Below are 115,343 nucleotides of genomic sequence, written 5' to 3' on the forward strand. Positions count from 1 at the left end.
TCTTCTCGCAACACCCCGCCAACGCGTATTTCTTCACTCGTCGCCAATTGGTCGCTGCCCTCTGGCTGACGGTCCTGGCCGGAATCTGGAGCTTGCGATGAACGCCAACGCGCCGCTTTTCCGCCGCTATTTCGCAAGTAAGCTCTACACGCTCAACGACCCGGAACAAGCGCCGGGGTGGGTCGGTTTCGTCTGGTTGGGCGGTGACCCACCGGCAACGCTGTCGTTCGCCGAGAGCTTCAAGAAGGGCCACTACCTTTTTGCGCCTGCGGCCCCGACCTTGAGCGACGAGGAAGCCATTGCAAAATTCGTCGCGGCCATCGGGAACTGGTTGGCGAAAAGCTTCAATGACCCGTTCGGTGGTTGTGCCTGCATCTGGTTGCCCGATGCCAACGGCCCCACCTTCGGTAAACCTGCTCAGAGCGCGATCACCTTCTTCGAGGGCGGCGGCGGAAGCGTGGCCACGGCCAATAACTTCAACCTGGCGGCCGGACAGCTGGGCTTTGCGGTTCCGGGCCAGACTCTGATGGGCATCGGCGAGCAGGGCTTGGTGTTCTTCCGATCCGGAATCGGTCGTTTGCAGTTCAACATGCTCGACGACACCAGCCCCCCCACGGTGGTGGGCGAATCCGGATTGCCATTCGTTGGCCCCTATGCAGGGGCCTTCACCGTTGTCGGAACGCTGCTGCGCTCAGGTGAGCAAAGCACCCTCGACGGTTTGCAAACCGGCTTTCATTACTTGCATACGGTAGCCGGTAGTCCGGTGCGGCAGATCTACCCGGCGATCGTTTCTGGGCCAGCCGCCGCCGTGCTGCCCTACAGTGGCACCATCGACCCGCTCAATCTGTACAACAGCACCGACGCGGCATTGCCGGCAGGCATCCTGCGCACCCAGTTTGCCTTGACCGGCACCGACCCGCTTGCCAGTTGGTATCGCACGCCGACGGGCCGGGCCATTGAGCTGATTTCCTTGCATGGCCTCGACGACAACCAGCAGCCATTGCCCTGGTGCGGTGCCCTGGTGCTGCAGCCCAAGACACCCGCCGGGCAACCGGTGCGCTCGGTCTATCTGACCCTGGCGGGTGATTACGCCTTGGCAGAGGCAGGGAAGGGCGCCTCGGTCTTCGAGCTGATGCCTGGGCTGTATGGCAGCGAGCGGATATCGATGGCGCCATGGCAAACCGCAGGCACCTTCGACTGCTTGCGTTTTGTGCCCGGGCAAGCGGCCTACGCCCCCGCATTCCCCTATAAACCGGCCGATATGAATGAAGCGCAGATCGGCAAGCCCAAACCACGGCTCGACACCACCTACGTCACCGCCTGGGCCGCGGTGCTCAATGGCGCTGACGGCAGTGCCTGCTACCTGGCGCAGCCCGAAGGCAGCCCGCTGTATGCGCCGGCTGCCGGGGCCGGCAACGATAGCTTGGCGCTGCTGAGGCCGCTGCCGACCCCGTCGCCCATCCCGCAGAGCGATGCGAACGCGGCTTTGCTACTACTGCCGTTCGTACCCTATGCCGGGGTGAGGACGACGCCGATCGACAACCTTGCAGCCTTCGAGAGCCAGATTCTCTCGGCGGCCCGCAAAGGTCGTCTCGGCGCCCTGGGCATAGCACGGCTGGCGGCATTGAAGAACACCCGCAAAAGCCGTTTGCATGCAATAGCCGGCGCGGCCGATACGCATCAGGCGACAACCCCCCAAGGCTTGTATGCCGAGGTCGAGACCCCTTCCGCGGCATCGACAGAAAGCCTCTACCAGAGAGTGGTCGTGGCGCGCTCGATCGCCAAGTTGCCGGCCAGCGGCAGCGTGGACTTCGCGTTCAACGCGTTGACGCCCGAGCTGCAGAACCTGTTCCAGACCAATCAGTTGATGGCCGTGATCGTCAATCCGGCCAGGCTTGGAGTGCCTGGCCCGGCGCTAGCGGGCGACGTGGCCACGTTCGAGCGTGACGTGGTGATCGCGGACTGGCGGATGACCGCAGCGGTTGGTGACTCGCTCAACAGCACGTCCTACAACAACATCCTGATCATGAAGTATTGCGACGGTACGCTGCTGGAGCGGGTGTGCAATCCGAACAAATGGGTGGAGGTGGACAGCTTCTCGGTATCGGCTGGTAGCAGCACCGACACCTCGGTGGCGCTTACCGGGTTGTCGAGCTACCTGCAGAGCTACCTGACTGCAGGCATCAAGGCGGCGGCTGATGGCAATGACCTGTACGACGATTTTGCCAGGATCGTGCAGGACCCGAACTGGCAAGGCTTTATCGTGCTGGCCGCCGACGTCGACCCCTCCGGTTTTCCCGATCAGATCAAGGGGTTGATCGCAGGCATCGACTTCACCCAGTTTCGCGCCCATCATTTTGGCGCGACCGCCAGCCGTGTGCAGGTCAGCGGTACGAGCGTGACGCTGCAGACGCCCAGCAGCCTGTTCGGTCTGATCGATTACGAACTGCCGGTGTACAAGGCCAACGTCGCGGCCGGCGGCAACCCCGACATGCCGGTACCGCTTCCCGATAATGGCGATTTCGGCTTCCAGGTTCTTCAGCTGCAAACCCTGTTCCGCAACGCCGCCATGGTCGACTTCCGCAGCCATGTACAGTTGTCGATCAATCAGTTGTTCCTGTCGCCGGTAATTGCGGCATATGGTGCCATCGGCAAGCTGCCGGCCACGGCGGTGGTGCTCAATGGCAGCTATCAGCGCCAGGGCGACACGGGTGTCTACGTGTTCGAGCAGAATGCCAGCACCCGCTTCCAACTGGGCAGCAATGTGCTGCCAGCGGTGGCGATCCAGCGGGTGGTGTTCAACACCCTGTCGAGCGGCAGCGACCACGGCGACGATGGCATAGTGCGCAGTCGTTTCCTGATGTCCGGGGCGCTCGAGTTCGCGGTGCTGTCAGTGCTGTTGCCGGACAAGAGCAAGCGCGAAACGGACTTGCTGTCGTTCGGGCCGCCTGCAGATGCAGCGCCGGTGGCGCCAGCGGCGGGGCTCTGTTTCTCCGGCCTGGAAGTGTCGATGTCCTCGCCCGCGGACGCGCCGAATGCAGTCACCTTCATCTTCGAAGCCAGCAGGCTGGCGCTGGATCAGGGGGCAAGCCAAGCCCGCCCGCACAGCGTGTTCACCGATCTCGCCCTGCAGGTCGATGGCTTCATCGCAGGGGCCGAAGACAAGCGGCCCATCGACTTCGGTTTTCTACCAGTCGGGGTCGAACCCAAGGTCAAGCCAATTTCCGGCCCCTGGTTTGCAATCACCTACAAGCTCACCCTGGGCTCGCCGGGCGGACTGGTTTCGCAAACGGGCTTCACTTCCCGCCTGCTGCTGGCCTGGGCGCCAACCTCATTGCCGAGCGAGGTCTCTACGGCTGTCTTCACAGGCCTGCAGCTTCCGGGCGCCGCACCGGGCGCCAAGTTGTTCTCGATCCAGGGCGTGCTCAAGCTGTCCATCGACAGTCTGTTGTTGCGGCGCGAACACGTCTCGGCCGCCACCCCGTCCTTTACTCTGCGCCTGAACAATATCGGGCTCAGCTTCCTCGGCATCGCCAAGCTGCCACCGGGCGCGACGATCAACTTCTTCCTGTTCGGGGATCCCTCTGGCGACGGGAGCCTCGGCTGGTATGCCGCCTATGTCCAGGATACGAAGAGCACATTGACGGCCATCGAGGCGCTGCAGGAATGGCAGCCGCCGAGGCTTTCACCTCCTGCTGGCGAGGAGCAAACGTCATGACACGCGTCCTCTATTGGAACATCGAAAAGTTCGCCACCAATAAGATCGCGAACCCCGGAAACGGGCGGCAGAACGGTGCGGCCTTGAATCAGAACCAGGCCTCTGTACAAAGACTGGCTTACATCAATGCCCATTTCGGCATCACCGGCGCCCTGGGAGCAGCCTCTCCACCCGACATATTCGTGGTGGTGGAAGTGGCCACCGGCTATGACGGGCGCGGCATCCTTGCGCGGGGAAGCGGCCCTGCGGGCGCGCTGACGCTGCTCGCAGCACTGCAGGCCACCACCGGCAATCCCAACTGGCGTCTGGTGCCGCCCCTGCAGACCGGGCCACGCGAATCGGTGGCGGTCTACTACGACAGCACCAACTACGTCTTTACCGGGCCTTGGCAGTGGCCTGGCGGCGTCGGGCCAGCCTTCGATCCTGCCGGGATGGGCCCTCCGCCTGTTGCAGCCTACCCAGCGCCCTTTGTGGCGCCTATCGTTGCCAATGCAGTGGTTCCGGCAGGCGCGGCACACAACGTGGGCATCGCGCAGAGCCGCCTGGCAGCGGCCACCGGATTCACCTATGCGGCTGCCCTTGCCCCTGCTCTGGCCGGGCCCATTAACTTCGGTGGCGTGCGCGCACCGTACTGGGTCAGTTTTGCCGAGCTGGGCGTAGGCCCGGCGCCGCGGCCAGTCGCGCGCAACATCTCGCTGTTCTGCATCCACTCACCGGCCAATGCGGGGGCGGGCGTCTACCTCCGCAGGTTGAACAGAATCGCGGAAATTGCAGATGGACCGCTGGCCGGTAACGAGGTGCGCGTCGTACTTGGCGACTTCAATGTCAACCTGCTGAACAACGATCCTTTGCTTACGCGCAACGGCAACTATGCAACGCTGGCGGGCAATGGCTACGCACTCGGGATCGATCGCCCCGGGGGGCCGCCGGCGCCGCTCAACGGTTGGCCCGGCTACTTCGCCACCCATATCCGGCGAACCAGCCATGCCAGCTACTGGAGCAGAAACGCACAGTTAGAGTACTACCCTGGATACGGCTATACCGGCACCCACGTCATCGCTAACTTCTATTCAATCGACAACATCCTGGCCCGATATGGCGGAGCAGCAGGCGGGCCGATGGCCAATGTCACGGTACTGAACGGAATTGTCGGTTCCAACTACGGCGCGATTGCGCCGCCGCCTGGCGCTGCTCCGATCGGCACCTACAACCTGCCGATCAGGATGGGCAACCTGGTCCAATTTGGCGCACCGCCCCCCGCGCAGGCGCCGGTGCACAACGTAGGACGCCAGGGCGCCTTTCGAGGCTGGGGCAACTACGGCTGCATCCGCAGCACCAGCGACCATCTCGCTATCGTCGCTGACATCTGAGCGAAGAGAACACCATGACCGATCACGCCGTTCAAATCCTGCGCGATGCCTTCGCCAATGCGCCGACAGGCCCCGTCGTCCTCAACGACGCCTTCTTCACCGCAGCCGGGCTGACACCACCGGCGGGTTTCACCGCGGCCATCAAGGCGGCCTACCGGCTGCCGGAAGGCGCGGCGGGGCTGACGATCCAGTACGAACGCGCGGCGGTGACGCCGGTCGTCGATGAGCGCTTTTCGATCCCGAATCTGCTGCTGAGCTTCCTGAACGCGACGACGGCCGTGTCCACCCTGTTCGGAGCGGCGGGATCGCCGCAGACACCGCTGCTGGGCATCGACGTCATCCCAACAGGCTGGCAGTTGTCCGAGCAGTTCCCGAATATGTCCTCGGCCAACTGGCCGTTCGCCCTGCTGCAGTTCGATCAGCAGCGCTTCTACTTCGCCAGCGCCGCCCAAGACTACGTATGGGCGGCGCAGAACGCGACCCTGGCGATGCAGGCCGGGCAGAACCTGTATGGGCTGACGAGCGTACCGGCTCCCGCTGTGCCCTTGATCCAACTGATCGCCAACCTGCCGGTGCCGGCTACCCGGCTGTTGACGGTCGGCCCGATCGTGCTCGACAAGGCAGACAACGAAACCATCCTGTTCACCGATACTCACATCCGCGCTCTGCTGCCGAGCGGGAACGATCTGCGTCTGTTCTTTCTGCGTGTACTGACGCCCCACCTGGGCATGCTCATCGAAACGGATCTGGAAATTGAGGACGAGGAAGGTGAACGACTGCGCGACGAGTTGGGCGAGGCCGAGACCGTTCCGGTGCAGACCCCGCTCTACTACTTCGGGACCCAGATCGAGGTCGAAGGCGCGAACGGCAGCACATTGCTCTTCGACCTCCAGGTGCTGGTCAGCACCGATGGCTCGCAATACCGGTTCGTCATCGGCCCCGGCGATACCGACACACCGATCACGCCAACTGCAGTGCTCAAGCTGATGTCGGATGGTGCAGGAGGCAGCTATTTCAGTTTGCTGCCGCCCGTACTCCAGCAATACCTCGCCAGTGTGCAACTGCTGGGCTTCCAGCTCGGCGGGCCGCTCAAGCCTAGGCCAGACTGGAACCAGTTGTCTGTCTTGATGGGCAGCGTGCAGGGGCAGCCGATTCCGTTGTTCTCCGATCCGACCACTCAGCAGGTCTTCGAGCTCGACAGCTTCTCGGTGAACTGGTCGTTGGCCAAGCAAGGCGGTCGCCTGGATTCAAGCGGTTTGATCGAGGCTGATTTCAAGCTGTTTCCGGAAATATTCAGAACCAAGGACGGCCTTCCGGGCGGGCTTTTCCATATCGAAATAGACAGTGCACTGAACTTCGAAGGGGCCTTCACCGGAAAGGCCTCGCTGGACGACGTTCTTCGCGGGATCACTGGCGGCGCCATCGGCTTGCCCGACGGCGTGTCGGTCGATTTCTCCGACATCTTCGTGCAGGTCAGCCCGAGCAGGAAGGCCTACGCACTGGGTTTTCAGGTCGATGCCTTCATTGATGTGCCCTTCGTGCAGTATATCAACCCGGTCAGTGGCGTGTACGAGCCATTGATCTAGGTCGCCGGCCTAGTGTTCGATCTTGCCGCCAGCACGCCCAACCGCAGCGATGGTCAGCCCGGCAAGACCGTGTATGCCGGCTCCATGATCGGCCAGCTCATCATCGGTCCGGTCGCCGCGAACGTGAGTGTCGCCTACGACGGCACGTTGCCGATACCGCTGTGGGTCTTGCAAGCTTCGCTGGCCCAGCCCCTGGTGCTGTCCGATCTGATCAACCAGTTCTTCCGTGCCTACGATCTTCCGAGTTTCCTGCCGGGCACCCTGACGGTCGAGGCCCTGGCACTCGAGGCCAGCATTCCGGTCGCTCCGAAGGCGATGTCGGCAGCGCTCACCGAGCGGTCGCACTCACGCTCGGCCCGCAACGTCCATGATCGTGCGCGCTGGCGCAGCCCGGTTCGGGCGCTCGGGCGGCGCAGCACAGCCGTCGCGGCCACAGGCACGCGCTCGTCTTACTCGATCTCCACCCGCATCCGCTGGATCTTCGAGCTGACGCCACAGATCCCAATCGACATCCTGGCCGAGCTCGGACTCGACTACGACGGCAGCCGCAAGCCGGGCGAGGAATTCGCCGGTTCGGTCATCGGCACGATCAATATCGACTTCCTCGGTCCGATACAGATCGGCTACCGCTTCGGTGCGCCAACCACCAGCAGCGGCGTGACGACGCTTCGTGACTTGCCGCTGGCTGCGGCTGCGCTGCCCGCCAATAGCACTTTGTGGATGAGCTGGAAGGGGTTTCGCGCCGAGTACGATTTCGACAAACAGGTCGTGGCGTTCTCGTTGACGGGGTGGACCGTCGGCTCGCTGATCACGGCCCTGGTGGAGATGCTCGGCGATCCGTACTTCACGCTGCCGGCCCCGTGGAGCGTGCTCAATTCGATCGCCCTCAACGGTTTTTCCATCCAGTTCGACCTGAAGAGCGGCGCCAAGAGCCGGGTGACCGCCAAGTACACCCTGCCAGCGCCGATCGACCTCGGCTTTCTGACCATCAAGGGCCTGCAGTTTCTCCAGGTCGACGGCAAGGTCACCTTGGCCATCGACGGATCCTGCAGCGTGCCGGGGCTCAACGAGCAACCGCTGTTCAACCCGGAGCAGGGCGGGCAGGACGTCCAGAACATGCCGCCGGTGCCGGGGCAGGGCAATGCCTACTTCGACCTGAAGCTCCTGGCCCTGGGGCAGCGCATCGCCATCGCTGGCGCGCCGACGTTCAAGACCACCCAGGAAGTGATCAAGGCCTTGGAAGCCATTCCTGCATCCAGCGGCCCGGGCATGCCGTTCGACCCGAGCCAGCAGAAGCCGGGGCAGCCTTACTACAATCGTAGTTCGAACTGGCTGGGGGCGATGCATTTCGGGATCCTGCGGATCGGCGAAAGCGCCAAGTACGCCATCGACTTCATGGTGGTGTTCAACGATCCGGACCTGTATGGCCTGCGCCTGGCGCTCAACGGCGACAAGATGAAGGTGCTGGCCGGGCTGGCCATCGACGTGCTGTACAAGAAGATCACCGATGATATCGGCTGTTACCAGATCGAGTTCACCTTGCCCAGCGTGCTGCGCAACCTGGATTTCGGCGCGTTCTCGGTGACGCTGCCGGTGATCGGCCTGCAGATCTACACCAATGGCGATTTCCTGGTGGACTTCGGTTTCCCCAGCAACATGGATTTCTCCCGCTCCTTCACGGTGCAGGCGATCATCTACGGGGTGCCGGTACTGGGGTCGGGGGGCTTCTATTTCGGCAAGCTGTCCAACGCCACTGCACCCAACCTGCCGCAGACGACCCGCGGCACCTTCCACCCGGTCATCGTGTTCGGCTTTGGCGCGCAGCTGGGCATCGGCCGCTACATCGACAAGGGCATTCTCAAGGCCGGCTTCTCGATCACGGTGTTCGGCATCATCGAAGGCACACTGGCATCATGGCATCCTTATCGGATCGGCAACACCGGCAGCGCCAATGAAGTCCAGGGTGACTATTACTTCAAGCTCGCCGGGACGTTCGGGATCATCGGCAAGCTCTACGGCTCCGTCGACTTTGCGATCATCAAGGCCGATGTCAGCCTGACTGTCATGGTGTATGTGAAGATCGAGTACGAGTCGTTCCGCAAGATCCCGCTGACCTTGTCGGCATCGGTCAAGGTCAGCGTTTCGGTCAAGATCGACCTCGGGCTGTTCTCCATCAAGATCAGCCTGTCGTTCTCGGCCAGTATTACCGAACAACTGACCATCGGCTCCGACAGCCAGGCGCCCTGGGATGGCAGCAACAACCTGGCCGGGCCGGTATTCGCCCGGAACAAGGGATTGATCGAGTCGCGAGCGCTGCCGCTACCGCGCACGCTGCATGAGCATGGCATTGCCCCACGCCCATTCACGCTGGACTTCACCCAGGCTCACCGCCTTTTCAGCGCACGCCAGTCGGCCGCCGACAAGGTCGCCCTGGAAATTACCGCGCTCACCCAGTTCACCGTAGTGGCAGCCGAAGGCGCAGGTTATGCGGGGCAGGAGGGCGCCCTGGTGCTGCTGTTCGCCATGGATGCGCCGACCGCTGACGGCGCCAGCGCGGGCGACGATACATCGTTCGGCCGACTGTGCAAGGCGCTGCTGCCGTGGTTGATCGGCAGTGTGGTGCCGAAAACCGAGCGCCAGTTGCTGGCGCTGCCTGGGTCCACCCAGGGCGACGTTTCCCGGCCACTGCTGGAAGGAATCCTGCAGGCCCTGTCCGACCCGGCCCAGGCGCCATTCAGCAGCGACCAGTTGCTGGACTTCCTGGCAGCCAACTTCACCGTCACCGTGTCTGCCGCCCACGCCAGTCTCAGTGCGCAGCGCAAGGCCGAACTGGACGCCGGCTCGACCCTCTTCCCGGCGCTGAGCTTCCTCCGCATGGAAGTCCCGGATCCGGACAATGCCAGCGGCACGGTCACCATCGACTACGACGACTACGTCAGCGCAACCCCAGGTTATCAGGCCGAGCTGCGTGCCATCTTCAATTCGGTGGCGGCCAACGTCCGCGACGAATCGGCAGCGCCCGGCACCGCGCGTGCGGCACTGCCGGACACCCAGGAAGCGCTGGCCGCCTCGGTATTCACCGACTACTTCATCCTGCTGGCACGACAACTGGTGCAAAGCGCCATCGATGGGTTCGACGACTATCCCTATCCGCTGACGTCGGCCACCAGCCTGCAGTCCATCCTCGATTGGGCCAATGGCCTGCAGCAAGGGCAGTTGAAGGCCACGCCGCTGGCGCAGGCGAACCTGAACTACCCATTGACGCCCGGGTTGAAGCTCGACATCGCCAACATCGCCTACATGGTGCAGGTCGGCGACACCTTGGCGGCGATTGCGGCGCGCTACGCCGATCCACAGGTGCCGGACAACACCAGCGCGGCCGCATTGATCCTGGGCAACCAGGCCCAGAGCAATCTGATCGTCCCCGGCGTGCTGATCGCGCTGACCCTGGATGGCGCGCCCAGGCAGTTCACGACGCAGGCAGGGGATAGCTTCACGAGCATCGCCCAGGCCTTCGCCATCACCGTCGAGCGACTGGCCGGCGAAACGACGCTGTATACCCAGACTGGCCTGCTCAGCGCCTCGGTGGTGCTGACCGTGCCCAATGTGGTCGTGACCACGGCAGCGGGCGATAGCATCGCCTCGATCACCGAAGCGCTGCGGGTTCCCCTCGAAAGTTTCCTGACAGCCGCCAACCTGGTGCAGGAGGGGCTGTTCAAGGTCGACGCAAGCCTGCGCTTCGCGATACCGGCCCTGGTGGTGTTGCCAGAGGATGGCCTGTGGCAGGCAATACTGGCAGCCGGAAACCTCGGCCAGACCGCCGGCACGGCGGCGCGCTACATGCTGCACGGCATGCGCTTGCCGGTGGCGCCAGGCCTGAGCATCCCGAGCAGCGGCTTCCTTTATGGCGCCCCCCATTGGGCCACGGCGCAATCGGCCTATGGCGTCTACCAACTGACGGGTCAGCAGTTCCCGCTGGCGGATCGCGCCGGTGACTATCCTGTCACGCTGACGCGCCCGGATGATCCGGCCTATGCCTGGTTTGCCCTGGGCAGCGGTGCCAGCCTGAGCTTCGACATCGCCTCGCAGACTTCGCTGCTTGCCAAGGTCGTGGCCTCGGTGAGGCAAAACGGTTACCGGCCACGGATCGAACAGTTGACCGCAGAGCCGGAAATGACCTTGGCACCGACGCGTTACAGCGTCGCCAACGTTGTGCCCTGGTCGACCTCGGACATGGCCCGCCTGCTGGAGCTGACCCGTTCGCCTGGCACGCTGCAACAGGATGCGAGCACCGGCCCGCAAGCCAGGCCGTTGCTGTTCGACCTGTCCAATGCCTTGCTGGCGACCGTCGAAGCGAAGCAGGCCGCGCTGGCGCTGCACATCGCCAGCAGCGCGGCCTTGATGCCGTACATGCCGGTGCTGTCCGCGTCCTTGGGCATCAGCGACCCCGCGACCTCGAGCACTCGCTTCAGCGACATCGACGCCTGCACCTTTGCCACCCGTATCGAATTCCGCATCAAGCAGTTGGCCCAAACTGCGGATCTTGCGCCCGAGCAGCCGAACGCCAATGACGTGGTGCCACCCGGCCCTGGCAATCCTGGCTCGGCGGCACGCCCACTGGCGCGTTTCGCCTATGAGATCATCGGCCCCAACCCGGCTCAGACCGTACTGCTCGAGCGCTGGCTGACGGCGATGGCCAGCGAGGGTGAAGACCTCGCCAGCGGCCTGTTCCTGCTCTATGCCGATGCCAACAATGGCGCCAGTGGGCTGACCAGCCGCGCCGACAGTGAATTCCTCTCGTTCATCGTGCAATCGAACCTCTCCACCGAGACCAATCCGCCACAGGCGCCGCTGACGGACAGGCTGGCGGCGGCCGATCCGCCGACCGGCATTGCCAACACGCCGGCCGAGTTCATCAAACTGCTCTGGGAGCTGTCGACGGTCAACTCTGGCGGCAGCTATCTGTTCTACCAACTGCTGGCCGACGGCACTGGCCTGCCGCCCGAACTGTTCGACGAGAGTGGCATCGCCACCCTGACCCTGGTGCTGACCCTGCGCCGGGATGCCGCACAGCCCAAGGGACAGCGGATCTTCAACGGCATCAACGCCTTGTTGACCACGGCCGCGATCGATCCACAGGCGTCGGTAGTGCAACTGCGCGGGGTCAATGCCGCGACGACCAGCCTGACGCTGGCCTCCGACGCCAGTATCGCCGCTATCAGCAACGCCTACGCTATCGACATTGCCGGCCTGATCGCCAGTAACGCTGGCGCGCCCCTGACACTTGGCAGACAGATCCCAGTTTCCGGCCTCTATCATCAGTTGCTGCCCGGTGATGTCGGCGACGGCAAGGATCCCATCGCGGCGATGGCCGCCTATTACTCGGTCGGCGTGACGCCGACGATCACCGCGGCCGCCATTCTGGCCTTCAACCCCGGCGTGCCCGTGGCCGCCCTGGCAGTGTTCAGGATCCCGCCGTTCACCTATGAGGTGAGGGCGGAAGGGCCGGGTGATACGCTGCAAGCCATGGCCGTCTATTACCAGGCCGATGTCGTGGCGCTCGGCTATGGTGCGCGGGATGTCGCCGGCGTGTTCGCCCAAGCCACCGTGACGATCGATCCACTGGCCCTAGATGCCACCCCCAATCTGGGGCTGAGCAACGCCGCCCTGACCCTAGAGCGCGAGCGTGGACTGGAGCCTGCGAACCTGGGGCCCAGCCCGACCCAGGCCGAGATCGACGCCTATAGCCATGCGACCTTGCTGCAGCTTTACCAACTGCTGTCGGCACGGGTGGTGGCCACGCCGTTCTTCAAACCCAGCGTGGACAGCGCCGCGTTCGGGCCCAGGGATGTGCCGGAGGCGTCAGAACCAGCGAAGGTGCGTAATAGCGGCACAGGCTTTGTCGCTGCCGCCCAGGACAGCCCGTACCTGTACAGCCAGGCCCTGGGCTTTGCCGAACAGGCCTTGATCAACCCGGCACCGGCGGCGCCATTGCCCGGATTGCCTATGGCCGCAGACAACCCGTACATCGGTGTCGGCACGCTGCTGCAGTTGCATATGGACTGGCAGGATCTGTTCGGCAACCGCACCGCCAGCCCGTTCAGCGTGCCTGCTGCCGGCGACCCGCAACCCTTCGGCAATGTGCCCATGGCCCTGAGCTACAGTGATCGCCTGATGGCACTGGATGCCTGGCCGAGTACGACCCGCAGTTATCGCTACACGGGGGCTGCGGGCGCGCCGGTGCTGGAGGTCCTGCTCAACTTCGATCCCTCGCCGTACGCCCCCGCAGACGCCAGAGCGCATCTGCAGGCTGTGCGCTTCGGTGACGAGATACCCGTCTGGCAGCGCAATGCCATTGCCGACCTGGGCAGATTCCAGTTGATCTACTTCCAGCTCAACCAGAACTACGATGGTCTTGGCGTGCCTGGCCTGAATGGCCAGGCCGTGTCCATGTCGCTAGTCAACTCACTGCTGGCGGCACCTGAGCAACTGCTCACCGAGGCGGCACGCGAGGCCATCCTCGGCTACGTCGACCAGGTCGTTGTCTACCTGGCGGCCCGCGCCAACGGCGCGAGCGCCACGCCACCGGCAACGACGAAGCTCTCGATGCCGGTGGATGTCGCCGGGTTGACCCAGGGCAGCGACATCATTCGCCTGGATCTGGCGTTGCGTTTCAGCCGCCAGGCCGCCCTTGTGGCACCCGCCTTGCGAGCGTTGCAGGGCGGTGTCGCGGTGAGCGCGACCATTCCGGTGGACGCCAGCCTGGAGACACCTGCGGCAGAGGACGAGGCGCCGGCTTACCCGGTTGCGCTCGACCAGTTCGCCGTGGATTTCGAGAAGGTCTTCGTCACCGCCGACTGGCAGATGCGCCTGGGCACCAGCTCCGCCGACCCCGCCACGCCCAATGCTGCCCGAACCCCGACGATCTGGGCGGTGCGCATGGCCAAGGCGAGTGACCAAGGGATCAGCTTCGACATCGGCGATACACCGTGCTATTTCGCACCGCTGCCCATTGCCAGCCACCTGCAGGCCCTGCAGGTGGCTATCGAGCGATACCAGAGCGGGTCAGCTTATCCGGCCGGCACGGCGCTACCGACTACCTTTACCAATGTCGACCCGAACGTCTGGCTGGCCGAGTGCCTGGCCGCCATCGACGATAGCCTGGGTGCGAGCTATTCGACGCCGATGTTCCAGCTCGATCGCTTGCTGGGGCTCAACGAGAACCCGACCGACCCGTACGACCCCAAGGCCGGCTATCTCTACCGGTTGCTGCAGTCCAAGAAGCTGCTGGCCGGTGCCATAGCCTCGACGGCGACACCTGTGCTGGAGCAGCCTGAGAGCGGCCTGAAACAAGCAGCGGTGGACAAGCTGGAACAGGCGCTGCTGCGCCGCCTGAGCAACGCCAACACCCTCACCTGCGTGGCCGTGTTCCCCGTGAGCAACGCCCATTACGCCCCGGTGCTGCCAGACGGTGTGATTGCGCCACGTCTTTTCGGGCAGCCGACAGGGGGGCTTGGCAAGGCGGGCGTATCGGCCAATGACAACTTCGCCTTGTCCACGGCGAAGATTCCGTTGTCTGCCGAGGCCCAGGCCAGCACCCTGGCGTTCCTGGTGACTTCGCGGTCGGCCGAGAGCGACGCCTATGTCGAACTGGATCTGGGATATGCCCTGACCCACGTCGAGCACGATATCCACGGTGTAGCGGGTATCGAGCACTACCAGCAGTCACGCTGGGTGACCTTCCTGACTGGCCCTTACAACCAGGCGATCAAGCCCGTCGGAGGAGGGCGCTTCAGCATTCCGGTGGCCTTGCGCGCGCTTCCCGTGCCGGCGACGGTCGTGGCGCAGAGCGGCTGTTCCAGCGTCATCGATCCGGCGGAGGTTGCGCCGGCACAGCTGAAAACCTGGACCTACCGCTTCAGCTACTTGCAGCAACAGGCCGCCCAGGACTCGGTCAGCGCCACAGTGGTGTTCAACAGTGATAGCGACGGGGAAATGCTGCGCGGCAGCCCATCGCCGACCGAGCAGCTCTATGCCGCTCTGGCACAGTTCGTGGCGATCCACCCGGCGGTAAGCCGCGACCTTGAAACCTACCTGCGTCCGATCGACGGCAAGACGACGGCCGATAACCCGGATGTCGCCATGGCCGCCAGCGCGATCGCCGCGCTTGACGCAGTAATCTCAGGCGTGGCCCAAGCCTTTGCGGCCTGGGCCACGGCCCAATCGTCCACGATCCTTGTCGTGGAGCCGACCTACAAGGTCGAGTATGCATTCGAGATTCGCCTGATGCCGGAGGAGCAGACCCAGGCTGCGCAAGTGCAGATCCTGCCGCAGAGCTTCAGTAAATACGGGCAGCCTGCCAGCAACTTCCTGCCGCCGGCAATGGTGCTGATCGACCCGGACAATTACGCGCCGAAACGGATCCAGTTCGACCCTGCGACGGGAGCGGCTACTTGGGGCTATGAGCTGCGCAAGGATGCCAAGAACCCCACGCTGCCGGCCGTGCTGCCTTATGCGGCGGCGCGGCTCGATGCCGCCAGGGCGGTGGAGTTCGCGGAGCTTGACCTGTTTGCCCTGCAGAACGGCTGGGCATCGATCCAGGTTACGCGTAACCGTCACCTGGCGCCGGATCCCGCAATCCAGACGACAGCGGCCTTCGAGTTCACATCCGCCGTCGCCCGTTTCGCCGACCCCATGGTGCCATTGCTGGAAATCCCGAGATATGCCTTAGACCGGCAGGCCACCAAGCCGGAGTCGATCGCGACTTGGCTGGATGATTTCTTTGCCGGTCTGCTGACGCCGACGCTGCATGGCAGCACGGAACTGCCGGTGTTGGTGGGGCTACAGAGCAGCTATACGTATAGCCTGGTGCCAGGGGGAGGCAGCAGTGGCGTGCCGGCGACGATTATCCCTGTAAGCCTGCTGCCACCTACGTCGACCGAAGGGCAACTGCATCCTGCGTTCATACGCAGGTGGGGGATGCGGATCAGCAGTGGTTTGAAACTGAACGACCGGTTCAGGATGAAGCGACTGGGTTCAGATTCGGCCTGACGGTATTTTCGGGCACGGGGAGCAATCGGTTACCGCTGATGAAGATCGATGCGTTGAGTCTGGCGACGAAGAATATTGTCTGAGGCTCCGATCCGAGTGAGGGCAGGTGTTTTTCACGGGTGGTCAGCGGCGTGCCGAGAGCCAGAAGTAGAGATCAACCTGCGACTCCATACTCTCAGCCCTCGGCGCCGGATACCTTACGCAGAGTATCTTGAGCGCCCCTGACCAGTTCCGGCCGCGAGAAACAATACCTCTGATACCAGGCAGAGTTTTTCACCGGGGACAGTACGTCAAGATCCCGCTGCGACGAAAAGATTGTTCTTGAGCGGCGGGTTCAACTTCAGTGCATGAAGCTAGTATCGATTTGGTTTGCGATCGTTCAGGCAAACTGTGGTTCTTAGAGATCAACCCGAACGGGCAGTGGGCTTGGATTGAAAATTTAACGGGTTACCCTATTGCTGCGGCGATCGTAGACGAGTTGACGGTGAGCGCAATTGCTTCAGCCTAAAGAATGGCTCCATTGGCTCTGGCCGACACTAATCCCATTGTCATCTGCTGAGCAGACCGAGGATACGGAATGGAAGCAGGGGATTGCTGCATCTGTTCAAGAGGGAGATTGGTCGACAGACAGCGACGTAGTGCTGGAAGAGTCGCGGCGTCTTTTTGATGCAGAAGTTGACCGTCGGAAGGGATCTGATGCGAAAGCAGGTATTTACCTAGCCGCCATCACGGCGTTGATACCCGTACTTGTCTCGCTGCTACCAACCCTATGGAGCGATAAGTCGAGCAAATGGCTAGGCTGCATTAGCCTCATGTTATTTGGATTGGCAGTGGCTTTCCTGCTGCGCGCAGGGGCTTGGGCGTTCAGAACGCTCAAAGTCGCCGGGTTCACTCAGCTTGGTCCAGGTGAGCTAGCCAATACCTGGAAAGAAGGCTCGCCTAAAGCGGGCTTAGCCAAGCAGCTCGCTAGCGCCGTCCTACATAACTACTCACTGGTCAACGAGAAGGTGACCGGTATCAAAATGACCCATGAGTATCTGCTTCGGGCCTTTTTGACGTTCACCATTCTCCTGGTGCTGCAAGTGATCTGGCCGGTTGGCGTATGGGTCGTCGAAGAGCGCACAAAACTAGACACTCCAACTCCGGCTCCATTGATCATGTGCTATTCGTGACGTCATGAATCCGGAAAGTTGATCACTGAAGGTACTCTCCGATCTGGTGGCGGTCGTTTACGACTTCAGCCCGAGCCGCGCTGGCGAACATGCCCGAAACTTCCTTGGAAACTGGAAGGGCAAGCTGGTCTGCAATGACTTCGCTGGCAAAAAGGCAGGCTTTGAACTGGGCGTCACCGAAACTGGCTCTTCGCAGGGTCGTTGCGCAGCGGAAAACGGGCTGCGGCAATCATGGGCGTGATTCAGTCGGCACGCATGAACGGGCATGACCCGTAAGGCTATCTCAAGGATGTACTTACGCGGTTGCCGACACAGAGGGCCAGTGAAATAGGACGGTTGCTACCGCACCAGTGGGTAGCTCCATCGCATTGATCTAATGGGCGTAACCCCATTAAATTTCCCATTTTTCCCCTGTCGTTGGCTAGATTTTCTTAACCGCGCCAAGATTTTCTTAAAATATGCGCCAAACACTCAGAAAATATTAACCGAAAATGGCCGCGCAACCACACCTCTGGGGTACCCCAGCTCGCCAGTGGGCTTATTGCGGTTGATATTCGGAAACGGTACGAGACACAGCGTCGCGCCGATCTGACTGCCAAAAGCTACGAGTAATGTAGGGATAGCGCTTAAGAGGGACGTTATCTATCGATTCGTTCACGGTTTATCTGCAAAATTGCTTCGGTGGTCTAAGGCGAGGAAATTTCAAAATTGAGCTTTTTTGGGCGAGGTCGTTCTAAATTTGCACGCACTCAATGGAGGTGGGTAAGGGTTTAGTGGGAAAAGTTTCAATTTTCCGCAGTCGCGAGGTCACGAAGCGAACTCGCCATTGGGACGAACCCAGACCCAGATACGTGATTTAACATAATATACATTATGCGAACTATTGTATTGGTGCGTCAGGGTCAGTGGAGGTCAGATTTCAAGGCTGGAAATTCTTCTCTCGAACGATCCCCGCATTTCGATGCCTGCAACAATGCCCAGACGCGCTCTAATTGCTGGCTTTGCATTAAGCTTGTCGGCCAACACCACAATGGAATGACAAATGATCAGAGCATTTGAACTACACGACATGGAACCTGTTGTGGAAATCTGGCTGAGCGCATCGATCAAGGCTCATGACTTTATCGACGCGGCTTACTGGCAATCCCATACAGCAACGATGCGTGATGTTTACATCCCGGCATCTGAGACCTATGTGTTTGAAGACCAATCCAGCGTCCAGGGGTTTTGCTCCTTGCTGGGCAATCAACTGGCCGCGCTGTTTGTTGACCCGGCTCATCAAGGCAAAGGCCTGGGCAAACAGTTGCTTGAGCATGCGAAAAACCTTCGTGGTGAGTTGAGCCTTGCGGTTTACAAAGAGAATGCGCCCAGCCTGGCCTTTTATCGCTCACAGGGTTTTGATGTGGTCCGCGAGCAAATTGACGAGCAGACAGGTCATGCTGAATACCTGATGGCGTACCGCACATGATCCTCCCACAGCCTTTGCTGACAGCTATCGAGAGCCTGTATTTGAACGCAGCCTTAGCGCATCCGGTTGATTACTCGGTAGACAGTGAAGCCCGGGAATATGGCGGTTTGCGCTTTACTCTTGCAGGTCGCAAGGTTGTCTTCAGGGTAGCCAAAGTGACGCCAACCAAGGTCGGCCAGTTCGTCACCCTGTGGAAACGACCTTGCCCAGGCGGCGAAATTGCACCGCTGGATAGCGCGGATGACATCGATTTCGTGGTGGTTCATGTGTCTACTGAAGGACGCTGCGGACAGTTCGTTTTTGATCGTGAGACCTTGTTGTCGCGCGGTGTGTTTGCCATCAATGGTCGCGGCGGCAAGCGCGCATTTCGTGTTTATCCGCCCTGGAGCCAGCCTGTAGCACGCCAGGCCGTGCAGTCTCAAAGATGGCAAACCGAGTGTTTTGTCGCGGTTTCTCCCTTTGAATCGGCCTCAATAGTACGTATTCGCGGCCTTTTCAACTGCGAGTAGTCATAGGCTTATATATGCATTCTAGATATAACTAAACTAAAGAACTATTTAGTATAGTTATAATAATGACCCTTGGCATCAGGTTCGGCAGCCCTTTCCCCTTGCTGTCCGACGGCTCCATCTGGAACCCCGGTGCACCAAAGCCTGGCGATTTACGCCCCCAACGCGGCCGCCACTCCAGATACTTCCATGCCTTCCACCGCAGGCTGCCCCAATGCCTGAGCGCATTTCTCTCGCTTAACGCACCGGGCGTGCTGTACCTGTTGCCTGTGCTCCAGTTGCGTAACTGCTGCACCCTGCGCCGCCAGTGCTTCGCGCATCCGGGCATCGATGATGCCTGCGATGCATGGCCATCAACCTCTACCCCGCCGCTACCTGCATCCCCGGCTCCCGCGAGAGAGGCGCCGAGGTCAGGATCGGAAAGCGCTCGCCACTGGCTTGCTGCGGTTTGCGCGGACAATTTGTCGCAGGGCGTGTTTTTTTGTTAAAGTTACGGAACTAACCGTTTAGTACATAGCTATCTATGACTTCTGCCGGTTGTCTCGCCCTGCTCAATAAGGCACCAGGCGCTGCAAAGGCTTCCCCAGCCACTCTGTAATGGAAACAGCTATACCTAATAGGCTGCTCCCACCTCAATCGCTCATGCATCAGTAGGGTCATGCACCATGAATAACTCTCAACCTTCGGCCTCCGTGAGCCGCTGGCCCGTTTGGGTCGCAGCCCTCGGCGTGCTGGTTTTCGGATTGCTGTTCGTCGCCGGCGGCGGCTATCTCGCCACCCTTGGCGGCAGCCTGTATTTCCTGCTGGCCGGTCTCGGAATGATTGCCGCGTCGGTATTAATGTTCAAACAACGCCTTTCAGGCGTCTGGCTGTTCGCTGCCGTGATGGTTGCGTCGATTGTCTGGGCCCTGTTGGATGCCGGGCTGGTGTTCTGGCCGCTGGTTTCGCGCCTGTTCGCCCTGGCCGTGCTGAGCCTGGTGGTGGCGCTGGCTTACCCTTCTCTGCGCAAGGCCAACGGCCTGAGCGGGAACGGGGGTTACGCGCTGGGCGCGGTGCTGGCAGTGGCCATCGCTGGCGGTTTCTGGGGCATGTTTCAACCCCACGCCACGGTGTCGGCTACCGGCGACGGCCCGGGCCTGACCAAGGTCGACCCGGCCAATGCCCAGAAAGACTGGGCACACTACGGTAATGACGAAGGTGGCAGCCGCTTTGCCGCACTGGACCAGATCAACCGCAGTAACGTTGCCGATCTGGTACCCGCCTGGACTTACCAGACCGGCGACGTGGCGATCAGCGACGGCAATGGCGCAGAAGACCAGCTGACCCCGTTGCAAGTGGGCGACAAGGTGTTTATCTGCACCCCGCACAACAACCTCATCGCTCTGGATGCCGATACCGGTAAAGAGCTGTGGAAGAACAACATCGATGCCAAATCGGCTGTCTGGCAACGTTGCCGGGGCCTGGCGTACTTCGATGCCAGCGCACCGGTTGCCCAGCCGACTGATGGCAGCACCCCTGCCGTGCCAGTGGCTGTTGCCCCCGGCGCTGCCTGCCAGCGTCGCCTGCTCACCAACACCATCGATGCGCGCCTGATCGCGGTGGATGCTGACACCGGCAAGTTCTGCCAGGACTTCGGCACCAATGGCCAGGTTGATCTGAAAGCCGGTCTGGGCAATGTGCCTGACTCCTTTTACCAGCTGTCGTCGGCACCGTTGATGGCAGGTACCACAGTGGTGGTTGGCGGCCGGGTTGCCGATAACGTGCAAACCGACATGCCTGGCGGCGTGATCCGCGGCTTTGACGTAATCACCGGCGCCATGCGCTGGGCGTTCGACCCTGGCAATCCGCAAGACAAACAGGCTCCGGCAGAGGGTCAGACCTACGTTCGCAGCACGCCCAACAGCTGGGCGCCGATGTCCTATGACCCGCTGATGAACACCATCTTCTTGCCGATGGGCAGTTCGTCCACCGACATCTACGGTGTTGAACGCACGGCTCTGGACCACAAGTACGGCGCTTCGGTGCTGGCACTCAACGCCTCGACCGGTGATGAAAAGTGGGTCTATCAGACCGTTCATAACGATCTGTGGGACTTCGACTTGCCCATGCAGCCGACCCTGATCGACTTTGCCAAGCCTGACGGCAGCAAGGTCCCGGCGCTGGTGATCGGCACCAAGGCCGGCCAGATTTTTGTTCTGGATCGCCACACCGGCCAGCCACTGACCAAAGTTGAAGAAGTAGCGGTCAAAGCCTCCAACATTCCGAACGAACCCTACTCGCTGACCCAGCCGAAATCGGTGGGCATGCCGCAGATTGGTGCGCAAAAACTGACCGAGTCGGACATGTGGGGCGCAACCCCGTTCGATCAGATGCTGTGCCGCATTTCGTTCAAGAAAATGCGTTACGACGGCCTGTTTACCGCACCTGGTACCGATGTGTCGCTGAGCTTCCCGGGCTCACTGGGGGGCATGAACTGGGGCGGTCTGTCGACTGATCCGGTGCACGGCTTTATTTTCGTCAACGACATGCGTCTGGGCCTGTGGATCCAGATGGTGCCGCAGAAAAAAGAAGCGGTGGCCAACTCCGGCGGCGAAGCACTGAATACCGGCATGGGCGCAGTACCGCTCAAAGGCACGCCGTATGCAGTGAACAAGAACCGCTTCCTGTCCATCGCCGGCATCCCTTGCCAGGCTCCGCCGTTCGGCACCCTGACTGCCATCGACATGAAGACCCAGAAAATTGCCTGGCAAGTACCGGTCGGCACTGTTCAGGACACTGGCCCGCTGGGGGTCAAGATGCACCTGCCATTGCCAATCGGCATGCCTACCCTGGGCGGTACGCTGTCCACCCAGGGCGGTCTGATTTTCATCGCGGGGACTCAGGACTATTACCTGCGCGCCTTCAACTCGGCCAATGGTGAAGAGGCCTGGAAGGCCCGCTTGCCAGTCGGCAGCCAGGGCGGCCCGATGACCTTTGTGTCGCCTAAAACCGGCAAGCAGTACGTTGTCATCACCGCCAGTGGCGCACGCCAGTCAGCCGATCGCGGTGACTACGTGATCGCTTACGCGTTGCCTGACAAAGAGTAAAACAGCCCTGTAGGGGCGCGCTTGCCCGCGAGTCTTTCGCAACAGCGAAGAACTCGCGAGCAAGTTCGCTCCTACAGATTACGCTTTGCTAAGCAGCACCCTGGTCACCCGCCGCTCTTCAACCTCCATCACCCTCAGGTTCCACCCTTCCCAGGTCAGGCTGTCGCCAATCACAGGCAGACGGTCCAGCAAACTCATGACCATTCCAGCCAGTGTTTGATAGTCATCCGTGGCCTTGGCCGGGAAACCGGTGTGCAGGGCTATCTGACTCAGATTCAAGGCGCCGCTCACTAAGTAACCATCCCCTTGGACCACAATGTTCGGGCCTTCGATTTCACTGGCGTCAGGCAACTCGCCGGCAATCGACTCCAGAATATCGGTCATGGTCAGCAGGCCGGTGAAGTCACCGAACTCGTTGATCACGAAAGCGATGTGGGTGGACTCTTTGCGCATCTGCTCCAGAGCATTGAGGATCGAGAAACTGTCCAGCAAGTTGATGGTCTTGCGGGCCATGGCTTCCAGATCGGGTTGATGGCCGGCCAACAACTCTTTCAACAGTTCCTTCTTGTGCACAAAGCCCAATGGCTCATCGATGCGCCCTGCCCTGATCACCGGCAACCTGGAGTAGGACGAATGCATCAGCTTTGCGCGAATGCTCTCGGCCGAATCTGCCAGATCGATGTGATCAATCTCCGTGCGCGGGGTCATGACTGTGCGTATGGGCCGCTCCGCCAGTTGCAGAACACCACTGATCATGACCCGCTCGCGACGGTGGAACACCTCTTCGCTGGCGCCGCCTTCCAGCATGTCCGCAATTTCCTCACCGACTTCGTCGGCACTCAGGGTACGCCCGCCCAGCAAACGCATCACGGCATGGGCGGTGCGCTCACGCATCGGGCGCACACCTTGCAGGCTGCGTTTACGTTGCGCGCGGGCAATCTGGTTGAAGACCTCGATCAAGATCGAGAAGCCGATGGCAGCGTACAGATAGCCCTTGGGAATGTGGAAGCCCAGGCCTTCAGCGGTAAGGCTGAAACCGATCATCATCAAAAAGCCCAGACACAGCATGATCACGGTCGGGTGACTGTTGACGAAGCGGGTCAGCGGCTTGCTGGCAATGATCATCAGGCCAATGGAGATCACCACCGCGATCATCATCACGGACAAATGCTCGACCATGCCCACCGCGGTAATCACCGCATCCAGCGAGAACACCGCGTCCAGCACCACAATCTGCGCCACGATCGGCCAGAACATGGCATACACAGCGTTGGATGAACGCTCTGCGACATGCCCTTCGAGCCGTTCATGCAACTCCATGGTGGCTTTGAACAACAGGAACAGACCACCGAACAGCATGATCAGGTCGCGCCCCGAAAAGGATTTTTCAAACACTTCGAACAGGGGCTCGGTCAGCGTCACCATCCACGAGATGCTGGCCAGCAGGCCCAGGCGCATCAATAGCGCCAGGGTCAGACCAATGACCCGGGCGCGGTCGCGCTGCTCGGGCGGCAACTTGTCCGCCAGGATGGCAATAAACACCAGGTTGTCGATGCCCAGCACCAACTCCAGCACAATCAAGGTCAGCAGGCCTAGCCAGGCCGTAGGATCAGCAATCCATTCCATAATGCTTACGCGCGCTCTTGAGGGGTTGGGGATGATGAGAATGCTGCGCCCGGGTCGATCCTCTGGCAGGCAGTGGCCACAGGAAATTCAGCACAGACAGGCAGGCGCAAGACACGGGATGTACCGGTCAGGCTGGAAACGCTGGAGAGATGAGATAAACGATCAGCAACAGAGGCTGAAAACAAACGGGTTGCTGACAGAAAGCAGCAACTGGGAGGCTCCATCAGGGTGTTCATATAAACCTTTAGTAAATTGGGGATGCAATCCTACAGCGCAATCAGAGTTTTCTGAGTAACAGACTTATTACAAAATTTGACTGAGCTATCAAGAGCGGCCGACGTCGGCAGCAAGGTCTAAAGTAGTTCGCCAATACCATCGCAACGGATAAATCACTTATGAGCGTTCTGGTTCGAGCTGCCCGTGCCGAAGATGCAGCGGCCATCAGCAAGGTGGTGATCGCTGCACTTCGCCAGTCCAATGCCCTGGACTACCCGCCCGACGTCATCGCCCGGGTGGAGCAAAGCTTTGCGGCCCCACAGATCCTGGGCTTGATCATCCAGCGTCAAGTCTATGTGGCAATTCTTGATGGGGCCGTGGTCGCAACGGCAAGCCTGGACCAGCAGGTAATTCGCAGTGTATTCGTCGCTCCCGGCCACCAGGGCACGGGAATCGGCAAGCAGCTTATGGCCAGAATCGAATCCGTTGCAGGACAGCACGGCCTGCAAGAGTTAAGGGTGCCCTCTTCAATCACCGCCGAAGGCTTTTACGCCCGCCTGGGTTTTGAAAAAATCCGCGACGAATTCCACGGTGCCGAACGCACCGTCATCATGCTCAAGCACCTGGCACCCTAGCCTGTTGCGCCTGCTCCGCGAACCACTGCAGCACCCGGGAACAGGCCGGGTGTCCGGCCGCCAGGGGCTGTGGGCACAACGAGTAATTGCCGCCGGTTTTCAATGGCTCGCCAAACGGAATCACCAGCACCCCGCGCTGGATCGACTCATCGGCCAAGGTCATGTCCGTCACTGCGACCCCAAGCCCCCGGGCCGCAGCATCCAGTGCCAGCTCATCGAGGTTGAACGGGATGTGACGATAGCTCTCCAGGGGGTTGCCGTGATTGGCTGACAGCCAGTCGATCCACGCCTGCTTGTCGGCCGAACGGTGCAGCAACGGGAAACCTGCCAGGTCATCCATTGACGTCAGCGGCCCCAGATCCGGGGAGCAAACCGGCACCAGTGCCTCATCGAACAGCACCAGACAGGCCGGGTCAGCGCGGGGCTCCGGCAGATAGAGGATGTAGGCATCACTGTCGCTGGCGGGCTCAACGATCTCGGTGGCAACGGTTTCGATCGACAGGGCTATGTCCGGATGCTGCAGGTAGAAGTCACTGAGCTTGGGCAGTAACCAGCGCACGGCCAGGGAGACGTGCATGCGGATACGAAACGGACGCTTTTGCGGTGAAAGCCGGTCTTCCAGCGCCCGCAACTGCGCAAGAATGGTGCGCGCGCTGCCCAGCACCTCTTCGCCTTCAGCCGTCAGGTGCACGCTGCGACTGTTTCTGGCGAACAGCGGTACACCGAAATGCCCTTCCAGTTGCTGGATCTTGCGACTGACTGCGCTCTGGGTCAGACACAGCGCCTGCGCCGCTAGGGTGAAGCTGCCCGAATCGGCAACTGCAACCAGCGCCTGCAGGCCCTGTAGAGACGGTACGTGGCTAATTGTATCCATGCGTTTTTGGAATCGATTAATGAATTTATAACGTTGGTTATATCACCCTGTTCGTCATAAATTCCAGCTATAGAGGGCGCCACCTGATAACAGCCATGCGATTTGCGCATGTATTCACCCAAGCAGGAGGCGCCGCAACCGTTGAATGAGGTGTTACGTGAAAAATCAATGTGGCTGGATTGCCCTGGCAGGAACCTCCCCGGGCCGCGATCACCTCAAGGGGCCGGAAAAAGCTGACTGGCTGATTATTGGCGCCGGTATCACCGGGCTCAGTGCCGCCCATTCCCTGGCAGAAATGTACCCTGAGGCGCGTATCGTCGTGGTCGATCGGCAGCGCGCAGCCCAGGGGGCCTCAGCGCGCAACTCCGGCTACGCGGTGTCCCACGAAAACCCCGGCGATGATGAGCTGATCGGCCACAGCGGCTTCGCCGGTTTTGAGGTCGACTCTGCAATCGGCTGCGCCGCCGGCGAAGAAGTACGCAAGCGCATCAGCCGCCACGGCATTGAGTGCGAATACCGCGATTCGGGTTACTACTTCGCGGTCAATGATCCCGCCAAGCTGACCCACATCGAAGCCAAGCTCAAAACCCTCAGTGCCGTGGGGGCCTCGGCACAGTTTCTGGAGGGCGGACAACTCGCCCAAAAACTGGGGACCCGTCACTATCGGGCGGCGATCTGGTGCGGTAATGGCAACGCTCTGCTGCAGCCGGCGAAGTACGTCAAAGGCCTGCTGGATGCACTGCCAGCCAATGTCAGCGTATTCGAGAACACCGAGATCAGCGGCCTCGAACCCGTGCGCGGCGGCGTGCGTGCCACTGGCACCCAAGGCAGCATCGAGGCCGGACAGGTTCTGGTGTGCCTCAACGCTTTCATTCCGCGCGCCGGGATCGACAACAGCGCCACCTTCCCCATGGAACTCAGCGCCAGCCTGACCCGCCCCCTGACAGACCGGGAATACGCGGCCATCGGCAGCGTCGAGCCCTGGGGCGTACTTTCCACGCGCCCCCTCGGCGCAACCGTGCGCCTGACTCCGGACCGCCGGGTGATGATCCGCAACACCGCCGAATACCGCACCAAAGACCTGTCCGACAGCGATTTGATACAGCGGCGCAAACACCACGCGCTGGGCTTGCAACGACGCTTCCCGGGGCTCACCGAACAAGACATTGACTACACCTGGACCGGCCACCTGAGCGCCACACGCAGCGGCCAGCCGTATTTCGCCAAGGTCCAGGAACGGGTGTTTGCCGTCGCCGGCTGCAATGGCTCCGGCGTGGCACGCGGCACCCTGTGGGGCCGGTTGCTGGCGGAAATGGCCAGTGGCGCCAGCTCCCCGCTGTTGCAGTCAGTCATGGACCGGGCACGGCCGGGCTGGCTGCCGCCGTGCCCGTTCTTCGACATCGGCGCCGTGTTGCGCATGCGCGTGGAAGCGGTCAGGGCCAGAACCGAAATCTGATGCACTGTGACGAAAAAAATAAAAGCTCCTCGAAAAGGTGATTGAACATGCACATCAACACGATTTCCCTGGCGGTCATGCTGGCCGCGTTTTCGGCAGCCAGCTACGCAGACGAGACAGTCAATATCTCCAACTGGAACGGCTATATCGCGGATGACACCCTGCCCTCGTTTACCAGGCAAACGGGGATCAAGACGACTTACGATATCCACGACAGCAACGAAGTGCTGGAGTCCAAGTTGATGACCGGCAACACCGGTTATGACGTGGTCAGCCCGTCCAACCACTTCCTGTCCCGGCTGATCAAGGCGGGGGCCATACAAAAGCTCGACCGCAGCCAGTTGCCCAACTGGAAAAACCTCGACCCGGTGCTGATGAAAAAGCTCGAGGTGAACGACCCGGGCAACCAGTACGGCTTCCCCTACATGTGGGGTACTGCAGGCATCGGCTATAACGTGGACAAGATCAAGCAGATCTTCGGTACCACCGATGTCACGCAGTCCTGGAGCCTGTTTTTTGATGAAAACAACATCAAGAAGCTGAGCCAGTGCGGCGTCGCAATCATCGACAACCCGACCCAGGTGCTACCTGTCACCCTTAACTATCTAGGCCTGCCGCACCACAGCCATGACCCGCAAGACTACAAGAAAGCCGAACAGGCTCTGCTGAAAATCCGGCCTTACGTTCAGTACTTTCACGCCTCGAAGTACATCAGCGATCTGGCCAATGGCAATATCTGTGCAGTGATAGGTTTTAACGGCGATGTAGTGCAGGCAGCCGCCAGTGCCAAGGAAGCCAGGAACGGGATCAACATCGCTTACTCGGTCCCCAGGGAAGGCTCCACCTTGTGGATGGACATAGTGGTCATGCCCAAAAGCGCGCCCCATGAAAAGAACGCCTACACCTACATGAACTACCTGCTCACGCCCCAGGTGATTGCCGATATCAGCAACAACATCCACTACGCCAACCCCAACCTTGCAGCGGATGCCTATCTCTCGTCAGAGGTGAAACAGGACCCTGCCATCTATCCGTCAAAAGAAGTGATAGACACACTGTTCACTGTCGAGGACCTGCCGGCCAAAATTGCCCGGCTCACCACGCGCCTGTGGACCAAGCTGAAGACCAATACCTGAGTCGGCAAGCCCCCTGCAGGAGCGAGTTTGCTCCTGCAGCTTGGGGTTATTCATAGCGCTCTTGCGGCTCACCTCGAGACCGAAGACGAATCCCTTCTGTGCTTTTTCGACCCGGCCACCAGCCACGCCAGCATGCCGAATAATGGCACGAAGATAATGACCGCCACCCACATCAGCCGACTGCTTGCAGGGGCTGCGCTTTTAAGCACGCGGCTGATGGTCCAGAACTCGATCAGCAGCAGGATAATGGCCAGTACGACCCAAATTTGCTCGATTTGCATGCATCACCTCCCAGGTTGTAAAGCTTTAGGTGGGGGCATGCCGCGAGGGTTCATTGTTTTTTCAGTGCTGCGGGCCTGGGCGTTGCCAGTCACAACATAAAGCGGTCAGTCACATTGCGCCGCTCATTGTCATCGCGCACGTCATAGCTGACGGTGGTCGCAATGTTGGCGTGGTGGGCCAGTTTTTGCGCAATGGAAACGTCGTACTCTTCGATCACCCGGGTGATGAATGAACGGCGAAAGTCATGGGGCATGATGTCGACCCCGACCTGCCGGCCGCGCTGTTTGGCGATGTAGTAAATCGCATGCTTGGTAAGGCGCTCGCGGGTGATGTGATTACCGCGACGAATCCGGTTGAACAAGAAGTCGTCGTCACTGGCTCCGTCCGGCAGGTTGTCCCGTCGAAACGCCAGCCACTGCTCGAGCTTTTCAAAGGCCCAGGCCGGAGCGAACTTGATCAGCTCCTTGTTGCCTTTACCCACCACCCGCAGGCTGCGCTCCTCAACATTCACCTGCCACAGGTCCATGTTCACCGATTCCGACTTGCGCATCCCCGAGCCATACAAAATTGCAATGATCGCCGCATCCCTCAAGCCCTGGGGGCGCGGGTCGGCAGCACAGACATCCATCAGTTCACGAATCAGAGTACGGCGTAGATTACGGCCCTTGGTCAGACGCGAACCACCTCCCGCCTTTACCGCACGGATCTTCAACAAATGATCCTGGGTGATCAGGCTTTGCTGCCAGGCCTGATTCATCACGCCGCGGATGGCATTCACGTACAGCGAGGAGGTATTGGGCGCATAGCCATCTGCGCGCAATGCAGACACCAGCGCGGTGATATGCCCCGGCTGCAGTTGATGCCACGGAAACTCATCGATGGCGACATCCTCAGCCCCCAGGCGATCCGCCGCCTCCTGCAATACATAACGCATGGTCTGACGGCTCGATGGCGCAAGACGCGCAAGGTAAAGCGCAACAGGCGTTTGAACCTGAGTTAATGCAATGGCTGAAACCTGCGTTGCTGCGGGGTCAATAGTCGACAAAACCAATCTCGATACGGGGCTGAAACAGCCTCTAATATAACCCAAACCTATAGATTGTCCGTGCAGTTATAGCGTTTAGGTGATGGCAGCACCATCGGGCAGCAGCCGCAGCTACAGCCCGGATGCAACCCGTGCTTTTGAACTTCAATGCCTTACATGGCGTTTGCTGACAGCACACTTCGGCGCCCCACTCTTCGGCTATTGAGTTTTATTATTGTCATATTCAAGCGGTGACTGTTTTTAATACACTTTCCCGTTTCTGAACATTGGCTGTACCGCCCTTACTTGTGCCTGTTTAACCTTGACATGAGTTACCTGACTGAGTAGATTGCGCAGGCCGAATTACTTCGGTCTTTTTTAAACCTCACAAAAGAAGCCAATGGACACAGTATCTAGACGCTGTCCGGTCACCGCGAATGCGGAGCTCCGGGCAATTAACCAAAACATTGACAGGACTCGCCTGCACGGCGGGGTCAATTGCGCTAGAGCCTGACGCTCCAACGTAACGACCTCCCCCGGCATCAGTCCGGTCACGAGGTGTGTTATGACCTTTAAAACCTTTGTACTACCTGGCGTCCGCGCCTTTAGCTCGAGCATGCGGGTCAAGCTCTGCCGTGAGCCTGCCTTTGCTCGGCAATCCCCCTTCTCCACTGCCGTTCCCGGCGCAAAACCTGTGCACCGCCAGGTGCACTGGCGGGTCAGCCCCGGCACAGGGCAACTGGAACAGCGCTGGAGCATCAACGAATCCCAGGACCCTCCGTGTTGTGGCCCCGTTCGCCTGCTTGCCCGCGCCCCGAGTTTCTACACAGCCGCTCGCGCCGGATAAGCACGGTTTAATCGAGCGCAGAACCTTCTGCAAAGAAAGTTCTGCCATCGATTAACTTCCGCCTGATAAACATCGTTATCTGACTGCTGTTCTTTATGAACCAGATTGGAAGTTTCCTGTTGCCCGCTGATTAATAGCGCTGTTGTAGCGAAACATACAACTGCACCTAAAACTTATTTAAACCGATCGCCGACTTTCGCACCGGACGACTGCTGTTTGCCTCCAGAAAGGCAAGTCGCATGTATGTCCGGATTAAAACAGGCGACAGGAGCAGCCCCCTATGAGCGCATTGAAAACCCCCAAAGCACTGGATAAAAACAGCGCTGCAGACCGTGCAAAACTGTCCATGCGTGCCGCACGTGAAGCACAGAACGGACTGTCGGCGACCCTGGCGAACGTCAAGGCCACCACCGACGGCCTGACCCTGCTCGAGGCCTCGAAACGCCTGCAACTGGAGGGTTACAACGAGGTGGCCCACGACAAGCCGCCCCATGCGATCGTGCAGTTCCTGCTGGCACTGCATAACCCTTTCATTTACGTCCTGCTGACCCTGGCGGTGATCAGCTTTTTCACCGACTACTGGATTCCGCTGCGTGACGGTGAAGAAAGCGACCTGACCAAAGTCATCATCATCGGGTTGATGGTCGGCCTCAGCAGCGTGCTGCGGTTCTGGCAGGAGCACCGCTCGGCCAAATCCGCCGAAGCGCTCAAGGCCATGGTCCGCACCACGGCCACCGTACTGCGCCGCGAAAAGGACGGTGCCAGGCCCAGGGTGCTTGAAATCCCGATGCGCAATCTGGTGGCCGGCGATATCGTGCAACTGTCCGCCGGAGACATGATCCCCGCGGACATTCGCCTGATTGAATCCCGCGATCTGTTTATCAGCCAGGCCGTACTCACGGGCGAAGCTTTACCCGTGGAGAAATACGACACCCTGGGAGACGTCACACAAAAGTCCGCCTCCGGCATGGCAGCCGACCAGAGCAACCTGCTGGACCTGCCCAACATCTGCTTCATGGGCACCAACGTAGTAAGCGGTACAGCCCGCGCCGTGGTGGTTGCCACCGGCCCCCGGACCTATTTTGGTTCGCTGGCCAAAGCCATCGTCGGCTCGCGCTCGCAAACGGCATTCGATCGGGGAGTCAACAGCGTCAGCTGGCTGCTGATCCGCTTCATGCTGGTCATGGTGCCCATTGTGTTTTTCCTCAACGGGTTCTCCAAGGGCGACTGGGGCGATGCCTTAATGTTTGCCCTGGCAGTGGCGGTCGGCCTGACCCCGGAAATGCTGCCAATGATTGTCAGCGCCAACCTGGCCAAGGGCGCCACCGCCATGGCCAAACGCAAAGTGGTGGTCAAGCGCCTGAATGCGATCCAGAACCTCGGTTCGATGGATGTGTTGTGCACCGACAAGACCGGCACCCTGACCCAGGATCACATCATCCTTGAGCACCACGTGGACGCCAGCGGCAAGCGCGATGAGTCGGTACTGGCCCTGGCCTGGCTCAACAGCCATCACCAAAGTGGCGTGCGCAACCTGATGGATCAGGCGGTGGTGCAGTTCTCTACACAGGACCCAAAGTTCAAAGTGCCGTTTGCCTACCGCAAGGTCGATGAACTGCCTTTCGACTTTGTCCGCCGACGCCTGACGGTCGTGGTCAAGGACAAACGGGGTGACCACCTGCTGGTATGTAAAGGCGCAGTAGAGGAAATGCTCGCCATCTGCACCCATGTCATGGAAGGCACCGCCAGCGTTGCGCTGGACCCGTTGCGCCGCCAGCAGTTGCTGGAACTGGCCAGCGGCTACAACGAAGACGGCTTCCGGGTACTGCTGGTTGCCACCCGTGAAATTCCCAAGGCCCAGTCACAAAAGCAATACACCACCGGCGATGAGCGGGATCTGGTCATCCGCGGCTTGCTCACCTTCCTCGACCCGCCAAAAGAAACCGCCGGCCCGGCGATTGCCGCGCTGCAGGCAATAGGGGTAGCGGTAAAAGTACTGACCGGCGATAACGCCACAGTCACCGGTAAAATCTGCCGCCAGGTGGGACTGGAGCCAGGCTCGCCGTTGCTCGGTCCTGAAATAGAGGCCATGGACGACGCCACGCTGCAACTGGAGGTGGAGCAGCGCACGGTGTTCGCCAAGCTCACTCCGCTGCAGAAGTCCCGGGTGCTCAAGGCACTGCAGGCCAATGGTCACACGGTCGGCTTTCTCGGCGACGGGATTAACGATGCCCCGGCCCTGCGCGATGCGGACGTGGGCATTTCGGTGGACAGCGGCACGGACATCGCCAAAGAGTCGGCCGACATCATCCTCCTGGAAAAGAGCCTGATGGTGCTGGAAGAAGGCGTGCTCAAAGGCCGCGAAACCTTCGGCAATATCATGAAGTACCTGAACATGACCGCCAGCTCCAACTTCGGCAACGTGTTCTCGGTGCTGGTGGCGAGTGCCTTTATCCCTTTCCTGCCGATGCTGTCGATCCACCTGCTGCTGCAGAACCTGATGTACGACATCTCCCAGCTGGCGCTGCCCTGGGACAAGATGGACAAGGAGTACCTGCAAAAACCGCGCAAGTGGGATGCGAAAAACATCGGCCGGTTCATGATCTGGATCGGGCCGACCTCGTCGATCTTTGACATCACCACCTTTGCCCTGATGTGGTACGTGTTCTCGGCCAACAGCGTGGAAATGCAGACCCTGTTCCAGTCCGGCTGGTTCATCGAGGGCCTGCTCTCGCAAACCCTGGTGGTGCACATGCTGCGCACCCGAAAAATCCCCTTCATCCAGAGCACTGCCGCATGGCCGGTGATCATGATGACCCTGATTGTCATTGTGCTGGGCATCTACGTGCCGTTCTCGCCGCTGGGCACCATGGTCGGCCTTGAGCCGCTGCCGCTGTCGTACTTCCCCTGGCTGGTGGCCACCCTGTTCAGCTACTGCTGCGTTGCACAGTTGATGAAGACCCTCTACATCCGCCGCTTCAAGCAGTGGTTCTGAGCTGAATCTGCGGGCGCCGGTCTGGCGCCCGCAAAACAATGAATGTTTGTTATGTGGAGATTCCTCATGTCGGGAACCACTCTGTTACTCAACCTCGCGGGGGCCATAGCCCTGTTGCTGTGGGGTACCCATATGATTTCAACGGCGCTGCTGCGCGGGTTTGGTACCCAGCTGCGTAACTGGATGGGGCGCAACCTGAACAATCGCTGGATGGCGCTGATTTCCGGAATCGGTATTACTGGCGTACTGCAGAGCAGTACCGCCGTCAGCCTGATGGCAACCTCGTTTACCGCCGCCGGCACCCTGGGCCTGGCGCCAGCCCTGGCCGTGATGCTGGGAGCGAACATCGGTTCGACCCTGGTGGTACAACTGCTGAGTTTCGACACTTCACTGGCGATGCCGGTGATACTGCTGGTGGGTTTTGTGGTGTTTCGCCTGCGCGATGACTCACGCTTTGAAAGCATCGGCTGCGCGCTGATCGGACTGGGGCTGATGCTCCTGGCCCTGAGTCTGCTCAGCGCCAGCCTGGGTCATATGGAAGCCACGTCGGTGTTCCGCGCGCTCATGCAAAGCCTTGAGGGCGACCTGGTCACCGCGGTGCTGGTCGCAGTCCTGCTGACCTGGATCTGCCACTCCAGCGTGGCAGTGGTGTTGCTCATTGCCTCCATGGCCGGTGCCGACATGATGACCCCGGTGACGGCGCTGGCCTTGATGCTGGGAGCCAACATAGGTGGTGCCTTGCCCTCGGTATTCAGTGCCGGCTCCCCGGTGGCGCGGCGCCTGCCCGTGGGCAACTTGCTGATTCGTTTGTTCGGCAGCCTGCTGTTGCTGCCGTGCCTGCCACTGATTGCCGCACAGCTGGGCCGAACCGATATCGGCCCGGCCCAGCTGGTGGTGTATCTGCATAGCGCATTCAACATCGCCCTGGCGCTGCTGTTTATCGGGCTGACCGAACCCATGGCGCGCCTGCTGAGCCGGCTGTTTGCCGAGCAGCAGAGCCCGGTGGATCCCGGCATGCCGCAATACCTCGATGAAGCCGGGCTGGAAGTGGCCAATATCGGGCTGTCCAACGCCGTACGCGAAGCCCTGCGCCTGGCGGACATGGCCTCGCTGATGCTCAGCCAGGTGCTGCAACTGTTCGAGAAGCCCGATCAGGCCGCCTTCGCCAAAGTCCGCCAGCTGGATCACTCGGTGGACCTGCTGAGTGCCGCCATTCGTGCCTACCTGGCGGATATAGGCCATGACGGGCTGAGCGATCATGACGCCGACCGCGCCCAGGAAATCCTGATGTTCGTGATCAACCTCGAACATGCCGGCGACATCCTCAACAACCTGGCGCAACTGGCCATCCGCAGAACCCGCCGTGGCGAGCACTTTTCCAGCTTCGAGCTGCGCCATATCCAGGCCATGCACCAGGCCCTGCAGGACAGCCTGAACCTGGCAGTGACCGCCTTCATGGGCGAAGACGTGCTGGCAGCCAACACCCTGGTCAGCCACAAGGACACCGTGCGCAAGCTGGAGGCCAGGGCCAGTCGCGAGCATTTTCGTAAATTGCAGAATGACAAAACGGCCTGGGCCGAGTCCGGGGATATTTTCCAGCGCGTGCTGCGCGACTATCGGCGGGTTCATCACCATATTGCCGCCCTCGGCTACCCGGTGCTGGAGCGCTGCGCAGAACTCAACGGCTTCGTCGACCACAACTCCAGGGACACTGACCCGTGCGCCTCTTGATCTGTGCCGGGCGCCATTACGCCGACACCCTGATGTGCCTGCGCGTACTGGATGCCTACCAGGCCATCAATGGCGTGAGCGTGCTGATTCACGGCGCCAGTCCGTATCTGGGCAGCGCCGTGGAGGACTGGGCGCGCGAGGCGGGAGTCGATGTGGTGCGCTACCCGCCGAACTGGAAGATGTACGGCAAGCAGGCCGAGCGCCGGCGCAATCGATTCATGCTCACGGACAGTCGCCCGGACGTGGTCATTGCCCTGCCCGGGGGAGATGACACCTGTGCGCTGATCAGCCGGGCCAGAGCGGCCGGCATTCATGTTGTAACGGTTAACAACTGACTTTATTGATTCCACTCAGGAGTTTTACCCATGACTGAAGTATCCCGTTCAGCAGCCGTTCGCCATTGGGTCGGCGCTTCGATGAGCATCGCCCTGACCCTTGGCCTGGTCTCCAAAACCTGTGCGTCCGGTGGTTCATACGTGGTCGACGACGGCGCAATCAACAGCCCCGGCGAATGCAACATCGACGCCTGGTTCACCAGCAACCGTCACCACAGCGCCACCCACAACGCAGTCATTTCCCAGGGCTGTACTTCACACAACCTGCCCTGGCTGCAATGGGGAGGCGCCATAGAGCAAGGTCACAGCAACGACGGCACCGCCCGACAGTTGAGCCCGCAACTCAAGGCGCAGCTGTATTCAAGTCTGGACCAGAGCCTGGAACTGGCGCTATCGGGCGAGGCCCGCTTTGCGCTGAACCGGGCCCACAGCTATGACGGCACCGACCTCAACCTGCCGCTCACCTGGCAACCTTTCGCGCCCCTGCGACTCAATCTTAACGGCGGCTGGAGCCATGCCTGGAACGACGGCAAGCAGAGCCACCGACTGACCTGGGGTAGCGGCTTTGAATATGCCGTTACCAACTCGCTGACCCTGATTGGCGAACGCTACGGCGAAGAAGGCGGCGAGCAGTCCTGGCAGACAGGTCCCAGGTTCCACATAGGCTCTGCCGTGGATCTGGACCTGGTGCTCGGTCGCACCCTGAACCGCGACCGCGACCGCTGGCTGACCACCGGGGCTACCCTGCGTTTCTGAGGCTCAGCCGCTAAAACCCCCGGGCCAACAGAATGGCCACCCCCAACAGCATGATGGCTGTGGCCCGTTGCAACAAAACTTGTCGCGACGGGCTTTGCAGCACCCGCCGCACCCGCTGGCCGAAGTAGCAATACAGGCAGCCGCTGGTGAACTGCAACAGCAAGAACACCAGCCCCAGTACCGCCAGATCCAGCGCCCGGGTGGCACTGCCCTGCCCGGCAAACTGCGGGAACACGGCACTGAACATGACAATGGTTTTGGGGTTGGCAAAGCCGGTGAGCAGCCCCTTGGCGAAACGCCCCCTGAAGCTGCTGTCCAGGGACTCGGCAGGACGCTCCAGCAACAGTGCCCGACTGTTCCATTGCCGATAGGCCAGATACAGCAAATAGGCCACGCCGATACATTGAATGACGCGACTGATCAGGGGATTGCCCTTGACCAGCTCGGCAAATCCGACGGCAAAAATCAGGATCGACACCAGATACGCAGCGCTGGCGCCAAGCTGCACCGGCATTGAGCGCTTCAAGCCTTGCTGCATGCCGAAGCCCATCAACAGTAAGGTCATGGGCCCGGGACTAAAGGTCATGGTGGCGCAGAAAAACAGAAAGTAGAGGAAGGACGCGAGTGTCAGTTGTGTGGCCATTATCTTTATCAGATCCCGAAACCATTGCTCGAACACCTGCGAGCGGTTCCGCAGTTTAGGTGGCGCAGCCCGGCATGGGCAGATCAAGCCCCGACCAACTTGACCGTACTTTACTGGTAGCATGACCGGTAAAGTACGAGGTCATTGATGCCTATCCCCACGATTGAATTCCAGCCCGGCACTCCCAAAGTCCAGCAGATTGTCGAAGCCCTGAACCAGGCCATTACCCAAGGTCGCCTGAACCCGGGGGCCAGACTGCCCTCCGCCAGGGAAATGGCCCTGAGCTGGGGCGTCAGTAAATTCACCCTGATTGAGGCTCTCGATCGCTTGCGTGGACAGGGCCGGATCACTTCAAGCCAGGGCCTTGGCTACTTTGTCGCGGCCAGGGCTGCGGCTGCAGAACGGGCGAGCGCGCTTGATCTGTTGCCGCAAGACCTGACCAGTGTCCTGCGCCGCTCATTGACCGGCGCCAGTGGCGCCATGCGCCCCGGCAGCGGGCATCTGCCTGAAAGCTGGCTGGAGCCCAGCGCCATGCGTACCCACCTGCGCCAGCTCAGCCGCTCGCCGGGGCTGCGCCTCACCGGCTATGGCGATCCGGCGGGCTACTTGCCATTGCGTCTGGCACTCCAGCAAAAACTGCTGGGCCAGGGCCTGGACGTTGCCGTCGAGCAGATCATCACCACCGCCAACACCGTGCAGGCACTGGACATGTTGTTGCGCTTGCGGGTGCGTCCCGGCGATACGGTGCTGCTGGACATGCCCTGTTACTTCAACTTTCACGCCAATCTGGCGTTGCACGGGGCACGGGTCGTGACCCTTGAGCGCACGCCCCAGGGGCTGGATCTGCAAGCGCTGGAGCAGCTGTTTGAACAGCACCGGCCGAGCCTGTATCTGACCACAGGCCTGCTGCATAACCCCACCGGCCATTCCTTTTCTCCGGCCCAGGCCTACGGCTTGCTGGAGCTGGCCAAGCGTCATGACTGCCATATCATCGAGGACGATCTGTACGGCGACTGGCACCCTGACCCGCCTCCGCGGCTCGCGGCCCTGGCCGGGATCGAACACGTCACCTACCTCAGCGGCTTTTCCAAAACCCTGAGTGCCAATCTGCGGGTGAGCTATGTGGTGACCTCGGCGCAGGCAGCCGCCAACCTGACCCATCTGAAACTGATGTGCGGCGGTATCACCTCGGAAATGTTCGAACAGGTCGTCTGTTCGATGCTCACTGACGGCACCTATCACAAACACCGCAAGCGGGTGATGCAAGGTCTGCTGGCCAGCGGTGCGCGGGTGGCCAGCTGGTTGCAAGGCCTGGGGTTCACCCTCAATGCACCTTACACCGGGGGCCTGTATATCTGGGCCACGCTCCCCGCCGCACGGGACGCCGCAACCCTGGCCCAGGAGGCGCTCGCCCGGGATCTGGTGCTGGCGCCGGGCATCCTGTTCGGCTTTGACCCCGCACTGCGCCACTGCATGCGTTTTAACGTGGCCCACACCGACAAGCCCGAGGTGATGGCTGCCTTGGCAGCGCTGCTGGATTAGCCCGGGGCCATTGCTTCCCTATGCCACACCGAGTGAGCTATAAGTCAGGCCGGACATAAAACTGTCCCGCCCACCGATGGGCGCGGGCAGCCAAAGAGCTAACAATCAGCCACCGGAAGACCTTCATGTCGATTTTTGAGCAAGGCCTTGAGCCCAATGCTGTCAACCATATTGCCCTGTCGCCGTTGAGCTTTATCGAACGCACAGCCAGTGTCTACCCGGACTACCCCGCCGTGATCCACGGCTCGATTCGCCGCACCTGGCTGCAGACTTACCAGCGCTGCCGGCGTCTGGCCAGTGCGCTGGCCGCTCGCGGGATTGGCAAGGGCGATACCGTGGCGGTGATGTTGCCCAATATCCCGGCCATGCTCGAAGCCCACTTTGCGGTGCCCATGCTCGGCGCAGTGCTCAATGCACTTAACGTACGCCTCGACGCCGAAGCCATTGCCTTCATGCTGGCCCACGGCGAAGCCAGGGTGTTGATTGCCGACCGTGAATTCCATGCCGTGATCCATGCTGCCGTGGCCATGCTTGATCATCCACCGCTGATCATCGACGTGGATGACCCGCAATACGGCGAAGGCCAGCCGGTCAGCACACTGGATTACGAGGCGCTGCTGACCGAGGGCGACCCTGACTACCCGTGGCAATGGCCGGCAGATGAGTGGCAGGCGATCGCGCTCAACTACACCTCCGGCACCACGGGCAACCCCAAAGGCGTGGTCTATCACCACCGCGGGGCCTACCTTAACTCCCTGGGCAACCAGATGGTCTGGGCCATCGGCAATCACCCGGTGTATCTATGGACCTTGCCGATGTTCCACTGCAACGGCTGGTGCTACCCGTGGATCATCACGGCCCTGGCCGGCGTGCACGTGTTCCTGCGCCGGGTTGATCCGCAACGAATTCTCAGTCTGATCCAGGAGCATCAGGTCACCCATATGTGCGGCGCGCCGATTGTGCTCAATGCCCTGACCAACCTGCCGCTATCCGCCAGGGTTGCCATCGATCATCCGGTGAGTGTGATGGTCGCGGGTGCAGCACCACCGGCCCAAGTGATAGGTGCGGTGGAAGAAATGGGCATCAAAGTCACCCACGTGTATGGCCTGACCGAAGTCTATGGCCCGGTGACCATTTGCGCCTGGCATGAGCAATGGGATGCCCGGCCACTGGCCGAGCGTGCGCAGATCAAATCCCGCCAGGGGGTACGCTATCCGACGCTGGAAGGGGTAATGGTTGCCGATCCGAAAACCCTGGTACCGACCCCGCGGGACGGAGAAACCATGGGTGAGATATTCATGCGTGGCAACACCGTCATGAAGGGTTACCTGAAGAACCCCAGTGCCACGGCGCAAGCCTTTGAGGGGGGCTGGTTCCATACCGGGGATTTGGCCGTGTGCCACCCGGATGGCTACATGGAGATTCGTGACCGGCTCAAAGACATCATCATTTCGGGTGGCGAAAACATCTCGACCATCGAAGTTGAAGGCGTGCTTTATCGTCATCCCGGGGTACTGGAAGCGGCGGTGGTCGCCCGCCCTGATGAAAAGTGGGGCGAAACGCCCTGTGCCTTTATCACCCTCAAGGATGACCACCAGCAGGTGCTCGAGCTGGATATCATTGCTTTTTGTCGCCAGCACCTGGCGGGATTCAAAGTGCCGCGCACGGTAGTGTTTACCCTGCTGCCCAAGACCTCGACCGGCAAGGTCCAGAAATACCTGTTACGCGACATGGCCAAGGCCCTGTAGTCGCTGCCGAGGAACTTAACAAGCTTGCACAAGCCCGACATGAAAACGGCGGCCTGTTCAGGGCCGCCGCTTGATGCTGCTGTGTTGATCCCTGTCTCAGATACTCAACTCGTCCAGCAACAGCACTTCACGATGCTCGATCAAGTCAGCAACAGCTTTGCCCATCGCCAGGTAATGCGCTGTGGTTTTGTGGTGCTCAATGGCCGCCATGTCCTTCCAGCCTTCGATGAATACAAAACGCTCGGGATTGGAACGATCTACATGCAGGTCATAGAAAAGACAACCGGCTTCAGCCCGTGATCCGGCCACACATGCACTCAGCGCCTGTTTAACAGCCGGCCCATGACCAGGCTTGGCACTTAAGGTGGCAACAATTTTGATAATTCTGGACATATACGATTCCTGCAGCTTGCGGTGACTTAAACGTTCAGTAGTTGGACAATTTTGTCTTTGATCTGGAGCCTTTGCTCCTTGAGTTTCTTCAAGACCTCATCCGGGACACCAATGGCCTCCCCGGCCTCCGCTTCAATGACCTCGGCATCCTTCTCGCCATATTGCACAAACAACTGGTTGAGATGAGCGTTTTCGCTGCGACACTTGCTGACAGCCTCTTTAGTGAGTCCCAAGTCTTGCAACAAATCGTGTTTGACTGGCATATCTGCACCTCTTAGACGTTTCGGTGACGATTCCAGACTCTTTAAATGAGTCCGCTCAAGGGGCTCAAGCCAACACCCCCACCTAAGCAATAGCACGCAACAGGTCACCGAGAAAGCCAGGCGCACACATAAGCGTCTTCGCCTGCGTACAGAGGGCTGAATTCCACGCCCGCAAACCCGCTTTAAACGCGACCCCTCAAGGCGCCAATTAAATGCCGACGGAAAAATAGGCGGTATTTTTTTGACGACATGTGACTGGAATCATAGTCTCGGATGATTTTTCAGTGATACGATGCGCATCTGCCTACATGCTCTAATTTTAACTACTACTCTTCCAGAGCATTGCTTACAACCAACAAACAGGTGTATTTCGCATCGGGCACCGCTATATAAAATGTCGATCAACATTTGATTGGCGTCAATAATAAGTCACCGCTGCAAGGCATTACTCGAACGCCTTGTATGCAACGAGACAATACTTCCGACAAACATGGGGTGTATTGCAACTCGTATATCCTTGGGGGGACGTTACGCTTGGTTCATATCAGCTTGGCTATCCGTGGATTGCTTGATCAACAGATCGTGTTGCGCACCGGTGGCTTGTATTGGGTCGCGGTCGATCAACAGGCTGATGCAAGGCTGCTGGCCCGACAGTTTCTTGAAGCGATTCCCGAGCATGTACCTGCGACCCTGATTTGCTGTGCGGACGCGGTGCAAAGTATCACCGGCACAATGGCGGCCGATCTGGGCCCCGACAAACTCCGGCAATTCGAGATCCCCCTCGCCAAAGTCGAGCAAGGGCTCGCCACGCTGACCCGGGATATGGGCCGCATCGGTGTCGCTGCCGGCAGTCAGATTACCTTGCTGCTACCTGCCAGCTGCTGGGCTGAAACCACCACCGCAAAACAGTTGCAACGCTGGTGTCAGCGTCTGCACGAGTGGCTGCAGTTGCGCGATGCAACCTTGCTGGTGATTACCCACGGCGAAGCGCCGCTCCTGCATGCGCAACTGCTGCAACTCAACGAGACATTGTCCGGCCTGGGTCGCCTGTATCGCCATAACGGTGTCATGCGTTACCAACTGCACTTCTGGCACAACCATATGGGGGTAACGGCAGGTCAGGAGTTCAAACTCGCGATCCAGGACAATGCCCTTACCCTGATCCCCGATACCGCAGTCGACGTGCAGCCACGGGTCGGTGACGACCAGCACCTGTACCTGGCCGAACGCGCCGTGCTGGAAGGCACGCCATCACTGTCAAAACACTGGTATCTGTTTGAAAGCCGCGAAGCATTGCTTGCAGAAGCCCGCAACGCCAGGCAGGCCACAGTCATTGTCGGGATCGACAACAGCCACCAGCTGCTCGATCTGGCCCATCAACTGCACGACCTGCGGGAACAGTGCGGCCCGACACTGAAGATCGTAGTGCGGGAAATGGAACCCGCCGTGCGCTATCGCGACGAGCGACTGCTGCTGGCCTGCGGGGCCAACCTGATTGTTCCGGACGGCACCCTGCTCTCAAGATTCCTCAGCATGATCGAAAGTGTTCAGGGCCAGCGCTGGCAATACAGCCAGAACAGCGACTTTGCAACGCTGCTGGAACGCCAGCGGCCACCGCAGATTCGCGGTCTGGTAAGCCCGCGGGAATTCTTCGAAACCGTGGAGCAGATTTATAACGACAGTTCCGGTGAAGTCACCCACCAACTGGTCCGGTTTCAACCGGTTCCCGGGCTGGCCGAAGAACTGTTCCTGAACCAGATGTGCCTGCGCCGCTATGGTGACTTTGCCTGCGTACTGGATGAAGACCTGTATCTGTTTCTGTTCGCCTGCCGTGCCGATGGCCTGGACCCGGCCTTGGGAAATATCTGCCGCCTGCCATGGCGTGACATGTTTCTCCAGCGTCAGGTGCTCACCGGCCCCGATGATCTGCCGCAGGACGCTTTTATGCAGGCCGGATCAGTACCTGCCCACCTGAGTATTCCGATTGAAAACACCGTAATGGCGACACCTGCTGCCGGTAGCCGCATGCCGTTAACACCGCAACGCACCACGTTGCCCATTCGTGAGCCACAAGCATGACGTTCCTTGACCTGATTGATGTGATTGTCCTGACCTGCGTGGTAACCCTGCTGCTGACACTGTTCGCACAGCGCATCCGCAGGTACTTGAAGAATCATTTCGAACAGTACCTGTCACCCCGCTATCTGAAATCCCGCGGCGTTCGACGTCGTGCACCTGCCAGCCCTTCTTTGAGAGCGCCCGATGAGTCTGTCTAAGCCTGCCTCCCCGGCGCACAAGATTTCCGGCTCCTGGCGCGGCCTGGGAGCCTGGAATGTGTATTTCCTCGGCAAATTCCTGCTGACCTGGACCGGTCACCTGAACTTCCAGGTATTGCCCAACCTGATCTTCGCCCTGGTGTTGTTGATCCCCATCGGCCATCCAATGCTGCGCCGCGCACGCACCCTGATAGCAATCCCGGTGGCTGTGGCACTGCTGTACCAAGACACCTGGTTCCCGCCGTTCAGCCGTTTGCTGGCGCAACCCGGGGTACTGGACTTCTCTTTCGACTACATCGTTGAATTGCTCGGGCGTTTCATCGACTGGCAAGTGTGTGCCATGTTGCTGTTGCTGGTGGTCGGCTATCTGTTTCTCAGCCAGTGGCTGCGCCTGACCACCTTCACCCTGCTGGGCTTTGCCTGGTTGAGCATGGGCAGCCTGCAATGGCTGCTGCCCCCTGCCGCCGATCAGCAAATGGCCAGCACCCAGCCCGGCCAGACCGCTCAGGCCGGCGGCGGCGGCGGTGAACCGGACGATGCGACGCTCAATGGCTATCTGGACAAATTCTATCTTGCTGAATCAAGCCGCAAGGTCGAGTTCAAGGACCCCGCCGTCAAGCCACCGCCGTTTGACCTGCTGGTGATCAATATCTGCTCCATGGCCTGGGACGACCTGGATGCCGTGGGCTTGCGTGATAACTCGCTGTTCAGCCAGATGGATGTGATTTTCGACAACTTCAACTCGGCTACAGCCTACAGCGGCCCGGCAGCGATCCGCCTGTTACGCGCCAGTTGCGGCCAGACATCCCACGCTCAGCTGTACAAGCCACCGGCCGATCAGTGCCTGCTGTTTGATGACCTGCGCAAGCTGGGTTTCTCGGATGAGTTGATGCTGAACCACACCGGCGAGTTCGACGGCTTTCTCCAGGAAGTCCGTGAACAGGGTGAATTGCCACAGCCGGCGCTGGGGGTTGTTCCGGCTGGCCTGCCACGCACCTATGTCGGCTTCGATGGCTCGCCGATCTGGCGCGACCGCGATGTGCTGAGCAAGTGGTGGCAACACCGCCTGAACGAAAAGCAGCCGAATATGGCGCTGTTCTACAACACCACCACCCTGCACGACGGTAACCGTCAGGTGCAGTCCGATGGCGGCACCCAGGCAGCCGACTACAGCAGCCGGGCCCAGCTCTTGCTCGATGATTTGAATTCGTTCCTTAAAGAGCTGCAAAAAAGTGGCCGTCGGGTGGTTGTGGCCATCGTGCCTGAGCACGGTGCAGCCCTGCATGGCGACCGGATGCAGATTGCCGGCATGCGTGAAATCCCCAGTGACTCCATCACCCACGTTCCGGTCGGCATCAAGCTGATCAATATGGGCGATAACGGTCAGACCGCTCCGGTGCATATCACCGAGCCAAGCAGCTATCTGGCCGTTGCCGAAATCATTGCCCGCCTGTATGCCGACCCGGCCCTCAGTAATGGCCAGACAGTGGACTGGACAAAACTGCTGACTGACCTGCCGCAGACCGCGAAAGTATCGGAAAACTCTGGGACTGTTGTGCTGGACTACAACGGCAAGCCTTATGTGCGAATCAAGGAGAACGGTGGATGGCTACCTTACCCACAGAAGCTCAAATAAGCGCCGACATCCTTTCGCGCAAAGAGCGCGCCGATGACATCGCCCGCCTCAAATCGATGATCGACTTGCCGTCGCTCAATTATGTCGACGTCTCGGCGCAGATGGAGTTGCTGCAAGCCTTTGAACGGTGGCCGCTGCTGGCCCATGTCGAAGAGCTGCAAAGGGCGAACACCCAGGACTTGCCCGCGGAGCCGAACCCATGATCTGCGTGAGCCTGCATGGCGTGCGTGGCGGGGTGGGCACCAGCTCCACCCTGGCGGCACTGGGTTACGCACTGCACCAGCTGGGACAAAAAGTCCTGATGGTCGACATGTGCCCGGAAAACACCCTCGGCTTGCACTTCAACCTCAAGCTCGGCCCGCCTGAGGGCTGGGCGCGGGCCACCCTGGACCAGCAACCCTGGCACCAGCAGGCATGGACCGTTGAGCCCGGGCTCTGTGTACTGCCCTATGGTCAGTTGAGCACTGACGAATACCTGCAGCTCGATGCCTTGCTGCTGGCCGACCCCGAACTCTGGAAGCAGCGCCAGGCAGAGCTGGCCGAGGCCTTTGACTGGATCTTGTTCGATCTGCCGCAACGCTTGCCGGGACATGCGGCTAACCCGCACTGCGAGATCGCACTCACCGTAATCAATGCCGATGCGGCTTGCCATGTACTGTTGCAGCCACAGCTAAGCCATGGGCCCTTGTTGCTGGTCAATCGCTATGACGCGGCCAGCCAGTTACAACGTGACCTGGTGCTGATCTGGCAATATCGCTATGCCCGCTACCTGCTGCCGGTCAGCCTGCATAGCGATGAAGCCGTGGGCGAAGCCCTGGCCCGGCGCGAACCGGCAGGCCGTTATGCCCCGGGCAGCCTGATCGCCCAGGACATCCTCAGCCTTGCCAGTTGGTGCCTGCTGCGTGGCCGGAGGCTTGAATGACAGAGCGCTGGTTTCCCTATACCTATTTGCGCCGTGAACAAGACTGCAGCCGTTTCACGGCCTTTGTTCTGGCTTCGCTTCAGGCGCTCGGCTGGATTTTCCTGCGCCTCGAATCCCCCAGCTGGAAAACCCTGCGCGCACAGCACCGACGTCTGTACCCGAATCTGGCGGACAAGTCCGCGAGCATTGGCGACCCGCTGCGCTATGCGATCCAGAGCCTGTGGCTGCTGCTGGTGCGCCCGGCCGAGCAGAACCGGGGCCGCCGCTCGCCAGGCAAGTATGTGCGCTCGCTGCTGCAGGCCTTGCTGAGGATTGTGCAGCAGCCCTGGAACCTGCTGTCCAATGCCTTTGTGCGGTTGCCTACGGCGATCAGCCCGCAAGTGATTAAAAGCACGCGCCGCTGGAACACCATGGGCTGGCCCCTGCGCAAGGCGCTGTACATCGCCATTGGCGTGCTGGCAGCGGTATTGATCATTATCTGCGTGACCGAACCCTTCGGGTATCTGGCGCAATTGGTGTTCGTTATCTTGCTGTGGGGCATAGCGATGCTGGTGCGGCGTATACCGGGGCGCTTCCCGACGCTGTTGATGATTGCCCTTTCAGTGATCATCTCGTGCCGCTACCTGTGGTGGCGCTACACCTCGACCCTGAACTGGAACGACTCCCTGGAAACGCGGTTCTTCAGGTAAACCGCATCGCGGCCATCGCGAGCAAGCTCGCTCCTACAGGTACAGGCCGGAGTTGGGCATGCTGTTTTTGTTGTGGGAGCCGGCTTGCCGGCGATACGGATAACGCGGTTCATCAGGTAAACCGCGTCGCCGCCATCGCGAGCAAGCTCGCTCCTACAGGTACAGGCCGGAGTTGAGCATGCTGTTTTTGTTGTGGGAGCCGGCTTGCCGGCGATGCGGGTAACGCGGTTCATCAGGTAAACCGCGTCGCCGCCATCGCGAGCAAGCTCGCTCCTACAGGTACAGGCCGGGGTTGAGCATGCTGTTTTTGGTGTGGGAGCCGGCTTGCCGGCGATGCGGGTAACGCAGTTCTTCATGTAAACCGCGTCGAGGACATCGCGAGCAAGCTTGCTCCTACAGGTACAGGCCGGAGTTGAGCATGCTGTTTTTGGTGTGAGAGCCGGCTTGCCGGCGATGCGGATAACGCGGTTCGTCAGGTAAACCGCGTCGCGGACATCGCGAGCAAGCTCGCTCCTACAGGTACAGGCCGGAGTTGGGCATGCTGTTTTTGTTGTGGGAGCCGGCTTGCCGGCGATGCGGGTAACGCGGTTTTTCAGGTAAACCGCGTCGCCGCCATCGCGAGCAAGCTCGCTCCTACAGGCCGGTGTGGGAGCAGGCTCTTAACCTTTGGCCGGGGTACGCATGGTCACGAACTCTTCGGCTGCGGTCGGGTGCACGCCGATGGTTTCGTCGAAATGCTGCTTGGTGGCGCCGGCCTTCAAGGCAATTGCCAAGCCCTGGACGATCTCCCCCGCCTCTGGTCCGACCATGTGGCAGCCCAGCACTTTATCGGTGTCGGCATCAACCACCAGCTTCATCAGTGTGCGTTCCTGGCACTCTGTGAGGGTCAGTTTCATCGGCCGGAAGCTGCTCTCGAAAATCCGCACCTGGTGCCCGTCTTCAATCGCCTGCTCTTCGCTCAAGCCCACGGTGCCGATATTCGGCAAGCTGAACACCGCAGTCGGGATCATCTTGTAGTCCACTGGGCGGTACTGCTCAGGCTTGAACAGACGCCGTGCCACGGCCATGCCTTCGGCCAGTGCAACCGGCGTCAACTGTACCCGGCCAATCACGTCGCCAATCGCCAGAATCGATGGCTCGGCGCTTTGGTACAGCTCGTCCACTTCAACAAAACCGCGCTCGTCGAGTTTGACCCCGGTGTTCTCCAGCCCCAGGTTATCGAGCATCGGACGACGTCCGGTGGCATAGAACACGCAATCGGCAACCAGCTCGCGGCCATCTTTGAGGGTGGCTTTGAGGCTGCCATCCGCCTGCTTGTCGATACGGGCAATATCGGCGTTGAATTGCACGTCCATCCCGCGCTTGATCAACTCTTGGTGCAGATGCTTGCGCACCGCTCCGTCGAAACCGCGCAAGAACATCTCGCCGCGATACAGCAACGAAGTCGTGGCGCCCAGCCCGTGGAAAATCCCGGCAAACTCCACCGCAATGTAACCACCGCCCACGACCAGTACACGCTTTGGCAACTCTTTAAGAAAGAACGCTTCGTTGGAGCTGATCGCGTGTTCGTGACCCGGGATTTCAGGGATCTGCGGCCAGCCACCGGTAGCAATCAGTATGTTCTTGGCGGTGTGGCGCTGACCGTTGACCTCCACTTCGTTGGGGCCGGTCAGTCTGGCGTGGCCTTCGAGCAGGGTCACGCCACTGTTGACCAGCAGGTTGCGGTAGATGCCATTGAGACGATGAATCTCGCGGTCCTTGTTGGCGATCAGGGTTGGCCAGTCAAACTTCGCCTCGCCCAGGCTCCAGCCAAACCCCGAAGCCTGTTCGAAATCCTCGGAAAAATGTGCGCCGTAGACCAGCAGCTTTTTGGGTACACACCCGACGTTGACGCACGTACCGCCCAAATAGCGGCTTTCCGCTACCGCGACTTTGGCACCGAAACCTGCAGCAAAACGGGCCGCGCGCACACCGCCGGATCCCGCACCAATTACAAACAAATCAAATTCGTAGGCCATTTCTATCTCCTGGGCAGCTCATCAGCATAATCACTTCAGCGCGATTGACCAGCACCGGTGCTGACGAATGTAAAAAAACGAAAAAACCACCCGCAGGTGGCTTTCTCTTGAAACGTTACAGACGGGCTCTGTTAGTAAGCTTTGCCCGTTTTGTAGAAGTTCTCGAAGCAGAAGTTGGTGGCTTCGATGTAGCCTTCAGCACCACCGCAGTCGAAACGCTTGCCTTTGAATTTGTAGGCAATTACGCAACCGTTTTGCGCCTGTTTCATCAAGGCGTCGGTGATCTGGATCTCGCCACCTTTACCCGGCTCGGTCTGTTTGATCAGTTCGAAAATATCCGGAGTCAGGATGTAGCGACCGATAATGGCCAGGTTCGAAGGAGCATCTTCGGGCGCCGGTTTTTCAACCATGTTGCGCACGCGATACAGGTCGTCGCCAATCAGGTCGCCAGCGATAACGCCGTACTTGTTGGTTTCCTGAGGATCAACTTCCTGGATCGCAATGATGGTGCAGCGATACTGGTTGTACAGCTTGACCATTTGCGTCAGAACACCGTCGCCTTCCAGGTTGACGCACAGGTCGTCCGCCAGTACTACGGCAAAGGGTTCGTCGCCGATCAGCGGGCGGCCGGTCAGAATCGCGTGACCCAGGCCTTTCATTTCGGTTTGACGGGTGTAAGAGAAAGAACATTCGCTCAGCAGGCGACGGATACCGACCAGATACTTTTCTTTATCTGTGCCCTTGATCTGGTTTTCCAGCTCGTAGCTGATATCGAAGTGGTCTTCCAGTGCGCGCTTGCCACGTCCGGTCACGATGGAGATTTCGTTCAGGCCAGCGTCCAGTGCTTCTTCAACCCCGTACTGGATCAGTGGCTTGTTCACCACCGGCAGCATTTCTTTAGGCATGGCTTTGGTCGCTGGCAAAAAGCGAGTGCCGTAACCGGCTGCTGGGAACAAGCATTTCTTGATCATATGAGTCCTTAAAAGGGCTGTACGTTCGAATTTTGGCGCAGTCTAATCAGGCGGCTTCGAGCTTACAATGCCTCCCGATAGCAAACTGATGCCAACATAGAGAAAATTTGCGCCAGTTAGTTCACTTATTGCCTGTTTTTCTAATCGCCACTGCTCCACATGACCTGTGGACCAGCCCGCACGGGCTCTGAAGCAGTGTGGGCAAACTGGCATTACTCGAGCTTTAAGCCCTGAATAAGCGCTATTATTACGCCCATTCCCCCGCCAACAAGGCCACTGCACCATGTCCGCCACAACAAACAGCATCAACGGTTACCTGATAAAAAATGTCAGCCCGAATCAATGGTGGATTACCGACTCGGCTGACGAGCAAGTCGCCGGTCCTTTTGAGTCGGAACAGGCCGCAGTAGAGGTTGCCTCTGTACTCCAGGATCAGCCAGCACCCGCAGCCCGTCGACGCAACAATAAATCCTGACCCCTAACTCTCGAAGACTGACCCTGATGAATAAGCCCCTGACGCTTCTTGCACTATTGGTTCTTGGCGGCTGTGCCACTGCATCCAGCACCTATCTGGTGGATGGCAAGCAAGGACTGAGCATAGACTGTTCTGGCGAGGCCATGTCCTGGGCCAAGTGCTACGAAAAGGCTGACGCCTCCTGTGCCGGGACCGGCTACAGCATTGTGGGAACTGACGGCTCACCGGTGGCGGACAATAGTCAGAAAACCTTGGGCGTAGATGTGGGCAATTTCAACAGCCGAAATATTGTGGTGGTGTGCAAGTAGTTTGCTCAGGACAGACCTTGGAGATACCACTGCCCACAGCAATAACCTACCGCTAACGCCAAGCCCCGGCTTGCTGTCTGAACGCCCTCTGCACTTGCACCGGGTTTAATCCCGGGCACAAAAAAAACTGACACCGCAAGCAGCAGCCGTCAGGTTTTACAGAGGGGACAGTGGGCCCGGATTGCCAGCGATCAACCAGAAATACAATGGGTTGCGGCTTTGCGGATATCTCCCGGACGCACCGGCACGTTGGACATGCTTTCATAGACCTTGATGCTGCTGCCGCCGGAACGCTCTTCAATATCAATCACGGCTGTAGGATTCGACGTCAGCTTTTGCGGGACGATGATTCGTAAACCTTCTTTATGCGGCTCAATTTGTGGCGCCCTTCGAGTACTGGACAGTTGTTGTACCAGGCACTGAGCGTACGCATCAGGCTTCTTGCCTGATATCACACTCATGGTGGGCAGCGTCTGTTCTATATCCGTGACTGATGCACAGCCACCCAAAACCAGCATTGCCAACAGAACGCCCCGCTTCATACATTTCCTCCGTTAAAGATCCTACGACAGTGGATCTCCAGGTTTTCTCCCCGGCCACAGGGAATAAATATTCAATTGTGGCGAATTATCCGCGTTTTGCGTCAGACTTGTCTGCATCGAGGCATAATATGCGGCTTTAGTCTCCTTTTTGGACTAAAGCACATGCTATCTTGCTGATTTTTCAGCTAAAGCCCTCCCCTTGGAGCCCCCATGAAATTTATTCACCAGCGCGAGCACCTTAACGAAGACGACATTGTCGTCATCGAGTGCTCTCAACCCTGCAATATTCGCCTGATGAGCGACGCACATTTCCGCAGCTTCAAAAATGGTGGCCGTCACTCCTACCACGGCGGCGCATTCAAGGATTTCCCGGCCAGAATCACGGCACCCAGCACCGGCTTCTGGAACATCACCATTGATACCGTTACCAGCCGGGCGATTAGCGTGACCCGCAAGCCAAGCTTCCAGCCTACGATCAAGATCGTGCGTCGCTCCAGCTCCAAACTCCGCTAAGCCTGACATCCCCGGCCTTCAAAGACAGGAAATATTGTGGACACTACGCGTAACACCACTAAATACGTGATCAAGTACAAACTCAACGGCGAGCGTCGTTTCGAGTTTGCACAGCTACCCACCGGCTCCGATGAAGAAGCCCGCGCAGCGCTTGAAATCATTCACGCCGGCTCGGACGACAAGATCACTGATGTCAAAGCGAGCAAGCCGCTTTAACCAATGACTCTCGACCTGTTTGCTGACGAGGACCTGCAGCAACCCGCCCGACTGCAAAGCATCAGCGAGCAGGGGTTTGTGCTTCGCGGGTTTGCCTTGCCGTGGGCCGAGGCACTCTTGCAGGCTCTGGCCGGCGTCTTGATCCAGTCACCTTTTCGGCACATGCAGACGCCCGGCGGTTTCACCATGTCGGCGCGCTTAAGCAGCTGTGGCGAATTGGGCTGGACCAGTGATTGCAATGGCTACAGTTACAGCCCGGTCGACCCGTTGCGCAAGCAGCCCTGGCCTGCCATGCCCGACACCTTCCTCGCGCTGGCCGAAGCGGCCGCAGGCGCAGCAGGCTTTGAACATTTCGTCCCCGATGCCTGCCTGATCAATTGCTACGTCCCCGGGGCAAAAATGTCTCTGCATCAGGACAAAAACGAACGTTCCCTTGAAGCGCCCATTGTCTCGATCTCTTTGGGGTTGCCGGCTGTTTTTCAGTTTGGCGGCTTTGAGCGCAGCGACCCGGCACAACGCATTTCCTTATTTCATGGTGACATCGTGGTCTGGGGTGGCGTTGACCGCCTGCGCTACCATGGTGTGCTGCCAATCCAGCCGGGGCAGCACCCGGTATTGGGAGAACAACGCATAAATATCACTCTGCGCAAGGCAGGCTGAATCACGGGGCACTGTGCCAGACAGCAAAACGCTATGTATTTTTTTATATACCGTTTATCTTCCTAGCGCCCGATACAACTCAATAAAGATGGGCCGCCCTCGCCTCTAACGGAGTTTCGTCATGAATGTACGCGTTCGATCCTTTACCCCCGGCGCACTTGCTGCACTGATCGGGTGTCTCGCTGTCACCGGCGTCCAGGCCGATGAAGTGCAGGTGGCGGTGGCAGCCAACTTCACCGCACCGATTCAGGCTATTGCCAGCGAATTTGAAAAAGACACCGGGCACAAGTTGATTGCCGCGTATGGCGCCACCGGACAGTTCTATACCCAGATTAAAAACGGTGCTCCGTTCGAAGTTTTTCTGGCGGCCGATGACAGTACCCCCGAGAAACTCGAAAAAGAAGGCGACATAGTTCCTGGCTCCCGTTTCACCTATGCCATTGGCACTCTGGCCTTGTGGTCTGCCAAGGACGGCTATGTCGATGATGCCGGCAAGGTGCTGGAAAAAAACCAGTTCAAGCATTTGTCCATTGCCAACCCGAAAGCGGCACCTTACGGCCTGGCAGCAACACAAGTGCTGGCTAAACTGGGCCTGACCGACAAGGTCAAGGACAAGATTGTTGAAGGCCAGAACATCACCCAGGCTTATCAGTTCGTGTCCACAGGTAATGCCGAGCTGGGTTTTGTCGCCCTGTCGCAAATCTTTAAAGACGGCAAAGTCAGTCATGGCTCTGCGTGGATCATCCCCGAGTCCATGCACGATCCGATCAAGCAAGACGCAGTGATTCTCAAGAAAGGCGAGAACAACCCCGCCGCCAAGGCCCTGACCGAGTACCTGAAAGGACCGAAAGCCGAGGCCATTATCAAATCCTACGGTTATCAACTGTAAATGACGCTCTCGAGTGCTGACTTCGCCGCAATCTGGCTGACCCTGAAACTGGCGTCACTGACCACGGTCATTTTGCTTCTGATCGGCACTCCCATTGCACTGTGGCTGGCCCATACCCGGTCACGGTTACGGGGACCGATCGGGGCAATTGTCGCCCTGCCTCTGGTATTGCCACCCACCGTGATCGGCTTCTATCTGCTACTGGCAATGGGGCCCCATGGTTATGTGGGCCAGTTCACCCAGGCCATCGGCCTTGGCACCCTGACCTTCAGCTTCGCAGGCCTGGTGATAGGCTCGGTCATCTACTCCATGCCCTTTGTCGTACAGCCTTTGCAGAACGCATTTACGGCCATTGGCCCCAGGCCACTGGAGGTGGCTGCCACCTTGCGCGCCAATCCGTGGGATACCTTCTTTAGCGTGGTCCTGCCCCTGGCGCGACCTGGTTTTATCACTGCTGCAATTTTGGGCTTTGCCCACACCGTGGGTGAATTTGGCGTGGTCTTGATGATTGGCGGCAACATTCCCGAGAAAACCCGGGTGGTTTCAGTACAGATCTACGATCACGTCGAAGCCCTGGAGTATGCACAGGCACACTGGCTGGCTGGCGCAATGCTGGTGTTTTCGTTTTTGGTGTTACTGGCGCTGTACTCGAGCCGCAAATCTCAAGCAAGCTGGAGTTGAGCATGACCTCGCAGATAAATGTCCGGCTGCAACTCAGTTACCCGGGATTTGACCTGGACCTGGACCTGCAACTGCCCGGCAAGGGGGTGACCGCACTCTATGGCCATTCCGGGTCGGGGAAAACTACCTGTTTGCGCTGCATAGCCGGACTTGAACGTGCCGGCCAGGCCTTTGTGCAAATCAATGATGAAGTCTGGCAGGACAGCCAGAGCAATCTGTTCGTACCGGTACATAAACGCGCACTGGGTTACATCTTTCAGGAAGCCAGCCTGTTCCCGCACCTGTCGGTGCTGGCCAATCTGGAGTTCGGACTGCGGCGCATTGCGCGCAAGGAGCGGCGGGTAGACCTGGCCCATGCCACCGAATTGCTGGGCATTAGCCACCTGCTGCAGCGCACGCCCAATAATTTGTCCGGCGGCGAACGCCAGCGGGTCGGTATCGCCCGGGCGCTACTGACAAGCCCGAAGCTATTGCTGATGGACGAACCGCTGGCGGCTCTGGACAGCCAGCGCAAGCGTGAAATCCTGCCCTATCTGCAACGTCTGCATGCCGAGCTGGATATTCCGGTGCTCTACGTGAGTCACTCCCAGGACGAAGTTGCACGTCTGGCTGACCATATGGTGTTGCTCAGTGAAGGCAAGGCGCTTGCCAGTGGTCCGATCGGTGAAACCCTGGCCAGGCTTGATCTACCCCTTGCTCGGGATGACGACGCCGGGGTGGTGATCGAAGGCAGGGTCGCTGCTTATGATGCGCACTACAACCTGCTGACCCTGCGACTGCCAGGCAGCACGCAACACCTGAGAGTTGCCCATGGGCCGCTGGCAGTCGGCCAGACGTTGCGGCTCAAGGTACAGGCCCGCGACATCAGCCTGAGCCTGGACCCCAGTGAGCACAGCAGCATTCTCAACAGCCTGCAGGCCACCGTCATCAGCGAAACCGGAGCTGATAATCAGGCCCATGTTCTGGTGCGGCTGGATGTGGATGGCTGTGCAATGCTGGCCCGTATCACCCGCTACTCCCGTGACCAGTTGAACCTGCATCCGGGGCAAAACCTCTGGATACAGGTTAAATCGGTAGCGGTATTAGTCTGAGTGATTGCCCTGCCAAGGTTCACGGCGGCGTTGCATGAGGTATCGCGCCGTTGCAATGGTCAGCCCCAGTAACAGCCCCACTGCCAGACCCAGTCCGATGATCAAGGCCTTTTTCGGCTTGATCGGATCAATCGGGGCTTGCGCCAGGCGGTCAATACTGACCAGCCCAAGTTGGCTCATATCGGTTTTCAAATTGCCCAGACGTGCCACTTCTGCGCGCAACGGATCGATGTTTTTCAGGAACAGGTCTTCGTTGGTACGCCTGCCGAGCATTTCGACCTGACGGTTGGTCTCAAGCAGCTGCAGTTCCTTGCCGATTTCCGAAACTCTTTTGTCCGTAAAATCATCAGAGGTGCGCTTGAGCAAGGCTGCGCGCTCTGCTTGCAGCGCCTGAGTACCCATGAAGTACAGCGGCGTAGCCTGCGAGGTGATTTCAGTGCGCATGAGATTGGAGGACCCGCCTTGAGCCACATCACCCATCGACGAGGGGGTGGTCGGACGGCTGATACCCAATGAGGTGGCGATGGCAATGGCTTCGTTCAACTGCGCAATGCGTGAATCGCGTTCGGCTCTGAGCTGCAAGCGCAAGGCCTTTAATTCGTCCTTGAGTTTTGCCGACTTGACCTTGTCTGACTCGGTCAGCGCAGCAATCTCACCCTCTTTATCGGACTGGTAGGCTGAACGTGCAGCATTGATCTTTCCGTCCAGCTCCCTGAGCCGGTTATTGATGATGACTTTCAGGTCGGCACTGATTTGCTCACGCTGGCTATTGATAGCGTATTCAACAAAACCGTTGAGGATCTCAACGCCATTGAGCGTATCCGGATAGGTAATTTCCAATTTGATATACGGGCTCAATGAAGCCGCTTGCTTCGGATCGGGCTGGATCAGAGTGATCGCATCACGATTGAAAATCTCAAAACTTTGCTCAAGCGTACGGCCTTTGCGTGCCAGCGGCTTGAACAACTCTTCATGGGAGCGGAAGTAACTGTAGCGAGTGTCGTAGGACTCCAGCGCCGAACCGATCTTGAGCAACGCGTCTCGAGGGGGAAGCGTGTAGACATCCGAACGGTTAAGCGCATCAAGCTCGTTGATGGCCGCAGGACGCAACAGGGAACTGGCCTGATACACAGGCTGCGCCAACAGGACGTAGCCCAGGGCAATACAACCGGCAGCGCCCATGGCTCCCGCGATCAACTTTTTTTGCTGCCAGAACGAATGAAACAGGTCCAACAGATCGATCTCTGCGCTTGAGTTGCCTGTTCGCTGCTGCTCGGTTTTTTTCAAAGTATACGCCCTGTGAACTGAACTCCTTGGCGAGTTCACCTCTTGACAATTAACGCTTAACTGCGCTTTAAAAATAAGCGTAGTGTCTGACAGCCTATTAAGAGAAAAGATCCCTCTGCTTTAGAATCAACTACATACCAGAATGAAATCAAGGTTTATCTAGAGACTGGCTGTCGTTTTTTTCGATTAAATTACTTACTTCACACTTCCAATAATGTGCCACTGCTAATTTTCAGATTTCTCCTACGACGAAATCTCATACTGATCCTGGCCAACTGCTTTTCTACCCGCTATCGCAGCACTCCCACTGCTGACGCACCTGCGCCCACCGCCATGCTTCAGGGCACCAGCCCGCAACCATTACTGCCTGTACGCGCCCTTGGGTAGCGCTATCAGATGGCGGAATATTTTCACGGTCTGTGTAATTATTGCCGCCACAAAAAAGCACGATTACGTGTGAGGTAATAATCAGCATGGATATTTATCAGGCAATGCGGGTGTTTGTCCGTGTGGTCGAGACAGGCAGTTTTACCGCTGCGGCTCAGGCGCTGGGCTATTCCACAGCGCAAACCTCGCGCTTGCTGTCTGAACTTGAATCCTCGCTGCAAGCCAGGCTGCTGCAGCGCAGCACACGGCGGCTGGCATTGACGGAGGTGGGTGCGCGCTATCTTGAGCGCTGCCGAATGATTCTTGGCGAAATAGAGGACGCAAATGCCGAAGCGGCCGGTGCCCATCTGATTCCCCGCGGCCATTTACGCGTGCAGTCCACCACCGGGCTGGGGATCCAGCTCCTGGCGCCACTGGTGGCCCGTTATTCGCAGCTGTACCCGCAGGTCGATGTCGATCTGACCCTGTCTCAACGTCAACCCGACTTGCTTGAAGAAGGCCATGACGTGGTGATCACGTTATCGGCCAACCTGCCCGACTCGGAAATGATCGGTCAGCAACTGGGGAGTATCTTCAGCGTCATCAGCGCCGCACCGTCCTACCTGCAAAGCCAGGGCACGCCCAAGACTCCCGACGACCTCAACCAGCACCGCTGCCTGCATCTGGTTGACCCGCTGTTTACCGACAGCTGGACCTTCCGCGATGATCAGGGTGAACAGTCGATTCGCCCCGGCAGCGTGTTTCAGGTCAATGTGGCTGAAGCGATGGCCCAGGCCGCCGAAGCCGGACTCGGGGTTTGCCTGTTGCCGGATTACGTGGCGGTCGGTTCCTATCAGCGCGGTGCGCTGGTGCGCCTGTTGCCTCAATACCGGTTGCACGAAAAAAGCATCTACGCGCTTTACCCCTCGCGACGCTTTCTGGATGCCAAGGTCAAAACCTGGGTCGAGTTTCTCAAGCAGGAAATTCCGAAGGTGCTTGATCAGCACCAGGCCATCGTCGACGACCCGGCGCATTGGGCATAGCGTCAGACTTACCCTTGCAGTTGCTCGCGCAAGGCCTGGGCGGTGCGATCGAACTGCAGTGGGGTCACCGAAATCCCGCCCTGGGTGACCACCCGGGTTTCTGTATCGGCGGCTTCGGGGTGCTGGTGGCGGGTAATACTGAGCCAGTAATAGCTGGACTCGCGAAAGTCCGTACGTTCGTTCACACTCACCCCGTCCATACGGCCATGGCCCTGGCGGGTGATCTGTACGGGGCCGGCCTGCTCGGGCGCAACGTCCGGGAAGTTGATGTTCAGGCACGCTGATTGCTCCCAGCCCTTGCCCAGCAACTGGCGAATCACCCCGGGCGCCAGTGTGCGGGCCGTGTCCCAGCGCACCGAGTCGCGACGGGTGAAGTACTGGCTCAGGGCAATGGAGGGGATACCCAGCAACAGGCCGGTCATCGCCGCTCCCACCGTGCCGGAGTACAGGGTTTCGACCCCCAGATTGGCGCCTTTGTTGATGCCGGACAGCAATAGCTGCGGCGGGCTGTCCATCAACTGCTGCAAGGCCATCGCAACACAGTCGGCCGGGGTTCCGGACACCGAAAAACGGCGCTCGCCACGGGCAGTCACCCGCAACGGGTGATGGATGCTGATGGCGGTGGAAATACCGCTCTGGTCATGGTCCGGGGCGACCACCCAGACCTCGTCTGCCAGTTCCCGAGCCACAGCCTCAAGGGCCTCAAGACCCGGGGCGTCGATCCCGTCATCATTGGTAATCAAAATTCGTTGCAGTCGAGCGACCGTCATGCCTGAACTCCTTGTTGTTGGGGAGTCGCCCAGAACGGCAAGGCAAAAGCCCGGATTGTCCGGCTCGCAACTTGCCGCTCGACGCTCCTGCTAGATGCCCTGCAATGCCAGATCCATCGCAAAGTAGGTCAGAATCATGTCTGCGCCGGCCCGCTTGATCGAGCCCAGGCTTTCACGAACAACCCGCGCTTCGTCGATGGCTCCGGCCAGGGCGCCGAACTTGATCATCGCGTACTCGCCGCTGACCTGATACGCCGCCAGAGGTAGACGCGAGGCTTCACGGACGTCACGAATGATGTCCAGGTACGCGCCGGCGGGCTTGACCATCAACACGTCGGCACCCTCCTGCTCGTCCAGCAGCGACTCGCGAATCGCTTCGCGACGATTCATCGGGTTCATCTGGTACGACTTGCGATCGCCTTTCAACGCGCTGCCACCCGCCTCACGGAAAGGACCATAGAGTGCCGAAGCGAACTTGGTGGAGTACGCCATGATCGAAGTGTCAATAAACCCGGCAGCATCCAGCGCGCTGCGGATGGCCTGAACCTGACCATCCATGGCCGCAGAAGGCGAGATGAAATCAGCGCCTGCCGCAGCGGCGGCAACGGCCTGCTTGCCCAGATTGATCAGGGTCGCATCATTGTCCACGCCATGATCGTGCATCACACCGCAATGCCCGTGGGAGGTGTACTCGCAGAAGCAGGTGTCACTCATCACGATCATTTCCGGGGCGGTATCCTTGCAGATACGGGCCATGCGCGACACCAGACCGTCTTCACGCCATGAATCGCTACCTGTGGCATCCAGATGGTGCGACACGCCAAATGCCATCACCGACTTGATCCCTGCACGGGCATAGCGTTCGATTTCGCCGGCCAGTTTGGACTCGGGAATACGCATCACACCCGGCATGCTGGTGATAGGTACGAAGTCGTCGATTTCTTCTTCGACAAAAATCGGCAGCACCAGGTCGTTAAGGCTGAATTCGGTTTCCTGAAACATGTCGCGCAGGGTTTGCGAGCGGCGCAGGCGGCGGGGACGAACAGAAGGGAACTGGTTAGGCATCATGGTTCCTGATGGGCAGGTTCATAGACAGACGAGCCTTGGCCAAGGCTCAATGGCGCAACAAATACAGGATTGACCCTGCAATTGCAAAACATCCGGCCGGCCTGCGGCCTGTTGTCGCAGGCAGTAACTGCATCCATGGCGCATAGGCTCCGGTTGTACATTTCGTAAAAAAGCGTAACATCGCCGACCATGATTCTTGAACAGCTCAAAGCCCTGGGTAATGACACTCGCATGCAAATGATGGAGTGGCTCAAAGACCCGCTCAGCAATTTCCCGCGCCAGGATCATGGCGATCCTGCAATCGGCGTGTGCGTGACCCATTTGCAGCACAAGGCCGGTCTTTCCCCTTCCACTGCTTCGGCGCACCTGGCCATCTTGCAGCGTGCAGGCTTTGTCCTCACCACACGCATCGGCAAGTGGACGTACTACCGGCGCAATGAGCAGGCGATAGATGACTTTGCGGCTAGGCTGAAAGTCGAGTTGTAATTTTTAACCGATCATTTCGTTATTTTGCGTAATGTAAAAACTTGAGGACATCCCGTGAGCATTAAAACTATCTTCGTTGAACCCGGCGGCGGTTATCCAAATGTGGTCGTTGGCAGCAGCGAAGCACGCGCACCTGACAGTGGTGAAATCACTGTACGTTTACATGCCAACTCCCTGAACTATCACGACTTCGCCGTGGTAAGCGGCATGTGGGGACCGAGTCAAAAACGTATTCCCATGGCGGATGGCGCCGGTGAAGTGATTGCCGTCGGCAGTGCGGTCAGCGAGTTCAAGGTCGGCGATTCGGTGGTCAGTACTTTCTTCCCGGAGTGGATCGACGGCACTCCGCTGGTTGAGGGCTTTGTCAGCGTACCCGGTGATGGCATCGATGGTTATGCCCGTGAGCAAGTCACAGCCAAGGCCACCTCGTTTACCCTCGCCCCCACCGGCTACAGCCACGCCCAGGCCTCTACCCTGACCACCGCAGGTCTGACCGCATGGCGCGCCTTGATGGCCGATGACTCGCTCAAGCCCGGCGACACGGTGCTGGTCCAGGGCACGGGCGGGGTTTCGATTTTCGCCCTGCAATTCGCCAAAATGGCCGGCGCCACCGTGATCGCGACCTCTTCCAGCGATGAAAAACTCGAGCGTCTCAAAGCACTGGGCGCTGACCACGTCATCAACTACCGCAAGGACACTGCCTGGGGCGAGACAGCCCGTGAGCTCACCGGCGGCCGCGGGGTGGACCACATCATCGAAGTCGGCGGTCCGGAGACCCTTGAACAGTCGATGATCGCCATTCGCGTGGCCGGGCATATCTCGATCATCGGTATTTTGAGCGGCACCAGCGGCGCCATGAACTTTGTCCCGGCACTGATCAAGCAAGTGCGTCTGCAAGGGGTACTGGTAGGAAGCCGCAGCCAGCAGCAGGACATGGTACGGGCGATCAATGCCAGCGGCATGCGCCCGGTCATCGACCGGCACTTCCCGCTGAGCGAGATTGTCGAGGCGTTCAAGTACCAGGAAACCAACCAGCATTTTGGCAAGATCGTGCTGGACATCTGACCCCATCACCGGTGGCGCATTGACAGTGCGTCACCGGCTTCTCTAGATTCAGGCATTTACCCAGAGAGCTAAGCCTGATGAGTCTTGAATCTGTCCGCGCATTTTTCCTCGCCAAAGCACCCGACCTGCACATCATTGAGCTGGCCACCAGTACCGCTACCGTAGCTCTGGCTGCCCAAGCCCACGGCGTTGAGCCCGGCCAGATCGCCAAGACCCTGGCCTTTCGTGTCGGTGAACGCAATGTGCTGCTGGTTGCCCGTGGCGATGCGCGTATCGATAACAAAAAAATCAAGAATGCCCTGGGCAGCAAAGCCAAGATGCTTGATGCCGATACTGTCGTGGCCCTGACCAGTCACCCCGTTGGCGGCGTTTGCCCGTTCGGGCTGGCGACCGATCTGGCGGTATATTGCGACATTTCCCTTAAAGCCTTCACTGAAGTGATGCCTGCAGCCGGCGCTACCCACACCGCTGTGCGTATCAGCCCCGATCGAATGGCCGAACTGGTCAATGCCCAATGGGTCGATGTCTGCCAGGCCAGCCAAACCGAAGAGACCGTTTAAACCGCTCTATTACGGGGCTTACAGGAGCGCATGGCGGCTGTGCATATGGAAAATATGGATGCTATCGATTATCATTATCCACTTCATCTGCACCCTGCCTCGGCTTCAATAAACCAACAAATGCGTGGCCGGGTGCTTTTTTAAAGGACTAATTGAGGCGCCCATGCACCGCTTTTCTTTCAGCAAATCCTTGATTTGCGCCACCCTGGGGATTTTCACCCTGCCCGCTTCAGCGGCCTTTCAACCCGTATCCGAGGCCGCTCTGGCCGGTGAATCGGACAGATCCTGTCACTTCAACGCGGACACCAGCTACGACTGCACCTCAACCTATAGCTACACCATCCTCACCAATAACGGTCGCGAAATGATTTCGCGTATCGACTTCAGCTTCCCGGAGTCTGACCGCCTGGAAATAATCAAGGCCGAATCGACCCAACCGGGCGCCAAACCGGTGGCACTGGCTGACACACAAATCGACACCCGGATGGCACCGAACCCGGACCAGGGTTTTTTACGCTTGAAGCAAACCTCGATCGCCTTCCCCAACCTGCGAATCGGCACGATGGTGAGCTATACCCTGCGCGAACACATAGCAGCCAAGCCGCTGAGTCATGAGTTTCACTATGTGCTGATGTTCCCCCCCAATGCGGTGCGTATGGACCGTTTTAAAAACAGCTTCAGCGCTGAAAAGCCAATCGTGTGGCGCAGCGAAATGATGGAAGACTTCAGCTTTACTCCGTCGGCCGACAACAAAAGCCTGGTCATTGAACAGAAGGCACCGCGCTTCGTGAATTATGTCAATGAAGCCGGCAACGCTTATATTCGCCAGCTGCCAAGGGTTGAACTGGGCAGTTCGAGCAGCTTGCAGGATTACTTCGGCGATTTTGCCCGGCGCTACACCGAAATTACCGCAGCCAGACTGCCTGCCATCAGTGCCAGGGCAGTGGCCGGCCTTAAAGGCTTGCCGCCGGAGCAACAGGTATCGGGCCTGATGCAGCATATCCACGATAACTATCGTTATCTGGGCGACTGGCGAGCCAGCGATCGGGGCTATGTGCCTTTCACCCTCGCTGAAATCGAAGACCGCGGCTATGGCGACTGCAAAGACCTGGCGGTACTGCTCACAGCCATGCTCAACGCAAGCGGCATCGACGCGCAGACCACCTGGGTCAGCCGTGGCAACATGAGCCTGGGGTTGTTGCTGCCGGGCACCTCAGCACCCAACCACGCCATCGTACGGGCGCGGGTCAACGGTAAAGTCTGGTGGCTCGACCCGACCAATCCGGTGTTCTCGCCGGGGCGCTCCATGCCGGATATTCAGGATCGCTGGGCACTGGTGATAGACCCGCAAGGCGCAGTTCGCCGGGAACATATCCCGCAAGAAGAACCTGTTGTCAGCACCCTGGTACGGAAACAGGAACACTTCAACCCTGATGGCACCGCGCGCACCAGCGCCGACATCGAAATGAGCCAGATGCGCCTGATGAGACTGAGTGTGGCCGATAACCAGTCGGGTATTTCTGGTACCGACCAGGACCTTTGCGACCGGTTCAGCAAGGAACAGACCGATTGCACGATCACACGCTCAGCCACCGGGTTTGTGGTACCCCACAAGTATCAGGTCAAGGCCGAACTGACCGACCTGCGCCCATTGAAGACACTCTCGGGCCAAAGCGTGTACCAGCCCGCCTTCATGACTGAACGTTGGGATGATTTGGTCAATTACCGCCGCACCGGGCAAAAGGCCGACTTGTATCTGGAAGATCCTGAAACCATGGACTACGAGATCACCCTGTCAGGGCTACAGGTTGCGCAGAACATCAAGAGCTGCACCGTTCGCTCGCCCTGGTTCGACATGGACCTCAATGGCAAACAGGTCGAGGGCCATTACCGATACCAGTACCGCCTGACACAAAAGCAACGCTGGCTGAGCCATGACGACATCATGAGCGGCCCTTTCGAAGCAATGCTCAAGGAAGCCAGAAACTGCAACGATCAGATGCAGCAAGTGGTGACACTGCAAACCGCGGCCTGAGTTAATCAAACAGCTGCAAAAAAGCCTGGCCCTCTTGCGGGGGCCAGGCTTTTTTTTGAGTCCGCTATCAGGCGATCGCGGTATCCACCAACACCTGGGCTTCTTCTACCAGACGGCTCAGGTGCTCGTCACCGATAAAGCTCTCGGCGTAGATTTTGTAAATGTCTTCAGTGCCAGAAGGGCGTGCCGCAAACCAGCCGTTTTTAGTCATCACCTTGAGTCCGCCAATTGCCTGATCGTTACCGGGCGCATGACTGAGAATCCCGGTAATGTCTTCGCCGGCCAGGCTTGTGGATTTGACTTGCTCCGGCGACAGCTTGCCAAGCAGGGCTTTCTGTTGCGGGGTAGCCTTGGCATCGACCCGGGTCGAGAACGGCAGGCCCAGGTCTTCGGTCATTTGCTGATACAGCTGCGAAGGATCACGACCGGTACGGGCCGTCATTTCTGCGGCCAGCAGCGAAGGAATCAGGCCGTCCTTGTCTGTCGACCAGACACTGCCGTCCAGGCGCAGGAATGAAGCCCCGGCGCTTTCTTCGCCACCAAAGCCCAGCGAGCCTTCAAACAGGCCATCGGCAAACCACTTGAAGCCCACCGGCACTTCGTACAGGCGGCGGCCCAGACGGGCAGCAACCCGGTCAATCAGCCCGCTGCTGACAACGGTCTTGCCAACGGCTGCGTCTGCACGCCAGTGCGGACGGTTCTGGAACAGATAGTCGATGGACACTGCCAGGTAGTTGTTGGGGGCCAACAGACCGCCTGAAGGGGTAACAATGCCGTGGCGGTCATGGTCGGGGTCGCAGGCAAAAGCCACGTCGAAACGCTCTTTAAGGCCAATCAACCCCTGCATGGCATAGCTGGAGGACGGGTCCATGCGGATGCGCCCGTCCCAGTCCACACACATGAAGCGGAAGGTTGGATCTACCGAGGTGTTCACCACTTCCAGGTTCAAGCCGTAGTGCTCGCCGATCGCCGGCCAGTAGTTCACGCCCGCGCCGCCCAATGGGTCCACGCCAAGACGCAGGTTGGCGCCGCGCAGGGTATCCATGTCGATCACGTTCTTCAGATCGGCGACATAGGTATTCAGGTAGTCGTGACGATGGGTGGTGCCGGCCTTCAAGGCCTGTTCGTAGCTGATGCGTTTGACACCCGCCAGCCTGGCTGCCAGTAACTCGTTGGCCTTGGCCTCGATCCACTTGGTGACATCGGTATCGGCCGGGCCGCCGTTAGGCGGGTTGTACTTGAAACCGCCGCTTTCAGGCGGGTTGTGCGACGGTGTAATAACCACACCATCGGCCAGGCCTGAAGTCCGACCGCGGTTGTAGCAAATAATGGCGTGGGAAATGGCCGGCGTCGGGGTGTATTCGTCATTGGCGGCGATCATGGTTTCGACGCCATTGGCGGCAAACACTTCCAGCGCACTGGCACCAGCAGGCGTCGACAGTGCATGGGTGTCGATGCCGACAAACAGCGGACCATTGATGCCTTTCATTTGCCGGTACAGGCAAATGGCCTGGCTGATGGCCAATACATGCCACTCATTGAAACTCAGCTCAAACGAACTGCCGCGGTGACCGGAAGTACCAAAGGCCACACGCTGGGTGGCGATCGCTGCATCAGGTTGACCGGTGTAATAAGCGGTCACCAGTCGCGCAATATCGACCAGCAATTTCGCAGGAGCCGGTTTGCCCGCAAGAGGACTGAGAGTCATGCAAAACCTCGGGAAATAAATGATTCAGAGGAAAAAAGGCAGTTTACTGGCAGTTCGACACTGGCGCGAAGCAATCTATCCCTGCAAGTGCATCTGTTTTGCACTTAAATAGCCTTTTAGTTGTCAGATACAGCCCATAGATTCACCTGAACGACATTTTTCTGTTCTGAAATAAGGAAGCAGCATGAAACCACTCTTGATCAGCGCGGCCCTGGCCCTTTCGCTGAGTACGCTGTGCAGCGTCGCCAACGCCGCCAAACTTGAGGATGTGGCGCCCTACCCTAAAGCCGAAGCGGGCTATAGCCGACAAGTCATTCACCTGCCCAAGCAAAAGAATGAGGACGACTACAAAGTCCAGATCATTGCCGGCAAGACCCTGCAGGTGGACTGCAACCAGCAGCGTCTGGGCGGCAAGCTGGAAGAAAAAACCCTCAAGGGCTGGGGCTATCCGATGTATCGCCTGAACAAGGTCAGCGGGCCGATGAGCACGATGATGGCCTGCCCTGAAGGCAAGTCGCACCCCGAATTTGTCCCCGTGGTCGGCGATGGCTTCATGCTGCGCTATAACAGCAAGTTGCCGATCGTGGTCTACGTGCCCAAGGACATAGAAGTGCGTTACCGGATCTGGTCGGCCTCCAAGCAGATCAAGCAGGCGGTCAGCGAGTAAACAATCAATAACCCTGGCAGGGAGCGACGGCTGCGACAGGCATCTTTAAATGCGCGAGCCCTGCGGGCTCGATCGCAGCCTTCGTTCCTCGCCAGCGACTATGGCTCTGCTGACTATTGCAAGCCGACGCGATACAACGCGCCGTTGCTTTCATCGGTCAAGACATACAAATAACCGTCCGGGCCCTGGCGCACGTCCCGGATACGCGCGTTCAGACCGCCCAACAAGCGCTCTTCATGCACCACCTTGTCACCATCAAGCTGTAGCCGGATCAGGTCTTTATCGGCCAGCGCGCCGATAAACAGGTTGTGCTGCCAGGGCTTGAAGCGCTCCCCATCGTAGAACGCCATCCCGCTAATGCCCGGAGACTTCTCCCACACATGATGGGGGCCTGTGGTTCCTTCGGCTGTTTTGCCCCCGGCTTCAGAGATGGGCTGCGAAGAATAGTCAATGCCATGGGTCGCCAGTGGCCAGCCATAGTTCTTGCCGCGCTCGATCAGGTTGATTTCGTCGCCGCCTTTGGGGCCATGCTCATGGCTCCAGAGTGTCCCGGTCCAGGGGTTAAGGGTGGCACCCTGCTGATTGCGATGGCCAAATGACCAGATTTCCGGGCGTACCCCTTGCTGGCCCACAAAAGGGTTGTCGGGCGGGATTCGACCGTCAGGGTATATGCGCACCACTTTGCCCTGCAGCTTGTCGAGGTCCTGGGCAGTCGGTCGCTGATTATTTTCGCCAAGGGCAATAAATAAATAGCCATCACGGTCAAACACCAGACGTGAGCCGAAATGGTTGCCGGTTGACAGTTTGGGCTCCTGACGAAAGATCACCTCAAAGTTGCTGAGTTTGGTCAGATCATCCGACAAGCGCCCGCGTCCAACCGTGGTCCCCGCTTTGCCGTCCTCACCACCCCCTTCGGCGTAGGACAGGTACACCAGGCGATCCTCGACAAAACTCGGCGACAGCACCACATCCAGCAGGCCGCCCTGCCCTTTGGCCCATACCTGGGGAACACCGGAAAGCGGGGCAGACAGTTTGCCGGACGGGCTCACCACCCGCAGGTTGCCCGGAAGTTCGGTAACCAGCATGCCCTGCTTTTCCGGGAGAAAGGCCAGGGCCCAAGGATGTACAAGACCTTCGACAACTGGCGTTGCAGTGACTGTTCCGGACTCGGAGGCAAAGGTGCGCTGGGCATCGGCATGGGCCATGACAGCCACATTGAGCAGCGAGGTGGCGCACAGCGTGGCCAGGGTTTTTCTCAACATTGGCTGATCCTTGTTCGATTAACGATTGTCCCGCGGCTGAAGCGATGGCGCCGTTGGCTTGATGGTCCGGGGTGGGGGCTGGCTACGCGGGTAGCCATTGCCGATTTGCCCGTTCTCAATGGACGGCTGGCGTATCACAGGGGCCGTCGACGGGCTTCGTACCGCTGGCGTTGCGGGGATCGTGCCCTGTCGGCTGTTAGGATTGATGCGTCGCAGCGTATTGTCTGCAGGCGCAGAATTGGGGCTCAGGGTGTTTTGCGCCACCCGCCCGGACTCTGAAGTCAAAGAGGTGCCGGCCTGCGCCTGGGCGACAAGTGCAGCTCCCAGGAGCAAGCATAGATAGCTGGACCGGATAATATTCATCTTCGCCCCCATGGTTTTTCATCACATGGCTCCTGTGCGGGGCCGTTCACTGGCAGGCTCAGTCTTCAGGACCGATCTCGATGACCACTGATTCCCGGGCCTCCTCCAGCAACGCCTGACGGCAGACCTGATAGCAATCCTCGATATGGCCGTTGCCGACCATTTTCATCACCCCAAAACTGATGGTTGCGGCGACCGCCTGCCCCACAAACGGCACGAAGCGGATCACCGACTTGGTCGCCACCTTGGTGCCCATCTTGCGTACCAAGGACATGACCAGTGTCCGGCTGATGAATTTACCGATGACTTCACTGCCGATCCCGGAAACCGCCACCACAATCAGGCGCCTGGACCGCGAGTCCAGCCGCTCGATCTGTTGCGGGGTCAGTCCGAACTTGCTGTTGATCGCCGGCAGCATTTCCACCAGCAACGCCACATCAGTGCCTATGTCGAGCCCGGGAATAGGGATGGCCGCGGCGCCTGCCGATACGGCCGAGCGTTTGGTGACCATGGATTTGCACTCGTCACGAATGCGATCAAGTTCGGCCAGTGACCTGATTAACATAAGTTACCCCCCGCCAATTAAAAATAACGCGAACCTAGTCTACTACGGCCTTCAGACCGCCAAGGCAGCTCTGCTTTTGATGTAGAGGATAGATGGGGCGAGAAATTCACAAGGCTGGAAAAGGTTTTTCGCCACGAACGGGCTCAGGCAGGAACAGAGGGGGTAAGCCTGTACTCTTGTGAAGTACAGGCCTGGCGCATTACACGTCTTTTTTGACTTTGGCCCACTCGGACTTGATTTTTTGCACGAAGGATTCTTTCGGCGTTTCCTTGCAGGCAGTGATTACCAGCGGGGTGATTTTGGCAACGCCGTCCACGTCCAGAACAGCATCCTCAACCTGACCTTTCTTGTTCACTGCTTCACCCAGACCAACGGCGATCGGCTGATAGGTTTCATCAACCGCCAGGAAATCCGCGCACGTCCATTGCGCAACAGGCTGCTTGGCATCAGCTTGTGCCAGGCCCGACAGTGCGACAAGACTGACAGCGCTCAACAGCAGAATGTGCTTCTTCATATGAATATTTCCCTATTATCAAAAAGAGTTGATGTGTTTCTACCTGCCGCCAAGAACATAGTAGTGAATGCATTAGCTGTCAAAAAATCACTACAACTTATTTATTCTTTAAGCGCCTGAAACACCAGGGTTTTACATTTAAAAGACACACTAAACCTGAACGGATATCGCGTTATCCGTTCAGTACCTTCAGCAACTAAGGTCCAAGTTTCGCAGGCTCCCGACACTGGGTAAGAATGCCTGCTGAATTGGCTATGGCGGGCCGTTTATTGAGAAAGAATGACCTTCATTGCCTTCTCCTTTGCCGCATTGCCGAACACCTCATAAGCCTGAAGAATGTCGTTGAGTGCGAATCGGTGGGTAATCAGCTGGCCGGCATCTACCTTGCCGGACTGCACCGTTTTCATGAGCATGGGCGTGGTGTTGGTATTGACCAGCCCGGTCGAAATGGTGACGTTCTGGATCCAGAGTTTTTCCAGGTGCAGCTCAACACTTTTGCCATGCACCCCCACGTTGGCAATGCTGCCTCCAGGGGCTACAACCGACTGGCAGGTATCGAAGGATGCCGGGATGCCCACCGCCTCAATCGCCACATCCACCCCTACCCCCTGGGTCAACTCGAAGATGCGTTCAACGGCATTCTGCGTGTTGATATCAATCACATGGGTAGCGCCAAAACGCTGCGCAACTTCAAGACGATTGGTGTCGCCATCAACCATGATCAGCAAGGCGGGCGAGTAAAATTGCGCCGTCAGCAAGGCGGCCATGCCCACAGGGCCCGCCCCGACTATCACCACACTGTCACCCGGCTTGACCTTGCCGGCGAGTACGCCGATCTCGAAGCCGGTAGGCAAAATGTCGCTGAGCATCACCAGCGCTTCTTCATCCGCGCCGGCGGGCACCGGGTACAGGCTGTTGTCGGCATGGGGAATACGCACATATTCGGCCTGGGTACCGTCAATCGTATGGCCCAGAATCCAGCCGCCGTCAGCGCAATGGGAGTACATCTGCCGCCGGCAGTTGGGGCAACTGCCGCATGAGGTGATGCATGAAATCAGCACATGATCACCGGGCTTGAAGTTGCGAATTGCCGGCCCTACGGCCTCGACCACTCCGACCCCTTCATGGCCCAGCACCGTACCTTTGGTGACCTCGGGTACGTCGCCCTTGAGGATGTGCAGATCGGTGCCACAGATAGTGGTGTGCAAAATACGGACTATGGCATCGGTCGGCTTGTCGATGACCGGTTTGGCGATATCAGACCAGGCTTTTTCGCCTGGCCCCTGATAGGTGAGCGCTTTCATATGGGCTTTCCTTAGTCAGATCAAAAAACAACAGCAACTGGCGTTGATGTGACTCAAGCGCCAGCCCCCAAAGTCGTCCGATGCAGTTAAGCAGCCTTTTCTCCATACACCCTTGCCGCAGGTCATAAAGCCCCGGGTTAAGCATGCGGTCTGTCGCCTCTAGCCTTTGGACGACACCGAGAAATCGGTTTCGCCCCTGGCGTCGGACCTGAGTTCAATCTTGTAAGTCTTGCTGGTGCCACAGCCGGACACCTGCCAGGTTTCAACCGCTTTGCTGATTGACCCGGTGGGCGATTGCTCAACACTGGCAATCGTGGTGTCCACATTGCTGATGGACCTGCAGTGGGTCATTGCCGAGAACAGGCCCTGCACATTCACCAGCACATCCTTGCGCAGGACGGGGTCAGTGACCGACTGGCCGCTGAAGGGTGGGCTATGGGCGCAGCCCGTCAGGGTAGCGGCGGCGAAAACCATACTGATGAGGGCAAAGTGACACTTGTTCTTGATCTGCATATTCAATCCTTGAAACGGCTCCATGCCGTGCCTGAACCCGGCAGCCTAGCAGTATCGGTATCAGGCAGCGACCCTGCGCCATGAACTGAGCAGTGGCGACTCGCCCGGATAATATTATTCGGGTGAGTCGCGGCTTCGAAAAAGGCATGCAGTGGCACCGGAAGTTGAATACTCGGTGACAGTTTTTAAATATTCACCGCCCTTATCCATGGCCGGCTCTGCCATTAAGTAACATTAAACTTTACTGACTTTTATACCTTTGAAAAACAGCAGCAGTAATACCCCCGCCAATATTTCAAAACCGGCCACCATATACAGGCCTGCCGCCAGGCTACCGGTCTGGGTTTTAAGCCAGCCGATCATATAAGGCGCGACGAACCCTGCCAGATTGCCGATGCAGTTGATCAGGGCGATGCCCCCTGCTGCTGCAGTACCTGCCAGAAATGCCCCCGGAATTGACCAGAACACCGGAAAAGCCGCAAGAATGCCCATGGCTGCAACGGTCAAGGCGATAAGTGCCAGTACTGCGTTACCGATAAACAGGCCGGTGCAGATCAATCCCAGCCCCGCCAGGATCGCAGCCATGGCGCAATGGATGCGGCGTTCGGCGCTCTTGTCAGAATGGAAGCCGTTCCACAGCATCGCCACAGTCCCCAAAATAAAAGGGATTGAGGAAAGCAGCCCGATGTTCATGGTGTCATTCACACCCAGGGACTTGATGACCGATGGAGTCCAGAACGCAATGGTTGCGTTACCGCTCACCAGGCAGAAGTAGACCAGTGCACACAACCACAATTTGGGATAACGCAACAGAGTCCGCAGGTCGCTGTGTTTACCCGGCGCGCTGTCCTCGCGGGCAATGGTAGCGGACACCATTTTGCGCTGTGCCGCCGTGAGCCACTTGGCATTCGCCGGTTTTTCCGGAAGATAGCGCAGCACCAGGAAGCCGGCGATAACCGACGGAATACCTTCCAGGATAAACAGCCATTGCCAGTTGGCCAGACTGCCGACACCCACCATGCGACTCATGATGAAACCGGCCAATGGCCCGCCGACGACCCCGGCAATTGCGAAAGAGGTCATGAACATGCCGTTGATCTTGGCCCGCTGGGCCGCTGGAAACCAGTAAGTGAGGTACAACACCACACCCGGAAAGAAACCCGCTTCAAAGGCCCCCAGCAAAAACCGCAACACATAGAAGGACCAGGCACTTTCAACATAGGCCATGGCAATGGACGTCAGGCCCCACATGATGGTGATGCGCGCCAGGGTGCGGCGGGCACCGATTTTTTCCAGAAGCAGATTGCTCGGCACTTCAAAAAAGAAGTAGCCGATAAAGAAAATCCCCGCTCCCAGGCCGTAAACCGCCTCACTGAAGCCCAGGTCCTGCAACATGGAGAGTTTGGCGAAGCCGACATTCACCCGGTCGATCCAGGCCAGCACGAAGAGAAACACTAAAAACGGCAACAGGCGCCAGGCGATCTTTCGATAGACAGCACTGACTTCGGCCGCTACCGGGTCGAGGTCAAGCTCTGAAGCCATTGTTGTACTTGGGTTGCTTCGGTTCATAAGTCATCTCGTCAATACGTTGCGCAGTGAGCCGCCGCTGCCGATTTTCAGGCGAGCGTCGGCGCACGGTGGTTGGCCGTGGCGTTCCGGGAGCAAAGCAGTATTAAAAATCAGGCAGGCCGGGCCTGCCCTCCAGTTACGGGCAAGGCATCAGGCGACTCCCCGCAACAGAGCCTCAACCGCGCGCGACACTTGCAGCACCCGTGCGTCCTGCCCGTGCAGTCCCGCGATTGATAGCCCCACCGGCAACTCTTCAGCCAGCTGACAGGGCAAACTCAAGGCGCAACCGTCGAGAAAATTGATCACACTGGTATTGCGCAGCACCAGGCCATTGGCGGCGAAAAAGCTTTCGTCCGTGGCAAGGTCTGCCAGCTTCGGCGGTACCACGGCGACACTGGGCATCAGCCAGGCATCGGCATCGCCCAGACGCTCCCGGGCGATGGCAATCAAGCGCTGGCGTTCGGCCTGGGTATCCAGGTAATCAGCTGCACCAATGGCCGCACCGCGCCGAATGCGCTGGGCGACACGGGCGTCGTACTGCTGTGCGTCGTCGCCTTCCAGCCACTGGCGATGGCCGTGCCAGGCTTCGGCGGCAGTCAGTCCGCCGGCAGCGTTGATACGGGGCAACTGGTGCAGCTCGGGAAAATCAAACCAGCGGATGCTGGCCCCGGCCTCGGCGAGCAGGCCCAAACTGCGTTCGAAAGCCACAGCCACGGTCTCATCCAGCTGATCGAGGACGAAATCCCGGGTCACCGCCAGACGCAGACCGGCCAGGGACGGCATGGGGGTAGCGAGTTGCTCCCCCGAGAGAATCCGGTCCAGCAGGATGCTGTCGGCGACACTGCGGGTCAGAGCACCAATGGAATCCAGGCTCGGCGCCAGGGGGAAGGTACCGGTTAGCGGGACGCGACTGGCACTGGGTTTGAACCCGGTCAGATTGCAGAAGGCCGCCGGAATCCTGATCGAGCCGCCGGTATCGGTGCCCAGCCCCGCGACCGCCATCTCGAGCGCCACACTGACCGCGGCGCCGGAGCTGGAGCCACCGGCAATGCGCTGTTCTGCACATGGGGTCAGCGGTGTGCCGTAGTGAGGATTCAGTCCGAGACCGGAAAATGCAAACTCACTCATATTGGTTCGACCCAGCACAATAGCCCCCGCCGCTCTCAACCGCTCCACGACCACTGCATCGCGACTGGCCGCCGGTGCCTCGGCCAGCAGACTGGAGCCGCTGGCCGTGATCTGCCCGGCCACATCGAACAGGTCCTTGATCGAAACCGGCAGGCCGGCCAGGGCGGACGGCACATAGCCCGAAGACCGCGCCAGGTCGCTGGCACGGGCCGCCAGCAAGGCGCTGCGGGCATCAACGCTGATATAGGCCACTCCGCCTGCCTCGCGATGTGCCTCAATGCGGGCCAATGCCTGTTTGACCAGCGCCTCGCTGGTGGTACGACCCTCAGCCAGGTCCCGGGCGAGCTGTGCAATATCTTTCATTGTCTGTTCACTCCGCCACAGGCAGCGACTCGACACCGTACTGGTGACGCAGGCTGCGGTTAAGGACGGGGTCGAACAATTCCATTTCAAAGGCTTCGCCATAACCCAGTTCGCCAATCACCGATTGGGTGCCGCAGAACATCGCGGTATCCGCTGGCAATGCGCCGGCGCTGTTGAGTTTTCCCAACAGGGTTTGCGGCGCCAGCAAATTGGTCACCGGGCCTTGCTGATACAGCGCACGTTCGCCATCACGCACCCGCCAGGTACGCATTACCAGTTGATCCCAATGCGCCTCAACTTCGGCAAAGCGCCAGACCTGCTGCGCAATCGGCTTGTCGCACATCTGTTTCGACACCGTGACGTCGTAGCTTTCAACCTTGCGATCGGTGTGATCCGAGCCCAGGCCGATCAACAGCCCCTCCTCACTTGGAATCAATACAAACTCGGTCTCGCCGGAAGAGTCCTTGCCCGGCACCTGGATGCTCTGCGCGGTGTTCAGCAGGCTGGCCGAAACCCGGTAGAAACACGGGATCTGCGTAGGACGGCGCACGCCAAGAGCTTCCAGTTCGGCAATATGGTGTTCCACCGCTTCACTGTTACGCCCTGCCCAGCCGGCAATGATCAAATGCTTGATGCTGGCCTGGTGCTCACCTTGGCCGACGACGTGGAAAGTCAATTGAGTCATGAAAGAGTGCTCCGGATCGATAATTAAAGGGTGCGCATGATGGCGCGACGGAAGTCGTCGATGTGGTGATGGATCGCCGCGACAGCGGCATCGCCGTCTCGCTGTTCCACCGCCTCGAGAATGTGCATGTGCTCGTCATAGATGCGCTGGCTGTGGTGGTTTTCCGACAGCGTCAGGTACCAGAAACGTGCCTGCTTTTCGTGCAGGTTGCGCAGCAGTTCAGCCAGGACGCGATTGTGTGCGGCGGCTGAAATCGACATATGAAATTGCAGATCCAGCGTCATGAGCCCGGTCACGTCGTGGTCCGCCAGCAATTGAGGGGTGCGCTCCAGAATGTCGCGCATGGCCTTGATATCAGTGTCGTGGGCACGTTCCACCGCCAGCTTGATACACAGCTGCTCGTTGGAAACACGCACCTCGATCATATCCAGCACATCGTTAAGTGACAGCGCGGTCACCATCACCCCCTTGCGCGGCATGATCGTGACCATGCCTTCTACTTCAAGGCGATGCAGCGCCTGGTGGATCGGCGTTCGGCCAAGCCCCAGCAGCGCTGCCAGTTGCGCCTCGTTGATGGCGTCGCCAGGGCGGAACTCGCAGCTGATGATCCGCTGCTTTATTTGCGCATACGCCAGCTCCCGCAGTTGGGCGGCGCTCTTGATGAGCGGCGGCGTGGACTGCAGATGGCTGGAAACATCAATGGATTTCGGCATTTTCACTCCTGATATTCATCTGATATATCAGATGAATATCAGACTAAGCAAAACCTGTGCCAGACGCTGCGCAGTGACTGAAAACGCCGGTTTACAAGGGATCGGGGGAAACAAGGATGAGCGAAGGGAGGCTCCGGGGAATGTAACTTGTTACTTATTTGCCCGATTTTGTGCGCGCACGCGCTTTATTTGTGCGCCATGCAGGGCAAGCATCCCTAGGGATGCCGGTGGACGGTGACAGCCACTAACCTGATCACAATGGGGCGAACCACAAGAATGCACAGGAATGCCACCGGCATGGCCAATCGATAGGCGCTCAGGGCATTGCTTAGATAATCCTCATTAATCCCGGAGTTGGCCGCCGTGATCACCAATGACATGAGAAAGGCCATGATTGCCGCCATATAAAACGCAAATACATAGGGAGCCATGGCGGCCGAGAGCTTCAATCGATTGTAAAAACGGATATTTGCAGAAGTCTTTGAATTCATGTCCAGCCCTTTTAAACACGGTTTCTTTGGGGAAACGCACCATATCAAGAACAAAAGTGCGCAACTAGACGGTAATTTCCGCTTACTTTATAAAGTAAAACTTACGAATAGCCCTTCTTTCAGGATTAGCCATGAATCTTCTTGCGGCCATCGCCAGCTTTACCAAGGTGGTTGAAACAGGCTCCATCGTGGGAGCGGCGAAAAACCTGGGGCTCAGTGCCGCAGCCGTCAGCCAGACCCTCAATCGCCTTGAGGAGCACCTGGGCACCCGCCTGCTGCAGCGCACTACGCGCAGCATGGCGTTAACCGAAAGCGGAGCCATCTACTACGCCAAAGTGCAGCGTATCGTTGCAGACCTGGAGGCCGCCCAATCGGCAATCAGTGAGCCCCATGCCGAACTTCAGGGCCGGCTATGCATTGCCTCTACCGCTGCATTCGGGCGCCATGTGCTGGCCCCGCTGGTTGCAGGCTTCGCGGCCCGCCACCCGCGCCTGACCCTTGAGCTCAACACCAGCGATAGCAAGATCAATCATATTCAAGCCGGGATTGATATGAGCCTGAGGATCAAGCCGCAACTGGAGGAAGGAATTATCGCGCGCAAGATTGTCTCAGTGCCCTTTATCGTTTGCGCCGCCCCCTCCTATCTTGAACGGGCCGGCCGGCCGGATTCGCCGGAGCAACTCCAGCAGCATGCGTGCCTGGGCTTTCGCTACCCGCTGGACGGCCGCTTCCTGCGCTGGGGATTTATTCGCGACTCAGGACATTACTATGCGGCGCTCAATGTGACCGCCATGAGCGACGACATTGACACCCTGGCCCAAATGGCTGCCCATGGTGCTGGCATAGCCCGGCTGGCGGAGTTCGTGGCGGCGCCCTTTATCGAGTCCGGGCAACTGGTGCCCCTGCTTGAGAGCAGTCATGGGCCAAGGGAGTCCGCTACCGAACCGCTGGATATTTACGTCTGTGTCCAGGACCGCAGCGCCATGACGCCCAAGGTCAAAGCCTTTATCGATTACTTGAGTGCACACCTGGAACAGCGCTGGCCGCAGGCAAACCTTTGAGCCATGCCGTGATCCGCGCGCCCTTGTGCCGCAGGCCAGCCATGGGCATGGCAAAGCAGCGGCCTTTACGCCTGCGGGTTTCGGTGCTATCAAAAAACAGCATCTGGCAAGACATCCACCCGCTCGGGCCCAGTGATGACAAGCCAGACCGCTGAGTACCTGAACCTGTGCATGTCTGAAGGCCCGCCACTGATCTGAGGAGTCATCATGTCCACACATACCGTTCGACTTCATCGCGTCATCAAAGCCCCGCCCGAACGTGTCTATCGGGCCTTCCTGGAAGCCGATGCCCTGGCCAGATGGCTGCCACCCTACGGCTACACCGGCAAGGTCCAGCACATGGATGCGACAGTGGGGGGGGGTTACAAAATGTCGTTCAGCAATTTCAGCACGGGCGAAACTCACTCGTTCGGCGGGCAATACCTGGAACTGGTACCCCATGAACTGATTCGCTACAGCGACAGCTTCGATGATCCAAACCTGCCGGGCGTCATGCACACAACGGTAGCCCTGCGGGCGGTTTCCTGCGGGACCGAATTGAGCGTGGTTCAAGAAGGCATACCCGGGGTCATCCCGCCAGAGGCCTGTTACCTTGGCTGGCAGGACTCGCTCATACAGCTCGCCAGGCTGGTCGAAAGTGAAATTGCCGAGTGACTCAATGCAGTCCCGTGCCGCCTGTTTGCCGATCGTTTCCACAGACAGGCGGCCCGGCAATAACAGTTACAGCGGCTTGCCCGGGCTGACAGACCCCGCAGTATCTTTGGCTGCTTGAGCCAAGCTTTTACCGCTCAGAGTAAGAGGCCGAAACTTCGAATACAGCCACAGACCGCACACGCAAGCGCTGCCTAGAAGGGTGCCGAACAACAGCGCCAGGAACAGACCAACCAAGGGCCCTACGATAATCCCGGCAACCCCGTGCACAGGCTCCCCGTTCCAGTTGACCGTATCGAAACCGAATACAGCCAGGATCCCGCTGACTAGTCCGATGATCCCGAGTGAAATGACCAGCCCGATAAAAAACAGTTTGTAGATCGAGCCGACGCTAAGCCTCTGCACCGCAAATGTTGAGAACATTCGAAGACCTTCTGTAGTTTTTATATACGCCAGGCGCTGCCTGCTCGTTGTGGCCTGACAAACGTCATAGCCTGCGTCTGTGCGGCAGCCTTCATGGCTACTCCGACATTTTCCATTGAGTGATCAGCCTGTTTCTGGATTCACCGGACAACAATGCATTCACCGCATCCAGCAAATGCTGGTTGTCCTTGTGCATCATATAAACTTTATCGCTGGCGGTTCCGGGCAGAATCTGGCGAGTGGAAACACAGAACACACCGGGTTCCTGGCTCTGGTAATAATCCCCTTCAATCAGGTCGGTAAACATGATGTCGGCCTGACCACTACGAATCCCCTGCAAGCTGGCGATATTGTCCTGGGCTCGGACGATCTGGGCATCCTTGATATGTTTGTCGACGTACTCCTGATTAGTACCGCCGGGGTTGACAGTCACCCGCACGCCCTTGCGATCAATCGCATCCAATGACGCAAACTGAGCGACTTTGTCACACTGCGTCATGGCGATCTTGCCATTTTTGACCACCGGTGCAGACAGCCCGAACTGGCTTTTTCTGGCCGGTGTATCGGTAATCCCGCCCATTGCGATATCGAACTTGTCTGCTGCCAGATCTGCAGACAGTGTTGGCCAGCTGCTGAGCACAAATCTGACATTGAGTTGCTGTTCATGACCAAGGGCCTTAGCCATATCAATATCAAAACCGGCCAGATCACCTTGTTTGTCGTGAAACGCCAGCGGTGCATAATCGCCAGGAACGCCGACCCGCAGCTCGCCGCTTTGCTTGATCTCCTGCCAACTTCTGGCGACCGCGCTCTGAGCGCCTAGCAGTGATAGCAGGATCACACACCCATAAAACCTTCTATTCATTGTTCTCTACCTGGTTTTTTGAATTGTTTTTGTAAGGCCGCGGTGGTTGTGCCGCACAGGACCGCATAGCTGAATGTAATACCAGTAATGCCCCATACTGCCCGGAGCGTAGCCTGAGCCCCAAGCAATTTTCTGTTCTGATAACGGACCCTGCACATGAGAATTACCAGGGCGCCTGCCGTCCAATACCCGGGTGTTTCGCTTCGCCAGCTGGAAAGGACAGATATACCGCAATGGTACGCATACCTTTCACAACTAGCGGTTGTTCAACATACCAGCTGGAACCTGAGCTCAGAGCAAGATCTGTTACCCATGTTCGACGAGATGGACTCAACTCTTGCCACCTCCACAAGACGGCTGGCCATCACTGACGAACTGAATGGCGAGCTGATTGGAACCATTGGCTTTCATTCAATATCGCAAGTGAACCGTACGGCCGAAGTGGCTTATGATCTTGCGCCGCAATTCTGGGGCAAAGGCATTGCCAGCGCTGTCTGTACAGCGGTAACCCAATGGTCTTTTTTAAAGTACGGATGGGTGCGCGTACAAGGCACTGTGCTTGATACCAACCCCGGCTCAGCCCAGGTGCTGATAAACAGCGGATTCGAGTTCGAAGGAAGGTTGAGGTCATTGCGCATGGTCCGCGCAACACCACGCAACTTCGACCTGTATGCGCGCTTGAATACGGACTGACCTGATCAGGCCGAGGCTGACGCCAGGTAAACTGCAACGGCAACACTGAACCTGGGCCACTGTCGTCTCTGGCGTCGTCATGTCCTGTTGCCCAATAAAAAGCCCTGGATAACCAGGGCTTGAGCGTTTGTGTGTATCGACTGGACGCACGCCAGTGCAGATCGATTTTTGGCGATCCGCACCTTCAGTGGTTAGCTGTTGACTAACGGCGTTCCAGCGTCAGGTAATTGAAGGCAGGAATCAGCCCGACCCGAAGGTTGTGCGATGAACCATAAATATCAATGACGCTGAAATCGTGGGTCATTCGGTTTGGCACTTCTATATTGTTAGTCACCGATTGGTAGAAGTAAAAGTTCTCCTCCATAATGACTTGTCCAATCACCACTTCACCCTCGCGAGGGTATTTTATTTTACCTTCAATGCCCATGTGTCGGCCTAAATAAGTTAGCCACACCCCTGTGTACTCCCTGCTCAGGCCGTTTCTCATAATGCCGATATATTCGGGCTTGTTCGTCAACCTGGTCACTTGACTTCCAGGCAAGCCAAAGTAGGTGACGGTGCATTTGGACTTTCCGCTGCCATGGGCCGCCCAGACAACGCCGTTTTGAGAGGAGTAATTGGTTATCGTTTTAATGGGCAGGCTGCGACCGTTGGGCATTCGAATATTGACATGATGTTCAAATGCACGAAATTTTCCGGCAAAATCTCCATGGCCAATCGGGGTATCTTTCAAATAGCCGTTGGCGAGGCGATCGCCGTAGTTTTCCGATGGCAAGCGCGGAAAGGTAAGTGGTTCGACTTCAAACGATGAATTGAATTTTCCGCGCTTATCACCTTCTCCCGTATCGTCACCCACTTCACTGTAGTTGGTACGAAATACGGTACCGTCACTGTTATTGATACGAACGGCCAGTCGACGCAAGGTAGTTGCCGTGGTTCGCACATAAAACTGGACAGTCTGGTAGTCGGCCCTGGATTGACTGAGCGCCTGGTTTTGCGTGTGCAACTCCAACCCTGGCTGCGCTTGTTCATGGTGCTGCAGCGGTACGCCCTCAAGGGCCTGATCCAAGGCAGGCGGGTCAATAGCAGCCTGTTCGAACAGCTTGGGCTGCTCCAGCCGCAAGCTGCGAATGGAGTCAAGGAAACCCCTGTCCCACGCATAACCCAGGTTAGTGAATGTGGTACACCATGGATGCAGTTGTTCACCCAAATAGATGATTTCCGAAGTGCCGTAATCAATCAGTCGGATCGTGGCCAGATCCGCTGGCGTTACAGTTACGAAGTTCCCCGATGCGTCCTTGGCCGCCAGACGCACAGTGACAAGTAATTGTTGATTGCCATTATTAAGAAGCGGGTAGCGCGAATTTTGCAAGTGACTGTCATTATTTACAAACACTTTAAAATAAGACAACTGGTTCCAGCCAGAGGCCTTTACATCTTGTACTTCAACTTCACTCATAGCGATTATCCTGAAGAGCGGTGACCGGGCAATGTTCAAAAGATCAACTCTCGAGACAGCGCATTTGCTATTAACTGCACCGGCAGACGGGTGGCGTCTGAAGAGTCAAACGTCCTGCAGTATCCCGATAACATACCCGTGGCGCAGCCCTCTCACCTTGTCCACAGCGCATCTACAAAGACAGTCATGGCGGTATTACACATGCACGGTTAAATGTGCGAAAACCAACTTGCAAAACAGTTGCCCCCCTACAAACTGCCTTGAACAGGCTTGCCAGCCGAATATAACGCCCCTGTACCACGGATCATTGCAGTAAAGGAATATGCGCCACTTTCAATGATGCGGCTCCTGCCAGGAATCGCTGTGCGACGCACTGCCACCCCCTGCACCATCGCCCCCGGCTCCCCCGCCCTTGCCAGCACTTCTGGAGTCGCCCTTATCACCTTTGCCGCCACCTGAAGAAGACGGGCGAACCGGCCCCTGCTTTGGAATCGAAAGCTCGGCGGGTACGGGATCAAGATCAAGCACGGCGCGAATGAAGTCACGAAGCGAGGTGACCAGTTCAGCGGTATGAATGGGACGCCCTGCCACCAGCTCCGTGGCTGCTACTGCCGCCATCCGGACCTGCTCCTCGGTACCCAGCAGAATGATATCGGACAGCGCCGCTTCAACCGCATCGCGTACCCGCCTTGAGCGGTCGCCATTGCCCTGCACGGCAACAGCTTGGGTCAGGGTCACGCTCTCGGCGGCCTGATCCGGGCTGGTGTTGGCAGTCGCAGTCCTGCGGCGCAAATCCCGCAGATGAGTGGGATCAACCTCAAGATTTCCGGTGAAGGAGCCACCCAGGGTTTTGTAGGCCGCGATGAGGGTACGCAAACGTTCATTGATCTGACGGTTTTCCCGCTCCCGCCGTTGCTGGATCGTATGCATAGCCAGCAGACGAATCCCGACCCCGATAACGGTGATCAGGACTAATCCTGCAAGCGTTGAGAGGATGCCCTCCCAGGAACTGAAATCCAGATTGCGCATGCTGACTCCAGGACTCGAAGGTGGTCCGGTTTAACCAGACTCCCGAACTGGAGACTCTAGCATCCTGCGCGGTCAGCATCTGTGAGCTGCCAGCCAGGGCTGCCCGGTTTAACAGGCAGCCTGGCCAAAGCGCTGATCAGGCAGTACCTGTCGCGGTGCTGGAGCCGTTTGCCGGCGCTGTTGCAGGGTGGGCAATTTCCCAGGCATCACGGGGCTCGTCCAGGTCGCGATTGAGGGTTTCCGGGGTCTTGAAGGTTGTATAGAGGGTGATCAGTGTGAGCAGGGTCAGATAGCAGGCAATCGGCAGCCAGGCACCGACCCCGGCGCTGGCGTCGCCGTCATGGCTGGCCACGACCAGGGCGATAAGACCGGCACCGATCAGCGGCGCAATCCCCCCTGCAATCACTGCCGAGGCTTCCCGGGCGATCGACACCCCCATGTAGCGGTGGCGCGAGCCGAACAGTTCAGGCATCAGTGCCGCCTGGGTGCCGAACATACCCCATGTGCCGATGCCCAGCGCGATGGAGATGGCGATGATGCTCGCCACCACGTTGCCCAGGCTCAGCACCCACCATACCGGGAAGGCCAGGGCCAGTTGCAGCAGGGCGAAGGCCCGGTAAACCACCACGCGCCCGAACCGGTCGCTGAGCATGCCGGCAACCGGTACGGTGAGCGCGCCGAGACTGGCGGCGCAGATAAGTGTCAGCACGCCCACCGGCCCTTGCAGACCTACCACGCCAACGATGTAGCTCACAGCCAGGGCCTGGTAAATCGATGAACCGCCGTTTTCCCCCAGGCGCAGGCCGATACCGATCAGCAAGCTGGGCCGGGAGTGTTTCATCGCACTTTTCAGCGGGTTGACGCTGACGCGCTTGAGCGCCTTGAGGCGGATGAAGGTCGGCGACTCCTTGAGAGACAGACGCATGTACAGCCCCAGCGCCACGATCACCACACTGCTGAAGAACGGCACGCGCCACAGCCCGCTCTCGATGACATCGTCATTGCCGCTGACCACCAGGAAATACACCACTGCCGCGAGGATGGTGCCCAGCTGGATGCCAAGGAACGGCAAGGCGGCATAGAAACCGCGCCGGCCCCGGGGTGCGTATTCGGTCATCATCACCGCCGCACCAGCCTGTTCGGCGCCTGCGCCCAGCCCTTGAAGCAGACGCAGAATCACCAGCAGTGCCGGTGCCAGATAACCGACCTGATGGAAACTTGGCAGGGCTCCGATCAGGGTGCTGGAAACGCCCATCAGCAACACCGTCGACGTCAGCACGAACTTGCGCCCGACACGGTCGCCGATCATGCCGAACAGCACGCCGCCCAGGGGCCGTACGGCAAAGCCCAGGAAATAGGTGCCGAAACTGGCGATCAGGCTCATGGCCCGGGTCTGCTCAGGAAAGAACAACGGCCCGAAGATCAGCGCCGAAGCCAGGGTATACAGCGCAAAGTCGTAGTACTCCAGGGCACTGCCCAGGGAGCAGGCCCAGGCGGCACGGTTCAGGTCTTGCTTGCGCGCCTGGCCGTCGGGGATCAAGGCGCTGTCGCATGGGGCGTTATCGAGAGACATAGGGGGACCTCCAGGTGCCTTTACGGCATCTTGTTATTGACCGGTGGTGGGGCTGGTTACAAGTTCAACCGCTGTATTTCCTGAAGCATGGCCTGCTCCATGATGTCGAGGGGCGCTTCTTTTTCGGTGTACAGCTCGATTTGCCGACAGGCTTGATGGACCAGCATCCGGGTGCCGGCCACGGTCGTGCAGCCCAGGGCTTTGGCTTGCTGCAGCAGTGCGGTATGCACCGGCATGAACGCCACATCCATGACAATCAGATGGCTGGCCAGGCGCCCGTCCAGCGGGTTGCTGTCCGGCTGCTTGAAGCCCACCGAGGTGGCATTGATCACGATATCGAAGTTGCTGGCCGTGAATGCCTCGACGCTGCCCCCCCATCGGGCCCCCAGATCCTCGGCCAGGGCAGTACCGCGTTCGGCAGTGCGGTTGAACAGCGTGACCCGGGCCGCCGCTTGCAAGCAGCCGAAGACCACCGCACGGGCGGCGCCGCCGGCACCGATCACGGCGATACGTTTGTCCCGCAGACCGGTAACCTCCTGCAACGCGCGAATCGCCCCCAGGTAGTCGGTGTTGTAGCCGGTGAGCACCCCGTCGACATTGTTTATGGTGTTGACCGCGCCAATCACCCGGGCCGACTCGTCGATGGCATCCAGATGAGGCATCACCGCAGTTTTGTAGGGCATGGAGACATTCATGCCGCGCACCCCCAGAGCGCGAATGGCCGCCACGGCAGCAACCGGGTCTTCGACGCCAAAACAGACAAAGGTGTAATCCAGCCCCAGGGCCGCATAGGCCGCGTTGTGGATCTTTGCCGAGAGTGAAAACGGCGACCCCATGATAGAGCCGCACAGCGTTGGCAGGGATTGAGGCATAGCAGAGTCCTTGGCGTGGGAGTCAGACGACGTGATTCAAGCCACCCTCGACGAACAGGGACTGGCGGCGAAAGCTGTCGATCATGTCCATCTCCTTCCCTGGATCGATGAGTGGGTCAATGCCGCCACTTTCAACCGCTACCTCCCCGGGACGCCAATCGTTTATGTTGATGCCGTGATCACCGCCTGTGATCACCAAAAAACCGTCACCCTCCGGGAGCAAATCCCGCAGGCGTTCTGGCCGGTTCTGGATATGGGCGCCGGAGCCCGATTTGACGCAGGAAAACCAGCCGCCAGGGCGGGCCAGTACGTCCGCCAGCCCCCGGGACCGGCACAAACAATGGGAGGCCGGCGCCAGAGAAGCTGAAGACCCGTTATCGCCCGCCGTACAACTACCGTCATACTTATGCGACAATATGCGTAATGTCTGGCATGAATCCCGCCTTTATTGCCCAACAGCTTGGACACAGCGTCCAGATGCTGCTCTCGACTTATGCCCGCTGGTTGAACTCAAGCGGCGACTGGGGAGAGATGGATAAGCTCCAAAATGCCCCAGGAATGGCCCAAGCGCCAAATGCGCGGCCCGCAACCCATTGATAGGTAAAGTAATTGATCTCCACAGCTAACATCACGATGCAGGATGAAGTGCATTTTGGTGATTACTCGGGATCAATGTTTGCTAGGCGAAGTAAGCACAAGTAATCAGTAGTTGCGCATGACAATGCACCCGATGGTTCCCGAATTGGTCCCGGCGGGTGTTTTAAATCTCATGCCTAAATTGCATATCCTCCCCCGGCGTCCTGCCGCACCAACACAAAACCAAAATAGCTCATGTCCACTACAACGGATTTGCAATCCGAGCTGGAAGTTTTTTAAAACCGTGGTCTGTAGCCTGCTTGGCGTTCCATAAGCAGGAGTTTTCCAACAGCCTACAGCCCGCATTCTATCTATGTTCTGTCTTGAGTTATGGATCCAGAAAATATCCCTCCTGCCGCTTTCTGCTATCGGAAGCGTGACAGGCAGCGATCGGCCAGAAGCGGTCAGTCGCGACCTACTGTTTCGACCCTGCGGGTCAGTGGCGATAAGTATGGTGATGCCGAGTAGCCTGCAATGGCGAATCAGTTATTCCGAGCACGATCACGCAGACTCAACTGGGTTGGCTTGGCTTGCTCAAGCAGCCAGTCAATCAGCAGGACTATCTCGGGAATTCCACGACTCTCTTCGTTGCATATACAGTAGTAATCCATCCCCGCAGGTACTTTCATGGAGAAGGGTTGTACCAATCGACCTTCCTCCAGATCCCGGGATGAGTTGATCTCATCGCTCAACGCTACTCCGTACCCGTCTCTAGCTGCCTGTAGTGCTATTCCAAGGTCTTCGATATGAACATCCGCGTCTCCGGGATATGGCAAGCCTGCCTCGAGAAGCCATCGTCGCCATTGAGAACCATCATCTTCGTGCAGCAATCGATGGTGCCTCAAGTCCGACGGCTGGCGTAAAGCATGCTGGCCCCGCAACAACTGTGGGCAACAGACTGGAAACATATGCAGGGGTTGCAAGGGGCGCCACCAGAAACCTTCCCAGATCGGTGCGTCATATAGCACAGCGATGTCAGCTCTGCGCCAGTCCACTAAGTCCAGACCGTCGGCGCTGATCACTCTTAGCTTGATATGAGGGTGTTTCGCGCGAAAAGCGAATAGTCTCGGCATCAGCCAGGATGCGCCAAAAATGGGTTCTGTAGAGATCGTCAGAACTCTGGCAGGAGGCTCTTTAAAGTGCTCCTGCGATATCAGACGTACGCCTTCAGTGATCTCTTGAATGCCTCTGCTAACGGAGCGTTGTAACGCTAGGCCGCTTTCGGTGAGAACTAGATGACGACCCTGTTTGCAAAACAGATCAATGCCCAAGGTGCTTTGCAGCGACCTTATCTGCTGGCTCACGGCACCAGGGGTTACGTGTAGCTCGGCGGCAGCAGCGCCCACATGGCCGAGGCGTGCAACACATTCAAATACTCGAAAGGCATGTAACGGAGGCAAGGGCATAAGGATCAACTGTTTAGTTTTTCTGCTCAATTGCGTGGCAATTTATATAGATTGATTGCCATTGAGACAATATCAACAATCGCGGGGTGGTCAAGCCAAAACAACAACTCTAAGAGCCCATCCTATGGCAGTCGTTCAGAAACATCGAAAACAAGGGGGCGAGCCAGCAGGTGCGCAGGACTTGCTCAGTCGCTCGTTTGGGGTGGGTGAATCATGAAAGCCATCTCTGTGCTGATCTTGGCAATTCTGGCCTTACCTGTTAACGCCGCTGAACGGGTGGTGCAGTTCTACGGGTGGGCCGAGTATGTAGGCGTATCAACTCTCAAAGCCTTTGAGGCCGAGACGGGTATCAAGGTCCAGTACGACACCTTTGATAGCGCTGACGTGCTTGAGACCAAGCTACTTACTGGGCGCAGTGGTTATGACGTAGTGGTTCCCAGCATCGCCATGCTGGATCGACTGCTACAGGCCAAAGCGCTCCAACCGAGCCACATCCAGAAAACTGAACGGTTTGCTGAAATGGACCCCGTACTCCTGTCGCAACTAGCTACGGTCGACAAAGGTAATCTCTACGCAGTGCCTTACACATGGGGAACCGCCGGCCTGGCAATTAATCGTCAGGAAATCGATAAACGAATCCCTGACGCGCCAATAAACAGCCTTGATTTGTTGTTCAAGCCCGAATATGCGAGCAAGTTAAAAGACTGCGGAATTTCGGTGGTTGATGCGCCCCAAGAGGTCATCAGCATGGTACTGAACTATCTGGGTAAATCGCCGTATAGCAAAAGTCGGTCAGACCTCGTAGCAGCACAGACGTTACTGACGCAGTTACACCCTTCGCTGCGTTACATCGGCACAGGCACGCAAAGCAGTGACCTTGCCAATGGAGATTTGTGTCTCGCACTGACATACAGCGGCGATGCCACCCTCGCCGGGATGATGGCTGAAAACGCCAAGAAACCGTTTGAAGTCGGCTACATGATTCCCCGAGAAGGCACCCTCAACTGGATCGATACGTTAGCCATTCCTGCCGACGCTCCTCATCCAGAAGAAGCCAAGGCTTTTATTGAATTTTTAACGCGACCGGAATCTCTCGCGGACCTTACCAACAATTTGTATTACGCAAATTCCAACACTTCAGCAACCAAGTTGATCGACAAGGCTATTGCGGATAACGGCGGTATCTATCCCTCCGAGTCTGTGCGCAACACTTTATTTGCTGAAGAACCCATGTCTCTGTCGCTGATGCGTGAGCGCACTAGAGTCTGGTCCACCTTTCGTAGTCAACGCTGAGTATTCTCATGGATAACAACAACCCAACCGATCAGGCAATCACCCGCACGAGCCTTTATGGCACTGAGGCTGAATCTACCTATGGAGGTATCACCAGCTTCATGCGTCGACGATACAGCCGGGACCTTCAAGGAGTGGACCTGGTAATCAGTGGAATCCCCTTCGACACCGCAACCAGCAACCGCCCTGGTAGCCGGTTCGGTCCACGTGCCATACGTGAAGCCTCTGTCCAGTCGGCCTGGGCCCGTCATTGGCCCTGGGAGTTTGACCCCTTTGACTTGCTGGCTTGTGTCGATTACGGCGACTGCTACTTCGACTATGGCTCACCTCAGGACACCCCCGCGGCCATCAAAGCCCACGCCGATAAAATCCTGGGAGCCGGTGCAGCTATGTTGACGCTAGGTGGAGATCACTTCATTAGCTATCCGCTGTTGCAATCCCACGCCGAAAAACATGGTCCATTGTCCATGATCCATTTCGATGCACATCACGACACTGAGTGTGATGGCGATGAAAAACGTATAGATCATGGCTCAATGTTTTATCACGCAGTGAAGGAAGGACTGGTAGATCCAAGTCGATCGATTCAGATCGGTCAACGCATGACCAACGATGATCTGATGGGATTTCAAGTAGTAGATGCACGGCAAGCTAATACAAACTCTGCAGAGCATATTGCACGCATTATCCGTGAGCGGGTCGGCGACCATCCGGTGTACCTAACATTTGATATCGATTGCCTCGATCCGGCGTTTGCACCTGGTACTGGCACTCCGGTATGCGGAGGTTTGTCTACTTTTCATGCCTTTGAAATTTTGCGTGGGCTGCGCGGGATTAATGTCATAGGTATGGACGTAGTAGAGGTTGCACCCGCCTATGACCATGCAGAGATAACCGCTCTGGCTGCCTCCGCGCTGGCTATGGAAATGATCTGCCTTTATGCAGCTCGACATAAACTCTAATTGAATCCCCCGGCTTTCCTAGACACCTTTGAGCGGCTGCTTTTGGCCGATAGCTGCCCTTCGTGACAGGCTACTACCGTCCAAAAGCAGACGTTCAGGCGTCACCCCGCCAAACTTGGGCTATCTTTCCTGCGACTCACCTGCAAAGGGTGATCCCGCAAGTAAGGATGCTTTATGAATCAATCGCCCCATCGCCTGAACCTGTTCGCACTGACGTTGATTGGTGCACTGGCAACCACAACCTTGCTGGCACCGCAAAGCCGCGCTGACGAAGTTTCCGGCCCCGTCGCCGGCACCAAAGTCACCGAACCCTATGTACGCATGATGGCGCGCGAAGCGTATTTCTGGGGTTGGCCGATGGCCAATATTTTCAACCGTCGCCAGGCTTTCAAAGACCTGCCCGAACCTGGCTTGATGGGTGACATCGTCCCGGTCGCGCCAATCAATCGACTGTCGATGCTCAGCGATTACATTGATCCGGCCGAACGTCTGGTAGCGTGCCCGAATCAGGACGTGGTGTACGGCGCGGGCAGCATTGCGCTGGATCTGGAGCCGGTGGTGCTGCAAGTGCCGGACTTCGGCAGCCGTTTCTGGGTGTATCAGGTGGTGGACCTGCGCTCCGACAGCTTTGCCGAACTCGGCAAGATGTACGGCAGCAAACCTGGCTTCTATCTGCTGGTTGGCCCGGACTGGAATGGCAAAGTTCCGGCGGGCATCACCAAAGTCTTCCGTGCACGCACCAACACCGGCTTCGTGATTCCCCGAGTGTTCCAGGACGATACCGCAGCCGACCGCGCAGCCATTCAAGCGTCGCTGTCGGGCGTGGACATGTACCCGCTGTCGCAATACGACGGCAAGGTCAAACATCGCGACTGGGCGAAACTGCCGAAATTCCCGGCGCAGGCAGCGGGCAGCGACGAAACCAAATGGGTGATGCCGGAGAAATTCTTCGACGAGTTGCCGGCCCTGCTCAAGGACGCCAAACCGTTACCGGGCGAAGAAGCCCGTTACGCGCAAATGGCCGCCCTCGCTGCCATCGCCAAGGCCGATCCGCAACTCAAGGCGGCGATGATCGATGAGGCGAAAAAAGCCGACAGCGAAGTGATTGATCCGCTGCTGCAATTTCGCAACTACGGCCTGCAACTGCCTGATCACTGGAGCACCATCAGCAACGGTGCGGCGTTTGGTACCGACTACTTCAGCCGTACCGCTGTGGCGCGCTCGAACATCTTCGTCAATCAACAGAAAGAGACCAAATACTTCTATCAGGATCTGGACAAGTCCGGCACCCGCCTTAATGGTCAAAATGGCTATACCGTGACTTTTGCCAAAGGTCAGCTGCCACCGGTGAAAGGTTTCTGGTCGCTGACGCTCTACAACGAACAACACTTCTTCTCCCCGAATGAACTCAAGCGTTATTCGATCGGCACCAAAAACAAATCGCTGCAAGCCAATACCGATGGTTCGCTGACGATCTACGTGCAAAACGATTCGCCGGGCAAGGACAAGGAAAGCAACTGGCTGCCGACACCAAAAGGCGCCGATTTCTCGCTATACATCCGCGCTTATTGGCCTGAACCGGCCGCGCTGAACGGCCAGTGGGTGCCGCCAGCCGTAGTGAAAACCAATTGACCGGGACAGGATGTTCAAGATGAACACACTTGCAAAATCATTGACCGCAATGGGCCTGGCGCTGTCGATCAGCACCAGCGTCAAGGGCGCCACGCACTATGAGCAACTGGCCGATTTGCCGTTTGCGGGCGGGTATCCCACGCTCGAAGGCGTGGAACAACTGCAAAACGAATTGCTGTTCCAGCGCGCCGTGCAGTCGTTCATCTGGGCGTTGCCGGCGTTGAACATGTACGCCATGAAGGAAGGCTCGGAGAAAGCATTCGGCACCGGTTACAACGTGCTGCCGATCTGGAAGGATCGCCTCAACGCCAAGACCCGGGTCACCACGCCCAACTCCGACGTGATCTACGCCATGGGTTATCTGGATCTTAAGCAGGACGGCCCGATGGTCATCGAGGTCCCGCCAGGTTTGCAGGGCATTCTCGATGACTTCTTCCAGCGGCCAATCTGCTCTGAAGGTCAGATCGAAGGTCGCCAGTGGTGTGGTGATGTTGGGCTGCCGGGGCCGGACAAAGGCAAGGGTGGCAAGTATCTTGTGCTGCCACCGGACTACAAGGGTGAGGTACCGCCGGGCTATCTGACCTACCGCTCGCGCACTTACGGCGTGTTCGTGTTCTGGCGCGGATTCTTCAAGGATCCGAAACAACTGGAGGCACCGGTCGCGGTCATGGAGCAGACGCATATCTATCCGCTGGGCAAACAGGCCACGGCCAAAGCGATGGAGTTTCCCAACGCCTCGAAAACTCCGGTCAACATGCTCTACCCCACCGATGGCAGCGCGTTCGACATGCTGTCGCGGTTCATCGACCACGAATACGTTGACCCGCAAGACATGGAAATGCGCGGCATGCTTGCCGCACTGGGTATCGTCAAAGGCAAACCGTTCAAGCCGGAGGCTACCACCCGCGACCTGCTCGACAAGGCAGCGAAAACTGCAAGCAAGATCGGCCATGCCATTTCCTACATGCCGCAAACCATTGTCGCCAATGGCACCTGGTATCCGGATCGCAAGTGGTTGAACGTATTCCCCGGCAATGCGACGTTCACCGCCGACACCTTCAATTACATCGACCCGCGCACCGGTTTCTTCACCAATGCCTACTCGGCCAGCCCGGGCATGGCGGTGAACATGGAAAACGTCGGCGCCAAGTACCCGGCCACTTTCGTCGATACCAAAGGCCAATTCCTGTCCGGTAGCAACAGCTACTCGCTGAACCTTCCCAAAGGCATTCCGGCGGCATTGTTCTGGTCGGTGACGGCGTATGACTCGATCACTGCATCAGGCCTGGATAACGGCCAGCCGTTCCCATCGCTGAACACCATGGACAAACCCGTCACCAACACCGACGGCTCAATCGACGTGCACTTCGGCCCAGACTCACCGGGTACCGGTAAAAACTGGATCAAAACCCTGCCGGGCGAAGGTTACTTCGTAATTCTGCGGTTATACGGCCCGACCAAGGCGTTCTTCGACAAGACATGGAAACCGGGGGACTTGATCAAGCAATGATCTGAGATGCGTCCGAACGACATGAGTGCATTAATGCATTCATGTCTTCGGCATTCTTGACCGACAGCTTTGGGTCGATACCAGTCACTCGTAAACGTCAGCTATCTACCCGCCGTAGCTAACACTTGCTACATTTAATGAGGCTTTTGAACGATCAAATCAAAACGGTGCCAGTTGAGTGGGCCAGAGGGCGTTTGAGTCATTATTTGCGTCTCGCGAAGAAGATTTACTTCCAGCCCCTCGCACATCCGACGGATGTCCAGCTCGGAGTGGAAGGTCAAGTGAGCAAATGTCGACCAGCCATGCTGGGGACCAAAAAAATGCCCGACAAAAACTCCCCCTGGTTCCAGAGCATGCAGCACCTGATCCCAGAGTTGCTTAAAGCTTTTGGGCCGACAAAAAGGCAAGGCTAATCCGGCATGGATCAGGTTTGATCTGGGTAGTGCAGGCAAACATTCAAAATCCGAGAGGCAGGTAGTCAGCATTCCGGCCTGCCCCCCTGAGCAGTTTGCAATCGTATGATTAATTGCCTCTGGCTCATTATCAACAGCCAGGACGTCCCAGCCCGACTGCATAAGCTGCTGCGTTTCCTTTCCTGCGCCGCACCCCAAATCTACTGCCTGCCGAGCAACTGCCAGATTACCAGCGAGGTTTATCGCTCGGGCTAACAGAAGGGAGGGGTCTCGACGCTCGGCCTCATCATAAAATGCGTTCCAGCTACTCACGGATAAAACATCATCATTTCTTGAATTTGTTGCCAATAAGTATTCATTCGAACTCCTTTTCGTTCTCTTCTTTCAGCAGGATACGTTGAGCGTCTTTCTGTGGACAGGTGAATGGCAGCTTATGGCCGATTGCTGCCCTTGGCCAACGTAAGCTAAGTGTCGACAGCAACCCATCGTAACTGGCTGCAATCGGCCAGTAATAACCTACGGTTTTCAAGACCGATATGAAGATCACAGCGGGCTGCGGCGTACAGCCCTCTTTCACTTCCGAAACTTATAACTTTAGCACCTCTACAACCCGCATCCTATAAGGGCCATACCTTTAGTATAGGAACTGATTCCCTCCCCTCCTCGGCGTTCTGCCAGCGTGCTTTATTCTCAACTTTTTAGCGCCCATGACTTCGTACGGTGTACGTGATAACTCCCCATACGGAAAACTCATCTCCCTCCATGATGTAACGGTCAGGGTAGCGAGGGTTCTCAGATTTGAGGATGATTTGCTTCCCGCGTATGCAGAGTCGCTTGCACAGAGGATCGTTATTGAGCAACGCCACCACTACATGGTCGTGAGCCGGCTCTATCGCCCGATCCACCACAGCTAGGTCACCTGAAAATATCCCGGCCCCTATCATGCTATCGCCGTCGATGGACACCAGGTAAACGCTCGGAGCTCGAACGCCCAGCAGCTCGTCAAGCGAAATAGGATTCTCCATATGGTCAGCTGCCGGCGATGGAAAACCGGCTGGAACCTTGAAGGAGCATAGAGGCAGGCGAATGCCTCCTTCAGCAATTGGACCCAGATAAGTGAAGCTCATGATGCATGCCTTAAGTTAACTGTATGTACATACAGTTAACTGCGGCGCGGGATTTTGGTCAATTTGTCTATAGGGATTTTCGACGAGAGGAACATCCCGAGCACTTGGAACTACGCTCTGAGAAGGTTCCCTTTGCAAGAGGTCACCACCATGTGCGGACGATTTGTACAGTATCTGGGCATTTCTGATTATCTGGAGGTGTTGGCACCTGACCGGATCGTCGTGAGCGGTTACGACAATCAGCCTATAGGTCGTTACAACGTCGCTCCTGGCACGCGCGTCAGCATTCTTCACAGCGTAGATGAGGGACTGCGGATTGATTCAGTCCACTGGGGCTGGGCGCCGTTCTGGGCCAAGGGCAAACGCCCTGATCCTATCAACGCCAGAGTGGAAACAGTCACAACCGGGAAGTTTTTCAAGCAACTCTGGCCCAACGGCCGCGCCCTGGTCATGGCTGACGGATGGTATGAATGGGTCAAGGATCCAGATGATCCGAAGAAGAAGCAGCCCTACTTCATTCGCCTGAAAACTCAGACGCCGATATTCTTCGCGGCGTTGGCCGAAGTTCACACTGGGCTGGAACCTCATGAAGGGGATGGGTTTGTGATTATCACTGCTGCCAGTGATCAGGGGATGGTGGATATTCACGATCGGCGTCCCGTGCAATCCTGACAGAGAGGCCGCATGACCACCCGCCGCGCTACTTCGCTTCGCCCTGGACAAATTAATCACCTTATCCGAGCCGCATCCGTAACTGGCCGCATGCCAGAGCGTGATGTGATGCTGTTGTGGCTCACCCACACCACCGGGATTCGTGTCACCGAACTGGCTTTGCTGGAGGTGGCCGACGTGCTCTATCCCAGCGGTGCCATCAAACCCGAGGTCTACTTGCGGGCTGACATCACCAAGGGTTGCCGACCGCGAAATGTATACCTGACTCATGCCCGCTGCCTCGCCGCGCTCGATGCGTGGCTTGCCGTGCGCCTACAACGCCGCTGGGGCTTCTCCGGCGCCGAAGAGGTTGAATGAGCGGGGGGGACGAGAAATGCCAACGCGCAACTACAAGCCGCGCGCAGGCACTGACTGACAGCTCAGCTCATGACATCAAGCGGCCGCCCCCACTCGTGGAAGCTGACGCATGCTCTCGATGACCTGGTTTGCCAATGGTGTAACCACAACAAGGGCATTCGGTACCCAGACACGCGGGCGGGCCGGCGCGCCGACGAACCAGATGCTCTCCTTGCCGCCAAAACTCTCGTGCGCACCGGCCATGCTCGGCAAGATAGTGATCGCATGCCTGCCCCGCTCACCTGTCACGTCCAACTCGACCCTGCCGTCATCGCTCATGACATACCTGGACTGGTAGTAGCCCGTGGCTGCAACAATGGTGTCAAAGCCATGCACCTCCCCACCCCAGCTGACATTCCATGCATTGGGGCGCCTGTCCGAGTGATCCATCGCGCTGATTTCACCGCCCTCTACGCAGAGAACACCGTCTTCAATGTACTTCAACAGTTTGCGGGCGTTGGGCAGTGCGAGTGCCGTAATGTACCTGTAAAGCAGACGCTCGAAGCGAGGGTGGAAAGAGCCGTCGAAATAGACGTCTTCCTTGTTGTGCACGCCGTTAATGGCATGCATGAAATCAACAACGTATTCCTGCCACTGGCTATCACCACTCTCTGCAATTTCGACTTCTTCTTTCAACCTGCCGAGAACAGTCGATGAATAGGAGAACTGCTGACTCCAGTCTTTGCCAATGTTCTGGCGCAATACCTTGGAGAAGTATTTGACGTACTTATAGTGCAGCGAAGGACTGTACGTCTTGCAGCCCTCCTCCCCTGGCGCCATGACGGATGCGATGTCTTCGCCAACGAATGCTGCCTTTGGGCTGCGCATGAAACGCGCACGTACGGCGGGGAACTCTCCCGACGGGGACAGCATGGTCACTTGATGCCCGTCGCGACAGAGAACGATCGCACTGTCGATGGCCGACAGTTTGCTACCCATCACAAGCACACGGGATTTTTCAGGAATCATCGCCAGCATGCTGGCTTCAGGGTACGGGTTCTTGATGAAGCTCGAATGGTTGAAAAAAGGTTGCGCAACAAGCGGTAAACGAGGCGGCCCAAAGCCCGTGCAGAACACCACATCAGTGACCATCAGAGATGAGGACGGCACCTGAGGGGAGTCAACAAACTCCAGTTCATAGCGGCGGTGGCCATGAATCTTCAGGGCCTTGAACGTACTCGATACATATTTGACGACCACCCCCTGCTCCCGCGCCATGGCGGAATACTGCACAAAGCGGTTCGCCAGGTATCGGCCCACCAAAAACCGCGGCACAAAGCTCTCGGGCGTAGAGGCGTAGCCTTCGCAACTCAAGTGTTCAAGAAAATCCAGGGGCATGTCGTGCAACACCGACATGGTATCAACCGAGGTATTACAGAGAATGTCGCGATCCGTATTCGAGAAAGCGGTTCCCGGGCCGACGGGGTGCGGATCGACCATATAGATGGTTCGCGCAACACCAGCCCTGACCGCAGCGATGAAAGTCGCAACGCCGGCAGCTCCGGCACCGACTATGGCAAGTCTATTCATGGGATTGCCTCCGAAAAGAGTAAGAACGCGTGGCTGACCACACAGGCAAAGCCGCATTGATCATTTGCCAATGCGGCTTTACGCACGATTCACTACACCGCGCATGCCTCAATAATTGATACGTAGCAGCCCGTATCAATAGTGCGGTTCAAGCGCATATCGGCGCTTGCCAACAACTGTTCGAACTCTTTTTTGGTCCGCTCCCTGCCGCCTTCGTAGATACCCATGCACAACAGGTCCATCAACTTCCCGGAGTGCGGCGTGTTTCCCTCCGGAATGAGGGGATCCATGATGAGGATGCGTGCGCCGGGGTTCATAGCTTTGCGGATGTTCTTCAGGATCAGCGATGCCTGCTCATCAGGCCAGTCATGCATGATGTACTTGAGAAGATAAATATCCGCCTTCGGTGCTGACTTGAAGAAATCACCCGAACTCAGCTCCCACCGGGAGTTGTCTGCCAACTCACCCAAGCGGTTCCTTTCCAGAACGTGCGGCTGGTCGTACAAGATTCCGTGGAGACTGGGATTGTTCTGCAGCACACGCAGCAGCAAACCGCCAAAGCCTCCCGCAATATCCGCAACGGTGGCTCCGTCAGGGAACTCATAACTGCGCACCAGGAAAATGTTCTCCACTTCCGACATGGAGGACATGCCGACGTGAAAATCCTCTGCCTGGGCACCAGCCTGCGACCAGTACTCGAAAAAGGATTTGCCATACAGGTGCCTGAACGGGGGATTACCACGGGCACTCTCGATCAGTTCACCGATGGGTCGCCAGAACGTCTCATCGGTAAGCATCAGCACAGCAGAACGCAGTGAATGATCAGCATCGGTACGCAGATAATCTGCCGCCGGCGTGAGCTCAAAAACACCGGGCTCAACCTCGCGGAAAATATCCCGTGTTGCAGTAACTCGCAGCAATCGCTGCAACTTCTGAGGCTCCGCGCCCACGGCCTGCGCCAGATCCACCACTGACTTTGACCCGTCGGCCAGATAATCGGCGACCCCAAGTTGTGCTACTGCCCGCAGGGCTGCCTGATAGGTATAACCCATCGTTTGATCCAGCAAGTGAAGTGCAGCATCTTCGTTCTTGAGTACCAACTGTGATTGTATTTGCTTCGTCATATATACCTCAATCCTTGAGTATTAATGAACTGCGCATCTTTGAATTAAAGATGCAATGCTTATTCGGCTTTTCCGAAGCCTGCTTACCTGCAGGGAGCCGGAGTGTAGTGCCACGAATAACAAACGCAAGTTTTTAATCACATCTATTCAGGAAGCACAGCACCCAACGGGCCTGCACTATAATTTCTTTCCGACAAATGGCTAAGCTCACCTGATTTATGACAGTTGCAATAAAAACAACGTACGCAGATGGCGAGTTTCTATTGCAACGCCCGTTGTAAACTGCCCACTTCGAGAATTCACGACTACAGTGACGCTCACAACGCGCACACGAACAAAGCATGGCGATAGCGAACGTGGTATTCATGCGGGCAATCATTGTGCTGGCGGCTATCGGGGTTCTAGCGTAGACAATTCATTAAGCCCTCACCCCTAGTACAACGGCGTCAGTTCTTCAAGTGTTTATACGTTCGGAAAACCCGAACCCCGGTCAACGTTTCTTTTATCCACACACAAGAGGGCCCAGCCATTGGCAAACAACACAGCTCTGTAAAAGCAGTATCAGCGTTACTACCCCTCCCAGTTTAAAAAGGCAGCTTGCACACGCCTGCAACTTAAAAACCTTCAATAAAAACAAGAAGCCCGGCCGCCGACGGACTTCACGCTCAATACAATAACCCCCTCCCCCTCTTCACAGAGGCAGAAAGTGCAGAACACAAGTTACCTCAACCCTTCGTTCTTTTCGTAAACCCGATAACCATAAAGACGCACCCAGGTATCCAGATTCCGGGTATTGAAGTGGCGAGACCTACAGCAGGCAGCGAGACCCCGACTACGAATAATGGCTGTTTGAATGCATTTTCCATAACGCAGAATCTCCCCAAAAATCAACCTTATTTATTAGGCAGTGTACGAAAAGTAATGTCGTAAACACCGCATGGTGCAAGCCAGAGAGACCATTGCCGCAAAACTTTTCGCCAATTTGTCGTAACGCGTGCCTATCCGCCGGTTCTCCTTCAGCCAGGCGTGAACACCGGAGCAGTCAAAAGGGGAACAGGATTTACGGGGCAACAAATGGAACGCGAGTGATGGTCGGGCTGATTTTGGCCACGGTGTAGTTGAGCGAAACTTCGACCAAGTCTCGCTTGCCTCCACTTGGCAGCTCCCCATCGACCTCCACTGCAGGGAAGTCAAAGATGTACTTGTTGCCCAGGCTGTCAGTAATCGGGAAGTGAATGGCCACTGGTACACGGGTAAACGTGTTCTTCCAGATTTCCCACGCCCGGGCAGACCATGCCAGCGTGATAGTCCCTGTGATGGCTGCTTCGGTGGCGATTTGTGCGCCCGGACCGAGCCTGTCGCTGCCGATGCATCTCTGTGCCTGAAGGCTGTTGTCCAGATTGATGGTCATGGCCGATACGCAGGCCGACCCTTCAAGCGAAGTACCATCAACCAGAATGGTGCCAACGTTGTTTTGGCTCAGAAATGGAGTGGTGGTCGGATCGGCCGGAGCTGCTACGAGTGGCGAATCGCTGTCGGTGTAGTCCAGGCACGCCATGTTGAAGGTGGCCGTGATCTTGCCGTCAGCCGGGATGTCCAGGGCAAAGGTTGATACGTGAGCGCCCTTGAACAGGCTGTAAACGCCTACGTCGGTGTAACCCTTAGCAATGCTGAAGGTGTGACGTACATCGCCAACAGTCAGAACGTTAGAGGTCCATGCACCGTAAAAGGCAGCCTCAAGCAGCTCGTCAAACGATCCGTAAGAAAACTCGGCCGCCAGATCGCCAGCGATATCGACGCTGGTGGTCACCGAGCCCTGGCTTACACGGGATTCGGTGATCTCGTCGCTGACCACGGTGTTAACCGTAGGCGTCAGCGCGTTGCCTGTCAGGCGCAACGTGTTCCATGTGCCGGTTGTTGGGGTAATACCTGGTGTCACTTCGGGAATGATGTGACTGACGATTTTTGCGCCGGAGCTCATCGGTGCCTCCTTAGATCAATTGATCCGGGGAGGCGTGATGAGCAGAGAGGCCTATCGGCGGGTCTGGTCAGCGTGCCCGGTAAATTTGGGTAAATTTATGCTGGGTCGAACGTGCGGATAATTGTTGGAACTGGGTCGCCGAGCATCCATATGGCTTGCTCGCCATCCTCTAGCTCTGGCTCTTCCCTTGGGAGGCTGTAACCGAAACCAGAACGATCGCCAGTCTGCCCATGCACTATCTTGCTCGGGTCGCCATGGTCAATGGCCTGCAATGGCAGCTCTACCCTGTCGATTTCAAAACCGAAGAAGGCACCTTCAGTGTTTACCTCTACGCCATCAACCGCGAACACGCGGCAGCGATCCTGCAGGAGCTGAAAGAAACCGCCGTCTTGCGCGAAGGCGACCTTGTGGGCATCACCCGCAACGACTAATCCCGAGGCAATCCAATGAACTCAATCGCACAGCGGGCGCTTGATCGTGCCCGCGAAATACCTGCAGCTGTAGTGGTCGCCCCTGCTCAAGCAGCAATAGCGCTGCCTGAGATAGTGATCACCGGCCCAATCAATCGCGTCATGCAGCTTGAGGGTCAGCGCTTCGCCGTGGATGTAGTGAAGTCGCTCGGCTCTTCAATCAGAAACCCGCTGGTGATTGCCAGCACCATCCGGAATCTGACAGCAACGGCTGCAGCCTCGCCATCGAGTTATGCCAGTGGCATCAAGCTGGTAACTGACCTGCTAAGGGAGGAGCTATGACAGCCCTCCGCCGAACAGTAAAGATCCGCGGCGCACCCATACAGGCGCTGGACCTGCAAACGATCTGTGACAAATGCAACAGATCACGCGCCCACGGCAACCACACCGAATGCAGCAAGTTGCGCCAGACCGAAGCGGCTGAGCGTCGCGCACGAGAGAATATATAACTCACCACCCCTAAGGCGCAGGCGCCCAAGGCAAGGCAGTTATCGCTCAACTACCACTAGCAGCGCAGCCCACATTCCTTTCCCGGCCATGAGTCCAGACAGATTCGAAGTCGAAGACTTCACCCGACATCGTGTCGACACAGGTTGCTTGGATGATGAGCAAACTAAAGTCATTATTACCGTCTACACCGATGTATTTAACGTTATCTGCAGAAATAAGCTTGTCAACTTTGAGCTGTCTGCCCTGTAAGTTTTCAGGCGTTATCCAAGTCAATGTCTCTTCATTGGCTTGGATCGTCCAGAACGGCTCATTACCTCTTGCGACAAACTTTTTAACGGTTTCGTTCGACTCAATTTTTTGAGGTGAGCCTGCCTTGAATGTTTGGAATTCAGCTACATCGCCAACAGGTTGAGGCTGGTGACATGCCGTCAACACTGACATTAAAAAAGCGCCCCCGAGCACCGAAAATATTCTGTAACTCATGGTGATACATTCCTTCTAGGTGTAGCGATCCAACATAACAAAATACATTCACATTACTAGCCCTGTCAGTTCGCCCTCCCTTCAATTCAAAGTCAACCGCTATAGCGACAAGGACGAAGTCATGCCTGAACAAAATGTTTTTACTCAACCGCTCCCCGTCAATCGCGATGCTGATTGTTGGTGGTCGCATCCCGATTACCTGTCAGAGTTCGACGACGAAATCACCGAAGCGCAGTTCAACGATTGGTGCGAGCGCCACCAGGTGGAAACGAAGATCACCTACATGGAATCCGATGTAGAACCCGAAATCTTCGACACCTACATGAGTGACGGGCAGGTCAATTGCTCAGCCTGGGAGATCCAGCATCCGGCAGAGCCGGGCTGGTTCATTCTTTCGATTCATGATGCTGAAGATGGGCCGGTCTGCATTTGGGGTCGGCAGGTAATGCCATGACCACCCCAAAGGCGGCATGTGCTGCGCTTGCCAGCACGCCCGCCGAGATTGCAGCGCCCTTCCCTTCATAGATATGCCGCCGATACAGCGCGATGCCAGCACGGTCATCGTGCGGTGCACCGACTTCAAGCGTTAGGCCTAAGTCTCTATCTAAACCACCTTCTGCCGCCAAGCGCGGCATGGAGCATCACCATGGCAGCAGCAGAACAGCTTGATGAAAACGTCATGGGCGACAAGGTGCCCGAAGCGAAAATGGCCGAGATCCTCGGTACCACAATCGCCGCCTTACGCTCGAAGCGTGCACGGAATCAAATTCCCCTCGGAGTTTGGAACAAGCATGGCAGCAGGATCCTCTACAGCATTAGGAGATATCACGAATGGCTCGAAAGTCAGTGGGTATGCCCGCAGGAATGGACATCCACCACGGTTCAATCCGCATCCGATTTATGTGGAACGGCTGCAGGCGCAGTGAAACGCTCCCCTATCCCCCGACACAGAAAGGCATCAAATCAGCCGCACAGACTAGTGATCAGGTAAACAGCCTGATCAAGCTGGGGTTGCTCGACGACGATAAGTACGCCGAGCTGTTCCCTGGCTCTACAAACGTATCCGGCGGAAAAATCAATTTTGGAGAGTATGCCCAGCTCTGGCTGGATAGCCGCGAAATTGTCGGCGGTACAAAGCTTGGGTATACGGGAGCGCTGAACCTGTACTGGATGCCGACCCTTGCATTGGTGCGGATCGATTTGATCACCACCACACTTCTGCGCCGCACAATGGCGAGCATCAAATGGTCGTCGCCGGCAGTGAAGCGTAATGCCTTAGTCAAGCTTTCGACGATCCTCAAGTCCGCGGTTTCAGAGGAGCTAATGGCGAAGAACCCGGCAGCACCACTTGAGCTTCCGAAGCGAAGCAGGAAAGAAATTGACCCCTTCACTCTGGAGGAAGCCAACACCATCATCGAGAAGCTGTACCAGCACGATCACTGGCCCAGCACTATTTATGCGGCTTTTTTCGAGTTTGTGTTTTTTACGGGTATGCGTCTATCTGAAGCCCTGGCCTTGCGGTGGGATGCAGTGAGCATTGAGAAAAGGACTGCCCACGTCTGTCGTGGGATTGCCTTGGGGGAAGTGGTGGAGCGCACAAAAACTGGCGGTGATCGCTTTGTTCTACCCAACGAGCGAGCATTGCACGCTCTGTCGTTTGCCAAAAAATATGCAGAGCGTCGGAAAACAGGGGTAGGAAAGATCCTTGAAACGCCTTTCATTTTCCCTCCATCAAAGAACAGCGAGTACGTGAGACAGACGTCTGACCTACACAAACAGTGGAAGTCCACCCTGAAAACACTGGGGTTGCGATACAGACCACCATACAACTGTCGTCACACCTATGCGACAATATGCATTATGTCTGGCATGAACCCCGCATTCATCTCTCAGCAGCTTGGCCATAGCGTCCAAATGTTGCTGTCGACTTATGCGCGATGGATCAACTCAAGCTCAGATTGGAGTGAGCTTGAAAAACTCCAAATTGGTCCCAAATTGGTCCCAGCCCAAATACGCGCTCTCTAAGCTATTGATAGGTAAAGTAATTGATCTCCACAGCTAACATCACGATGCAGTTCGGCGCAAAGCCGCTATTCGAGAACGTATCCGTAAAATTCAGCGCCGGTAACCGTTATGGTTTGATCGGCGCCAACGGTTGCGGCAAGTCCACCTTCATGAAAATCCTCGGCGGAGACCTTGAGCCGTCCGGCGGTCAGGTCATGCTGGAGCCGAACGTACGTCTGGGTAAATTGCGTCAGGACCAGTTCGCCTACGAAGAATTTACCGTGATCGATACCGTGATCATGGGCCACGAAGAGCTGTGGAAGGTCAAGGCTGAGCGCGACCGCATCTATTCACTGCCGGAAATGACCGAAGAAGACGGTATGGCCGTGGCCGAACTCGAAACCGAGTTCGCCGAAATGGACGGCTACACCGCTGAATCCCGTGCCGGCGAATTGCTGCTGGGCCTGGGTATCGGTATCGAGCAACACAACGGCCCGATGAGCGAAGTGTCCCCAGGCTGGAAGTTGCGGGTATTGTTGGCGCAGGCACTGTTTTCCGATCCTGAAGTACTGCTGCTCGACGAACCGACCAACCACCTGGATATCAACACCATCCGCTGGCTGGAAAACATTCTGACCCAGCGCAACAGCCTGATGATCATCATCTCCCACGACCGGCACTTCCTGAACAGTGTCTGTACCCACATGGCTGACCTTGACTACGGCGAGCTGCGCCTGTTCCCGGGTAACTATGACGAGTACATGACGGTTGCGACCCAGTCGCGCGAGCAACTGCTGTCGGAAAACGCCAAGAAAAAGGCCCAGATCAACGAGCTGCAATCGTTCGTCAGCCGTTTCTCGGCCAACGCCTCGAAATCCAAGCAAGCCAGCTCCCGTGCCAAGCAGATCGACAAGATCACCCTGGCCGAGGTCAAGCCTTCGAGCCGTGTCAGCCCGTTCATTCGTTTCGAACAGAACAAAAAGCTGCACCGCCAGGCGGTCATCGTCGAGAATATGGCCAAGGGCTTCGACGGCAAGACCCTGTTCAAGGACTTCAGCTTTACCGTTGAAGCCGGTGAGCGCGTAGCGATCATTGGTCCGAACGGTATCGGCAAAACCACACTGTTGCGCACCCTGGTCAATGAACTGACGCCGGATGCAGGTACGGTCAAGTGGACTGAAGCGGCAGAACTGGGCTACTACGCCCAGGATCACGCCCACGACTTCGAAGACGACTACACCCTGTTCGATTGGATGGGCCAGTGGACCCAGGGCGAGCAAATGGTACGTGGCACTCTGGGCCGCATGCTGTTCTCCAACGATGACATCCTCAAGTCGGTGAAAGTGATTTCCGGTGGTGAGCAAGGTCGCATGCTGTTCGGCAAGCTGATCCTGCAAAAGCCGAACGTGTTGATCATGGACGAACCGACCAACCACCTTGACATGGAATCCATCGAAGCACTGAACCTGGCGCTCGAGAACTACCCTGGCACCCTAGTCTTCGTCAGCCATGACCGTGAATTCGTATCCTCGCTGGCCACTCGTATTATCGAGCTGAGCCCAAGCGGCGTGATCGACTTCAGCGGTACTTACGATGACTACCTGCGCAGCCAGGGCGTTGTGTTCTGATATCGGACACTGCGCATCGCTGAACAAAGCGTCATAACGAAAACCCCGTCACACTGACGCAATGCTGTTCACATAAGTAAACCCTGCCTTTGCAGGAGCGAGCTTGTCTCGCGATGATTGTTAACGAGAATGCGTGTTACAGATTGAACACAGCACCCTCGAGCACATCGCGATACAAGCTCGCTCCCACCGTTGAGACAGCAGTCGTTTACGTGACCGGCATTGCGCCCGCTGACGGGGTTTTTCGTTTCTGCCAGACCACGAATATCGTTAGCCTGCTTTCTTTTGTCCCGGGGCCACGCCATGATGCCGGTCTACGACTGACAGCCGGACACTCTGCTTATGCCTGCGCAACATCCCTCCCCCGCGAGCTCGCTGTCGGTCACGCTGCAAATTCTGTCAATTGTGTTCTACACCTTCATCGCCTTCATCTGCATCGGCCTGCCGATTGCCGTATTACCGGGCTATGTCCATGACCAGCTGGGTTTCAGCGCCGTGGTTGCAGGCCTGGCCATAGCGTCACAGTACCTGGCCACCTTACTCAGCCGACCCGGGGCCGGACGTCTGGTGGACAGCCGCGGGACCAAGCCCGCCATCGTTTATGGCCTGACCGGAATCGCCATCAGTGGCGCTCTGACGTTGCTGGCAGTGATGCTCCAGGACTGGCCATTGCTGAGCCTGGGGGTCTTGATTGTCGGGCGGATTTTCCTGGGCATCGCCCAGGGGCTGATAGGTGTCGGCACTATTGTCTGGGGTATTGGCCAGGTTGGCGCCGAGCACACTGCCCGGGCAATCGGCTGGAACGGCATCGCGTCCTACGGTGCCATTGCCATAGGTGCGCCGCTGGGGGTGGTGATGATCGACCGCCTTGGCTTCCTCAGCCTGGGCATCGCCCTGCTAGTGCTGGCGGTGCTGGCACTGCTGCTGATACGCAACAAGCCTTCGATCCCGGTGGTTCGCGGCGTCCCACTGCCCTTCTGGTCAGTGTTCAGCCTGATTGCCCCGTACGGCATCGGCCTGACTCTGGCCTCCATTGGCTATGGCACCCTCACCACATTCATCACCCTGTTTTATATCGACCGCGGCTGGTTCGGCGCAGCCTATTGCCTGTCGGTATTCGGTGTGTGCTTTATCCTGGCGCGGCTGTTATTCACTAACAGCATCAATCGCTTTGGCGGCTACAGCGTGGCGATCGCCTGCATGACCATCGAAACCGTCGGTCTTGGATTGCTGTGGCTGGCCCCCTCAACCGGCTATGCCCTTGCGGGTGCGGGGCTGGCGGGGTTTGGCCTGTCCCTGGTGTACCCGGCCCTTGGCGTAGAAGCCGTCAAACAGGTGCCCCTCTCCAGCCGCGGCGCGGGGTTAAGCGCCTATGCCGTGTTCTTCGATCTGGCGCTGGCCATTGCCGGGCCGATCATGGGCGCCATTGCCTTGAACATGGGTTACCCATGGATCTTTTTCAGTGCAGCACTTTTGAGTGTTCTGGGCTTGACCCTGACGGTCGGGCTATCCCTGCGCAAAGCCCGCTAGCGCCTCGACCAACAGTCCTTACGGACCTGTTGCGACCGTACTCGTGGTTGGCGATGAGCCCAGGGTTTTGCTGAAAAACCGCCCGGCCTCATAAATCAGATCGCGATGGACATTCTCACGATCGACCCCCAGGGCATCCGTACACAAACCGGGCATTACCGCCTTTTGTGCATCGGTACAGGGCGCCATGAACACAAAATGCCCGGCACCGGGGATCACCTTGAACTCAGGCTCCACCGGCAGTTTGCGCGCCAGGGCATCGGCGTTTTTATCGGGGTACACCAGCTTGTCGTTATCGCCGCTGTAGAGCAGCACGGGCACATGCACTTGCGCCAGGGTTTCACGCCCGAACATCAGGCTCAACGGCGCCATCAATAACAGCGCACGCACCCGTGGATCGGCTACCGGCACCAGATCATCGCGGTCGGCGGTCAACTCGCCCTTGGTGGTGCACGCATCATGATCATCCGGGCGTTCCTGACAGTAACGGCGCAGGCGGTCCAGATCGGGCTGGGCTCCGGCCAGGATCAGAGCCGTTTCGCCCCCTGCGGAATAACCGATGACTCCCACCTCATCGTCATGCACATAGGCCGAGAGTTCGGGGTCGGCCAGCACAGCGCTGATGGCCGCCGAAATCTGCATCGGGCGGCCGTAAAGATTACTCAAGGTGCCCAAACGGCTATGGTCCTTATAGTTATCTCCGGGGTGCAGTACCGCCACCACCACAAACCCCTTGCGCGCCAGCGATGTAGCCAGATCGTGCAGGGCCAGCGGCGTCCCCGTGTTGCCATGGGACAACAGCAGCAGCGGGTAATGGCCCATGGCGATTTTGGCCTCTTCGGCGGCCTCGATCTCATAACCGCCGATTTTGCTTATGCCTTCGGCATCAGTGGACGGATAAAAGGCAATGGCATGCATCGGCTGTTCATCCAGCGGATCGAGAAAACTCAGGCGATGAAAACCAGCACTCCAGTGCACCGCGGGCTCGGCCTGCGCCATGACGGGGCAAGTTGCCAACAACAAAACCAGTACTGCCCACAGACGCATCATCGATGCTCACCTTGAATGACGCCCGGTTAATGCCAGCGCTGCCAGGACCTTGATCCAGAGGCTTTGCATAACCCGAGCCAGAGGCTAAGGCCAGACTTAAAAAAACTCCGTACCCTGGCCACTTCAAGCGCCCAGAATACAGAGTTTAGTAGGTGTAACGATTTAGATAACTTACGCCGCGCTGAACAGATCCTGCTTAATTTGCGCCTGTGCATCGTTCATGGCTTTGCTGCGAACTTCATCACCATAGGCAAGGCCATGGGCCCGTACGAACTCAACATCGGTGATCCCCAGAAAGCCCAACAGCACCTTCAGATAATCGTCGTGGGCTGCGCCAGTGGCTTGCCCGGCGTGCATGCCGCCGGAAGTCGAAACCACGATGACTTTCTTGTTGCCGCACAGGCCCTGGGGGCCGGCTTCGGTGTAGCGGAACGTCTGGCCGGCCACTGCGATCCGGTCGATCCAGGCCTTGAGCTGAGTTGGAATGGTGAAGTTGTACATCGGAGCAGCAATCACCACTGCGTCCGCTTCCAGAAATTGTGCCAGGGTTGCAGCGCTCAACTCGGCTTCGTGCTTTTGCGCCGCATCGCGCAATTCGGCCGGGGTACCGGCGGCCACCAGAGTCGCTGCCGAGAAGTGATTAATGGCCTCGCTGGCCAGGTCACGATAACTCACTTCAACCCCTGGCTCTGCCGCTTGCCAGGCCTTGACCACTTCGCGGCTCAACTGACGCGAAGCCGAGTTGTCGCCCAGAATGCTCGAATCGATATGCAATAGTTTCATGGTGATCTCCAAGTGAGGACCGCCACTGGGCGATCAAGTGAGGTAGATGCTACCAATGAAAGCAATCGACGATAAGGCTGCCAACATGCGATAGTTCGTCCCACCTGTAGGACAGTGAGCCCAGCCATGCAAGACCTTAACGATCTCTATTACTTTGCCAAGGTGGTCGAAGCCGGTGGTTTCGCTGCTGCCGGCCGTTTGCTCGGCATTCCAAAATCGCGTTTGTCGCGACGTGTGGCCGAACTTGAGGAACGTCTCGGGGCGCGCCTGCTGCAGCGCACCACGCGTCAGTTGAAGCTGACCGCCGTCGGCGAGCGCTACCTGAGCCATTGCCAGGCCATGTTGCTGCAGGCCGAGATGGCAGACGAGGCTGTCGCCAGCATGTCCAGCGAGCCGCGGGGGCGCTTGCGGGTGTCCTGCCCGGTGGGGCTGGCCCATGAATTCATGCCCGGAGTCATCAGCTCTTTTCTGAGTGCCTACCCACACGTACAGCTGGAAGTGATTTTGCTCAACCGGCGCGTCGACCTGATCACCGAGGGCATTGATGTGGCCTTGCGTGTGCGCGAACTGGGGGATGAAGACCCGTTGCTGGTCACCCGCCGCTTACGTCAGGCCCAGACGGTAATGGTTGCCAGCCCGGAATTTGCCCGCCAGTGGCCGATCAATAGTCCTGACGACCTGAAAAACGTGCCACTGCTGGGCGCACTTGAAGCTGACCGCATGGTCCATCTGCGGATGCTCGATGAACAGGGCAAAGCCAGCGACCTGGTACTGGAAGCACGGCTTGGCATTGATGATTTTGTGGTACGCAAAGCCTGCGCACTGTCCGGTCTTGGTTTTACCGTGCTGCCCATGATGTATTGCGAACAGGAACTGCAAAGTGGCCAGTTGGTACAGCTACTGCCCAAGTGGTCACTGCCCGGCGGCTGGCTGCATGCCGTATACCCCCATCGACGCGGGGTGATGCCGGCCGTGCGGGCCTGGATCGATCACCTGGCCGAAACGTTCAACCGTTGTGGAGACAAATTGCTATGAACCAGGCCATGACCAAGCAACAGGTAGCCGACTTCTGCCGCAGCTTGCCCGGGGTCAAGGAGGATGTGAAATGGGGCGGGGTCGAGGTGTTCTACATCGACCAGAGCAAGATGTTTGCCCTGTTCAACCTCAACAGCAACGGGCTGTCGTTCAAGGTCGAGAAAGACTTGTTCCTGGGCTACGTGGACCGCCCGGGGATACGCCCGTCACCGTATCTGGCGCGGGCGTACTGGATCAATATGCAGGCGCCCTACCCCATGGGCGCCGCAGAGTTACAAGACCTGCTGCGCCGCTCCCACCAGCTGGTGGTCGGCAAACTGCCGAAAAAACGGCAGATCGGCTTGCTCCTCTGATGGCTTACAGATCCGCGAAGGTCAGCTTCAGGAACAGCACATCAATCCACAGTGCCTGATGCACGGCCACGATCAGCCAGAACCACAGCTGATAGGAGAGTTTGCGGGTTTTATGGCGAAACAGCTGTTGCGCCACCAGCGCCCCGGGCCAGCCGCCCAGCACCTCTACCCCGTGCAAGACCTTCTCCGGGGTGCGCCACTGACCGGCTTTGGCCTGTTGCTTGTCGTACCAGTACAGAGCAAACGCCAGGCAGCTTGCCAGGCCATAGACCAGTAACGGTACGCGGCTGATGCCGGTGAGCAACAGACTCACCGAACCGCCCAAGGGCAACGCGCAGACTGCTACAAACACCAGCAGCTTGATCTTCAGGCCACGAATCGGCGCGCCGTTTTTATCGGGCATCCCTCCATGGCCCGCACCTTCCTTCGCTGCTTTTCTCACGCAGAAGCTGCCGACCAGTTGATCCAGCCAAACTGCCAGGTCGCCAGAATCAGCAGACCGAATGCAATCCGGTACCAGGCGAACGCGGCATAACTATGGTTCGAAATGAACTTGAGCAAGGCCCGTACTGCGATCATCGCGAAGATAAACGAGGTCACAAAACCAATCGCGAACACCGGCAAATCGTCCGGCTGGAACAGGTGACGGTATTTATAACCCGAATACACCGCCGCACCGACCATGGTCGGCATTGCCAGGAAGAACGAGAACTCGGTAGCCGCCTTGCGCGACAGGCCAAACAGCAGGCCGCCGATAATTGTGGAACCCGAACGCGACGTGCCGGGGATCATGGCCAGACATTGCGCAAAACCGATTTTCACTGCGTCTTTCCAGGTCATGTCGTCTACGGTTTCAGCACGGATCACATGCTGGCGACGTTCGGCCCAGAGCATGATCACACCGCCCACCACCAATGCCGTGGCCACAGTAATGGGGTTGAACAGGTACTCATGAATCACGTCGGCAAAAATCACCCCCAGCACCACCGCCGGCATTACCGCGATGATCAGGTTGACAGTAAAGCGCCGGGCTTGTGGTTGAGTTGGCAGACCGACGACAACGTCGATGATCTTGCGGCGAAATTCCCAGACCACGGCCAGAATCGCACCCAGCTGAATAATGATATTGAACGCCATGGCGCGTTCGCCGCCGAAGTTCAGCAAGTCCGCCACAATGATTTGGTGGCCGGTACTCGAGATCGGCAAGAATTCCGTAAGGCCTTCTACTACACCCAGTATCAACGCCTGTGCGGCAGTCCAAAGATCCATCGTTCCCCCATAAGGCCCTGCGTCTTGCAGAGCGGATTAGTCAAAAATCGAGATGTGAGTGCAACCGCTGCCGCGGGGGTGGGTTACAGCCGTGTCATTTTCACCAAGGTGATGTGAAATAACTGTCGGAAATCAATAAATATCCGGCGTTGGAATTCCGGCCGAGATCCTATCAGACGCATTCCAGTTTGGCTGCTATGACATCGAGAGGGGGGCCAGATCAAAACGATCCAGTAGTCGCTGTTTTGCTTTTTGCTTGTTGCTTTTAAAAACGATGTCCCTGCCGCCACTGGATAGTCGAAACGACGCGGATGCCCATCACAGAAGGCCGAACGCAGGTGCTGTTGTGGGGGCGAAACCTGTATTTCAGATAAACGCCTGTGCCGGATATGTACTCGGTAGATCTATGATGCCCCTCCCGCCACTCGATAGCCGGAACGACGCGGATGCCCATCACAGGAGGCCGAACGCAGGGGCTGTTGTGGGGGTGGCGAGGCAGGACGCCGAGCCAGCCGTGCCGGGCCATGGATGGCCCGTCACGGCGTGCCCCCACAACAGTGCCGGAGTGAGGGCACCGGGCGAGCCTAGGCGAGCTCGGCCGTATGGTAGGGCGCAGACCTTTTGGTTCCTTTTGGGGCGTTTGCCAAAAGGGACTCGCCGTAAGGGCGAAACCCGTAAAAAGCCGTGATACATAGAACGGATATATACGCTCAGTTTTAACTGCGGTACCGCGTACATATCCGTTACAGACGTTTAACTGAAATATCGGTTTCGCTCTTACAGCGAGTCCCTTTTGTCAAACAGCCGAGTGTCGGACCACCACAAAAAGAACCAAAAAGGCCTTGCCCCAGCGTACGGCCTTCGCTGCGCTCAGGTTCCCTCGCTCCGGCCCCGCTCCGTGGCCACGCCGTGACGGGCCATCCATGGCCCAACACGGCTCTCCCGGCATCCATGCCGGGAGGACCACTACGCAGAACCTCCTCTCGGCCTCCCGAAGGGGCCAGTAGATCAAGATCAAAAACAAATCAAAAGCAGATCAAAAGCAGATCAAAAGCAGATCAAAAGCAGATCAAAAACGACCTTGTAGGCGCTGTTTTGCTTTTTGCTTTTAAAGACGATGTCCCTCCCGCCACTCGATAGCCGGAACGACGCGGATGCCCATCACAGGAGGCCGAACGCAGGTGCTGTTGTGGGGGTGGCGAGGCAGGACGCCGAGCCAGCCGTGCCGGGCCATGGATGGCCCGTCACGGCGTGCCCCCACAACAGTGCCGGAGTGAGGGTACCGGGCGAGCCTAGGCGAGCTCGGCCGTATGGTAGGGCACAGACCTTTTGGGTACTTTTGGGGCGTTTGCCAAAAGTACCTCGCCGTAAGGGCGAAACCCGTAAAAAGCCGTGATACATAGAACGGATATGTACGCTCAGTTTTAACTGCGGTACCGCGTACATATCCGTTACAGACGTTTAACTGAAATATCGGTTTCGCTCTTACAGCGAGTCCCTTTTGGGGCGTTTGCCAAAAGTGCCTCGCCGTAAGGGCGAAACCCGTAAAAAGCCGTGATACATAAAACGGATATGTACCTGTGTGGCTGCTACCGGAAGCAGGCTCGGCCCTAGGCGATAACGATATCGCTACCCACCAGCGAGGCCAGTCCCACACCGACCAAGGTCACCGAGTCACTGCCAAAACTCAGCACGGTGTCATTCCCGGACACACTGGCATGGGCCCGGTAATCGGCCTCATGACCACCCTCCACGCCCAGGAAAACCAGGCGGTCGGCGGGCTGATAGCCCAGCAAGGTGTCGTTGCCAAAATGCCCGCTGAAGACAAAGGTATTGCTACCACCCACCGATTCCAGCAGGTCATCACCAGCGCCACCGATAAACACATCATTACCCGCCGATCCAAGCAAATGATCGTTGCCGCCCTGACCCAGCAGCCAGTCACCGTGATCACCGGCCTTGAGGGTGCTGTCGCCCGGCCCTGCGTTCACCGAATGGGTGTAGTCCGTGCGGCTATTGCCGGCCCATAGACCGTCATCGGCAACCCGATGGCTGACCGCCTTGCTCAGCCCCAGCCAGCCGGGCTCATCGCTGACTAACAGGCTGATATCCCGGGCAAGGGTGATACCGCCATGGTTGTCGCGCACATACAAAGTGCCCTGTCCGTCATTGACTACATCTACCCGGTTCAGGGACTGCTGCAGGTCCAGAGTATTGACCCCCTTGCCCCCCAGAATGATGTTGTAACCACCGCTGTCGCGAAAGCTGTCATTGCCATCGCGACCTTCGAGAAAGTCATTGCCGCGCCCGCCCTGGATCAGGTCGTTACCCTCACTGCCGATGATCAAGGTAGTGCCCGTGTGCTTCTCGGCGTTGCGGTTCAGATCCTGGACCCAGTTATTTTCCCGCGCCGGGTTGGACAGGTTGGCCACCACGATGGTCGAGTCCTTGTGCGTCAGGTCATAGAAGGCCGAATCAAGAATACGGTTCATCCCGCTTTCGTAGCCGCTGGGCAAGTGAGTGACCCAGGTCGAGACATTGGCGATGGAAAACGGCATCAGGTTCCACGCCACAGATGCGTAGTGATCGTTGAAACTCACAATGTTGTTGGTGGCAGACGCTTGATTGGCGTCATGCACTCCCAGGGATGACAGGCTGAAGTCCGACCCGTTGAGGGCGCGGAACACCGGATCGTTCTCATAGCCGATATTCAGCACATTGGAGGTAACGGTACTTTGCGTCGGCGAGGCAAAGGCAATGTAGCTGGCATCACGATAAAACCCTGACCAATGATCGCCACTCAAGTCAGCCAGGCTATTGACGGCCAGCCCGCCCAGGCTATGGCCGCTGACCAGCACATCCTTGCCTGCCAGGCCCTGGCTGCCGGCAAAGGCCGCGACCTTGCCCAATAAAGTGTCAAAGGCGTTGCCGGTGTAATTTTTGGCGTAATCGGCAGGCCCGATGGCGGCCAGCAAATCACTGATGGCATCACCGATGGAATCACTAATCAAGGATTCCCGTGGCCCGCTGGTGCCGCGAAAACCGATACCGATAGCGGTCAGTTGCCCATCGGCGTCGTACTTGCCGAGGATCTCCACTTGGGCGCTGTCATAGCCCGGCTTTTCACCGAAAAATGTCCCGCGCTGATCGACTTTGCCTGCATAACCCAGCTGCTGCGCGCTGATGGGGCTCCAGCCGGCTTTTTCCACCGCTTCCCGGGCCAGTTTTTCCGAGTCCGGGTTCCACGGGATACCCGGCACCACCCCCTGTGAATCCACGCCGCCGAGCACGGCCTTGACCAGGGTGGCGGGCAGACCTGTACCCATGCCATTTTTCTGGTAGCCCACGGCAAAGCCATTATCGAGGTTGTGGTAGCTATAAAGCGTGATCTCCAATGCATCTTTAAACAGTGCCGCAGACACGTTTGACCCTACATCCTTGTAGTCAAAAACTGCCATGGTTTTACTCTCCTGATTAATCAAACGGGTGCACAAAGGCCTCATCGACCCGTGCCAGATCCTGCTCGCCCAGCGTGCCGGCGTAAAAGTGCAATTTGGTCCACGCCAATAAATAGTCGTAGCGGGTTTGTGCCAGATCCCGGCGCGTGGTGTAGAGCTGTTGCTCGGCGTTCAAGGCATCAAGATTGACCCGCTCGCCCCCCAGAATGCTTTGCCGGGTAGAGACCACCAGCGCTTGCGCCGAGGTCAGGGCTTTTTGATAGGCACGCAACTTGTTCCCCCCCGATAGACAGGCGTTGAACTGGCGCCTCAGTTCGATCAGGGTTTCCCGGGTTTTACCTTCCAGTTCATATTCCACCCGGGCCAGATTGCTGCCGGCCTGACGCACCGACGCCGACACCCCGCCCCCTGAATAGAGCGGCAGGCTGACTTCAATGCCGATGGTGTTGGTGTCATAGCGCTGGTTATAGGTGTTGCCGCTGTCGGACTCCATCTTGCGCACGCTGGCATAGGCATTGAGTTTGGGCAGATGGCCGGCGCGGTTGCGCTCGACCTCATAGCGCGCCACCTCCAGTGCCTCGCGTTGCGACGCCAGCTCCGGGTTGTTGGCCAGGGCCATGGCATGCCAGGTGGCGAAGTTGGCCGGCTCCAGCGGTAACGGGTTGAAGGCCGCCGCCAGCGGCTGCAACTGCTCGATGCTCACCGACTCAGTGCCAATCAACGCCCCCAGCTCGCGCAAGGCGGCGTCCTGCTCATCAATGGCCTGGATCTCCTCGGCCGTGGCCAGTTCGTAGCGCGACTCGGCTTCAAGGATGTCGGTGCGGGTGCCCTCGCCCTGTTGAAACATCTGCTGGTTTTGCCGGAACTGCTGTTCGTAGGCTTTTTTCTTGGCGCGGGCGATATCGATCTGATCCTGGGCAAACAGGGCCTGGGTGTAGTGCGTCAGCACACGCACCAACAACTCCTGACTCTTGCTGCGAAAACTTTCATCGGCAAACAGGGCTTGGGCCACACCTTTGCGGTAGTTGGCGTACGCCTCGTAGTCGATCAGTGGCTGCTGCACCATAAAGGTCGAGCCATAGCTGTTGTAGTTGCGGTCCTCATGGGTGTTACCGCGTTCGTTCAAATAAGTGGCCTGGGAGTTGTTGCGCCCCTTGTTGTAGCTATAGGACAACCTGGGTAGCAGGCCGGCGCGGCCAATAACCCGGTTTTCCAGCCCCGCGTCGCGCTCCTTCATGGCCCCGAGAAAGGTCGGATCATTGCGCAGCGCCTGCTCGTATACCTCAAAAGGTCCCATCGCCTGGGCGCTGGCACCCAGGCTTAACCACAGCGCAGCAGCCAGGCTCACTTTAAAAACTGTTTTCATCGGTCGCAGCATCCTATCGCTCAGTCAACGCAGAACCTGCGCGATCCAGCAGCGGTTTGAACAAGTAGTTGAGCAGCGAGCGTTCACCGGTGCGCACAAACATCTCGGCCGGCATCCCGGGTTTGATCACCAGTCCGTTGAGCTTTTCCAGCGCCTGGTCACTGACCGTACTGCGCAGCACGTAGTACGGCATGCCGGTTTTCTCGTCGAGCATCTGGTCGGCCGACACCAGGCTGACTTCACCCGATACCCGCGGCGTAGTGCTCTGATTGAACGCGGTAAACAGAATGTCCACCGCCAGTGCGCTACCCACCCGGTCCACCAGGTTCACCGGCAGACGCCCTTCCACCTCCAGACGTGCGTCCTGGGGCACAATTTCCAGCAAGGTTTCCCCTGCCCGCACCACGGCGCCCTCGGTATGCACCCCAAGGTTGACCGCAATGCCATCCGCCGGTGCAGTGATTTCACTGTGTTGCAGATCAAAGCTGGCCGACGCCAGTTGCTGCTCCAGGGTCAGACTTTTGAGCCGGGCATCGGCCAGCTGGCTGCGGACCTCCTTCTGGTACTCATCAATGTGCTGCGCCAGTTTGAGCCGTGACTCCAGAATGCCCTGCTCGATGCGTCCGCTTTCGCCGCTGTTTTGCGCAAGATCCTGCTGAATCTGCGACAGCTGCCGTTCGTACTCCAGCAAGCGGTTACGCGGGATGTAGCCGTTTTCTGCCAGCGGTCGCAGATTGCTCAACTGTTGACGCAAGGAGTCGGCCTGGGCCAATTGATCTCCCCGTGCCCGGCGCATGCCCGACAGCTGCTGCGCAGCCCCTTCAATGCTGGCCTTGAGCCCCGCCTGCTCGCGGGCAAAGGCCTCCCGACGGCTGCTGAACAATTGCTGCTGACCTTCGAGCACCAGGGCCAGTCGCGGGTCGGGATCGAGACTCAACTCAGGGCCGAAATTCACCCGCTGCAAGTTGTCGCGCTCGCTTTGCCAGCGGGCCACGCTGGCCCGGGCCATGCGGTATTGCGCGCGCAGCGATTGCACATCGGCCTCGACCTGGGTGGGGTCCAGTTGAAACAACGGTTGCCCCTGATGCACCGCCTGCCCTTCGTGCACCAGAATCTGAGTCACCACCCCGGCCCCCAATGACTGCACGGCCTTGCGCTTGCCCGACACCACCACCGTGCCTTGCACGGCAAGCCCCTCGTCCAGCGGCGCCAGGCTGGCCCACAGAAAGAAACTGCCCGCACCGACGATGGTCAGGACCCAGCCCATTCGTACGTAAAAGCC

General features: G+C 58.2%; 98 protein-coding genes and 4 pseudogenes (2 of these 102 running past the window's edge). 57 read left to right on the forward strand and 45 right to left on the reverse strand.

Going from position 1 to position 115,343, the window contains the following annotated elements; genetic code table 11:
* The 10 genes and pseudogenes from JQ848_RS12020 to JQ848_RS12065 all read left to right on the forward strand — a co-directional run.
* Nucleotides 1-69, forward strand: partial view of a hypothetical protein gene (locus JQ848_RS12020; protein ID WP_010657011.1) — the end only. The gene continues 705 nt to the left of window position 1, outside the view; only the last 69 of its 774 coding nucleotides appear in the window; its start codon lies off the left edge, out of view; the stop codon is at nt 67-69.
* Between the two features lie 28 nt (nt 70-97).
* The gene (locus JQ848_RS12025) at nt 98-3,718 is read left to right on the forward strand and encodes a hypothetical protein (RefSeq protein WP_202210744.1); all 3,621 of its coding nucleotides are present in this window, start codon (nt 98-100) and stop codon (nt 3,716-3,718) included.
* Nucleotides 3,715-5,088 carry a hypothetical protein gene (locus JQ848_RS12030; RefSeq protein ID WP_010657013.1) on the forward strand — a complete coding sequence of 458 codons (1,374 nt, stop codon included), beginning with the start codon at nt 3,715-3,717 and terminating at the stop codon, nt 5,086-5,088. Before JQ848_RS12025 ends, JQ848_RS12030 begins: the two co-directional genes overlap by 4 nt.
* Before the next feature lie 14 nt (nt 5,089-5,102).
* Nucleotides 5,103-6,674, forward strand: a complete 1,572-nt coding sequence (locus JQ848_RS12035) for a hypothetical protein (protein ID WP_202210745.1) — start codon at nt 5,103-5,105, stop codon at nt 6,672-6,674.
* Nucleotides 6,675-6,686: 12 nt separating this feature from the next.
* A complete protein-coding gene (locus JQ848_RS12040; protein ID WP_202210746.1) occupies nt 6,687-15,725 on the forward strand; it encodes a LysM peptidoglycan-binding domain-containing protein in 9,039 nt (3,012 codons plus the stop codon).
* Nucleotides 15,726-16,219: 494 nt separating this feature from the next.
* A complete protein-coding gene (locus JQ848_RS12045) occupies nt 16,220-16,897 on the forward strand; it encodes a UbiA prenyltransferase family protein (protein WP_010657015.1) in 678 nt (225 codons plus the stop codon).
* 37 nt (nt 16,898-16,934) lie between these two features.
* Nucleotides 16,935-17,269 (forward strand): annotated as a pseudogene (locus tag JQ848_RS12050) (transposase domain-containing protein); the annotation flags it as partial.
* Between the two features lie 670 nt (nt 17,270-17,939).
* Nucleotides 17,940-18,365 (forward strand): N-acetyltransferase, encoded by a 426-nt coding sequence (locus JQ848_RS12055; RefSeq protein ID WP_160627714.1) that lies wholly within the window; start codon nt 17,940-17,942, stop codon nt 18,363-18,365.
* On the forward strand, nt 18,362-18,874 hold the full coding sequence (locus tag JQ848_RS12060; protein WP_010657017.1) for a MepB family protein: 513 nt from the start codon (nt 18,362-18,364) through the stop codon (nt 18,872-18,874). Before JQ848_RS12055 ends, JQ848_RS12060 begins: the two co-directional genes overlap by 4 nt.
* A gap of 665 nt (nt 18,875-19,539) precedes the next feature.
* On the forward strand, nt 19,540-21,960 hold the full coding sequence (locus tag JQ848_RS12065; RefSeq protein ID WP_202210747.1) for a glucose/quinate/shikimate family membrane-bound PQQ-dependent dehydrogenase: 2,421 nt from the start codon (nt 19,540-19,542) through the stop codon (nt 21,958-21,960).
* 78 nt (nt 21,961-22,038) lie between these two features.
* Here the strand turns inward: JQ848_RS12065 and JQ848_RS12070 are convergent, their stop codons facing one another.
* Entirely contained in the window at nt 22,039-23,586 is a 1,548-nt protein-coding gene (locus JQ848_RS12070) for a TerC family protein (RefSeq protein ID WP_003445648.1), read from the reverse strand.
* Between the two features lie 395 nt (nt 23,587-23,981).
* Between JQ848_RS12070 and JQ848_RS12075 the strand changes: the two genes are divergently transcribed.
* Nucleotides 23,982-24,437, forward strand: coding sequence for a GNAT family N-acetyltransferase (locus JQ848_RS12075; protein ID WP_003445651.1), 456 nt, complete (start codon nt 23,982-23,984; stop codon nt 24,435-24,437).
* Here JQ848_RS12075 and JQ848_RS12080 read toward each other — a convergent pair.
* On the reverse strand, nt 24,418-25,311 hold the full coding sequence (locus tag JQ848_RS12080) for a LysR substrate-binding domain-containing protein (protein WP_003445654.1): 894 nt from the start codon (nt 25,309-25,311) through the stop codon (nt 24,418-24,420). The genes JQ848_RS12075 and JQ848_RS12080 overlap by 20 nt on opposite strands.
* 157 nt (nt 25,312-25,468) lie before the next feature.
* Here JQ848_RS12080 and JQ848_RS12085 point away from each other — a divergent pair, with 157 nt between their 5' ends.
* Complete coding sequence (locus tag JQ848_RS12085; protein WP_202210748.1) at nt 25,469-26,767, forward strand: NAD(P)/FAD-dependent oxidoreductase; 1,299 nt, start codon at nt 25,469-25,471, stop codon at nt 26,765-26,767.
* Nucleotides 26,768-26,814: 47 nt separating this feature from the next.
* Nucleotides 26,815-27,903 carry a polyamine ABC transporter substrate-binding protein gene (locus JQ848_RS12090; protein ID WP_202210749.1) on the forward strand — a complete coding sequence of 363 codons (1,089 nt, stop codon included), beginning with the start codon at nt 26,815-26,817 and terminating at the stop codon, nt 27,901-27,903.
* A 68-nt stretch (nt 27,904-27,971) separates the two neighbouring features.
* Here JQ848_RS12090 and JQ848_RS12095 read toward each other — a convergent pair whose 3' ends face one another.
* Complete coding sequence (locus tag JQ848_RS12095; protein WP_003445661.1) at nt 27,972-28,184, reverse strand: PLD nuclease N-terminal domain-containing protein; 213 nt, start codon at nt 28,182-28,184, stop codon at nt 27,972-27,974.
* Nucleotides 28,185-28,273: 89 nt separating this feature from the next.
* Nucleotides 28,274-29,119, reverse strand: coding sequence for a site-specific integrase (locus JQ848_RS12100; protein WP_003445663.1), 846 nt, complete (start codon nt 29,117-29,119; stop codon nt 28,274-28,276).
* A gap of 1,217 nt (nt 29,120-30,336) precedes the next feature.
* On the opposite strand from JQ848_RS12100, the gene mgtA reads away from it, so the two are divergent.
* The 4 genes from mgtA to JQ848_RS12120 all read left to right on the forward strand — a co-directional run bounded on the left by mgtA (nt 30,337) and on the right by JQ848_RS12120 (nt 35,873).
* A complete protein-coding gene (gene mgtA / locus JQ848_RS12105; RefSeq protein ID WP_161718732.1) occupies nt 30,337-33,051 on the forward strand; it encodes a magnesium-translocating P-type ATPase in 2,715 nt (904 codons plus the stop codon).
* A 66-nt stretch (nt 33,052-33,117) separates the two neighbouring features.
* Nucleotides 33,118-34,782 carry a Na/Pi cotransporter family protein gene (locus tag JQ848_RS12110; protein ID WP_202210750.1) on the forward strand — a complete coding sequence of 555 codons (1,665 nt, stop codon included), beginning with the start codon at nt 33,118-33,120 and terminating at the stop codon, nt 34,780-34,782.
* Complete coding sequence (locus tag JQ848_RS12115; RefSeq protein ID WP_003445668.1) at nt 34,770-35,117, forward strand: DUF2493 domain-containing protein; 348 nt, start codon at nt 34,770-34,772, stop codon at nt 35,115-35,117. Before JQ848_RS12110 ends, JQ848_RS12115 begins: the two co-directional genes overlap by 13 nt.
* Before the next feature lie 30 nt (nt 35,118-35,147).
* Nucleotides 35,148-35,873 (forward strand): hypothetical protein, encoded by a 726-nt coding sequence (locus JQ848_RS12120; protein ID WP_127195369.1) that lies wholly within the window; start codon nt 35,148-35,150, stop codon nt 35,871-35,873.
* 10 nt (nt 35,874-35,883) lie between these two features.
* On the opposite strand, the gene JQ848_RS12125 is transcribed toward JQ848_RS12120, so the two are convergent.
* The gene (locus tag JQ848_RS12125; RefSeq protein ID WP_127195368.1) at nt 35,884-36,516 is read right to left on the reverse strand and encodes a LysE family translocator; all 633 of its coding nucleotides are present in this window, start codon (nt 36,514-36,516) and stop codon (nt 35,884-35,886) included.
* A 147-nt stretch (nt 36,517-36,663) separates the two neighbouring features.
* Between JQ848_RS12125 and JQ848_RS12130 the strand changes: the two genes are divergently transcribed.
* Both JQ848_RS12130 and JQ848_RS12135 read left to right on the forward strand, forming a co-directional pair.
* On the forward strand, nt 36,664-38,058 hold the full coding sequence (locus JQ848_RS12130; protein ID WP_010657025.1) for an aminotransferase-like domain-containing protein: 1,395 nt from the start codon (nt 36,664-36,666) through the stop codon (nt 38,056-38,058).
* A gap of 125 nt (nt 38,059-38,183) precedes the next feature.
* Nucleotides 38,184-39,806: an acyl-CoA synthetase gene (locus JQ848_RS12135; RefSeq protein WP_010657026.1), complete on the forward strand. Its 1,623-nt coding sequence runs from the start codon at nt 38,184-38,186 to the stop codon at nt 39,804-39,806.
* 96 nt (nt 39,807-39,902) lie between these two features.
* Here the strand turns inward: JQ848_RS12135 and JQ848_RS12140 are convergent, their stop codons facing one another.
* The gene (locus tag JQ848_RS12140) at nt 39,903-40,199 is read right to left on the reverse strand and encodes a putative quinol monooxygenase (protein WP_003445673.1); all 297 of its coding nucleotides are present in this window, start codon (nt 40,197-40,199) and stop codon (nt 39,903-39,905) included.
* A gap of 26 nt (nt 40,200-40,225) precedes the next feature.
* On the reverse strand, nt 40,226-40,462 hold the full coding sequence (locus tag JQ848_RS12145) for a YdcH family protein (RefSeq protein ID WP_010657027.1): 237 nt from the start codon (nt 40,460-40,462) through the stop codon (nt 40,226-40,228).
* A 534-nt stretch (nt 40,463-40,996) separates the two neighbouring features.
* Here JQ848_RS12145 and bcsE point away from each other — a divergent pair.
* The 6 genes from bcsE to JQ848_RS12175 are packed head-to-tail and all read left to right on the forward strand — an operon-like array spanning nt 40,997 to nt 45,985.
* Nucleotides 40,997-42,541 (forward strand): cellulose biosynthesis protein BcsE, encoded by a 1,545-nt coding sequence (gene bcsE / locus JQ848_RS12150; RefSeq protein ID WP_202210751.1) that lies wholly within the window; start codon nt 40,997-40,999, stop codon nt 42,539-42,541.
* Nucleotides 42,538-42,738: a cellulose biosynthesis protein BcsF gene (bcsF, locus tag JQ848_RS12155; RefSeq protein WP_202210752.1), complete on the forward strand. Its 201-nt coding sequence runs from the start codon at nt 42,538-42,540 to the stop codon at nt 42,736-42,738. Before bcsE ends, bcsF begins: the two co-directional genes overlap by 4 nt.
* Nucleotides 42,725-44,374: a cellulose biosynthesis protein BcsG gene (bcsG, locus tag JQ848_RS12160; RefSeq protein WP_202210753.1), complete on the forward strand. Its 1,650-nt coding sequence runs from the start codon at nt 42,725-42,727 to the stop codon at nt 44,372-44,374. The genes bcsF and bcsG overlap by 14 nt, the downstream gene beginning before the upstream one ends.
* Nucleotides 44,344-44,577 carry a cellulose biosynthesis protein BcsR gene (bcsR, locus tag JQ848_RS12165; protein WP_003445683.1) on the forward strand — a complete coding sequence of 78 codons (234 nt, stop codon included), beginning with the start codon at nt 44,344-44,346 and terminating at the stop codon, nt 44,575-44,577. The genes bcsG and bcsR overlap by 31 nt, the downstream gene beginning before the upstream one ends.
* A complete protein-coding gene (gene bcsQ / locus JQ848_RS12170; protein WP_202210754.1) occupies nt 44,574-45,296 on the forward strand; it encodes a cellulose biosynthesis protein BcsQ in 723 nt (240 codons plus the stop codon). The genes bcsR and bcsQ overlap by 4 nt, the downstream gene beginning before the upstream one ends.
* Entirely contained in the window at nt 45,293-45,985 is a 693-nt protein-coding gene (locus JQ848_RS12175) for a glycosyltransferase family protein (RefSeq protein WP_235972465.1), read from the forward strand. Before bcsQ ends, JQ848_RS12175 begins: the two co-directional genes overlap by 4 nt.
* Nucleotides 45,986-46,644: 659 nt before the next feature.
* On the opposite strand, the gene gorA is transcribed toward JQ848_RS12175, so the two are convergent.
* Nucleotides 46,645-48,003, reverse strand: a complete 1,359-nt coding sequence (gene gorA / locus JQ848_RS12180; RefSeq protein ID WP_003445707.1) for a glutathione-disulfide reductase — start codon at nt 48,001-48,003, stop codon at nt 46,645-46,647.
* A 131-nt stretch (nt 48,004-48,134) separates the two neighbouring features.
* Nucleotides 48,135-48,974, reverse strand: coding sequence for a UTP--glucose-1-phosphate uridylyltransferase GalU (galU, locus tag JQ848_RS12185; protein ID WP_003445709.1), 840 nt, complete (start codon nt 48,972-48,974; stop codon nt 48,135-48,137).
* Nucleotides 48,975-49,257: 283 nt separating this feature from the next.
* Here galU and JQ848_RS12190 point away from each other — a divergent pair, with 283 nt between their 5' ends.
* Together JQ848_RS12190 and JQ848_RS12195 are read left to right on the forward strand one after the other, a co-directional pair.
* Nucleotides 49,258-49,449, forward strand: a complete 192-nt coding sequence (locus JQ848_RS12190) for a hypothetical protein (protein WP_081481317.1) — start codon at nt 49,258-49,260, stop codon at nt 49,447-49,449.
* Nucleotides 49,450-49,475: 26 nt separating this feature from the next.
* Complete coding sequence (locus JQ848_RS12195) at nt 49,476-49,757, forward strand: hypothetical protein (protein WP_003445711.1); 282 nt, start codon at nt 49,476-49,478, stop codon at nt 49,755-49,757.
* 191 nt (nt 49,758-49,948) lie between these two features.
* Here JQ848_RS12195 and JQ848_RS12200 read toward each other — a convergent pair whose 3' ends face one another.
* Nucleotides 49,949-50,299 carry a hypothetical protein gene (locus JQ848_RS12200; protein WP_003445727.1) on the reverse strand — a complete coding sequence of 117 codons (351 nt, stop codon included), beginning with the start codon at nt 50,297-50,299 and terminating at the stop codon, nt 49,949-49,951.
* A gap of 210 nt (nt 50,300-50,509) precedes the next feature.
* Here JQ848_RS12200 and JQ848_RS12205 point away from each other — a divergent pair, with 210 nt between their 5' ends.
* The 6 genes from JQ848_RS12205 (at nt 50,510) to modC (ending at nt 54,349) form a co-directional block, all read left to right on the forward strand.
* Nucleotides 50,510-50,812 carry a DUF1883 domain-containing protein gene (locus JQ848_RS12205; protein WP_003445729.1) on the forward strand — a complete coding sequence of 101 codons (303 nt, stop codon included), beginning with the start codon at nt 50,510-50,512 and terminating at the stop codon, nt 50,810-50,812.
* A gap of 36 nt (nt 50,813-50,848) precedes the next feature.
* Nucleotides 50,849-51,028: a hypothetical protein gene (locus tag JQ848_RS12210; RefSeq protein ID WP_003445731.1), complete on the forward strand. Its 180-nt coding sequence runs from the start codon at nt 50,849-50,851 to the stop codon at nt 51,026-51,028.
* Nucleotides 51,029-51,031: 3 nt separating this feature from the next.
* Entirely contained in the window at nt 51,032-51,688 is a 657-nt protein-coding gene (gene alkB / locus JQ848_RS12215; RefSeq protein ID WP_003445732.1) for a DNA oxidative demethylase AlkB, read from the forward strand.
* A 121-nt stretch (nt 51,689-51,809) separates the two neighbouring features.
* On the forward strand, nt 51,810-52,577 hold the full coding sequence (modA, locus tag JQ848_RS12220; RefSeq protein ID WP_202210755.1) for a molybdate ABC transporter substrate-binding protein: 768 nt from the start codon (nt 51,810-51,812) through the stop codon (nt 52,575-52,577).
* Nucleotides 52,578-53,258 carry a molybdate ABC transporter permease subunit gene (gene modB, locus JQ848_RS12225; RefSeq protein WP_003445736.1) on the forward strand — a complete coding sequence of 227 codons (681 nt, stop codon included), beginning with the start codon at nt 52,578-52,580 and terminating at the stop codon, nt 53,256-53,258.
* 2 nt (nt 53,259-53,260) lie between these two features.
* On the forward strand, nt 53,261-54,349 hold the full coding sequence (gene modC, locus JQ848_RS12230) for a molybdenum ABC transporter ATP-binding protein (RefSeq protein WP_202210756.1): 1,089 nt from the start codon (nt 53,261-53,263) through the stop codon (nt 54,347-54,349).
* Here the strand turns inward: modC and JQ848_RS12235 are convergent.
* On the reverse strand, nt 54,341-55,636 hold the full coding sequence (locus JQ848_RS12235) for a Wzz/FepE/Etk N-terminal domain-containing protein (RefSeq protein ID WP_003445751.1): 1,296 nt from the start codon (nt 55,634-55,636) through the stop codon (nt 54,341-54,343). The genes modC and JQ848_RS12235 overlap by 9 nt on opposite strands.
* Before the next feature lie 473 nt (nt 55,637-56,109).
* On the opposite strand from JQ848_RS12235, the gene JQ848_RS12240 reads away from it, so the two are divergent.
* Nucleotides 56,110-57,045 (forward strand): LysR family transcriptional regulator, encoded by a 936-nt coding sequence (locus tag JQ848_RS12240; protein WP_003445752.1) that lies wholly within the window; start codon nt 56,110-56,112, stop codon nt 57,043-57,045.
* 8 nt (nt 57,046-57,053) lie between these two features.
* On the opposite strand, the gene surE is transcribed toward JQ848_RS12240, so the two are convergent.
* Nucleotides 57,054-57,815: a 5'/3'-nucleotidase SurE gene (gene surE / locus JQ848_RS12245; protein ID WP_003445754.1), complete on the reverse strand. Its 762-nt coding sequence runs from the start codon at nt 57,813-57,815 to the stop codon at nt 57,054-57,056.
* 90 nt (nt 57,816-57,905) lie between these two features.
* Nucleotides 57,906-58,880 (reverse strand): porphobilinogen synthase, encoded by a 975-nt coding sequence (hemB, locus tag JQ848_RS12250; protein WP_003445756.1) that lies wholly within the window; start codon nt 58,878-58,880, stop codon nt 57,906-57,908.
* A 192-nt stretch (nt 58,881-59,072) separates the two neighbouring features.
* Here hemB and JQ848_RS12255 point away from each other — a divergent pair, with 192 nt between their 5' ends.
* The 4 genes from JQ848_RS12255 (at nt 59,073) to JQ848_RS12270 (ending at nt 63,029) form a co-directional block, all read left to right on the forward strand.
* Nucleotides 59,073-59,369: an ArsR/SmtB family transcription factor gene (locus tag JQ848_RS12255; protein WP_010657033.1), complete on the forward strand. Its 297-nt coding sequence runs from the start codon at nt 59,073-59,075 to the stop codon at nt 59,367-59,369.
* Between the two features lie 54 nt (nt 59,370-59,423).
* Entirely contained in the window at nt 59,424-60,434 is a 1,011-nt protein-coding gene (locus JQ848_RS12260) for a zinc-dependent alcohol dehydrogenase family protein (RefSeq protein WP_202210757.1), read from the forward strand.
* Between the two features lie 77 nt (nt 60,435-60,511).
* Nucleotides 60,512-60,994, forward strand: coding sequence for a YbaK/EbsC family protein (locus tag JQ848_RS12265; protein WP_003445761.1), 483 nt, complete (start codon nt 60,512-60,514; stop codon nt 60,992-60,994).
* A gap of 163 nt (nt 60,995-61,157) precedes the next feature.
* Nucleotides 61,158-63,029 (forward strand): DUF3857 domain-containing transglutaminase family protein, encoded by a 1,872-nt coding sequence (locus tag JQ848_RS12270; protein ID WP_127195358.1) that lies wholly within the window; start codon nt 61,158-61,160, stop codon nt 63,027-63,029.
* A gap of 67 nt (nt 63,030-63,096) precedes the next feature.
* On the opposite strand, the gene pgm is transcribed toward JQ848_RS12270, so the two are convergent.
* Entirely contained in the window at nt 63,097-64,737 is a 1,641-nt protein-coding gene (gene pgm / locus JQ848_RS12275) for a phosphoglucomutase (alpha-D-glucose-1,6-bisphosphate-dependent) (protein ID WP_010657036.1), read from the reverse strand.
* A 184-nt stretch (nt 64,738-64,921) separates the two neighbouring features.
* Between pgm and eco the strand changes: the two genes are divergently transcribed.
* Nucleotides 64,922-65,404: a serine protease inhibitor ecotin gene (eco, locus tag JQ848_RS12280; protein WP_003445767.1), complete on the forward strand. Its 483-nt coding sequence runs from the start codon at nt 64,922-64,924 to the stop codon at nt 65,402-65,404.
* A 113-nt stretch (nt 65,405-65,517) separates the two neighbouring features.
* Here eco and JQ848_RS12285 read toward each other — a convergent pair whose 3' ends face one another.
* The 10 genes from JQ848_RS12285 to JQ848_RS12330 form a co-directional block, all read right to left on the reverse strand.
* Nucleotides 65,518-66,666, reverse strand: coding sequence for a PQQ-dependent sugar dehydrogenase (locus tag JQ848_RS12285; protein WP_003445769.1), 1,149 nt, complete (start codon nt 66,664-66,666; stop codon nt 65,518-65,520).
* Between the two features lie 421 nt (nt 66,667-67,087).
* On the reverse strand, nt 67,088-67,594 hold the full coding sequence (locus JQ848_RS12290) for a hypothetical protein (RefSeq protein WP_003445772.1): 507 nt from the start codon (nt 67,592-67,594) through the stop codon (nt 67,088-67,090).
* A 199-nt stretch (nt 67,595-67,793) separates the two neighbouring features.
* Nucleotides 67,794-68,108: an acid-activated periplasmic chaperone HdeA gene (gene hdeA / locus JQ848_RS12295; protein WP_003445774.1), complete on the reverse strand. Its 315-nt coding sequence runs from the start codon at nt 68,106-68,108 to the stop codon at nt 67,794-67,796.
* Between the two features lie 266 nt (nt 68,109-68,374).
* Nucleotides 68,375-69,412, reverse strand: a complete 1,038-nt coding sequence (locus tag JQ848_RS12300) for a zinc-dependent alcohol dehydrogenase family protein (protein ID WP_161718760.1) — start codon at nt 69,410-69,412, stop codon at nt 68,375-68,377.
* A 159-nt stretch (nt 69,413-69,571) separates the two neighbouring features.
* Nucleotides 69,572-69,925, reverse strand: coding sequence for a hypothetical protein (locus tag JQ848_RS12305; RefSeq protein WP_127195357.1), 354 nt, complete (start codon nt 69,923-69,925; stop codon nt 69,572-69,574).
* 234 nt (nt 69,926-70,159) lie between these two features.
* A complete protein-coding gene (locus JQ848_RS12310; protein WP_010657038.1) occupies nt 70,160-71,467 on the reverse strand; it encodes an MFS transporter in 1,308 nt (435 codons plus the stop codon).
* Between the two features lie 177 nt (nt 71,468-71,644).
* Nucleotides 71,645-72,985 carry an amidase gene (locus JQ848_RS12315; protein ID WP_010657039.1) on the reverse strand — a complete coding sequence of 447 codons (1,341 nt, stop codon included), beginning with the start codon at nt 72,983-72,985 and terminating at the stop codon, nt 71,645-71,647.
* Between the two features lie 7 nt (nt 72,986-72,992).
* Nucleotides 72,993-73,670 (reverse strand): DUF2848 domain-containing protein, encoded by a 678-nt coding sequence (locus tag JQ848_RS12320; protein WP_003445790.1) that lies wholly within the window; start codon nt 73,668-73,670, stop codon nt 72,993-72,995.
* Between the two features lie 23 nt (nt 73,671-73,693).
* Nucleotides 73,694-74,383 carry a GntR family transcriptional regulator gene (locus tag JQ848_RS12325; RefSeq protein ID WP_161718762.1) on the reverse strand — a complete coding sequence of 230 codons (690 nt, stop codon included), beginning with the start codon at nt 74,381-74,383 and terminating at the stop codon, nt 73,694-73,696.
* Between the two features lie 215 nt (nt 74,384-74,598).
* Nucleotides 74,599-74,874, reverse strand: a complete 276-nt coding sequence (locus JQ848_RS12330; protein ID WP_202210758.1) for a DUF2798 domain-containing protein — start codon at nt 74,872-74,874, stop codon at nt 74,599-74,601.
* A gap of 131 nt (nt 74,875-75,005) precedes the next feature.
* On the opposite strand from JQ848_RS12330, the gene JQ848_RS12335 reads away from it, so the two are divergent.
* Both JQ848_RS12335 and JQ848_RS12340 read left to right on the forward strand, forming a co-directional pair.
* Nucleotides 75,006-75,935, forward strand: coding sequence for a LysR family transcriptional regulator (locus tag JQ848_RS12335; RefSeq protein WP_202210759.1), 930 nt, complete (start codon nt 75,006-75,008; stop codon nt 75,933-75,935).
* 207 nt (nt 75,936-76,142) lie between these two features.
* Nucleotides 76,143-76,589, forward strand: coding sequence for an SRPBCC family protein (locus tag JQ848_RS12340; protein WP_127195353.1), 447 nt, complete (start codon nt 76,143-76,145; stop codon nt 76,587-76,589).
* Nucleotides 76,590-76,655: 66 nt separating this feature from the next.
* On the opposite strand, the gene JQ848_RS12345 is transcribed toward JQ848_RS12340, so the two are convergent.
* Nucleotides 76,656-77,009, reverse strand: coding sequence for a hypothetical protein (locus JQ848_RS12345; RefSeq protein ID WP_202210760.1), 354 nt, complete (start codon nt 77,007-77,009; stop codon nt 76,656-76,658).
* 97 nt (nt 77,010-77,106) lie between these two features.
* Complete coding sequence (locus JQ848_RS12350) at nt 77,107-77,874, reverse strand: transporter substrate-binding domain-containing protein (protein WP_029612844.1); 768 nt, start codon at nt 77,872-77,874, stop codon at nt 77,107-77,109.
* 156 nt (nt 77,875-78,030) lie between these two features.
* Between JQ848_RS12350 and JQ848_RS12355 the strand changes: the two genes are divergently transcribed.
* Nucleotides 78,031-78,567 (forward strand): GNAT family N-acetyltransferase, encoded by a 537-nt coding sequence (locus JQ848_RS12355; protein WP_160627753.1) that lies wholly within the window; start codon nt 78,031-78,033, stop codon nt 78,565-78,567.
* A 202-nt stretch (nt 78,568-78,769) separates the two neighbouring features.
* On the opposite strand, the gene JQ848_RS12360 is transcribed toward JQ848_RS12355, so the two are convergent.
* From JQ848_RS12360 to aroE, 4 genes are all read right to left on the reverse strand, one after another.
* Nucleotides 78,770-80,026 carry a hypothetical protein gene (locus tag JQ848_RS12360; RefSeq protein ID WP_202210761.1) on the reverse strand — a complete coding sequence of 419 codons (1,257 nt, stop codon included), beginning with the start codon at nt 80,024-80,026 and terminating at the stop codon, nt 78,770-78,772.
* Between the two features lie 333 nt (nt 80,027-80,359).
* Nucleotides 80,360-81,055, reverse strand: a complete 696-nt coding sequence (locus JQ848_RS12365) for a hypothetical protein (protein WP_127195350.1) — start codon at nt 81,053-81,055, stop codon at nt 80,360-80,362.
* A gap of 136 nt (nt 81,056-81,191) precedes the next feature.
* Nucleotides 81,192-82,628 carry an MFS transporter gene (locus tag JQ848_RS12370; protein ID WP_127195349.1) on the reverse strand — a complete coding sequence of 479 codons (1,437 nt, stop codon included), beginning with the start codon at nt 82,626-82,628 and terminating at the stop codon, nt 81,192-81,194.
* 56 nt (nt 82,629-82,684) lie between these two features.
* Nucleotides 82,685-83,500 carry a shikimate dehydrogenase gene (gene aroE / locus JQ848_RS12375; protein ID WP_010657045.1) on the reverse strand — a complete coding sequence of 272 codons (816 nt, stop codon included), beginning with the start codon at nt 83,498-83,500 and terminating at the stop codon, nt 82,685-82,687.
* A 31-nt stretch (nt 83,501-83,531) separates the two neighbouring features.
* Between aroE and JQ848_RS12380 the strand changes: the two genes are divergently transcribed.
* The gene (locus JQ848_RS12380; RefSeq protein WP_156428464.1) at nt 83,532-83,867 is read left to right on the forward strand and encodes a hypothetical protein; all 336 of its coding nucleotides are present in this window, start codon (nt 83,532-83,534) and stop codon (nt 83,865-83,867) included.
* A 751-nt stretch (nt 83,868-84,618) separates the two neighbouring features.
* Here the strand turns inward: JQ848_RS12380 and JQ848_RS12385 are convergent.
* Nucleotides 84,619-85,542, reverse strand: a complete 924-nt coding sequence (locus tag JQ848_RS12385; RefSeq protein ID WP_202210762.1) for a LysR substrate-binding domain-containing protein — start codon at nt 85,540-85,542, stop codon at nt 84,619-84,621.
* 213 nt (nt 85,543-85,755) lie between these two features.
* Between JQ848_RS12385 and JQ848_RS12390 the strand changes: the two genes are divergently transcribed.
* The 4 genes from JQ848_RS12390 to JQ848_RS12405 all read left to right on the forward strand — a co-directional run bounded on the left by JQ848_RS12390 (nt 85,756) and on the right by JQ848_RS12405 (nt 90,939).
* Nucleotides 85,756-86,835, forward strand: coding sequence for an extracellular solute-binding protein (locus tag JQ848_RS12390; protein ID WP_202210763.1), 1,080 nt, complete (start codon nt 85,756-85,758; stop codon nt 86,833-86,835).
* Between the two features lie 8 nt (nt 86,836-86,843).
* Nucleotides 86,844-87,797, forward strand: coding sequence for an agmatinase (speB, locus tag JQ848_RS12395; RefSeq protein ID WP_202210764.1), 954 nt, complete (start codon nt 86,844-86,846; stop codon nt 87,795-87,797).
* A gap of 174 nt (nt 87,798-87,971) precedes the next feature.
* Complete coding sequence (locus JQ848_RS12400) at nt 87,972-89,429, forward strand: DUF1254 domain-containing protein (protein WP_202210765.1); 1,458 nt, start codon at nt 87,972-87,974, stop codon at nt 89,427-89,429.
* A 19-nt stretch (nt 89,430-89,448) separates the two neighbouring features.
* Nucleotides 89,449-90,939 carry a DUF1254 domain-containing protein gene (locus JQ848_RS12405; RefSeq protein WP_202210766.1) on the forward strand — a complete coding sequence of 497 codons (1,491 nt, stop codon included), beginning with the start codon at nt 89,449-89,451 and terminating at the stop codon, nt 90,937-90,939.
* Between the two features lie 134 nt (nt 90,940-91,073).
* Here the strand turns inward: JQ848_RS12405 and JQ848_RS12410 are convergent, their stop codons facing one another.
* The gene (locus JQ848_RS12410; protein ID WP_235972467.1) at nt 91,074-91,700 is read right to left on the reverse strand and encodes a class I SAM-dependent methyltransferase; all 627 of its coding nucleotides are present in this window, start codon (nt 91,698-91,700) and stop codon (nt 91,074-91,076) included.
* A gap of 350 nt (nt 91,701-92,050) precedes the next feature.
* Nucleotides 92,051-92,479 carry a LexA family protein gene (locus JQ848_RS12415; protein WP_202210767.1) on the reverse strand — a complete coding sequence of 143 codons (429 nt, stop codon included), beginning with the start codon at nt 92,477-92,479 and terminating at the stop codon, nt 92,051-92,053.
* Nucleotides 92,480-92,629: 150 nt separating this feature from the next.
* Between JQ848_RS12415 and JQ848_RS12420 the strand changes: the two are divergent.
* Nucleotides 92,630-93,142: pseudogene (locus JQ848_RS12420) on the forward strand (SOS response-associated peptidase family protein); the annotation flags it as partial.
* Nucleotides 93,143-93,163: 21 nt separating this feature from the next.
* A pseudogene (locus JQ848_RS12425) lies at nt 93,164-93,499 on the forward strand (site-specific integrase); the annotation flags it as partial.
* A gap of 84 nt (nt 93,500-93,583) precedes the next feature.
* Here the strand turns inward: JQ848_RS12425 and JQ848_RS12430 are convergent.
* From JQ848_RS12430 to JQ848_RS12445, 4 genes and pseudogenes are all read right to left on the reverse strand, one after another.
* Nucleotides 93,584-95,077, reverse strand: coding sequence for an FAD/NAD(P)-binding protein (locus JQ848_RS12430; RefSeq protein ID WP_202210768.1), 1,494 nt, complete (start codon nt 95,075-95,077; stop codon nt 93,584-93,586).
* A 92-nt stretch (nt 95,078-95,169) separates the two neighbouring features.
* Complete coding sequence (locus tag JQ848_RS12435) at nt 95,170-96,201, reverse strand: methyltransferase (protein WP_202210769.1); 1,032 nt, start codon at nt 96,199-96,201, stop codon at nt 95,170-95,172.
* A gap of 900 nt (nt 96,202-97,101) precedes the next feature.
* A pseudogene (locus JQ848_RS12440) lies at nt 97,102-97,224 on the reverse strand (IS5/IS1182 family transposase); the annotation flags it as partial.
* Nucleotides 97,225-97,261: 37 nt separating this feature from the next.
* On the reverse strand, nt 97,262-98,182 hold the full coding sequence (locus JQ848_RS12445) for a phage tail tube protein (protein WP_202210770.1): 921 nt from the start codon (nt 98,180-98,182) through the stop codon (nt 97,262-97,264).
* A 230-nt stretch (nt 98,183-98,412) separates the two neighbouring features.
* Here JQ848_RS12445 and JQ848_RS12450 point away from each other — a divergent pair, with 230 nt between their 5' ends.
* Together JQ848_RS12450 and JQ848_RS12455 are read left to right on the forward strand one after the other, a co-directional pair.
* Nucleotides 98,413-98,613 carry a hypothetical protein gene (locus tag JQ848_RS12450; RefSeq protein WP_202210771.1) on the forward strand — a complete coding sequence of 67 codons (201 nt, stop codon included), beginning with the start codon at nt 98,413-98,415 and terminating at the stop codon, nt 98,611-98,613.
* Nucleotides 98,614-98,628: 15 nt separating this feature from the next.
* Nucleotides 98,629-98,934: a hypothetical protein gene (locus JQ848_RS12455; protein WP_202210772.1), complete on the forward strand. Its 306-nt coding sequence runs from the start codon at nt 98,629-98,631 to the stop codon at nt 98,932-98,934.
* A gap of 213 nt (nt 98,935-99,147) precedes the next feature.
* On the opposite strand, the gene JQ848_RS12460 is transcribed toward JQ848_RS12455, so the two are convergent.
* Nucleotides 99,148-99,585: a hypothetical protein gene (locus tag JQ848_RS12460; protein WP_202210773.1), complete on the reverse strand. Its 438-nt coding sequence runs from the start codon at nt 99,583-99,585 to the stop codon at nt 99,148-99,150.
* A 121-nt stretch (nt 99,586-99,706) separates the two neighbouring features.
* Here JQ848_RS12460 and JQ848_RS12465 point away from each other — a divergent pair, with 121 nt between their 5' ends.
* The 4 genes from JQ848_RS12465 (at nt 99,707) to JQ848_RS12480 (ending at nt 104,747) form a co-directional block, all read left to right on the forward strand.
* Nucleotides 99,707-100,039 (forward strand): hypothetical protein, encoded by a 333-nt coding sequence (locus JQ848_RS12465; RefSeq protein WP_202210774.1) that lies wholly within the window; start codon nt 99,707-99,709, stop codon nt 100,037-100,039.
* Between the two features lie 377 nt (nt 100,040-100,416).
* Nucleotides 100,417-101,610, forward strand: a complete 1,194-nt coding sequence (locus JQ848_RS12470; RefSeq protein WP_202210775.1) for a tyrosine-type recombinase/integrase — start codon at nt 100,417-100,419, stop codon at nt 101,608-101,610.
* Between the two features lie 20 nt (nt 101,611-101,630).
* Nucleotides 101,631-103,217 (forward strand): ABC-F family ATPase, encoded by a 1,587-nt coding sequence (locus tag JQ848_RS12475; protein WP_003445814.1) that lies wholly within the window; start codon nt 101,631-101,633, stop codon nt 103,215-103,217.
* A gap of 342 nt (nt 103,218-103,559) precedes the next feature.
* Nucleotides 103,560-104,747: an MFS transporter gene (locus JQ848_RS12480; protein ID WP_202210776.1), complete on the forward strand. Its 1,188-nt coding sequence runs from the start codon at nt 103,560-103,562 to the stop codon at nt 104,745-104,747.
* 18 nt (nt 104,748-104,765) lie between these two features.
* On the opposite strand, the gene JQ848_RS12485 is transcribed toward JQ848_RS12480, so the two are convergent.
* Together JQ848_RS12485 and JQ848_RS12490 are read right to left on the reverse strand one after the other, a co-directional pair.
* A complete protein-coding gene (locus tag JQ848_RS12485) occupies nt 104,766-105,797 on the reverse strand; it encodes an alpha/beta hydrolase family protein (RefSeq protein ID WP_160627757.1) in 1,032 nt (343 codons plus the stop codon).
* 171 nt (nt 105,798-105,968) lie between these two features.
* Nucleotides 105,969-106,580, reverse strand: a complete 612-nt coding sequence (locus JQ848_RS12490) for an FMN-dependent NADH-azoreductase (protein WP_003445824.1) — start codon at nt 106,578-106,580, stop codon at nt 105,969-105,971.
* Between the two features lie 126 nt (nt 106,581-106,706).
* Here JQ848_RS12490 and JQ848_RS12495 point away from each other — a divergent pair, with 126 nt between their 5' ends.
* Entirely contained in the window at nt 106,707-107,615 is a 909-nt protein-coding gene (locus tag JQ848_RS12495; RefSeq protein WP_003445825.1) for a LysR substrate-binding domain-containing protein, read from the forward strand.
* Between the two features lie 8 nt (nt 107,616-107,623).
* Nucleotides 107,624-107,968, forward strand: coding sequence for an MmcQ/YjbR family DNA-binding protein (locus JQ848_RS12500; protein WP_003445826.1), 345 nt, complete (start codon nt 107,624-107,626; stop codon nt 107,966-107,968).
* Between the two features lie 4 nt (nt 107,969-107,972).
* On the opposite strand, the gene JQ848_RS12505 is transcribed toward JQ848_RS12500, so the two are convergent.
* The 5 genes from JQ848_RS12505 to JQ848_RS12525 all read right to left on the reverse strand — a co-directional run.
* Nucleotides 107,973-108,371, reverse strand: a complete 399-nt coding sequence (locus JQ848_RS12505) for a DUF1294 domain-containing protein (protein WP_202210777.1) — start codon at nt 108,369-108,371, stop codon at nt 107,973-107,975.
* 35 nt (nt 108,372-108,406) lie between these two features.
* The gene (locus JQ848_RS12510; RefSeq protein WP_003445828.1) at nt 108,407-109,237 is read right to left on the reverse strand and encodes an undecaprenyl-diphosphate phosphatase; all 831 of its coding nucleotides are present in this window, start codon (nt 109,235-109,237) and stop codon (nt 108,407-108,409) included.
* A 1,610-nt stretch (nt 109,238-110,847) separates the two neighbouring features.
* Complete coding sequence (locus tag JQ848_RS12515; protein WP_202210778.1) at nt 110,848-112,695, reverse strand: polyurethane esterase; 1,848 nt, start codon at nt 112,693-112,695, stop codon at nt 110,848-110,850.
* Between the two features lie 16 nt (nt 112,696-112,711).
* Nucleotides 112,712-114,061, reverse strand: a complete 1,350-nt coding sequence (locus JQ848_RS12520; protein WP_010657159.1) for a TolC family outer membrane protein — start codon at nt 114,059-114,061, stop codon at nt 112,712-112,714.
* Nucleotides 114,062-114,074: 13 nt separating this feature from the next.
* Nucleotides 114,075-115,343: the 3' portion of an HlyD family type I secretion periplasmic adaptor subunit gene (locus JQ848_RS12525; protein WP_003445839.1), read on the reverse strand. 54 nt of this gene lie beyond the right edge of the window; only the last 1,269 of its 1,323 coding nucleotides appear in the window; its start codon lies beyond the right edge, outside the window — the gene reads right to left on this strand; the stop codon is at nt 114,075-114,077.

The sequence above is a fragment of the Pseudomonas paraversuta genome (genome assembly GCF_904067025.1).
Classification (GTDB): Bacteria; Pseudomonadota; Gammaproteobacteria; order Pseudomonadales; family Pseudomonadaceae; genus Aquipseudomonas; species Aquipseudomonas paraversuta.

Bases quoted from the DNA above. Each gene is read 5' to 3' on its own strand.
- JQ848_RS12240 (WP_003445752.1), top strand. From the start codon at position 56,110: ATGGATATTTATCAGGCAATGCGGGTGTTTGTCCGTGTGGTCGAGACA.
- galU (WP_003445709.1), bottom strand. From the start codon at position 48,974: ATGATCAAGAAATGCTTGTTCCCAGCAGCCGGTTACGGCACTCGCTTT.
- JQ848_RS12075 (WP_003445651.1), top strand. From the start codon at position 23,982: ATGAGCGTTCTGGTTCGAGCTGCCCGTGCCGAAGATGCAGCGGCCATC.
- JQ848_RS12345 (WP_202210760.1), bottom strand. From the start codon at position 77,009: ATGTTCTCAACATTTGCGGTGCAGAGGCTTAGCGTCGGCTCGATCTAC.
- JQ848_RS12480 (WP_202210776.1), top strand. From the start codon at position 103,560: ATGCCTGCGCAACATCCCTCCCCCGCGAGCTCGCTGTCGGTCACGCTG.
- JQ848_RS12145 (WP_010657027.1), bottom strand. From the start codon at position 40,462: ATGCCAGTCAAACACGATTTGTTGCAAGACTTGGGACTCACTAAAGAG.
- surE (WP_003445754.1), bottom strand. From the start codon at position 57,815: ATGACGGTCGCTCGACTGCAACGAATTTTGATTACCAATGATGACGGG.
- JQ848_RS12470 (WP_202210775.1), top strand. From the start codon at position 100,417: ATGGCTCGAAAGTCAGTGGGTATGCCCGCAGGAATGGACATCCACCAC.
- bcsQ (WP_202210754.1), top strand. From the start codon at position 44,574: ATGATCTGCGTGAGCCTGCATGGCGTGCGTGGCGGGGTGGGCACCAGC.
- JQ848_RS12495 (WP_003445825.1), top strand. From the start codon at position 106,707: ATGCAAGACCTTAACGATCTCTATTACTTTGCCAAGGTGGTCGAAGCC.
- JQ848_RS12190 (WP_081481317.1), top strand. From the start codon at position 49,258: ATGTCCGCCACAACAAACAGCATCAACGGTTACCTGATAAAAAATGTC.
- JQ848_RS12055 (WP_160627714.1), top strand. From the start codon at position 17,940: ATGATCAGAGCATTTGAACTACACGACATGGAACCTGTTGTGGAAATC.
- JQ848_RS12205 (WP_003445729.1), top strand. From the start codon at position 50,510: ATGAAATTTATTCACCAGCGCGAGCACCTTAACGAAGACGACATTGTC.
- mgtA (WP_161718732.1), top strand. From the start codon at position 30,337: ATGAGCGCATTGAAAACCCCCAAAGCACTGGATAAAAACAGCGCTGCA.
- JQ848_RS12370 (WP_127195349.1), bottom strand. From the start codon at position 82,628: ATGTCTCTCGATAACGCCCCATGCGACAGCGCCTTGATCCCCGACGGC.
- JQ848_RS12060 (WP_010657017.1), top strand. From the start codon at position 18,362: ATGATCCTCCCACAGCCTTTGCTGACAGCTATCGAGAGCCTGTATTTG.
- JQ848_RS12405 (WP_202210766.1), top strand. From the start codon at position 89,449: ATGAACACACTTGCAAAATCATTGACCGCAATGGGCCTGGCGCTGTCG.
- JQ848_RS12095 (WP_003445661.1), bottom strand. From the start codon at position 28,184: ATGCAAATCGAGCAAATTTGGGTCGTACTGGCCATTATCCTGCTGCTG.
- JQ848_RS12515 (WP_202210778.1), bottom strand. From the start codon at position 112,695: ATGGCAGTTTTTGACTACAAGGATGTAGGGTCAAACGTGTCTGCGGCA.
- JQ848_RS12400 (WP_202210765.1), top strand. From the start codon at position 87,972: ATGAATCAATCGCCCCATCGCCTGAACCTGTTCGCACTGACGTTGATT.
- JQ848_RS12135 (WP_010657026.1), top strand. From the start codon at position 38,184: ATGTCGATTTTTGAGCAAGGCCTTGAGCCCAATGCTGTCAACCATATT.
- JQ848_RS12435 (WP_202210769.1), bottom strand. From the start codon at position 96,201: ATGACGAAGCAAATACAATCACAGTTGGTACTCAAGAACGAAGATGCT.
- JQ848_RS12130 (WP_010657025.1), top strand. From the start codon at position 36,664: ATGCCTATCCCCACGATTGAATTCCAGCCCGGCACTCCCAAAGTCCAG.
- JQ848_RS12070 (WP_003445648.1), bottom strand. From the start codon at position 23,586: ATGGAATGGATTGCTGATCCTACGGCCTGGCTAGGCCTGCTGACCTTG.
- JQ848_RS12335 (WP_202210759.1), top strand. From the start codon at position 75,006: ATGAATCTTCTTGCGGCCATCGCCAGCTTTACCAAGGTGGTTGAAACA.
- JQ848_RS12500 (WP_003445826.1), top strand. From the start codon at position 107,624: ATGACCAAGCAACAGGTAGCCGACTTCTGCCGCAGCTTGCCCGGGGTC.
- JQ848_RS12445 (WP_202210770.1), bottom strand. From the start codon at position 98,182: ATGAGCTCCGGCGCAAAAATCGTCAGTCACATCATTCCCGAAGTGACA.
- JQ848_RS12100 (WP_003445663.1), bottom strand. From the start codon at position 29,119: ATGCGTTATGTATTGCAGGAGGCGGCGGATCGCCTGGGGGCTGAGGAT.
- JQ848_RS12360 (WP_202210761.1), bottom strand. From the start codon at position 80,026: ATGAGTGAAGTTGAAGTACAAGATGTAAAGGCCTCTGGCTGGAACCAG.
- speB (WP_202210764.1), top strand. From the start codon at position 86,844: ATGGATAACAACAACCCAACCGATCAGGCAATCACCCGCACGAGCCTT.
- JQ848_RS12030 (WP_010657013.1), top strand. From the start codon at position 3,715: ATGACACGCGTCCTCTATTGGAACATCGAAAAGTTCGCCACCAATAAG.
- JQ848_RS12315 (WP_010657039.1), bottom strand. From the start codon at position 72,985: ATGAAAGATATTGCACAGCTCGCCCGGGACCTGGCTGAGGGTCGTACC.
- JQ848_RS12200 (WP_003445727.1), bottom strand. From the start codon at position 50,299: ATGAAGCGGGGCGTTCTGTTGGCAATGCTGGTTTTGGGTGGCTGTGCA.
- JQ848_RS12455 (WP_202210772.1), top strand. From the start codon at position 98,629: ATGAACTCAATCGCACAGCGGGCGCTTGATCGTGCCCGCGAAATACCT.
- hdeA (WP_003445774.1), bottom strand. From the start codon at position 68,108: ATGAAGAAGCACATTCTGCTGTTGAGCGCTGTCAGTCTTGTCGCACTG.
- JQ848_RS12110 (WP_202210750.1), top strand. From the start codon at position 33,118: ATGTCGGGAACCACTCTGTTACTCAACCTCGCGGGGGCCATAGCCCTG.
- JQ848_RS12390 (WP_202210763.1), top strand. From the start codon at position 85,756: ATGAAAGCCATCTCTGTGCTGATCTTGGCAATTCTGGCCTTACCTGTT.
- bcsF (WP_202210752.1), top strand. From the start codon at position 42,538: ATGACGTTCCTTGACCTGATTGATGTGATTGTCCTGACCTGCGTGGTA.
- JQ848_RS12365 (WP_127195350.1), bottom strand. From the start codon at position 81,055: ATGCGCAATCTGGATTTCAGTTCCTGGGAGGGCATCCTCTCAACGCTT.
- JQ848_RS12290 (WP_003445772.1), bottom strand. From the start codon at position 67,594: ATGTTAATCAGGTCACTGGCCGAACTTGATCGCATTCGTGACGAGTGC.
- JQ848_RS12510 (WP_003445828.1), bottom strand. From the start codon at position 109,237: ATGGATCTTTGGACTGCCGCACAGGCGTTGATACTGGGTGTAGTAGAA.
- JQ848_RS12125 (WP_127195368.1), bottom strand. From the start codon at position 36,516: ATGGCCACACAACTGACACTCGCGTCCTTCCTCTACTTTCTGTTTTTC.
- JQ848_RS12080 (WP_003445654.1), bottom strand. From the start codon at position 25,311: ATGGATACAATTAGCCACGTACCGTCTCTACAGGGCCTGCAGGCGCTG.
- JQ848_RS12340 (WP_127195353.1), top strand. From the start codon at position 76,143: ATGTCCACACATACCGTTCGACTTCATCGCGTCATCAAAGCCCCGCCC.
- JQ848_RS12320 (WP_003445790.1), bottom strand. From the start codon at position 73,670: ATGACTCAATTGACTTTCCACGTCGTCGGCCAAGGTGAGCACCAGGCC.
- gorA (WP_003445707.1), bottom strand. From the start codon at position 48,003: ATGGCCTACGAATTTGATTTGTTTGTAATTGGTGCGGGATCCGGCGGT.
- modA (WP_202210755.1), top strand. From the start codon at position 51,810: ATGAATGTACGCGTTCGATCCTTTACCCCCGGCGCACTTGCTGCACTG.
- JQ848_RS12350 (WP_029612844.1), bottom strand. From the start codon at position 77,874: ATGAATAGAAGGTTTTATGGGTGTGTGATCCTGCTATCACTGCTAGGC.
- JQ848_RS12090 (WP_202210749.1), top strand. From the start codon at position 26,815: ATGCACATCAACACGATTTCCCTGGCGGTCATGCTGGCCGCGTTTTCG.
- JQ848_RS12255 (WP_010657033.1), top strand. From the start codon at position 59,073: ATGATTCTTGAACAGCTCAAAGCCCTGGGTAATGACACTCGCATGCAA.
- JQ848_RS12065 (WP_202210747.1), top strand. From the start codon at position 19,540: ATGAATAACTCTCAACCTTCGGCCTCCGTGAGCCGCTGGCCCGTTTGG.
- JQ848_RS12300 (WP_161718760.1), bottom strand. From the start codon at position 69,412: ATGAAAGCGCTCACCTATCAGGGGCCAGGCGAAAAAGCCTGGTCTGAT.
- JQ848_RS12330 (WP_202210758.1), bottom strand. From the start codon at position 74,874: ATGAATTCAAAGACTTCTGCAAATATCCGTTTTTACAATCGATTGAAG.
- JQ848_RS12120 (WP_127195369.1), top strand. From the start codon at position 35,148: ATGACTGAAGTATCCCGTTCAGCAGCCGTTCGCCATTGGGTCGGCGCT.
- hemB (WP_003445756.1), bottom strand. From the start codon at position 58,880: ATGCCTAACCAGTTCCCTTCTGTTCGTCCCCGCCGCCTGCGCCGCTCG.
- modC (WP_202210756.1), top strand. From the start codon at position 53,261: ATGACCTCGCAGATAAATGTCCGGCTGCAACTCAGTTACCCGGGATTT.
- JQ848_RS12310 (WP_010657038.1), bottom strand. From the start codon at position 71,467: ATGGCTTCAGAGCTTGACCTCGACCCGGTAGCGGCCGAAGTCAGTGCT.
- JQ848_RS12460 (WP_202210773.1), bottom strand. From the start codon at position 99,585: ATGAGTTACAGAATATTTTCGGTGCTCGGGGGCGCTTTTTTAATGTCA.
- pgm (WP_010657036.1), bottom strand. From the start codon at position 64,737: ATGACTCTCAGTCCTCTTGCGGGCAAACCGGCTCCTGCGAAATTGCTG.
- bcsG (WP_202210753.1), top strand. From the start codon at position 42,725: ATGAGTCTGTCTAAGCCTGCCTCCCCGGCGCACAAGATTTCCGGCTCC.
- JQ848_RS12485 (WP_160627757.1), bottom strand. From the start codon at position 105,797: ATGATGCGTCTGTGGGCAGTACTGGTTTTGTTGTTGGCAACTTGCCCC.
- JQ848_RS12415 (WP_202210767.1), bottom strand. From the start codon at position 92,479: ATGAGCTTCACTTATCTGGGTCCAATTGCTGAAGGAGGCATTCGCCTG.
- JQ848_RS12385 (WP_202210762.1), bottom strand. From the start codon at position 85,542: ATGCCCTTGCCTCCGTTACATGCCTTTCGAGTATTTGAATGTGTTGCA.
- eco (WP_003445767.1), top strand. From the start codon at position 64,922: ATGAAACCACTCTTGATCAGCGCGGCCCTGGCCCTTTCGCTGAGTACG.
- JQ848_RS12450 (WP_202210771.1), top strand. From the start codon at position 98,413: ATGCACTATCTTGCTCGGGTCGCCATGGTCAATGGCCTGCAATGGCAG.
- JQ848_RS12035 (WP_202210745.1), top strand. From the start codon at position 5,103: ATGACCGATCACGCCGTTCAAATCCTGCGCGATGCCTTCGCCAATGCG.
- bcsR (WP_003445683.1), top strand. From the start codon at position 44,344: ATGGCTACCTTACCCACAGAAGCTCAAATAAGCGCCGACATCCTTTCG.
- JQ848_RS12140 (WP_003445673.1), bottom strand. From the start codon at position 40,199: ATGTCCAGAATTATCAAAATTGTTGCCACCTTAAGTGCCAAGCCTGGT.
- JQ848_RS12285 (WP_003445769.1), bottom strand. From the start codon at position 66,666: ATGTTGAGAAAAACCCTGGCCACGCTGTGCGCCACCTCGCTGCTCAAT.
- JQ848_RS12520 (WP_010657159.1), bottom strand. From the start codon at position 114,061: ATGAAAACAGTTTTTAAAGTGAGCCTGGCTGCTGCGCTGTGGTTAAGC.
- alkB (WP_003445732.1), top strand. From the start codon at position 51,032: ATGACTCTCGACCTGTTTGCTGACGAGGACCTGCAGCAACCCGCCCGA.
- JQ848_RS12430 (WP_202210768.1), bottom strand. From the start codon at position 95,077: ATGAATAGACTTGCCATAGTCGGTGCCGGAGCTGCCGGCGTTGCGACT.
- modB (WP_003445736.1), top strand. From the start codon at position 52,578: ATGACGCTCTCGAGTGCTGACTTCGCCGCAATCTGGCTGACCCTGAAA.
- JQ848_RS12465 (WP_202210774.1), top strand. From the start codon at position 99,707: ATGCCTGAACAAAATGTTTTTACTCAACCGCTCCCCGTCAATCGCGAT.
- aroE (WP_010657045.1), bottom strand. From the start codon at position 83,500: ATGCCTCAATCCCTGCCAACGCTGTGCGGCTCTATCATGGGGTCGCCG.
- JQ848_RS12505 (WP_202210777.1), bottom strand. From the start codon at position 108,371: ATGCCCGATAAAAACGGCGCGCCGATTCGTGGCCTGAAGATCAAGCTG.
- JQ848_RS12270 (WP_127195358.1), top strand. From the start codon at position 61,158: ATGCACCGCTTTTCTTTCAGCAAATCCTTGATTTGCGCCACCCTGGGG.
- JQ848_RS12175 (WP_235972465.1), top strand. From the start codon at position 45,293: ATGACAGAGCGCTGGTTTCCCTATACCTATTTGCGCCGTGAACAAGAC.
- JQ848_RS12355 (WP_160627753.1), top strand. From the start codon at position 78,031: ATGAGAATTACCAGGGCGCCTGCCGTCCAATACCCGGGTGTTTCGCTT.
- JQ848_RS12490 (WP_003445824.1), bottom strand. From the start codon at position 106,580: ATGAAACTATTGCATATCGATTCGAGCATTCTGGGCGACAACTCGGCT.
- JQ848_RS12025 (WP_202210744.1), top strand. From the start codon at position 98: ATGAACGCCAACGCGCCGCTTTTCCGCCGCTATTTCGCAAGTAAGCTC.
- JQ848_RS12195 (WP_003445711.1), top strand. From the start codon at position 49,476: ATGAATAAGCCCCTGACGCTTCTTGCACTATTGGTTCTTGGCGGCTGT.
- JQ848_RS12325 (WP_161718762.1), bottom strand. From the start codon at position 74,383: ATGCCGAAATCCATTGATGTTTCCAGCCATCTGCAGTCCACGCCGCCG.
- JQ848_RS12265 (WP_003445761.1), top strand. From the start codon at position 60,512: ATGAGTCTTGAATCTGTCCGCGCATTTTTCCTCGCCAAAGCACCCGAC.
- JQ848_RS12305 (WP_127195357.1), bottom strand. From the start codon at position 69,925: ATGCAGATCAAGAACAAGTGTCACTTTGCCCTCATCAGTATGGTTTTC.